General features: G+C 59.2%; 81 protein-coding genes and 1 pseudogene. 48 read left to right on the forward strand and 34 right to left on the reverse strand.

The features are described from left to right. Positions 1-599: 599 nt before the first annotated feature. Entirely contained in the window at positions 600-1,487 is an 888-nt protein-coding gene (gene rhtA / locus ACIQVE_RS12830; protein ID WP_402808605.1) for a threonine/homoserine exporter RhtA, read from the forward strand. Positions 1,488-1,655: 168 nt separating this feature from the next. Continuing rightward, complete coding sequence (locus ACIQVE_RS12835) at positions 1,656-1,937, forward strand: hypothetical protein (protein ID WP_042560187.1); 282 nt, start codon at positions 1,656-1,658, stop codon at positions 1,935-1,937. A gap of 1 nt (position 1,938) precedes the next feature. Here the strand turns inward: ACIQVE_RS12835 and ACIQVE_RS12840 are convergent, their stop codons facing one another. Further along, the gene (locus ACIQVE_RS12840) at positions 1,939-2,502 is read right to left on the reverse strand and encodes a TetR/AcrR family transcriptional regulator (protein ID WP_402808609.1); all 564 of its coding nucleotides are present in this window, start codon (positions 2,500-2,502) and stop codon (positions 1,939-1,941) included. Positions 2,503-2,593: 91 nt separating this feature from the next. Between ACIQVE_RS12840 and ACIQVE_RS12845 the strand changes: the two genes are divergently transcribed. Then, on the forward strand, positions 2,594-3,322 hold the full coding sequence (locus tag ACIQVE_RS12845; RefSeq protein ID WP_402808611.1) for an SDR family oxidoreductase: 729 nt from the start codon (positions 2,594-2,596) through the stop codon (positions 3,320-3,322). Positions 3,323-3,359: 37 nt separating this feature from the next. Then, positions 3,360-3,956, forward strand: coding sequence for a 2-hydroxychromene-2-carboxylate isomerase (locus tag ACIQVE_RS12850; protein WP_402808613.1), 597 nt, complete (start codon positions 3,360-3,362; stop codon positions 3,954-3,956). 48 nt (positions 3,957-4,004) lie between these two features. Here ACIQVE_RS12850 and ACIQVE_RS12855 read toward each other — a convergent pair whose 3' ends face one another. The 5 genes from ACIQVE_RS12855 to ACIQVE_RS12875 all read right to left on the reverse strand — a co-directional run bounded on the left by ACIQVE_RS12855 (position 4,005) and on the right by ACIQVE_RS12875 (position 8,741). Next, a complete protein-coding gene (locus ACIQVE_RS12855) occupies positions 4,005-5,813 on the reverse strand; it encodes an aminopeptidase P family protein (RefSeq protein WP_402808616.1) in 1,809 nt (602 codons plus the stop codon). A 55-nt stretch (positions 5,814-5,868) separates the two neighbouring features. Then, the gene (locus tag ACIQVE_RS12860; RefSeq protein ID WP_402808619.1) at positions 5,869-7,035 is read right to left on the reverse strand and encodes an aminotransferase class V-fold PLP-dependent enzyme; all 1,167 of its coding nucleotides are present in this window, start codon (positions 7,033-7,035) and stop codon (positions 5,869-5,871) included. A 205-nt stretch (positions 7,036-7,240) separates the two neighbouring features. Continuing rightward, positions 7,241-7,855 (reverse strand): LysE family translocator, encoded by a 615-nt coding sequence (locus ACIQVE_RS12865; protein WP_402808622.1) that lies wholly within the window; start codon positions 7,853-7,855, stop codon positions 7,241-7,243. 99 nt (positions 7,856-7,954) lie between these two features. Next, positions 7,955-8,224: a hypothetical protein gene (locus tag ACIQVE_RS12870; protein WP_402808625.1), complete on the reverse strand. Its 270-nt coding sequence runs from the start codon at positions 8,222-8,224 to the stop codon at positions 7,955-7,957. A 151-nt stretch (positions 8,225-8,375) separates the two neighbouring features. Then, on the reverse strand, positions 8,376-8,741 hold the full coding sequence (locus tag ACIQVE_RS12875; protein ID WP_402808627.1) for an antibiotic biosynthesis monooxygenase: 366 nt from the start codon (positions 8,739-8,741) through the stop codon (positions 8,376-8,378). Positions 8,742-8,834: 93 nt separating this feature from the next. Here ACIQVE_RS12875 and soxR point away from each other — a divergent pair, with 93 nt between their 5' ends. From soxR to ACIQVE_RS12925, 10 genes are all read left to right on the forward strand, one after another. Further along, positions 8,835-9,284 carry a redox-sensitive transcriptional activator SoxR gene (soxR, locus tag ACIQVE_RS12880; protein ID WP_402808630.1) on the forward strand — a complete coding sequence of 150 codons (450 nt, stop codon included), beginning with the start codon at positions 8,835-8,837 and terminating at the stop codon, positions 9,282-9,284. Positions 9,285-9,581: 297 nt separating this feature from the next. Beyond that, complete coding sequence (locus ACIQVE_RS12885; RefSeq protein ID WP_402808633.1) at positions 9,582-10,040, forward strand: VOC family protein; 459 nt, start codon at positions 9,582-9,584, stop codon at positions 10,038-10,040. Positions 10,041-10,323: 283 nt separating this feature from the next. Further along, the gene (locus ACIQVE_RS12890; protein ID WP_402808636.1) at positions 10,324-11,523 is read left to right on the forward strand and encodes a PepSY-associated TM helix domain-containing protein; all 1,200 of its coding nucleotides are present in this window, start codon (positions 10,324-10,326) and stop codon (positions 11,521-11,523) included. Next, entirely contained in the window at positions 11,520-12,062 is a 543-nt protein-coding gene (locus ACIQVE_RS12895; RefSeq protein ID WP_402808639.1) for a thiamine pyrophosphate-binding protein, read from the forward strand. Before ACIQVE_RS12890 ends, ACIQVE_RS12895 begins: the two co-directional genes overlap by 4 nt. Further along, entirely contained in the window at positions 12,059-12,400 is a 342-nt protein-coding gene (locus ACIQVE_RS12900) for a hypothetical protein (RefSeq protein WP_402808642.1), read from the forward strand. The genes ACIQVE_RS12895 and ACIQVE_RS12900 overlap by 4 nt, the downstream gene beginning before the upstream one ends. Further along, the gene (locus ACIQVE_RS12905) at positions 12,397-12,972 is read left to right on the forward strand and encodes a DUF6162 family protein (RefSeq protein ID WP_402808644.1); all 576 of its coding nucleotides are present in this window, start codon (positions 12,397-12,399) and stop codon (positions 12,970-12,972) included. The genes ACIQVE_RS12900 and ACIQVE_RS12905 overlap by 4 nt, the downstream gene beginning before the upstream one ends. Positions 12,973-13,007: 35 nt before the next feature. Beyond that, a complete protein-coding gene (locus tag ACIQVE_RS12910) occupies positions 13,008-13,937 on the forward strand; it encodes a metal ABC transporter substrate-binding protein (protein WP_402808646.1) in 930 nt (309 codons plus the stop codon). Continuing rightward, entirely contained in the window at positions 13,934-14,794 is an 861-nt protein-coding gene (locus ACIQVE_RS12915; protein WP_402808647.1) for a metal ABC transporter ATP-binding protein, read from the forward strand. The genes ACIQVE_RS12910 and ACIQVE_RS12915 overlap by 4 nt, the downstream gene beginning before the upstream one ends. Beyond that, positions 14,794-15,693 carry a metal ABC transporter permease gene (locus ACIQVE_RS12920; protein WP_007917717.1) on the forward strand — a complete coding sequence of 300 codons (900 nt, stop codon included), beginning with the start codon at positions 14,794-14,796 and terminating at the stop codon, positions 15,691-15,693. Before ACIQVE_RS12915 ends, ACIQVE_RS12920 begins: the two co-directional genes overlap by 1 nt. After that, complete coding sequence (locus ACIQVE_RS12925; protein WP_402808651.1) at positions 15,694-16,599, forward strand: metal ABC transporter substrate-binding protein; 906 nt, start codon at positions 15,694-15,696, stop codon at positions 16,597-16,599. 186 nt (positions 16,600-16,785) lie between these two features. Here the strand turns inward: ACIQVE_RS12925 and ACIQVE_RS12930 are convergent, their stop codons facing one another. From ACIQVE_RS12930 to ACIQVE_RS12950, 5 genes are all read right to left on the reverse strand, one after another. Continuing rightward, a complete protein-coding gene (locus tag ACIQVE_RS12930) occupies positions 16,786-17,010 on the reverse strand; it encodes an MbtH family protein (protein ID WP_187679525.1) in 225 nt (74 codons plus the stop codon). Positions 17,011-17,093: 83 nt separating this feature from the next. Continuing rightward, entirely contained in the window at positions 17,094-18,506 is a 1,413-nt protein-coding gene (locus ACIQVE_RS12935; protein ID WP_402808653.1) for an aspartate aminotransferase family protein, read from the reverse strand. Between the two features lie 143 nt (positions 18,507-18,649). Continuing rightward, positions 18,650-19,135 (reverse strand): GNAT family N-acetyltransferase, encoded by a 486-nt coding sequence (locus ACIQVE_RS12940; protein ID WP_402808656.1) that lies wholly within the window; start codon positions 19,133-19,135, stop codon positions 18,650-18,652. Positions 19,136-19,350: 215 nt separating this feature from the next. Further along, entirely contained in the window at positions 19,351-20,673 is a 1,323-nt protein-coding gene (locus ACIQVE_RS12945) for an ATP-binding protein (protein ID WP_402808659.1), read from the reverse strand. Continuing rightward, entirely contained in the window at positions 20,673-21,353 is a 681-nt protein-coding gene (locus tag ACIQVE_RS12950) for a response regulator (RefSeq protein ID WP_402808662.1), read from the reverse strand. Before ACIQVE_RS12950 ends, ACIQVE_RS12945 begins: the two co-directional genes overlap by 1 nt. 274 nt (positions 21,354-21,627) lie before the next feature. Here ACIQVE_RS12950 and ACIQVE_RS12955 point away from each other — a divergent pair, with 274 nt between their 5' ends. The 4 genes from ACIQVE_RS12955 (at position 21,628) to dsbG (ending at position 25,773) form a co-directional block, all read left to right on the forward strand. Continuing rightward, positions 21,628-22,317 carry a hypothetical protein gene (locus ACIQVE_RS12955; RefSeq protein ID WP_402808665.1) on the forward strand — a complete coding sequence of 230 codons (690 nt, stop codon included), beginning with the start codon at positions 21,628-21,630 and terminating at the stop codon, positions 22,315-22,317. A 95-nt stretch (positions 22,318-22,412) separates the two neighbouring features. Then, positions 22,413-24,146 carry a protein-disulfide reductase DsbD gene (gene dsbD / locus ACIQVE_RS12960; RefSeq protein ID WP_402808667.1) on the forward strand — a complete coding sequence of 578 codons (1,734 nt, stop codon included), beginning with the start codon at positions 22,413-22,415 and terminating at the stop codon, positions 24,144-24,146. Continuing rightward, entirely contained in the window at positions 24,146-25,027 is an 882-nt protein-coding gene (locus ACIQVE_RS12965; RefSeq protein ID WP_402808671.1) for a prolipoprotein diacylglyceryl transferase family protein, read from the forward strand. Before dsbD ends, ACIQVE_RS12965 begins: the two co-directional genes overlap by 1 nt. Next, the gene (gene dsbG / locus ACIQVE_RS12970) at positions 25,003-25,773 is read left to right on the forward strand and encodes a thiol:disulfide interchange protein DsbG (protein WP_402808673.1); all 771 of its coding nucleotides are present in this window, start codon (positions 25,003-25,005) and stop codon (positions 25,771-25,773) included. Before ACIQVE_RS12965 ends, dsbG begins: the two co-directional genes overlap by 25 nt. Positions 25,774-25,876: 103 nt before the next feature. On the opposite strand, the gene ACIQVE_RS12975 is transcribed toward dsbG, so the two are convergent. Beyond that, on the reverse strand, positions 25,877-26,692 hold the full coding sequence (locus ACIQVE_RS12975; RefSeq protein ID WP_402808676.1) for an alpha/beta fold hydrolase: 816 nt from the start codon (positions 26,690-26,692) through the stop codon (positions 25,877-25,879). 232 nt (positions 26,693-26,924) lie between these two features. After that, entirely contained in the window at positions 26,925-39,923 is a 12,999-nt protein-coding gene (locus ACIQVE_RS12980; protein WP_402808678.1) for a non-ribosomal peptide synthetase, read from the reverse strand. A gap of 366 nt (positions 39,924-40,289) precedes the next feature. Here ACIQVE_RS12980 and ACIQVE_RS12985 point away from each other — a divergent pair, with 366 nt between their 5' ends. After that, positions 40,290-40,844 (forward strand): RNA polymerase factor sigma-70, encoded by a 555-nt coding sequence (locus tag ACIQVE_RS12985; protein ID WP_402808681.1) that lies wholly within the window; start codon positions 40,290-40,292, stop codon positions 40,842-40,844. 138 nt (positions 40,845-40,982) lie between these two features. Here the strand turns inward: ACIQVE_RS12985 and ACIQVE_RS12990 are convergent, their stop codons facing one another. The 4 genes from ACIQVE_RS12990 to ACIQVE_RS13005 all read right to left on the reverse strand — a co-directional run bounded on the left by ACIQVE_RS12990 (position 40,983) and on the right by ACIQVE_RS13005 (position 44,938). Continuing rightward, positions 40,983-41,996 (reverse strand): GNAT family N-acetyltransferase, encoded by a 1,014-nt coding sequence (locus ACIQVE_RS12990; RefSeq protein WP_402808684.1) that lies wholly within the window; start codon positions 41,994-41,996, stop codon positions 40,983-40,985. An 83-nt stretch (positions 41,997-42,079) separates the two neighbouring features. After that, positions 42,080-43,267, reverse strand: coding sequence for a hypothetical protein (locus ACIQVE_RS12995; RefSeq protein ID WP_402808686.1), 1,188 nt, complete (start codon positions 43,265-43,267; stop codon positions 42,080-42,082). Positions 43,268-43,424: 157 nt separating this feature from the next. Further along, positions 43,425-44,222 (reverse strand): substrate-binding periplasmic protein, encoded by a 798-nt coding sequence (locus ACIQVE_RS13000; protein WP_402808688.1) that lies wholly within the window; start codon positions 44,220-44,222, stop codon positions 43,425-43,427. 92 nt (positions 44,223-44,314) lie between these two features. Beyond that, complete coding sequence (locus ACIQVE_RS13005; RefSeq protein ID WP_402808691.1) at positions 44,315-44,938, reverse strand: TetR/AcrR family transcriptional regulator; 624 nt, start codon at positions 44,936-44,938, stop codon at positions 44,315-44,317. A gap of 183 nt (positions 44,939-45,121) precedes the next feature. On the opposite strand from ACIQVE_RS13005, the gene ACIQVE_RS13010 reads away from it, so the two are divergent. The 8 genes from ACIQVE_RS13010 (at position 45,122) to ACIQVE_RS13045 (ending at position 54,439) form a co-directional block, all read left to right on the forward strand. After that, positions 45,122-46,912 (forward strand): acyclic terpene utilization AtuA family protein, encoded by a 1,791-nt coding sequence (locus ACIQVE_RS13010; RefSeq protein WP_402808694.1) that lies wholly within the window; start codon positions 45,122-45,124, stop codon positions 46,910-46,912. Positions 46,913-46,924: 12 nt separating this feature from the next. Continuing rightward, positions 46,925-47,809, forward strand: coding sequence for an SDR family oxidoreductase (locus tag ACIQVE_RS13015; RefSeq protein WP_402808697.1), 885 nt, complete (start codon positions 46,925-46,927; stop codon positions 47,807-47,809). Between the two features lie 3 nt (positions 47,810-47,812). Next, positions 47,813-49,429: a geranyl-CoA carboxylase subunit beta gene (gene atuC / locus ACIQVE_RS13020; RefSeq protein ID WP_402808699.1), complete on the forward strand. Its 1,617-nt coding sequence runs from the start codon at positions 47,813-47,815 to the stop codon at positions 49,427-49,429. A gap of 29 nt (positions 49,430-49,458) precedes the next feature. Further along, positions 49,459-50,616, forward strand: coding sequence for a citronellyl-CoA dehydrogenase (gene atuD, locus ACIQVE_RS13025; protein ID WP_402808702.1), 1,158 nt, complete (start codon positions 49,459-49,461; stop codon positions 50,614-50,616). Next, positions 50,613-51,410: an enoyl-CoA hydratase/isomerase family protein gene (locus tag ACIQVE_RS13030; RefSeq protein WP_402808705.1), complete on the forward strand. Its 798-nt coding sequence runs from the start codon at positions 50,613-50,615 to the stop codon at positions 51,408-51,410. The genes atuD and ACIQVE_RS13030 overlap by 4 nt, the downstream gene beginning before the upstream one ends. Positions 51,411-51,477: 67 nt before the next feature. Continuing rightward, positions 51,478-53,439: an acetyl/propionyl/methylcrotonyl-CoA carboxylase subunit alpha gene (locus ACIQVE_RS13035; RefSeq protein WP_402808708.1), complete on the forward strand. Its 1,962-nt coding sequence runs from the start codon at positions 51,478-51,480 to the stop codon at positions 53,437-53,439. 70 nt (positions 53,440-53,509) lie between these two features. Then, entirely contained in the window at positions 53,510-54,052 is a 543-nt protein-coding gene (locus ACIQVE_RS13040) for an exonuclease domain-containing protein (protein WP_402808711.1), read from the forward strand. A gap of 102 nt (positions 54,053-54,154) precedes the next feature. Further along, positions 54,155-54,439 (forward strand): pyrimidine/purine nucleoside phosphorylase, encoded by a 285-nt coding sequence (locus ACIQVE_RS13045; protein ID WP_003183665.1) that lies wholly within the window; start codon positions 54,155-54,157, stop codon positions 54,437-54,439. Positions 54,440-54,511: 72 nt separating this feature from the next. Here the strand turns inward: ACIQVE_RS13045 and ACIQVE_RS13050 are convergent, their stop codons facing one another. After that, positions 54,512-55,318, reverse strand: coding sequence for an MOSC domain-containing protein (locus tag ACIQVE_RS13050; RefSeq protein ID WP_402808715.1), 807 nt, complete (start codon positions 55,316-55,318; stop codon positions 54,512-54,514). A gap of 111 nt (positions 55,319-55,429) precedes the next feature. Continuing rightward, on the reverse strand, positions 55,430-56,365 hold the full coding sequence (locus ACIQVE_RS13055) for a chemotaxis protein CheV (protein WP_402808718.1): 936 nt from the start codon (positions 56,363-56,365) through the stop codon (positions 55,430-55,432). A 453-nt stretch (positions 56,366-56,818) separates the two neighbouring features. Between ACIQVE_RS13055 and ACIQVE_RS13060 the strand changes: the two genes are divergently transcribed. The 3 genes from ACIQVE_RS13060 (at position 56,819) to ACIQVE_RS13070 (ending at position 59,325) form a co-directional block, all read left to right on the forward strand. Then, the gene (locus ACIQVE_RS13060; RefSeq protein ID WP_402808721.1) at positions 56,819-57,289 is read left to right on the forward strand and encodes a hypothetical protein; all 471 of its coding nucleotides are present in this window, start codon (positions 56,819-56,821) and stop codon (positions 57,287-57,289) included. A 486-nt stretch (positions 57,290-57,775) separates the two neighbouring features. After that, on the forward strand, positions 57,776-58,669 hold the full coding sequence (locus ACIQVE_RS13065; RefSeq protein ID WP_402808834.1) for a sensor histidine kinase: 894 nt from the start codon (positions 57,776-57,778) through the stop codon (positions 58,667-58,669). Then, a complete protein-coding gene (locus ACIQVE_RS13070; RefSeq protein WP_402808724.1) occupies positions 58,666-59,325 on the forward strand; it encodes a response regulator in 660 nt (219 codons plus the stop codon). Before ACIQVE_RS13065 ends, ACIQVE_RS13070 begins: the two co-directional genes overlap by 4 nt. Here the strand turns inward: ACIQVE_RS13070 and yegS are convergent. After that, entirely contained in the window at positions 59,309-60,226 is a 918-nt protein-coding gene (yegS, locus tag ACIQVE_RS13075) for a lipid kinase YegS (protein ID WP_402808727.1), read from the reverse strand. The two genes, ACIQVE_RS13070 and yegS, sit on opposite strands and share 17 nt — an antisense overlap. Positions 60,227-60,534: 308 nt before the next feature. On the opposite strand from yegS, the gene ACIQVE_RS13080 reads away from it, so the two are divergent. After that, positions 60,535-60,834, forward strand: coding sequence for a hypothetical protein (locus tag ACIQVE_RS13080; RefSeq protein WP_402808837.1), 300 nt, complete (start codon positions 60,535-60,537; stop codon positions 60,832-60,834). A gap of 61 nt (positions 60,835-60,895) precedes the next feature. Here ACIQVE_RS13080 and glp read toward each other — a convergent pair whose 3' ends face one another. Together glp and moaB are read right to left on the reverse strand one after the other, a co-directional pair. Next, complete coding sequence (glp, locus tag ACIQVE_RS13085) at positions 60,896-62,122, reverse strand: gephyrin-like molybdotransferase Glp (protein WP_402808730.1); 1,227 nt, start codon at positions 62,120-62,122, stop codon at positions 60,896-60,898. Next, positions 62,106-62,645, reverse strand: a complete 540-nt coding sequence (gene moaB / locus ACIQVE_RS13090; protein WP_402808733.1) for a molybdenum cofactor biosynthesis protein B — start codon at positions 62,643-62,645, stop codon at positions 62,106-62,108. Before moaB ends, glp begins: the two co-directional genes overlap by 17 nt. A gap of 81 nt (positions 62,646-62,726) precedes the next feature. Here moaB and mobA point away from each other — a divergent pair, with 81 nt between their 5' ends. Continuing rightward, positions 62,727-63,329 carry a molybdenum cofactor guanylyltransferase MobA gene (gene mobA / locus ACIQVE_RS13095; protein ID WP_402808736.1) on the forward strand — a complete coding sequence of 201 codons (603 nt, stop codon included), beginning with the start codon at positions 62,727-62,729 and terminating at the stop codon, positions 63,327-63,329. Positions 63,330-63,407: 78 nt separating this feature from the next. Then, on the forward strand, positions 63,408-63,629 hold the full coding sequence (locus ACIQVE_RS13100) for a YgdI/YgdR family lipoprotein (RefSeq protein WP_016770600.1): 222 nt from the start codon (positions 63,408-63,410) through the stop codon (positions 63,627-63,629). A gap of 81 nt (positions 63,630-63,710) precedes the next feature. Here ACIQVE_RS13100 and ACIQVE_RS13105 read toward each other — a convergent pair whose 3' ends face one another. The 3 genes from ACIQVE_RS13105 to ACIQVE_RS13115 all read right to left on the reverse strand — a co-directional run bounded on the left by ACIQVE_RS13105 (position 63,711) and on the right by ACIQVE_RS13115 (position 65,339). Beyond that, on the reverse strand, positions 63,711-64,601 hold the full coding sequence (locus ACIQVE_RS13105; RefSeq protein ID WP_402808739.1) for a pseudouridine synthase: 891 nt from the start codon (positions 64,599-64,601) through the stop codon (positions 63,711-63,713). A gap of 71 nt (positions 64,602-64,672) precedes the next feature. Continuing rightward, positions 64,673-64,990 (reverse strand): transcriptional regulator, encoded by a 318-nt coding sequence (locus ACIQVE_RS13110; protein ID WP_402808742.1) that lies wholly within the window; start codon positions 64,988-64,990, stop codon positions 64,673-64,675. Positions 64,991-65,102: 112 nt separating this feature from the next. Beyond that, entirely contained in the window at positions 65,103-65,339 is a 237-nt protein-coding gene (locus ACIQVE_RS13115; RefSeq protein ID WP_402808745.1) for a glutaredoxin family protein, read from the reverse strand. A 207-nt stretch (positions 65,340-65,546) separates the two neighbouring features. Between ACIQVE_RS13115 and ACIQVE_RS13120 the strand changes: the two genes are divergently transcribed. Next, positions 65,547-67,259 carry a cation:proton antiporter gene (locus ACIQVE_RS13120; RefSeq protein ID WP_402808748.1) on the forward strand — a complete coding sequence of 571 codons (1,713 nt, stop codon included), beginning with the start codon at positions 65,547-65,549 and terminating at the stop codon, positions 67,257-67,259. Here the strand turns inward: ACIQVE_RS13120 and ACIQVE_RS13125 are convergent. Continuing rightward, positions 67,256-68,464: an ammonium transporter gene (locus ACIQVE_RS13125; RefSeq protein ID WP_402808749.1), complete on the reverse strand. Its 1,209-nt coding sequence runs from the start codon at positions 68,462-68,464 to the stop codon at positions 67,256-67,258. The genes ACIQVE_RS13120 and ACIQVE_RS13125 overlap by 4 nt on opposite strands. A 305-nt stretch (positions 68,465-68,769) precedes the next feature. Between ACIQVE_RS13125 and ACIQVE_RS13130 the strand changes: the two genes are divergently transcribed. The 8 genes from ACIQVE_RS13130 to ACIQVE_RS13165 all read left to right on the forward strand — a co-directional run bounded on the left by ACIQVE_RS13130 (position 68,770) and on the right by ACIQVE_RS13165 (position 80,154). Next, positions 68,770-69,084, forward strand: a complete 315-nt coding sequence (locus ACIQVE_RS13130; protein ID WP_402808752.1) for a YqjD family protein — start codon at positions 68,770-68,772, stop codon at positions 69,082-69,084. A 2-nt stretch (positions 69,085-69,086) separates the two neighbouring features. Continuing rightward, complete coding sequence (locus ACIQVE_RS13135) at positions 69,087-69,473, forward strand: phage holin family protein (RefSeq protein ID WP_402808755.1); 387 nt, start codon at positions 69,087-69,089, stop codon at positions 69,471-69,473. Continuing rightward, complete coding sequence (locus tag ACIQVE_RS13140; RefSeq protein WP_198758840.1) at positions 69,470-69,808, forward strand: hypothetical protein; 339 nt, start codon at positions 69,470-69,472, stop codon at positions 69,806-69,808. Before ACIQVE_RS13135 ends, ACIQVE_RS13140 begins: the two co-directional genes overlap by 4 nt. 124 nt (positions 69,809-69,932) lie before the next feature. Continuing rightward, positions 69,933-71,096: an EAL domain-containing protein gene (locus ACIQVE_RS13145; RefSeq protein ID WP_402808759.1), complete on the forward strand. Its 1,164-nt coding sequence runs from the start codon at positions 69,933-69,935 to the stop codon at positions 71,094-71,096. A gap of 69 nt (positions 71,097-71,165) precedes the next feature. Beyond that, complete coding sequence (locus ACIQVE_RS13150) at positions 71,166-72,494, forward strand: deoxyguanosinetriphosphate triphosphohydrolase (RefSeq protein ID WP_402808762.1); 1,329 nt, start codon at positions 71,166-71,168, stop codon at positions 72,492-72,494. 386 nt (positions 72,495-72,880) lie between these two features. Further along, complete coding sequence (locus ACIQVE_RS13155; protein WP_402808765.1) at positions 72,881-73,507, forward strand: response regulator; 627 nt, start codon at positions 72,881-72,883, stop codon at positions 73,505-73,507. Positions 73,508-73,515: 8 nt separating this feature from the next. After that, a complete protein-coding gene (locus ACIQVE_RS13160; RefSeq protein WP_402808767.1) occupies positions 73,516-77,160 on the forward strand; it encodes a transporter substrate-binding domain-containing protein in 3,645 nt (1,214 codons plus the stop codon). A 48-nt stretch (positions 77,161-77,208) separates the two neighbouring features. After that, positions 77,209-80,154, forward strand: a complete 2,946-nt coding sequence (locus tag ACIQVE_RS13165; protein ID WP_402808769.1) for an HD domain-containing phosphohydrolase — start codon at positions 77,209-77,211, stop codon at positions 80,152-80,154. Here the strand turns inward: ACIQVE_RS13165 and ACIQVE_RS13170 are convergent, their stop codons facing one another. Continuing rightward, positions 80,155-80,637: a GAF domain-containing protein gene (locus ACIQVE_RS13170; protein WP_402808771.1), complete on the reverse strand. Its 483-nt coding sequence runs from the start codon at positions 80,635-80,637 to the stop codon at positions 80,155-80,157. Continuing rightward, positions 80,634-81,524 carry an ATP-binding protein gene (locus ACIQVE_RS13175; protein ID WP_402808773.1) on the reverse strand — a complete coding sequence of 297 codons (891 nt, stop codon included), beginning with the start codon at positions 81,522-81,524 and terminating at the stop codon, positions 80,634-80,636. The genes ACIQVE_RS13170 and ACIQVE_RS13175 overlap by 4 nt, the downstream gene beginning before the upstream one ends. 166 nt (positions 81,525-81,690) lie before the next feature. Here ACIQVE_RS13175 and ACIQVE_RS13180 point away from each other — a divergent pair, with 166 nt between their 5' ends. Then, positions 81,691-84,012, forward strand: a complete 2,322-nt coding sequence (locus tag ACIQVE_RS13180; RefSeq protein ID WP_402808775.1) for a response regulator — start codon at positions 81,691-81,693, stop codon at positions 84,010-84,012. Here the strand turns inward: ACIQVE_RS13180 and ACIQVE_RS13185 are convergent. The 3 genes from ACIQVE_RS13185 to msrB form a co-directional block, all read right to left on the reverse strand. Beyond that, the gene (locus ACIQVE_RS13185; RefSeq protein WP_402808778.1) at positions 83,996-84,457 is read right to left on the reverse strand and encodes a MarR family winged helix-turn-helix transcriptional regulator; all 462 of its coding nucleotides are present in this window, start codon (positions 84,455-84,457) and stop codon (positions 83,996-83,998) included. The genes ACIQVE_RS13180 and ACIQVE_RS13185 overlap by 17 nt on opposite strands. Continuing rightward, entirely contained in the window at positions 84,454-84,939 is a 486-nt protein-coding gene (locus ACIQVE_RS13190; RefSeq protein ID WP_075948171.1) for a glutathione peroxidase, read from the reverse strand. The genes ACIQVE_RS13185 and ACIQVE_RS13190 overlap by 4 nt, the downstream gene beginning before the upstream one ends. A gap of 160 nt (positions 84,940-85,099) precedes the next feature. After that, positions 85,100-85,495: a peptide-methionine (R)-S-oxide reductase MsrB gene (msrB, locus tag ACIQVE_RS13195; RefSeq protein WP_402808782.1), complete on the reverse strand. Its 396-nt coding sequence runs from the start codon at positions 85,493-85,495 to the stop codon at positions 85,100-85,102. Between the two features lie 222 nt (positions 85,496-85,717). Here msrB and ACIQVE_RS13200 point away from each other — a divergent pair, with 222 nt between their 5' ends. Together ACIQVE_RS13200 and htpX are read left to right on the forward strand one after the other, a co-directional pair. After that, complete coding sequence (locus ACIQVE_RS13200) at positions 85,718-86,929, forward strand: pyridoxal phosphate-dependent aminotransferase (protein ID WP_042560257.1); 1,212 nt, start codon at positions 85,718-85,720, stop codon at positions 86,927-86,929. 305 nt (positions 86,930-87,234) lie between these two features. Further along, positions 87,235-88,122, forward strand: a complete 888-nt coding sequence (gene htpX, locus ACIQVE_RS13205; RefSeq protein ID WP_042560258.1) for a protease HtpX — start codon at positions 87,235-87,237, stop codon at positions 88,120-88,122. A 197-nt stretch (positions 88,123-88,319) separates the two neighbouring features. Here the strand turns inward: htpX and ACIQVE_RS13210 are convergent, their stop codons facing one another. Further along, positions 88,320-88,976: a thiopurine S-methyltransferase gene (locus tag ACIQVE_RS13210; protein ID WP_402808787.1), complete on the reverse strand. Its 657-nt coding sequence runs from the start codon at positions 88,974-88,976 to the stop codon at positions 88,320-88,322. A 102-nt stretch (positions 88,977-89,078) separates the two neighbouring features. Here ACIQVE_RS13210 and ACIQVE_RS13215 point away from each other — a divergent pair, with 102 nt between their 5' ends. Further along, positions 89,079-89,846: a DODA-type extradiol aromatic ring-opening family dioxygenase gene (locus ACIQVE_RS13215; RefSeq protein ID WP_402808790.1), complete on the forward strand. Its 768-nt coding sequence runs from the start codon at positions 89,079-89,081 to the stop codon at positions 89,844-89,846. A 133-nt stretch (positions 89,847-89,979) separates the two neighbouring features. On the opposite strand, the gene ACIQVE_RS13220 is transcribed toward ACIQVE_RS13215, so the two are convergent. Further along, positions 89,980-91,653: a DEAD/DEAH box helicase gene (locus ACIQVE_RS13220; protein ID WP_402808793.1), complete on the reverse strand. Its 1,674-nt coding sequence runs from the start codon at positions 91,651-91,653 to the stop codon at positions 89,980-89,982. A 421-nt stretch (positions 91,654-92,074) separates the two neighbouring features. Between ACIQVE_RS13220 and ACIQVE_RS13225 the strand changes: the two genes are divergently transcribed. After that, a complete protein-coding gene (locus ACIQVE_RS13225; protein ID WP_402808795.1) occupies positions 92,075-92,866 on the forward strand; it encodes a crotonase/enoyl-CoA hydratase family protein in 792 nt (263 codons plus the stop codon). 132 nt (positions 92,867-92,998) lie between these two features. On the opposite strand, the gene ACIQVE_RS13230 is transcribed toward ACIQVE_RS13225, so the two are convergent. Then, on the reverse strand, positions 92,999-93,754 hold the full coding sequence (locus ACIQVE_RS13230; protein ID WP_402808796.1) for a spermidine synthase: 756 nt from the start codon (positions 93,752-93,754) through the stop codon (positions 92,999-93,001). A 191-nt stretch (positions 93,755-93,945) separates the two neighbouring features. Between ACIQVE_RS13230 and ACIQVE_RS13235 the strand changes: the two are divergent. After that, positions 93,946-94,627: pseudogene (locus tag ACIQVE_RS13235) on the forward strand (3-deoxy-7-phosphoheptulonate synthase); the annotation flags it as partial.

Below are 94,627 nucleotides of genomic sequence, written 5' to 3' on the forward strand. Positions count from 1 at the left end.
CGCGGAGTAACTTGTGATGCTGATAATCTTGTTGACTATCAGTCTGACTCCACAAGCACCCACACGAATTGCTTGATTCAGTTGTTAAAGAGCGGTTGGTTAAGATCTTTCGTCTCAACCGAGGCGCGCATTCTACAGCAGCCTCATTTGCTGTCAAGTGATTATTTTCAGAAGCTTTCGAAGAATTCTTCAACAACTTCAACCACTTGCGCTTCCGATCTCTCGTTAGCGGGAGGCGAATTCTACAGCGTTACTCGCTGTTGTCAACACCTCTTTTTCTCCGCTTTCGACCGAGAAGATCGAACCGTTAAAAGAGCCAAACAGCACCGCTCTTTCAACTCCTTCCAGGCTTCGATGAACTGAAGCGACCCACTCTCGAAACCTACTTAACTCATTGAATCTCAAGGAGTTTTTCGTTTCGACTGCGCCGGAAGTGGGGCGAATTATAGACGTCTGGAATCTGCCGTCAACAGCTAATTTCGTTTTTATCGAAACTTTTGAAAATCCTGCTTATATATAGACGTCAGAGGCATGAATGCGCAGTATATTGCCCAACACCTACAACAATACCCCGCTCTCACCTTGGACGATGCCCCGCAATGAATGACCAACCCCGCTCTCTTGCCTCAATACTGTTCCCGGTTGGCCTGCTATTAATAGCCATGGCATCGATCCAGTCCGGTGCATCACTGGCCAAAAGCATGTTTCCAGTGGTGGGCGCTCAGGGGACGACAACCCTTCGCCTGATTTTCGCGAGTGTGATCATGCTGTTATTGCTGCGCCCCTGGCGAGCGAAGCTGACAGCAAAGTCGCTGCGTACGGTGATCGTCTACGGCATGGCGCTGGGCGGCATGAACTTCCTCTTCTATATGTCATTGCGCACAGTACCGCTGGGAATCGCCGTTGCTCTCGAATTCACGGGCCCGTTGGCGGTCGCTATATATGCATCCCGGCGCGCCATCGACTTTCTATGGATAGGTTTGGCTATAGCCGGCCTGCTGCTATTGATACCGACGGGGGCGACAACCGCCGGAATCGACCTGGTTGGGGCTGGGTACGCATTGGGTGCCGGGGTGTGCTGGGCGCTATACATTCTGTTCGGTCAGAGAGCCGGCGCTGATAACGGCGTCACGACCGCAGCGTTAGGCGTCATGATCGCGGCGCTGTTTGTGGCTCCCATCGGCATCGTGCATGCCGGCGCAGCTCTACTCACACCTTCACTGATCCCGATTGCCATCGGCGTCGCCATCCTGTCCACCGCCCTGCCCTACACCTTGGAGATGGTTGCTCTCACCCGAATGCCCGCGCGTACTTTCGGTACATTGATGAGTATCGAACCGGCATTCGGGGCGCTATCGGGTCTGCTGTTTTTGCAGGAATACCTCACGCTGTCACAATGGATGGCGATCCTGTGCATTATTCTGGCTTCGGTTGGCGCAACCATGACCATGGGCAGCGCCGCCAAGCCTGCCATCGCGGCAGATTGAAACAGGATTTGACGAAGGTCTGGCAATTGGCGTTCATTTAGGCCATGTTTAGGCTCGCAACCCAATGCCAGATATGGATTTTTTCTGACAGGGATTTCAAAACGCTTAGAGCGCAAGCGAACACAGGCAGACCGGAGCATCAGACTCGCGGCCGCTATAAGGACAGTAATGAAACGAATTTTGATATTGATCGCCGTACTCGCAGTTGCGGGCTGTGCGGCGACCTCGAAAACCCAAGTGAAGCACGGTAAGAAAGGGCTGCACATCAACTGTTCGGGACTCTCGTCCTCTTGGGACAAGTGCTATACCAGCGCAGCCAACTCCTGCGCCCCGAAAGGCTATAAGGTCATCGCCAAGTCAGGGGATTCCGTGGAGGAGCCCGGTGACTATCCATTCGGTCTCAATCCCGCTGGCTACACCAGCCGCAGCATGATCGTCATCTGTAAGTAGATCACGGCTGCCGAGAGATCTGACGCCCAATCTCGTCATGGCTGGACTTCAGCACCTTGCGCTGAACGTCCGGCGTGGCCAGCATACGCGCTACCACCAACGCGCCAACGCACTGCGACAGAACCGACCACGCCAGGCTGTCGCTCTCAAGTATCTGCGCCCAGCTTTCCTGAAGCCTGCAGATCCACAGTTCGGCCTGCTCACGCACCTGAATATCCGAACGGGCGATTTCCGCGCCTAACGCCGGCAACGCACAGCCGGATTCGGGCTGCTCAACGTGAGCCATGCTCAAATAGTGCTTTAGGCAACGCTCCAGCCGCTCACGATCCTGCGCCCCCTGCCCGCCCAGTCGCTCAAGGCTTTGCCCCAACTCCCGCTCGACAATGGCAGTGAACAACGCATCCTTCGAGGAGAAGTGACTGTAGAACGCAGCACCGCTGAGCCCGATAGCCTTCATCAAACCATCGACGCCGACCGTGGAAAACCCGGATCGCTTCGCCGACAGCGCACTGCTCTGCAATAGCTTTTCCCGGGTTTCCAGCTTGTGACTGGCGGAGTAACGCATGTGTATTCCCTCGAATTGACCGCCTTGACGTTGACCGGATCCTAGCATAACGTTCGTTCACTTAACGATCGTTTAATAAAGGGGTTCACCCATGAATAACAAGAAGGTCGTATTGGTTGTCGGTGCGGGTGATGCCACGGGCGGCGCGATTGCCAAGCGCTTTGCCAAGGAAGGGTTCGTTGCCTGCGTCACGCGGCGCAGTGCCGATAAATTGCAGCCGCTGGTGGAGGCGATTCAGGCCGAGGGTGGCGAAGCTCACGGCTTTGCTTGCGATGCACGCAAGGAAGAAGACGTCATCGCACTGATCGAAGACATTGAAACCCGCCTCGGCCCGATTGAAGCCTTTGTCTTCAACATCGGCGCGAACGTGCCGTGCAGCATCCTTGAAGAAACCGCTCGCAAATACTTCAAGATCTGGGAGATGGCTTGTTTCTCAGGTTTTCTCAATGCCCGTGAAGTGGCCAAACGCATGGTCACCCGCAATCGCGGAACCATTCTGTTTACCGGTGCGACTGCCGGACTGCGCGGCGCATCGGGTTTCGCCGCATTCGCCGGCGCCAAGCATGGTATCCGCGCACTCGCACAAAGCATGGCTCGAGAATTGGGCCCCCTGAACATTCATGTTGCCCACATCGTTGTCGATGGCGCCATTGATACGGACTTCATCCGCAACAGTTTTCCCGAGAAGTACGCCACCAAGGATCAGGACGGCATCCTCAATCCCGAGCACATCGCCGAAAATTACTGGTATCTACACAGCCAGCCCCGCGATGCATGGACGTTCGAACTGGACCTGCGCCCCTGGAACGAACGCTGGTAAGCCCACCGCCCATAACAATAAATAGAGAGCAGCGAAAATGACCAAAACCGTGGAGTTCTATTTCGACCTCGGCAGCCCTGCCACTTATCTGGCATACACCCAACTACCCAAGATCTGCGCAGAAACCAATAGTCAGCTGGTCTACATTCCGATGCTGCTGGGCGGCGTGTTCAAAGCGACCGGCAACGCCTCACCGGCAATGATTCCCGCCAAGGGCCGCTATATGTTTCAGGATCTGGACCGCTACGCCAAACGCTATGGCGTAACCCTCAAGTTCAATCCGCACTTTCCGATCAACACGCTGCTGTTGATGCGCGCCGTCACCGGCATACAACTGCACCAGCCGGAACGCTTTCAGGCGTTTATCGATTGTTTGTTCACGGCGTTGTGGGTAGAAGGCCAAAATCTGAACGACCCGGCAACTGTGGCTGCCGTGTTGAGCGAACAAGGGTTTGAGGCCGATGACGTCCTGGCGCTGGCCAATGACGAAACCGTCAAGGCCGTGTTGAAGGACAATACCGAGACTGCCGTTAAACGCGGTGTCTTCGGTGCTCCGACCCTGTTTGTCGGTAATCAGATGTTCTTCGGCCAGGATCGTCTCGACTTCGTCGAGGAAGCGTTACGTCAGGTCTAGATCGAAACGATGATGCGGGCGCTGATGTCAGCGCCCGCATCATCACGATCAGATTGCAGCAGTACGCATATTCAGCCATTCCAGAGCCGCACCGTCGAGCAACGGGCTCAAGCGCTTACGCACTTCAGCGTGGTAAGCGTTGAACCATTGTTTCTCCTCGTGACTCAGCAAGTCTGCCAGCAGACAACGCGTGTCGATCGGGCACAGGGTCAAGGTTTCAAACTTGAGGAACTCGCCGAACTCGCTGCTCCCCGCCTCACGGTTCATCGCCAGGTTTTCGATACGCACGCCCCAACGGCCCGGACGATAAGTGCCCGGCTCGATCGAAGTAATCATCCCCGGTTGCATCGCAGTCTGCGGTGCCGGCGCTGCCTGATAGGCAATCACTTGCGGGCCTTCGTGCACATTGAGGAAGTAACCCACGCCGTGACCGGTGCCGTGACCGTAATCCACACTTTCAGCCCAGATCGGTGCCCGGGCGATGGCGTCGAGCAGCGGCGACAGAATGCCTTTCGGGAACTGCGCCCGCGACAGCGCAATCACGCCTTTCAACACGCGCGTGCAATCGCGCTTCTGTTCTTCAGTCGGCGTACCGACCGGCACCATGCGTGTGATATCGGTTGTGCCGCCGAGATACTGACCACCGGAGTCGATCAGCAACAAACCGTCACCTTCGATCACCGCATGCTCTTCTTCGGTGGCGTGGTAATGCGGCATCGCGCCATTGGCGTTGAACGCAGCGATGGTATTGAAACTAAGCGACACATAATCCGGACGACGTTCCCGGGCGGCGGTGAGTTTCTCGTCGATGGTCAACTCGGTAATGCGCTCACGCCCCCAGGCCGATTCCAGCCAGGCGAAGAATTCGCAAAGTGCCGCACCGTCCTGCTCCATCGCTTTACGAATGTGCGCGGCGTCAGCTTCACTTTTTTGCGACTTGGCCAACGTGGTCGGGTTCAAGCCTTCGACCAGTTTCACGCTGCTGTCGAGGTTATCCAACAGACCGCTGGTGACACGCGCCGGATCCACCAGCAGGCTCGCGCCGCTCGGCACGGCGCGCAAGGCGGCGGACACTTCACTGTAGTCGCGCAGCGTCACGCCGTCCTGTTCCAGCACCGCACGCAACGGCGCATCAACCTTGCTCAAGGCGACGAACAGCGTGGCTTGCTGCTGATTGATCAGGGCGAACGAAACGAACACCGGGTTAAACGACACATCGCCGCCGCGCAGGTTGAACAGCCATGCGATGTCGTCGAGGGTCGCGACGAAGTGCCAATCGGCACCGCGCTCTTGCAAGGTTTCGCGCAGTTTGGCGAGTTTCTCGCCACGGCTGACGGTCGCTTGCGGCGGCAGATGCTGATAGATCGGCGCGTTCGGCAGCGTCGGGCGGTCGCTCCAGACTTCCTTGAGCAGATCGATATCAGTACGCAGACGCGCGCCGCGCGCTTCGAGCTTGCTGCTCAGGGTGCGCGCCGAAGCCACGGCCATCACCGCGCCGTCGACCGCCACCACACCACCTTCCGGTGTCTGCTCAGCCAGCCAGTCCAGAGGACTCGGCTGTCCCGGTTGCAGCTTGACCAGTTCGATGCCGCTGCCGTTGAGTTCCTTGGTCGCCTGTTCCCAGTAACGACTGTCGGCCCAGACGCCGGCGAAATCGAGGGTGACAATCAGTGTCCCGACCGAACCATGAAAACCCGATAGCCACTGCCTGCCCTGCCAGTAACCCGGCAGATATTCCGATAAATGTGGGTCGGCGGAAGGCACCAACAACGCATGAATGCCTTCGCGGCGCATCAGTTCACGGGTGCGCGCCAGGCGCTGGGGCACCGATCCTTCGGTCAAGGTCTGGGTACTCATCATGTCTCCTGCTAATCACTTATTCGTTATTGTTCGTAGCCATTAGGTCGGCTGGTTAAAGCCCTGCCGCCCAGAATGCCGGAGCACTGGCGCAGGCGGTCTTGATCAGTTCGCAAGCCTTGTCGATATCTTCAGCGGTGGTGAAACGGCCGAGGCTCAGGCGAATAGTACGCCCCGCCAGACGCGCGTCATGTCCCAGCGCCAATAGTACGTGGGATGGCGCGTTGCTCGCAGAGTTGCAGGCCGAGGTCGCGGAAAACGCGATCGAATGGCTCAGCGCCGCGCTGTTGAATTCGCCTTCGCTAAACGTCAGGCTCAGGGTGTGCGGGATACGCTGACTGGCACTGCCATTGAGGCGTACGCCGGGCAGACTCAGCAATTGCTCGAGCAAGCGTTCGCGCAACGCGACGATGGATTTTTTCTCTTCATCGAAAGCGCCAGCGGCCAAAGCGAATGCGGCGCCCATTCCAGCAATCTGATGGGTCGCCAGTGTCCCGGAGCGTAAGCCACCTTCGTGACCGCCACCGTGAATCTGCGCCTGCAAACGCTGCTGCGCCCGCGGGCCGACATACAACGCGCCAATGCCTTTGGGGCCATAAAGTTTGTGCGCCGAGAACGACATCAGGTCCACCGGCCACTGCGTCAGGTCAATCGCCACTTTGCCGGCACCCTGAGCCGCATCGACATGGAACAGCACCTCGCGACCGCGGACGATTTCGCCAATGGCCGAGATGTCATTGACCGTACCGAGTTCGTTGTTGACCAGCATCAGCGAGACCAGAAAGGTGTCATCGCGCAGGGCTTCGCTAACCGCTTGCGGCGTGATCAAGCCATCGGCGTCCGGGACCAGATAGGTCACGGCAATGCCGGCGTCCTGCAACTGGCGGGCGGTATCGAGGATGGCTTTGTGTTCGATCTGGCTGGTAATGATGTGGCCGCCGCAGACACCGCGCGCCTGCGCAACGCCTTTCAACGCGAGGTTATTGGACTCGGTGGCACCGGAGGTCCAGACGATCTGTTCGGCTTGCGCCCCGACCAGTTCGGCGACTTGCCGGCGGGCTTGCTCGACCGTCTTCCGGGCCTGCTGGCCGAAGGCATGGGAGCTGGAGGCCGGGTTGCCGAAATTACCGTGAAACCCCAGACATTCGATCATCACCTGGATGACCCGCTCGTCCACCGGGGTGGTGGCGGCGTAATCGAAATACAACGGACGTGTGTTCATAAAAGACTCGCAGAGCGTGTTCCGGGATCAGGAGGCTCGTGTCTGCAAACGACACCGCGCAGCCTTGTGAGCTGCGCGTCGGTTCGAGAGCGTCATCAATACCTGATCGGATGCCGTTAAAGAAGGACAACTTCATTTAAAAGTGCGTAGGAACGCTCCTGAAGTCGAGCTTAACAGGCATCGGGCCGGCGGTTGAAGCAACGCGTCAGCTAAAGCTTTCAAGAAGTAACGGATACAACGAAATCACCAGCAACGCCGCCATGCCCCAGTTGAATACGCGCAACCAGCGTGGCTCCTTCAGCACATTGCGTAGCAGCGTGCCACACGCGGCCCAGACGCCGACGCTCGGCAGGTTGATGATGGCGAACACCGCGGCGATCACCAAGACGTTGGTGAAGTAACCCTGCATCGGCGTGTACGTGCTGATGGCACCAATGGCCATGATCCACGCCTTGGGATTGACCCACTGGAACGCCGCGGCGCCCAGATAGCTGATCGGTTTGGCCTCGCCCTGGACGTTGTCACCGACCGGCCCCGAATGGGCGATCTTCCACGCCAGATACAACAGATACGCCGCGCCGACGTAGCGCAGAACCGTATAAAGAATCGGATAGTTCTGAAACACCGCGCCCAGGCCAAACCCCACGGCGACCACAAGGACGAAAAATCCACAGGTAATCCCGAGCATATGTGGAATGGTGCGGTTAAAGCCGAAGTTGACGCCCGATGCCAGCAACATGGTGTTGTTCGGCCCCGGCGTAATCGAGGTGACGAGGGCAAACAGGGCAAAGCCCAGAAGTAAATCAAGCGAGAGGTTCATTGTGCAGTCCGTCAGGGTCATTCAGGTGTAAACCCTACCCCACGCGGCCCGGCAAACCCACGGACAGTTGGCTAAAACTTCAACCAGTACAGTTTGTTTTCAGCTAGGCCGACCGTGCAGCTGTACGGCACGCTCTGCGCTCATCTCGCCCTGCTTGTCGAAACCAAAAGCCTTCTGTGGCTGGCCAAGCAATTGGGCTTTTTTCGCATGGTATTCGTCAAACGACAAACCGCTGCGGTTCAATGCCTCCATTGCCAGTTCCCGAGATTCTTCTGCCGAGTAGGGCCGCAGTTCCGGGGAAACATGGCTGGCACATCCGGCGAGTACGGAGACGGCGAGCAACAGCGAAACAGTCAGTAAATGATTCATGGGGGCGTCCTGGCGAGCAATGTGGGGTCGATGGAGAAAGGCTACGCCCCGACACGCATGCGCAGAAATCAACGCTTTCAATAGTGGCTATCAGCAAATCGTCACTTACCCGCAAATATCTCCAAGGTGAGCGGCTGACAAAGCTGTCGATCTAACCGACCAGGTTGCAGTGCAACGCGTCGTCGTGACTGCGGGCGATGCTGCTCAGTACCTGAAACGAATTGAAGGTTACGGTTTTCGCCTGATGGGTGCGAATCAACTGCCAGAAATCCTGTTCGCCGCTTTCGAAACTGCGAAACGCCGCCTCCCCCGCCTCGCGGGTTTGCCATTGCAGCAAGCTCAGTACGCGCCGGCCATCGTCGCTGGCCTGCACGCTCGCGCTGACAAAACCTTGGTAGCGCTGGGCCAGGCGTTCAGTCTGCATCGACAGCGCCGAGACCAGCCCAGATTGCTGCCGAGGCTCGATCTCGAATTCGATCAATTGGGTGAAGCTGCGGTTTTTCGCTGATGCTTGCATGAAATTCCCCACGTGGCTGTAAGGCGAATCTTGCGACTCGAAGAAGCGCAGGGTAAAACCTCTAGTTAAGTCAAGGTCAAGAGCGATTTCATCATGGTCACCAAGGAAAATCTGCACAACCCACTTACCGTCGGCGAAGTCGCGGCGCGCAGCGGTGTTGCGGTCACTGCCCTGCATTTTTACGAGTCCAAGGGGCTGATCAAAAGCCAGCGCAATGCCGGCAATCAGCGACGTTATGCGCGGGCCGTGCTGCGCCGAGTGGCATTGATCAAAGTCGCGCAGCGCTTGGGGATTCCGCTGGCGGAAATTGGCAAGGCACTGAAAATCCTTCCGGACGATCGCGCACCGACGGCGGCGGACTGGAAGGTTCTGTCGGAGCAATGGCGACGGGAATTGGATGAGCGGATCAATCAACTGACGCTGCTGCGCGACCGGCTCAATGGCTGCATTGGTTGTGGCTGCCTGTCGATGGAGGCGTGTCCGTTACGCAATCAGGGGGACGTGTTGGGCGAACAGGGGCCGGGGGCGCATTTTCCAACCTGAACCGAGTCGACCCTGTGGCGAGGGAGCTTGCTCCCGCTGAGTTGCGAAGCAGCCCCAGAGCAATGCTGGTGTTGCATCAGGCAAGTCATACATAACCGATTTACGACTGCTGCGCAGCCGAGCGGGAGCAAGCTCCCTCGCCACAAGATTGATATTTGCCCTGCTATTGCAGTGACTGCTCGTCGGGCGAAGTTCCTGGCTGCGAAGACAGTTCTATAGTGATTCTTCCGGAAATCCGGAGAAGCCACATCTCGAAGTACAGCCACATTTCGCAAAAACAAAAACAGGGAGAACGTCATGAGCGTCAAACCTATCCCGGAGGGGTATCACAGCATTACCCCGTATCTCGGCATTCAAAAGGCCGCCGAGGCCATCGACTTCTATAAGAAAGCCTTCGGCGCCACCGAAGTCATGCGCCTGGCCATGCCCGACGGCAGCATCGGCCACGCGGAACTGCGTATTGGTGACAGTGCAATCATGCTGGGCTCGCCGTGCGATCAGGGTCCATTGAGCAGTCCCGACAAAGCCGTCTCCGTCGGTTTGCATTTTTATGTGACTGATGTCGACAAGTCATTCCAAAGGGCACTGGATGCCGGGGCAACCGTGGTGTCCGAGGTCAAGGATCAGTTTTACGGCGATCGCAGTGGGACGTTGAAGGACCCGTATGGAAATCTGTGGTTTCTCGCGACCCACAAGGAGGATCTGACTGAAGAGCAGATCAAGCAGCGGGCTATGGAGATGTTTAGTCAGGGCTGAGTGCTTAAGTGTCTGGACCGACTCTTTCGCGAGCAAGCTCGCTCCCACATTGGTATGCATTTCGAATGTGGGAAAGAGCATCCTCACTCGCACGGGGCATAGCGGTGCTGATCGGATTGCGAAACATTTACTTTCATATCCCTTATCGGGATTTACTTCGCTCATCCGTCCTATAGAGATGCAGGCCGTTCGCGTAGGCAAAAGCCACGAGCGCCTTTCGGGGATACCCGTGCTGTGAAGCCCGCAGCCACGCGCCCTTTCACCGCTCTCTAGACGCACAATCATGTCGAAAAAATCCCGCTCCAAACTGTGGTTCCTGGTACATAGCTGGCTCGCTTTACCCATCTGGTTTTTCGTTCTGATCGTTTGCGTGACCGGAACGCTGGCGGTGGTCAGCCAGGAAATCGTCTGGCTGGCCAATCCGCAGATGCACGCCAATCAGCCGTCTGACGACGCACCGCTGCTGGGTTATGACGAGATCATGGCCGCCATGAAGAAGGCCGAACCACATTTGCTGGTTAAACGCATCAATCGTCCGGACGAATCGCATTTCGCCCTGGATGTGAGCGTCAGCAAACCGGATGGTCATTCGCAAATATTGTATGTAAACCCGTACACCGGGGTGATCCAGGGCAAGGCACCTGATTTCAACTTCCGCGGCTTCACCCGCGCTTTGCATGGCTGGTGGCTGGTGCCATTCACCAATGGCTACAGTTGGGGCTGGTATCTGGTGTCGTTCCTCGCCTTGCCAATGCTGGCTTCACTGGTTACGGGGCTGGTGGTCTACAAACGCTTCTGGAAAGGCTTTTTCAGTCCGACCTTGCGCTTTCGCCACGGGGCACGGATCTTCTGGGGCGACTTTCATCGTCTGAGCGGCATCTGGTCGATCTGGTTCATCGCGGTCATTTCCATCACGGCCGTCTGGTTCCTGATCGAGGCATTCCTGTCCGATTACCAGATTTCGATCTCCAGCGAGCCGGTCATCGCGTCCATGTCCCGTGAGGCCGTGCCGTTGTCGGCCAACGGTTCGCCACCACCACAAGTGAGCCTGGATCAGGCCGTCGAAATCGCCCGACAAAAGATTCCCGGGCTGGAAGCCAGCAGTATTTTTCTCCCGGGCAACGCCTACAGCCACCTCGATATCCAGGGGCGCGGCTGGTATCCACTGATGTTCCAGAGCGCCACCCTCAATCCCTACAGCGGTGAGGTCGCGGCCTCGCGCTTGCTGTCCGATCGAACGGCCCTGGAGTTTGTAACCGAGTCAATGCGACCGCTGCACACCGGCGATTTCGGCGGGCTGTGGATCAAGCTCATCTGGTTCTTCTTCGGCCTGGTGTTGAGCATGATGGTCCTGAGTGGCTTGTTGATCTGGACCAAACGCACGGCGCTGGCGACCGTCAATGCGCTCAAGCGCGAAGACAAGAAAAATCGCGTGAAGGCGCAAGCCGTCGTCAGCCGTGAACCGTCGGAGGTCAACCCGTGAGCAAGATCACCACTGCCCCGCAACCGTCGCGACTGAGTCTGTTCTGGCGTAAATGGCGCTTTCACATAAACATCCTGTTGCTGCTGATCCCGTTGGGTTTCATGCCCAACTACTTCGCCGAACAAGCGCTTTTCCGTGGTGACGCAGGCCTCGGCGAGCGCGAGATAGGTGAAATCCCGGTTGGGCCGTGGAGTCTGCGACTGGCCGAATTTCGCAATGAGGCGCCACGTTCCGACGGTACGGCCGGTTACCTCAAAGGCTTCAGCGCTGCTCTGTGCAATACCTGTGTCGAAGGGGTCAAGGCCACCTACCTGCGCATCGGCAAACCACGCAGCCTGCGTGCCGCCGGTTCAATCTTCTTCGGAACGCCCTACAACATGGGCACACAAGTGCCGATTTCGGACAAGACCAAAGCCGACGCCGAACTGTGGATCACCATGGAAGGCTGGGACGGCAGCATGCATCAGGCCTCGATTCCCCTGAGCCAGGCCTCCCCCGCCACCATCGCCTGGTTGAACAAACAAGGAGCCAAACCATGACCTGCTCGCAACGCTATTCCCGCCTCGGGCTCAGCGCCGCATTGTTGGTGCTGTGCGCAGGCTTCAGTGCAAGCGCCCTGGCGCACAACCCGATGTGCGAATGCAAAGCCGTCGATGACGAACAGATCAAATGCACCGGTGGCTTCTCCGACGGCAGCGGCGCACCCGGAGTGACCCTGGATGTGATCGGTTACGACGAGACGATTCTGGTGCCGGGAAAGCTCGGCGCCGACTCGACCCTGACCTTCAAGAAACCCGGTGCCGAGTTCTACGTGCTGTTTGACGCGGGTCCTGGCCATGTGGTGGAAATCGACCAAGCGGATATCGAAGCGCCATGAGTACGCCCACCACACAAATCGTGCGCCCGGCCGGTGCTGGCCATGAAACGCTCAACGTGTTGCTGCTGTGCTTGCTGATCCTGGCACTGGCAAGTTCCGTGGTGGCATGGCGTGGGGTGTCCCACGAGCCGGAACCGGTCGCCAGCAATCAACTGGACGCGCGCCGCGACCTCAGCGCCGCCGAGCAAGGCATCTATGCCGACCTGCGAGTGACGCTGGACGAAATTCGCTTGCTGCGCGAAGAGCAGCAAACCCTGCCGACGCCACAAAATCTGGCGGACGAAGGTTTTGCTCCGTTCGCCCAGGATGCGAGCTCTGTTGCCCGAGGCGGTCACGCATGGCAAATGCCGACCGACGCTGCCTACTTCGGTCACAGCCAGACACCCTCCATCGCGGGTTCGTTTCTGATGCGCGTCAGCGCCGATGACCAGACTGCGCCGGATATCTGGCTCAACCGTGACGCCGCACTCGCGGCGCCTCGCGAGTTGACTGACGACGCCCTGGCCGCTGCCGGCTGGAAACAGATCGTCGCGCAATACGATGCCGGGGTTACCCGCGAACATCGCCATTGATTCCTCGCCCTCACCCGAGAGAAGACCGTTTGCCCATGTCTATTTCATCTCCACGCCGTCCGTTGTTGCGTCTGTTTCTGTTGGGCCTTTGTGCCTGCCTGCTGAGCCCCCTGGCCAGCGCCGATCCGGCGAAACGCCTGCGCATCGGCATCACCCTGCACCCTTATTACAGCTATGTGGCGAACATCGTCGGCGACATGGCCGAGGTGGTCCCGTTGATTCCGGCCGGCTTCAATCCGCACGCCTATGAACCACGGGCCGAGGACATCAAGCGCATCAGCGGCCTGGACGTGATCGTGCTCAACGGCGTCGGCCATGACGACTTCGCCGACCGCATGATCGCCGCCAGCGAAACACCGAACATCAAGACCATCGAGGCCAACGAGAACGTGCCGCTGCTGGCCGCGACCGGGGTCGCTGCGCGCGGTGCCGGCAAAGTGGTGAACCCGCATACCTTCCTGTCGATCAGCGCCTCCATCGCGCAGGTCAACAATATCGCCCGGGAGTTGGGCAAACTCGACCCGGACAATGCCAAGACCTATACCCAGAACGCCCGCGCCTACGGCAAACGCCTGCGGCAGATGCGCGCCGACGCGTTGGCCAAGCTGACCCAGGCGCCGAACGCCGAGTTGCGCGTGGCCACCGTTCACGCGGCTTACGACTATCTGCTGCGAGAGTTCGGCCTGGAAGTGACCGCGGTGGTCGAGCCGGCCCACGGTATCGAACCGAGCCCGAGCCAGTTGAAGAAGACCATCGACCAACTGCGCGAACTGGATGTGAAGGTGATCTTCTCGGAGATGGACTTTCCATCTACTTACGTCGAAACCATTCAGCGTGAATCGGGCGTGAAGCTGTACCCGCTGTCGCACATTTCCTACGGCGAATACACCGCCGACAAGTACGAAAAGGAAATGACCGGCAACCTCAACACCGTGGTTCGGGCGATTCAGGAGTCCGGCGCATGACTGTAAAAGAAACCCTTTGCGACGAATCCCAATCCCCTGTGGAAGCGAGCTTGCTCGCGAAGGCGCCAAGTCAGTCACCATCATCCTTAAATGACACAGCGCAATCGCGAGCAGATCGAATCGTCGCACCGTCCCCTCTACAGGTTTGCGGGCCGACTCTGGATTTTGCAGAGGTCTGCCTGACGCTGGGCCGCACGACAATTCTCGACAAGGTCACCTTCCAGGTGCAGCCCGGCACCGTGCATGCACTGGTCGGCCCTAACGGCGGCGGCAAGAGTTCGCTGATCAAGACGTTGTTGGGGCAGATGCCGCATCAGGGGCAGTTGAGTCTGCAATGGCCCGGCGATCCCGGCACCATCGGTTATGTGCCGCAGGCGTTGGAGTTTGATCGCGGCTTGCCGATGACGGTCGATGATTTCATGGCTGCCATGTGCCAGCGCCGCCCGGCGTTTCTTGGCTTGAGCAAGCACTACGCCGGCGCCATCGGCGAAGCGCTGGAACGGGTCGGCATGCAGGATAAACGCAAACGCCGTATGGGCGCGCTGTCCGGCGGGGAACGTCAGCGGGTGTTGCTCGCTCAAGGTTTGATCCCGGCGCCGCAACTGCTGGTACTGGATGAGCCAATGTCTGCTCTCGATGAGGCCGGGATTCAGGTCTTCGAACGCCTGCTCGGCGACTGGCGCGCGGCGGGCATCACCGTGCTGTGGATCGAACACGACCTGGAAGCGGTCGGTCGTCTGGCTGATCGAGTCACCGGCCTCAACCGTCGCGTGTTGTTCGACGCCACGCCACAACAAGCGCTGACTCCAGAACGTCTGCTGACCCTGTTCTCGACCCATCCACGGAGCGCTGCCTGATGAGTTACGAAGCCTTTCGTTTGATGGTCCAGGGCTGGGCGTCTTCCGGTTATCTGCCGGAGGCGCTGGCTTACGGTTTTGTGGTCAATGCGCTGCTCGCCGGCCTGTTGATCGGCCCGGTGCTGGGTGGGCTCGGCACGCTGGTGGTGGTCAAGCGCTTTGCGTTTTTCTCCGAAGCGGTCGGCCACGCCGCGCTGACCGGTGTGGCCATCGGCATCCTGCTGGGCGAACCCTACACCGGGCCTTATGGCAGCCTCTTCGGTTACTGCCTGCTATTCGGTATTTTGCTCAACTACCTGCGCAACCGCACCGGCCTGGCACCGGACACCTTGATTGGCGTGTTCCTGTCGGTGTCCCTGGCCTTGGGCGCGAGTCTGCTGCTGATACTCGCGGGTAAAATCAACGTGCACATTCTGGAAAACGTACTGTTCGGCTCGGTGCTGACGGTCAACGGCAATGATCTGGCGGTATTGGCCATCGTCGGTTCGCTGGTCATGGCCCTGGCGCTGCCGCTGTACAACCGCATCATGCTGGCCAGTTTCAATCCGCAACTGGCAGCAGTTCGCGGCGTGGCGGTGAAGACCCTGGATTACCTGTTCGTGATTCTGGTGACGCTGATCACCGTGGCCGCCGTGAAAGTCATCGGTGCGATTCTGGTCGGTGCCCTGCTGGTCATTCCAGCGGCGGCAGCGCGCTTGCTCAGCCAGTCGCTCAAAGGCTTTTTCTGGTGTTCGGTGCTGATTGCCACGGTCAGCACGTTGTGCGGGATTCTCGCGCCGATTGTTTTCGACCTGCCGATTCCGTCCGGCGCCGCGATCATTCTGGTCGCCGGTATTGCCTTCGCCCTCGCCGCCATCGCGCGCGGGGTTGTCCCGAGTCTGAAAGGGAATCTTGGATAAATGCTTTTTACATTGCGCAATCTGACGTTGGCCATGACCCTGTGCGGCGTGGTCTCCACCCCTTTGATGGCCGCCGAAAGCGCCAAGCCCTTGCGGGTGCTGGCCTCTCTTCCGATCACCTACGGGCTGGGCGAGGTGCTGCTCAAAGGCACCGACGTCAGCCTCGAACGCGCGGCCCCGGCGAACTTGCCGGGCAGCCGCCAGACCGCCTATTTCACCGGTCGCGGCGCTCCAGCGCTGAGTAAATTGGCCACTGACGCCGATGCGGTGATCGGCGTGCGCTCGTTGTGGGCCGATGACCCGCTGTACCCCATCGCCCGTCGCAGTAACATTCGCATCGTTGAAGTCGATGCCGCACGCCCGGTCGACGGCGCCTTGCCCGGCATTGCCGTGCAACCGGATTTGAAGGTCGACGGCTTGAACAGCCAACCGTGGCTGGCGAGCAACAACATGGGGCGCATGGCAGACGTGATGGCGGCCGATCTTGTGCGTTTAGCACCCAGCGCCAAACCGAAGATCGAAGCGAACCTGGCGCTGTTGAAACAGCGTCTGCTCAAACTCAGCGCCACCAGTGAGGCGCGTCTGGCCAGTGCCGATAATCTGAGTGTGATGAGCTTGAGCGATCACTTCGGCTATTTGATCGGCAGCCTGAACCTTGAACTGATCGGGCAGGATCCACGTCCTGATGCAGACTGGACGCCCGAGGATCTGAAAAAACTCACGGCGACACTCAAGGAGAATGATGTGGCGGTGGTGTTGCATCACCGTCAGCCATCGGAAGCGGTGAAAGCGGCGATTGCCGAGTCGGGTAGCCGCTTGCTGGTGCTGAGTATTGATGCAGAAGATCCGGTGGCGGAGCTTGAGGGCAATGTGGATTTGCTGCTCAAGGGGCTGAGCGGGGCGTAACTTCAGTTGTACCGAGTTATCGTTCATCGCGAGCAAGCTCGCTCCCACAGGGGATTTGGGAACTATGCAGATCCAATGTGGGAGCGAGCTTGCTCGCGAAGAGGCCAGCACAGACAACTCAAATTCCGGACATGAAAAAACCCGCTGACTGTCTCCAGTCCAGCGGGTTTCTTTTTGCCTGTCAGCTTATTGAACAGCTGCCTGCCCTTCCATCTTCTGGCGCAGGCTGAGTGGGCGCATGTCGGTCCAGACTTCTTCGATGTAGGCCAGGCATTCCTTTTTCAGGCCGCTCTTGCCCACGGTGCGCCAGCCTTCTGGCACGGCTTTGTAATCTGGCCAGATCGAATACTGCTCTTCGTGGTTGACCACGACCTGAAAAAGGATGTCCTCACGGTCGAATACTGACGTCATGCTGGTTCTCCATCGTTGTAAGGGTGGGCTGCACATCGGGTGCAGCCGGGTATGTAGAAAGAACGTTCGGCGCGCTGCAAAATTTACACAGCGGCAGTAGCGGCGGCCAACGCACGACCAAAGATCTCGGCAACGCGATCAATTTCGGCGGCAGTGATTACCAGTGGTGGCAGGAAACGCACCACGGCACCATGACGACCGCCCAGCTCCAGAATCAAGCCGCGCTTGAGGCATTCGCGCTGTACCAGCGGCGCCAGACGCGCAAACGCCGGCGGGTGGCCGAGCGCATCCGGGGTGCCAGTCGGGTCCACCAGCTCAACGCCCAACATCAGGCCAAGACCCCGAATATCGCCCAGTTGCGGGAAATCACGCTGCAGAATGCGCAGGTGCTCGCTCAGGCGTTCACCCATGGCGGCGGCGTGTTCGCACACCTTGTGTTCAAGCAGATAACGCATCACCGCGGAACCGGCAGCCATCGCCATCTGGTTGCCACGGAACGTGCCGGCGTGGGCGCCCGGTTGCCAGGTGTCGAGCCACTCGCGATAGACCACCACCGCCAGCGGCAGGCTGCCGCCGATGGCTTTGGACAGCACCACCACGTCCGGGGTGATACCGGCGTGCTCGAAGGCGAACATCTTGCCAGTGCGGGCAAATCCGCTCTGGATCTCGTCGACAATCAGCGCCACACCGGCCTTCTCGGTGATCCGACGCAAGCCGCGCAGCCATTCGATGTCGGCCGGAATCACCCCGCCCTCACCCTGCACCGCTTCGACGATCACGGCCGCAGGCAATTGCACGCCGGCCTCGGGATCGTTGAGCAGATTTTCCAGGTAGCTCAGATTGGCCTTCACCCCGGCCGCGCCGCCGATGCCGAACGGACAGCGGTAGTCATATGGAAACGGCATGAATTGAACGCCGTTGCTGAGTAACGCACCCAGCGGTTTTTTCGGCCCCAGGCTACCCATCAGGCTCAAGGCGCCTTGGCTCATGCCGTGATAACCACCGGAGAACGACAACACCGTGCTGCGACCGGTGGCCGTGCGCACCAGTTTCAATGCCGCTTCCACTGCGTCAGTACCGGTCGGGCCGCAGAACTGGATCTTCGCTTGCGACGCCAGTTCTGCCGGCAGCAAACCGAACAGATCCTGCACGAACTGATCCTTGACCGGGGTGGTCAGGTCCAGCGTGTGCAGCGGCAGTTCATCGGCCAGCACCTGCCGGATCGCTTCGATCACCACCGGATGGTTATGCCCCAGTGCCAGCGTGCCAGCCCCGGCCAGACAGTCGATGAACGTGCGTCCTTCGACATCTTCGACATACAGACCCTTGGCGCGTTTGAGTGCCAAGGGAATGCGTCGCGGATAGCTGCGGGCATTGGACTCCTGCTGTGCCTGACGAGCCAGCAATGGCGATTCATTGAACTCATACAACGTTTCCGCTGGCGCCGAGGTGACCCGGGGCGACGACTCTCTGATAAGGCTGGTGGCGACTGACATCTCTCGACCCCTCGATTCGCTATGGATAGTGACCAAAACAACACACCGGACAGGTGCGCATTCCGGTCGCGGGGCGCACTTGCAGGTTTTCCTGTTCTGGAAACGCATAAGCGAGGCAAGGATTTAGCCCCTTGATCGACTGTTCATCCGGACATGGCCAGCGGCTTGGACATGGGCAGGATCTGCAAGCCAATATGCGGGAGGGAGGGTGCAGAATCGCGGTAACCCAGATGGCGGTAGAACGCTTCGCCGGTGCGAGTGCTGTTGAGGTGGGCGGTGCGCACACCGCGAACCCGCAACCAGCCTTCCAGATCGTTCATCAGCGCCCTCCCGGCGCCACGGCGAAATGATTCCGGTTGTACGTGGCAGAGCACGACGTCGCCATTTAAACGGGCCATGCCGATACCGACCGGTTTGTCCGCCAGCATGGCAATACTCAGATAGAAGTGTGGATCGGCGAGCCAGGCACTGATGACATCGGCAGACTGCTGCCGGGTCCAATCACTGACGATCAACGGGTCGTTGCGGTGATCGAGCGCACAACCAAAACGGATCGAGCGTTCGATAATACGGCTGATGATTCCGACGTCGGCCAGAATGGCCGGACGAATGCAGACAGGTGCTTGCATGGCGCTGTTCCCTCAATCCATTGAGTCAAGGCTGGCGCTGACCTTAACGTCAGCGCCGCCGATTAACCAATGCAGAGAAGTTACATTTGATGTGCAGACACAAATCCTTGTGGGAGCGAGCTTGCTCGCGAAGGCGGTGGGTCAGTCCGTATTGATGTTGCCTGACACAGCGCTTTCGCGAGCAAGCTCGCTCCCACAGGTTTTTTGCGCAAAATTCAAACTGCTTGCAACGGCATCGTCAGCTCGACGCGCAGACCATCCGGGCGGCTATCGAAATGCAGAGCACAATCGCAACGCTGGACGATCGCCTGGACAATCGCCAGGCCGAGGCCACAACCGGTGCTCTGGCCGTTGCGCCAGAAGCGCTGGGTCAGATGTTGCAAATCGTCCGGCGCAATGCCCGGACCATGGTCGCGCACGACAAAACGTACGCGGTTGCCGATGGTTTCCAGACTCAGCTCGACCGCACAATCCTCAGCCGTATGGCGCAGGGCGTTGTCGAGCAGATTGCGCAAGGCGGCAATCGACAGCACCGCAGGCATTTGCAACGGTGCGGACGAAAGCTCGGTCGGCAGGTGCAATTTGATCCGCAAACGCTCACCACCGGTAGCGTCGGCAATCGCCAGCCTGGCCACTTGCTCGGCGCTGTATTGCGAGCCGTCGTCGAAGGACAGACTGCCCTCGACCCGCGCCAGCAACAGCAATTGCTCAAGGGTTCGATGCAAACGGTCAGCGCCCTCCTCGGCCCGCGCCAGCGACTGATCGCGGGCGCTGCCTTCGGTCATGCGTGCCACTTGCAGGTGAGTCTTGATCGCCGTCAGTGGGCTGCGCAGTTCATGCGCGGCGTCACCGGTCAACCGACGCTCGCGCTCGATGGTCTTGCCGATGCGCTGGAACAGTTGATTTTGGGTATCGAGCAACGGCTTCAACTCGCTGGGAAACGATTGCAATTGCAGCGGCTCGAGCGAGTCGGCATTACGCCGCATCAAGGCTTCGCGCAGACGATTGAGCGGTGCCAGGCCTTGCCCGATTCCCAGCCACAACAGGCACAGACAGCCAAGCAACGCCACGCCCACCGGCACCGAAGCCGCCAGCAGGATCGACATGTTCAGGGCTTCGCGTTCGATCTGCCGGTCCGCCGTGGTAATCCGTACATCGCCCCGTGCGAGGGTGAAGCTGCGCCACGGCGCGCCGTCGATCATCTGATCGTGGAAGCCCATTTTCTCGGCTTCCAGCGCTTGCTCGGGGTTGTTATGACTGCGCGCGAGAATTTCCCCGCGCAGCGAGCTGACCTGACAGGCCATGCCGCCGGGAATGTTCAGTTGCTCGGCACTGAAATGAGTGCCTTCGCCCTTGCTCGGCAGTGTCGGCAGTTGCTCCAGCAACCCGGCGACCATGCGCGCCGAAGCCACCAGACGCTGGTCGAGGGAAAACATCATCTGGTTGCGCAGGTCGCTGAGCATCCAGGCCGCTGCCAGCGCCCAGATCAACGCAAACGCGGCGCCGAGGGTCAGGCTCAGGCGCAGGCGCAGGCTCATCACTTGCCTTGATCTCCACCATCGGCCGGCCCCAGGCGATAGCCCAGACCGCGCACGGTTTCGACGATGCCTTTACCGAGTTTGCTGCGCAGGTGATGGATGTGCACGTTCAGCGCGTTGCTTTCCAGCTCATCGTTGAAGCCATAGACGCTGTCCTTCAACTGCTCGGTGGACAGGACCCGACCGCGATTGTGCAGCAGTGCCTGCAACAGGGCCTGTTCGCGCCGCGACAGGTCCACGGATTGCCCGGCCAGCATGGTTTCGCGACTGCTCGGGTCGTAGGTCAGCGCTCCGTGCTCGATCAGGTTGACGCTGCGCCCGGCTACCCGCCGCAACAAGGTTTGCAGACGGGCGAACAACTCACGCAGATCGAACGGTTTGAGCAAATAGTCATCGGCACCGGCCTGCAAACCGTCAACGCGATCAGTGACCGAGTCGCGCGCGGTAAGGATCAGCACCGGAATCTCCAGGCCGTGCTGGCGCAACTGCTGCAACAGTTTCAAGCCATCTTCGTCGGGCAAACCGAGATCAAGCACCATCACGTCAAACTCGGCAACCTTGAGCATCGCCCGGGCCTTGGACGCCGTATTGACATGCTCGACGGTCAAGCCTTGAGCCGTGAGGCCGGCAACGATGCCACTGGCGATCAGCTCATCGTCTTCGCAAACCAGTACGTGCATGGGAGCTCCCTGAGCAAAAACGCGAGTGAAGCAGGTGAGGATTAAGCGGCAATTATGGCCGGCCCCGGGGGTAACGGGAAGCCGAGCGAAAAATCGTCCGTGCCTGCACGGCTACATCGACTGTTTGAAATAGGCAAACAGCACGCAACTCACGCCCCAACAAAAAGCTCATGAAATAAATCCCGACATATAGCCGCTACATTTAAATAACTTCCCGGGATAGCCTGAGCAGGCACTAACAAAACTACATTTCCATTAAAAGGACTTAATAAACATGCCTGCATTGAACAACTTTGTTGCGGTCGACTGGCGCTCTGGCCCGGATCGCATTTACTTTTTCTTCAAGGATACCGACACCTATTCTCGGTTCAACATCGGCGGCGATGTTCCGAACGGCTATCCCGCCTCTACCCACGGTAGATGGGATACTTTCACGCCTTATATCCAAGACCTGCGCTTCGGATTCACCACGACCTCGTTGGGTTTTAACACCGGCAGCGACGAAGATATCGCCTGGCTGTTCTTTTACTACGGCGACACCCCGGCGGTCTGCAAATACAATCAGGATGAAGACAAGGTCTCAGGCATCTACACGGTTGCAGACTCGCTCTGGAAGCCGATACTCCCTTACTTTGACAAAATCATTGCCGGCACCTGGACAGAGGTTTCCGGCCACCCTTTCCTATTCAAATTCATTCTCGATGACGGTCATTACCTGAGCTTCAACTACAAGGCAAAAACACTCACCCGCAATGCCTTTGGGCAAAACCGCCTGGGTGCCTTGACCCCCTACAAAGACCGGATCATCACGGCAGCCCAAAACGATCGAACTTTCGCCGACAGCTATTGGTATATTTTCCTCACCCATAACCAGTATCTTGTTTACAACATACAGGCCGACAAGCTCGTATCCGGCCCGCACACCATCAACGAAAGCAACTGGCCAGGGTTGTTACGCAACTGATCTGGTCGGCAGCGGCATCACAGGGCGCGGTTAATCATCGGTTAATCGCTACCGCCCATTGTGCCCTCACTTGCACAGGGACAAGGCTCCTCTCCATGCGTCATATTTTTTTACTGTTTGCGCTGCTGATCTCGGGCCTGGCCCAGGCGGGAAATAATCCTTTCGAGACAAAACCGGAATTTCTGCCGGTCGATAAAGCGTTCGTTCTGACCTCCGAGCGTCTGGAATCAGGTGAAACTCAGCTGTTCTGGCAGATCACCGACGGCTACTACCTGTATCAGAAACGCCTCAAATTCGACGGTTTGAGCGCTGCACAACAGCCGACGCTCCCCGAGGGCGAATCCCACAGCGACGAGTTTTTCGGGGAGCAACCGGTTTACCGCCAAGGGCTGGAGCTAAAGATCCCGGCGACGGCGACCGGTCAAATCAAGGTCAGCTATCAGGGCTGCGCCGATGCAGGTCTGTGTTACCCACCGCAAACCCGGGTGATTGATCTGGGTGGCAAGGCGACCACAGCGGCAAGCGCAGAGGCACCGGATCAAGCCTTGGCCAGCAGCCTGCAACAACGGGCGCTGGGCTGGAGTCTGTTGGTGTTTTTCGGCCTCGGCCTGCTGCTCGCCTTCACCCCTTGCACGTTGCCGATGTTGCCGATTCTGGCGGGGATGATTGTCGGCAGCGGCGCGACGCCGCGCCGGGGTTTCGCACTGGCCGGCAGTTATGTGATCTGCATGGCGCTGGTGTATGCGGCGATGGGCGTGATTGCCGCGCTGCTCGGCGCGAACCTGCAGGCCTGGCTGCAAAATCCGTGGCTGCTGGGGACTTTCGCCACAGTCTTCGTGGTGCTGGCGTTGCCGATGTTCGGCTTCTTTGAACTGCAATTGCCGGTGGCCCTGCGTGACCGACTGGAACACGCCTCGCGCAGTCGCAGCGGCGGCAGCCTGATTGGCACCGGCGTCCTTGGCGCATTGTCTGGCCTGCTGGTCGGCCCATGCATGACCGCGCCACTGGCCGGTGCGTTGCTGTATATCGCGCAAAGCGGCAATGCCCTGCACGGTGGTTTGATTCTGTTCTCGCTGGGGATCGGCATCGGTGTGCCGCTGTTGCTGCTGGTGACCGTGGGTAATCGCTTCCTGCCAAAACCCGGCGATTGGATGAACCTGCTCAAGGGCGTGTTCGGTTTCCTGTTCCTCGCCACGGCTTTGCTGATGTTGCGCCCGGTGCTGGACCCGTCATTGTGGCTCGGTCTGTGCGGTGCCTTGCTGTTGATCGCCGCTTACTGTTCCTGGAAGCAGTCTGAAGGCTTCGGCCGTGTTGCCCAGTTGTTCGGCGCCACTGCGTTGCTGCTTGGGTTATGGGGCAGTTTGCTGGTGATCGGTGCAGCCGGCGGCAGTGACGATCCGTACCAGCCGTTGAAGGTTTACAGTGGCGACCGTGTCGCAAGCGCTGCGCCAAGTGGGCATGACGCGTTCATCACGATCAAGGAGCCAGCGGCACTGCAACGCGAACTGGATGCCGCCAAGTCCCAGGGCCAGTGGGTGCTACTCGATTATTACGCCGACTGGTGCGTGTCCTGCAAAGTCATGGAAAAACAGGTGTTCGGCAAAGACAAGGTGATGCAGGCGTTGAGTGACGTACGCCTGCTGCGACTGGATGTGACCGCCGACAATGCCGCCAGCCGCGAATTGCTCGGCCGCTATAAAGTGCCGGGGCCGCCGACTTTTGTCTGGATCGGCGCCGACGGCGAAGAGCGCCGCAGCCAGCGCATCACCGGTGAAGTCAATGCCGATACGTTCCTGCAACGCTGGACCACCACCCGAGACGCCGACTAATGCTGACTTTCACCCTCGGCACCTTTGCCATCGCGCTTAACCATTTGCTGCTGATCAGTGCACTGGCACTGGCGACCTTCGTCGGTTGGCGGGTGGCCAAGCGCGGTGGCGATAATCCCGAATCGGTGCTGTTCAGTCTGTTCTTGATTGGCATGCTCGCGGCCCGCGTCGCGTTTGTCGCACTGTACTGGAGCCACTACCGCAACGATCCATGGCAAATCGTCGACCTGCGCGATGGCGGTTTTCTCGCTTGGCCGGGGGTGATCGTGCTGCTGCTCGCCGCGCTGTATCGCGGCTGGCGTCGGCCGGGGCTGCGTCGGCCGCTGGGTTTTGGCGTGGCCAGCGGTGTGCTGTTCTGGGTGATGGCGACACTTTCGTTGAATATCTACGAACAAGGCACACGGCTGCCGGACATCTCCTTGCGTAACGCGGCCGGGGAAACCATCCAGCTCAGCGACTATAAAGGTGGGCCACTGGTGATCAACCTGTGGGCCACCTGGTGTCCGCCGTGCCGGCGCGAGATGCCGGTATTGGAAAATGCCCAGCAGCAACGCCCGGACCTGACGTTCCTGTTCGTCAACCAGGCCGAAAGCATGCAAAGCGTAGCGACCTTTCTCGAAACCCAGGGCCTGAGCCTGACCAACGTATTGTTCGACCGCAGTGGCCGTTTGGGTCAGGCGGTGGGTTCCATGGCATTGCCGACTACCCTGTTCTATAGCCCTGATGGTCGCCTGTTGGCCAGCCACCTGGGCGAGTTGTCGAACGCCAGTCTGGCGCGCGCACTGGAAAACTTCGACACCCCGAATTCAAATCCGAACCCGGCCACCGTACCGGCCACCTCGTCAAGGAAACTGCCATGCCCCGCCTCCGCCACCTGCTGACGCTGACTCTGGGCACTGCCCTGTTGCAACTGCCGTCGGTGCAGGCTGCTGAAGAATTGCCCGCCGCGATCAAACAGATCGAAGCCAAGGGCGCGAAAATCGTCGGCCAGTTCGACGCTCCCGACGGTTTGCGCGGTTACGCGGCGCAATACCAGAACCGCGGCATGGCGATGTACCTGACCCCGGACGGCAAGCACGTGCTGCTGGGCAACCTGTACGACGCCGACGGCAAAGACCTGAGCAGCGAGCCGTTGCAAAAACTGGTCTACGCGCCGATGGCCAAGGAAGTCTGGGCCAAGTTCGAGGCGAGCAACTGGATTCAGGACGGCAACAAGGACGCACCGCGCACGGTGTACCTGTTCAGCGACCCGAACTGCCCATACTGCAACGTGTTCTGGGAACAGGCGCGACCATGGGTCAAGTCCGGCAAAGTGCAGTTGCGCCACATCATGGTCGGGATCATCCGCGAAGACAGCCCGGGCAAATCCGCCGCGTTGCTGGCAGCCAAGGACCCGGCTAAAGCGCTGGAAGAACACGAAAAGGCCGGTAAGGGCAGTTCGCTCAAGGCCTTGAAAGACATTCCAGTAGCGGTGCAGACCAAACTGGCGGCGAACATGCAGTTGATGGATGACCTGGAGTTGCAGGCCACTCCGGCGATTTTCTACATGGACGGCAAGGGTGAACTGCAACAGCAACAAGGCGCGCCGACGCCGGACAAGTTGGCGAAAATTCTCGGGCCTAAATAAAAATTCGGCACCAGGACTGGCCCCTTCGCGAGCAAGCTCGCTCCCACAGGTTGTATGCAGTACTTGTGGGAGCGAGCTTGCTCGCGAAGAACGATGACGCAATCTAACGGTTGCGCTCAGCCAAAAACTTCAGCAACGCGTCATTCACAAACTGCGGATTCTCCAGATTGGAGATATGCCCTGCCTCCGGCACCAGCCCCCACGGGCAACCGATCAGCTCGGCCATTTCCTGTGCTTCCGTCGGTGGCCGTGGTTTGTCCTGATCGCCGCACAGCACCAGAGTGTTCGCAGCACTCAGCTCGCCCAGACGTGGCAACAGGTCATCGCGGCCGAAGGTGATGCGGCCCATCGGCACGATGCTTTCGCGTAGGCGCTCGGATGAATACCCCGCCAGTTTCGCGCGAAAGTCCTGATACAGCGCCGATTGTGGATCGATGCCAGGGAGAAAGAAAATCGGTACGACGATGTCGAGCAACGCGTCCGAGATTTCGCCGCTTTCCTCAATCTGCTTGAACAGCGAGAAGTAGTATTGACGGGTGGGCTCGGGTTCGACGCCGACGTAGGTGTCCATCAGCACCAGACCGTTAAGCCGATGCGGTGCCGACAGCGCCAGGCGCACACCCCACATGCCGCCGACCGACAGGCCGACCAAGGTGATCTGGTCGATATCCAAATGGTCGAGCAAGGCTTGCGCCTGACGCGCGATGTCATCCAGCGATGTGGTGTTTTCCGGCAATCGCCCGGACTCACCGTGCCCCCAAAGATCCAGCGCAATCACCCGATAGTGCGGCGCCAGCCCGGCGATCTGCGGCGCCCACATGGCTTGATCCGACAGGTAACTGCCCGCCAGCAACACGGCCGGGCCGGTGCCTTGATCAATGTAGTGAAGTGCTTGTCCGTCAACCGTGAAAAAAGGCATCGACTAACCCCTCAATAGCAAAAAGAGAACCGGCAGACTGAGCTGGTGGCTATGGATCGTCAACCTTGGAGATGTACATGGATGTGCCGGTCGACTTGTGCTGGATTCACTGACGCCTTCGCGAGCAAGCTCGCTCCCACAGGGATCGGAGGTGATCACAGATTTTGTGTACACCTCCGATCCATGTGGGAGCGAGCTTGCTCGCGAATAGGCCTTAACAGACGCTAAGGAATCAAAGACCCTCCAGCTCCGCCATAAGATCATTCAACCGATCCACTTTCTCCTCAGTGATTTCACTGGCCGCCAGCCCATCGATATAGTCGGCCAGTTCCGCAACCGTGCTGCACTCAAACATCGCCCGCAGCGGCACGTCGCGTTGCAAAATTTTCTGCACCCGCGAGGCGATTTGCGTGGCCAGCAACGAGTGCCCGCCGAGTTCGAAGAAGTTGTCGCGCACGCCAACCTGCTCGACCTTCAGCACCTCGGCCCAGATATCTGCCAGGGTTTGCTCCAGCTCGTTGCGCGGCGCCAGGTAATCCAGGCTCTGCAACTGCCCGATCTCCAGTGCCGGCAGGGCTTTGCGATCGAGTTTACCGTTGGCGTTGAGCGGCAGTTGTGCAAGCCACAGCCAGTGCAGCGGCACCATGTATTCCGGCAGTTCGCTGCGCAGGCGTTGCTTGATGCGCTCCAGGCGTTCGCTCGGGTTCAACACAGAATCCGCCGCCACTAAATAGCCGACCAAATGCTTGCCGTTGACGCCTTCCTGCACACCGACCGCCGCATCGCGGACTTCCGGTTGTTCGTGCAGACGCGCTTCGATTTCACCCAGTTCGATCCGGTAACCGCGAATCTTCACCTGATGGTCGACGCGACCAACGTACTCCAGCACGCCATCGCTGCGACGTCGCGCCAAGTCACCAGTGCGATACAAGCGTTCGCCTGGTGCGCCGAACGGGTTCGGCACAAACACCGGCGCGGTGCGCAGCGGATCGCTGACATACCCGCGTCCAACACCGGTGCCGGCCACACACAACTCACCCACGGCGCCCAATGGCACCAATTCCAGCGCGCCATCAAGCAAGTACAACAAGTTGTTGTCGGTGGGCGTGCCGATCGGCAAATAACTGCCGCGAGTCGAGGCCATATCGACGCGGTAGAACGCCACGTCATCCGAGCACTCCGCCGGGCCGTAAGCGTTGACCAGACCAATGTCCGGGTAACGCAGCAGCCATTGGTGCGCCAGTTCCGGCGGCATCGCTTCACCAGTCGGCAGCATCCAGCGCAGGCCGTCGAGGCTCAGGCGATCCGAAGCCAACATGCCCTGAATCAGCGACGGCACACTCTCCAGCACGGTAATACCCTGGGCCTGCAAATGCACCAGCAAACCTTGCGGATCGTGGGCGATAGTGTTCGGTACAATGTCCACCCGCGCCCCGAACAGCGGCGCGGCGAGGAACTGCCAAACCGAAATATCGAAGCTTTGCGAAGCGGTTTGCGCGATCACATCGGCGGCCGTCAGATTCAGGTACGGCAGCTTGCTCAACTGGTTGTTGAGCATGCCGCGCTGCTCGACCATCACGCCTTTCGGCAGACCGGTGGAGCCCGAGGTGTAGATCACATAGGCGAGGTTGTCCGGGCCACTGTGAATGCCCGGGTTTTGCGCCGATGTCGCCAGCGTTTGCACCTCCTCCCATACCAGCAGGCGTGGACGATTGGCGCAGCTGAATTCATCCAGCAAAGTCTGCGCCTGCTCGCGGCACGCTTCGCTGCACACCAGAACCGGGGTGCGGCTCAGCTCAATGATCCGTTGCAGGCGCTGACTCGGCAGACCCGGATCCAGCGGCAGGTAACCCGCGCCAGCCTTGAAGCTGCCGATGATCATGCCCAGCAGATCGAGATTACGCTCGGCCAGCAACGCTACCGGTTGATCCATCTGCACTCCCGCCGCAACCAGTGCATGGCCGAGACGGTTGGCATTGCGGTTCAGCTCGGCATAGCTCAATTGCTGATCGAGGCAACTGGCAGCGATGCGCTGTGGATGCGCCGCAACCTGCGCTTCGAACAGCGAAACGTAGCTCTGCTCCAGCGGATAATCGTGGGCGCTCTGGTTGCAACCGTGGAGCAGGAAGTCCTGCTCCTCACTGCCCAACAACGGCAGATCGGCCATGTCGCCATGGAAACCATCGACCAGCGCCAGCAGCAGACGCTTGAACTCGCCGAGCATGCGCGCGACCGTCGACTCGTCGAAGTAACGCTGGTCATACGACAGGTGCAGCCCAAGGTCATCGCCCGGATAGCACACCGCCGTCAGCGGGAAGTTGGTGTGGGTTCGGCCCGAATCCGAGGTCGCGTTGAGGCTCTGCGCACGGTCCAGTACCGAGACTTCTACCGGTGCGTTCTCGAACACAAAAAGGCTGTCGAACAGTGGCTGGCCTTTCGGCAATTCGCTCTGTTCCTGAATGCTCACCAGCGGCAGGTATTCGTATTCGCGCAGTTGCATGTTGCTGTCGAGCAGACCGCTCAGCCACTGACGCACGCTGGTGCGCTGATCGTCCGCCGGCATCTGCACCCGCAGCGCAATACTGTTGATGAACAGACCGACGGTGCGTTGCATTTCCGGCATTTCCACCGGACGCCCGGCCACGGTCACACCGAACAACACGTCGCGATCACCACTCATGCGCCGCAGCACCAGCGCCCACGCCGCTTGGGCGAAGGTGTTGATGGTCAGTTGATGGGCCTGAGCCAGCTCACGCAAACGGGCGCCGTCTGCAACATCAAGACGGGTGTAGCGGTCACCGACGACCATGCCGCCGCTTTCGCCGGCATGTTCACGCAGGAATGGCCGGTCGCTCGGGATCGGCGTGGTGCGCTCGAACCCTTGCAGGTTCTGCTGCCACCACTGACGCGCCTCGGCCAGGCTCTGGCGTTGCAGCCAGCCGATGTAATCGCGATAACGCGGCGGCACGCTCAGCTGAGCTTCGCGACCTTCGCCAAGCGCAGTGTAGATCTCGAAAAAATCGTTCATCAGCAGCGAACGGCACCAGGCATCGATGAGGATGTGGTGATTGCTCATCATGAACCAGTAGCGCGCCGCGCCGACCTTGATCAGACGCAAGTGGAACGGTGCCTGATTGAGCAGATCGAACCCGGCCTCGCGCTCGCTTTTCAGCAGCGCTTGCAGCTTCGGTTCTTGCTCGGCGTCGCTGATGGCGCTCCAGTCCAGATACTCGATTGGCGTGCGACCCGGCGTGTGAATCACTTGCAGCATGTCCTCGCCAACGTTCCAGCAGAACGACGCCCGCAACGCTTCGTGACGACCGACCACGGCTTGCCACGCCTGAGCGAAACGCTCGGGGTCGAGTTCGCTGTTGATGCGGTAACGATCCTGCATGTAATACAGACCGGTGCCCGGCTCGAGCAAGGTGTGCAGCAACATGCCCTCCTGCATCGGCGTCAGCGGATAGACGTCTTCGATGTGCGCGGCCGGCACCGGCAACGCATCGAGTTGCGCCTGGGTCAGTTTGGCCAGCGGGAAGTCCGACGGCGTCAGACCACCAGCCTCATCTTGCAGGCAATGCTCGATCAGACTTTGCAGTTCGCCCACGTAGGCGTCCGCCAGGTCATTAATGGTCTGCGCCTCGTAACGCTCGGCGCTGAAGGTCCAGCGCAGCAGCAGTTCACCGCCATAGACTTGACTGTCGATGCTCAGTTCGTTCGGCAACGGCGCCTGCGGATCGTGGGCCGCGCCGACCGGTTCATCCAGCGGACGGAACAGCGCATCGCTGCCGAAACTCTGGTCGAACTGGCCGAGGTAGTTGAAGGTGATCGGCGCAGTCGGCAGCGCGGCCATGCTGCGTCGGCTGAGGTCGTCAGCCAGATAACGCAGCACGCCGTAACCGAGGCCTTTGTGCGGCACGGCGCGCAGTTGCTCCTTGATCGCCCTGATCGAAGCGCCCTGCCCGGCGGCCTCTTCGATGTTGTGCGGCATCAGGCGTAATGGATAGGCGCTGGTGAACCAGCCAACAGTGCGAGTCAGGTCGATCTCGTCGAACAGGGTTTCGCGACCGTGGCCTTCCAGTTGAATCAGCGCCGAAGGCTGACCGCTCCAGCGGCACAGCACACGGGCCAACGCGGTCAGCAACAGGTCGTTGACCTGCGTGCGATAAGCACTCGGCGCCTGTTGCAGCAATTGTCTGGTGCGCTCGGCATCGAGACGCACGCTGACGGTTTGTGCGTGCCGATTCTGCTGGCCGCTCTGTGGGTTTTCACAAGGCAGATCAGCGCTCGGGCCGGCCAGTTGGGTCTGCCACCAGTTGAGTTCTTCACGCAGCGATTCGCTGCCGGCGTAGGCCTGCAAACGTGCCGTCCAGTCCTTGAAGGCACTGGTTTTCGCCGGCAGTTTCACCGACTGCCCGGCGTCTAGCTGGCGATACACGGTTTGCAGATCGTCGAGCAAAACGCGCCAAGACACCCCGTCGACCACCAAGTGATGGATGGCGACGAACAGACGTTGCTGACCCTGCGGGCCATCGACCAGCAAGGCACGTAGCAGCGGACCGTTTTCCAGATCAAGACTGCGCTGGGCATCGGCGAACAGCGCCTCGCACTGGTCCATCGATGCGACGCGTAATTGCGACAAAACAACGGCATCCGAGACCGGTTGATGTGCCGCTTGCCACTGGTCACCCACCTCGCTAAAGCGCAAACGCAAGGCGTCATGTTGCTCAATCACTGCCAGCAACGCCTGCTCCAGACACTGCGGTTCCAGCGCCACAGTCGGCTCCAGCAATAACGCCTGATTCCAGTGCTGACGCTCAGGAATATCGGTGTCGAAGAACCAGTGCTGAATCGGCGTCAGACGCGATTCGCCACTCACCAGACCTTGCTCTGCTGTCACCAACTCGGTACGGCTGGCCACAGCGGCGAGGGTTTGCACGGTCTGATGCTGGAACAGATCACGCGGACTGAAATGAACGCCCTGCTGGCGCGCGCGGCTGACCACTTGAATCGACAGAATCGAATCGCCACCCAGCTCGAAGAAGTTGTCGTTGAGGCCAACCTGTTTGACGTTGAGCACTTCGCACCAGATCTGCGCCAGCGTCTGCTCCAGCTCATTGCTCGGAGCGACGTAGTCCTGACGGTTCTGTTCGGGGTCCGGCGCCGGCAGCGCGCGGCGATCCAGTTTGCCGTTGGCGGTGAGCGGCATGCTCGCCAGCAGAATCAGGTGCGTTGGCACCATGTAATCCGGCAGTTGCGCCTTGAGGTGCGACTTCAGTGCATCGCGCAGTTCAGCGTGTTGAGCTTCAGCTTGCTCCGCAATCTCGGTGACAAGATAGCCAACCAGTTGTTTGCCACTTGGCGTTTCCAGCGCCAGCACCACGGCTTCGCGGATCGAGGGGTGATCGAGCAGGCGGGTTTCGATTTCGCCGAGTTCGATACGGAAACCACGGATTTTCACCTGATGGTCGATCCGACCCAAGTATTCGACCAGACCGTCGGCGCGCTGGCGCACCAAGTCGCCAGTGCGATACATGCGTCGGCCATCAGCGGCAAACGGGTCAGCGACAAAACGTTCGGCCGTGATACCCGGACGGTCGTGATAAGCCTGCGCCAGACCCGCGCCACCAACAAACAATTCACCGGTCGCGCCTTGCGGCACCAGCGCCAGATCGGCGTCAAGAATGTACGCCACGCGAGCACCAATCACGCTGCCGATCGGCACACTGCCGGCGCCCTCTTCGAGCACGTCCGGGGCCAGACTGGCCAGTGGCATGACCACGGTTTCAGTCGGGCCATAGGCGTTGAAGAACAGGCTCGGTTTGAACGCCGCACGAATGCGTTGCAGGTGTTCGCCGGTCAACGCTTCGCCGCCGGTGATGATCATCCGCACTGGCAGGATTTCGTTTTGCGTGGCCAGGAACTGCGCCAACTGGCTGCCGTAGCTCGGGGTGAAACCCAGGACGTTGATCCGATGAGTGCGAATCAGCCCGCAGATTTCCTCGGCATCCCACTGACCTTGTGCCCGCAACACGACCTGCGCGCCGCTGAGCAACGGCACCAGCAAACGCTCGGTGGCAGCGTCGAAGTTGATCGAATAGAAGTGCAATTCGCAGTCGTCAGGACGCATGCCAAAACGCTCGATGACGGCTTGGCAATGCATGGCGATTTCGCCGTGAGAAACCACCACGCCTTTCGGTTTACCGGTCGAACCCGAGGTGTAAATCAGGTAGGCCTGATGCTGTGGCAGGCTGATAAATGGCAGCTCGGTGGCCGGGAAATCGGCCAGTGCGGCGCTGTCCTCTTCCAGGCACCAACTCGCCACGCTCGACGGCAAATCGCCGAGGGCGTTGAACATCGCACGATCACTGAGCAGCAGACCGATGCGGCTGTCTTCGATCATGTAATGCAGGCGGTCAAGCGGGTATTCCGGGTCGAGCGGCACATAAGCGCCGCCCGCCTTGAGGATCGCCAGCAGGCCAATGACCATCTCCAGCGAACGCTCGAGCGCCAGACCAACGCGCACTTGCGGGCCAACGCCGCGCTCACGCAGGGCCCAGGCCAGACGATTGGCGCGGGCGTCGAGTTCGGCATAGCTCAACGTCTGCCCGGCGAAGGTCAGCGCTGGCGCATTTTTGCGCAGCAGCGCTTGCTCGGCAAACAGGTGATGTATGCACTGATCGAGACGATGCTCGCCCGGCTCGACGCCGAGGCTGTCGAGCAGATGCTGTTGCTCAGGTTTGTCGAGCAGCGGCAGTTCGCTGAGGCGTTGTTGCGGATCCGCGATCAGCGCCTCCAGCAGATTGCGCCAATGTCTGGCCATGCGCGCGATGGTCGGCTCGTCGAACAGATCGGTGCTATACGTCAGGCAGCAGCCGAGGCGATGGTCGAGGTCAGTGACTTCCAGGTTGAGATCGAACTTGGTCGCCCGCGCGTCGTTGGCCAGGTACTCGACGGTCATGCCGGCGAGCATGCGGCTCTGCTGGAATTCCCAGCGCTGCACGTTGCACATTACCTGGAACAGCGGGTTGTAGGCAGCGCTGCGCGGAGGCTGCAAGGCTTCAACCAAATGATCGAACGGCAGATCCTGATGGGACTGGCCTTCGATCACGGTGTGGCGCACCTGTTCGAACAACGCGCCGACCGACATTTGCCCGTCGAGCTGGCAACGCAGCACCTGAGTGTTGAGGAACGCGCCGATCAGCCCTTCGCTTTCCGGGCGGATACGGTTGGCCACCGGCGCACCGATGCGCAAATCGGTCTGGCCGCTGTAGCGGTAAAGCAGCGTGGCGAGTGCGGCGGTCATGGTCATGAACAGGGTCAGACCGTTTTGCGCATTAAACGCCCGGACTCGCGCAGCAAGGTCATCACTGAGGTCAAAACGGAACAGTTCACCCTGATGGCTCTGCACCGGCGGACGCAGACGGTCACCGGGCAACTCAAGCAGCGGATGTTCGCGGCCCAGTTGCGCCGTCCAGTAATCGAGCTGACGCTGACGCTCGCCGGACTCCAGCCAGTTGCGCTGCCAGACGCTGTAGTCGAGGTACTGCACCGGCAACGGCTCCAGCGGCGAATCGCGATCGTCGACGAAGGCTTCGTACAGCGCGCTGAGTTCGCGGGCGAAAATGTCCATCGCCCAACCTTCGGTGACGATGTGATGCAGGGTCAGGACGAAGTAATGCTCATGCTCGGCGGTCTTGACCAGACAAGCGCGCAGCAGCGGACCGGTTTCCAGATCAAACGGCAGATGCGCTTCTTCGTCGGCCAGTTGCTGGACTTCTTGCTCACGAACCTCAGCCGCGAGTTTGGAGAAATCCTTCCAGCCCATGCGCATGCCAGACTCGGCATGCACCTGCTGACGGGCCACGCCATCGACACTCGGGAACGTCGTGCGCAGGGTTTCGTGACGCAGGATCAGCGCCTGCAATGCCGCCTCGAAATGCTCGACGTGCAACACGCCACGCAGGCGCGCCATGCCGCCGACGTTGTACGCCGGGCTGTCCGGTTCCATCTGCCAGAGGAACCACATGCGTTGTTGCGAATAGGACAACGGCACTGGTTGGCTGCGGTCGACATTTTCAATCGGCGGCTGTTTGTTGGTGCGACCGCTGACCTGGATCAGACGGATCTGTTCGGCGAAATCACCGAGCTCGCTGTGCTCGAACAAGGCGCGCAACGGCAATTCGACGTCGCAGGTCTGACGGGTGCGCGAGATGATTTGCGTGGCCAGCAGCGAGTGGCCGCCGAGGGCGAAGAAATCGTCACGCAGGCCGACTTGCGCCAGGCCCAGCACTTCGCGCCAGATCGCGGCAATCTGTTGCTCCAGTTCGGTGACTGGCACGACATGCTCACGTGCTTGCCATTGCGGTTCGGGCAACGCGCGGCGGTCGAGTTTGCCGCTTGGGCTCAGGGGCATTGCGTCGAGGCGCATCAGTTGCGCCGGGACCATGTATTCCGGCAACTCGGCGGCCAGTGCGGTTTTCAGGCGAGCGATTTGCGCGTCTTGATCTTCGCTGGCGTCGGTCGCAGTGAAGTAGCCAACCAGTTGTGCGCCAGCAGCGGTTTCACGCACCAGCACCACGGCTTGAGCAACACCGATCTGCGCGAGCAGACGTGCTTCGATTTCTTCCGGTTCGACACGAAAGCCACGCAGTTTGACCTGCTGATCGAGACGGCCGAGGTATTCGATCACGCCATCGACAGCCCAGCGTGCGCGGTCGCCGGTTCGGTACAAGCGAGCGCCCTGCTCACCTAATGGGTCGACGATAAAACGTTCGGCGGTCAGTGACGGGCGACCGAGATAACCACGCGCCAGACCGATACCGCTGATGCACAGCTCACCCGGCACGCCCACAGGCACAGGATTGAGATCGGCGTCGAGCACGCGGCAGACCACGTTACCCAGCGGCCGGCCAATGGGCGAGCGCTCGCCATCAGCGCTGGTGCAATGCCAGTGGGTGACGTTGATCGCGGTTTCAGTCGGGCCATAACGGTTGTGCAGTAGCACCGCTGGCAGTTGCGCCAGGGCACGATTGCGCAGCTCCGCCGGCAAGGCTTCGCCACCGGAGAAAACCCGGCGCAGGCTGGTGCATTCAGCGCTTAGCGGCTCGTCGATGAACAGCGAGAGCAGCGGCGGCACGAAGTGCAGCGTGGTCACGCCATATTGCTGCACAAGCTGCGCAATGCGATGCGGGTCACGGTGCTCACCCGGTGCAGCAATCAGCAGGCGCGCCCCCGTGATCAGCGGCCAGAAGCATTCCCACACCGACACGTCGAAACTGATCGGTGCTTTTTGCATCAGCACGTCGCTGTCGTTCAGGCGATAAGTGCTCTGCATCCATTGCAACCGTTCAGCCAATGCCGCGTGGGTGTTGCCGACGCCTTTCGGTTGACCGGTGGAGCCGGATGTGTAAATCACGTAGGCAAGGTTGTCGCCGTGCAGATGCAGACCCGGTGCCTGGCTTGGCCAGTTCTCCAGATGCAGGGCATCCATGGCGATGACGCTGACGCCTTCGCTGGCCGGCAAGCGATCGAGCAATTCAGTCTGCGTCAGCAGCAATTCGACGCCGCTGTCGCTGAGCATGTAGGCCAGACGCTCAGCCGGGTAATCCGGATCGAGCGGGACATAAGCGCCGCCCGCCTTGATGATCGCCAACAGGCCGATCAGCAGTTGCGGCGAGCGCTCGGCCGCGATGGCCACGCAGACATCCGGGCCGACACCTTTGTCGCGCAGGTAATGCGCGAGGCGGTTGGCTTGCGTGTGCAACTCGGCAAAGTCGAGACTGCCGCCCTTCCACACCAGCGCGGTGCGTTGCGGGGTCAGGCGCAGTTGTTCGTTGAGCAATTCAGGCAGCCATTGTTGCGCCGGAGTACACGGGGCGCTGCTCCAATCTGTTTGCTGATCGCGTTCGCTGGCGGTCAACAGTTGCAGATCACCGATGGCGTTGTGCGGACGCTCGCAGACGTTGCGCAAAAGATTACTGAAATGCTCCGCCAGACGCCCGATGGTCGCGGTGTCGAACAGCTCATCGGCATAGTCGAAGGACAAGGTCAGGCGACCGTTGCGGTCTTCTTCACTGTGCAATTGCAGGTCGAACTTGGCCTCGCGGCTGTGCCACGACAACTCTTCGGCAAGCAGACCGGGCAGGCGTTTGAGTGCGCTGAGGTCACGTTGCTGATGGTTGAACATGACCTGGAACAAACCTTGTTCGCGGGCCTGCGGGAAGGCTTCGAGCAGTTGTTCGAACGGCAAGTCCTGATGGGCTTGTGCGCCGAGTGCCGCCTCGCGGGTTTGCGCCAGCAACTCGATAAACGACAGACGCGAATCAACGTCGGCGCGCAGCACCTGAGTGTTGATGAAAAAGCCGATCAGGCCTTGGGTTTCCAGGCGCGGACGGTTGGCATTGGGCACGCCCACGCGGATATCGCGCTGACCGCTGTAACGGTGCAATAGGCTCTGGAACGCCGCGAGCAACAACATGAACGGTGTTGCATCGTGCGCCTGGGCCGTCTGTCGGATGGCATCGCTGAGGCTGATGCTCAGACGTACGCTGTGGCGCGCGGCACTGCGAATGCGCTGCGCCGAACGCGGGTGATCGGTGGCCAGTTCCAGCGTCGGATGTTCATCGCCCAACTGTGCTTTCCAGTAGGCAAGCTGCCGCTCAGCCTCGCCTTGCGCCAGCCATTGGCGCTGCCAACTGCCGTAATCGGCGTACTGGGTTGGCAATGGCGCGAGCTCGGCGCGCTGGCCTTGGGATGCGGCGGCGTACAGGCGCGAGAATTCATCGATCAACACGTTCAGCGACCAGCCGTCGGCGATGATGTGGTGCATCGTCACCAGCAGTTGGTGATCTTCGTCATCAAGACGAATCAGCGTCACCCACAGCAGCGGGCCTGTTTCCAGATCGAACCGGGTACGTGCTTCGTCCTCGCGGATTTGCTCAGCGCGCGCTTCCCGCTCATGGGTTGGCAGGTCGCTGATGTCGATCCGTTGCAGGTTGAATTCAGCCGCAGCATCAATTTGCTGCAGCGCCACGCCGTCGCGCTCGAAGAAGCGCGTGCGCAGGGATTCGTGGCGTTCGATCAGTTGCTGGAAGCTTGCGCGCAAGGCGTCTTCATCGAGCCCGCCGCGCAGACGCAGCGCACCCGGAATGTTGTAGGCGCTGCTTCGCGGGTCGAGTTGCCAAGTGATCCACAAGCGGTTTTGCGCCAGCGATTGCGGCATCGGCTCAGTGCGCGACAGGGCGTTGATTTCGCCTTGAGCACTGCCGCCATCCTGTTGTTGCTGGGCCACGGCGGCGGCGAACGCGGACAGCGTCGGCGCTTCGAAAAGTACACGCAGGCTCAGCTCCAGACCGAGCGCTTCGCGCACTCGGGCGATCACTTGCGTGGCGGCAATCGAGTTGCCGCCGAGCAGGAAGAAGTGATCGTCGGTATTGACCTGTTTGACGTTCAGTTGCTCGGCCCAGATGTTGCCGATCAGGGCTTCGAGTTCGGAAGCTTGCAGGGACGATTGGGCACTTGCCGCTTCAGCCGACGGGAACACCGCGTAGCTGTCGAGGCTGCCATCGGCAAGACGATTTCGACAGGCCGAACGCTGCAATTTGCCGCTGGAGGTTTTTGGTAATGCGCCGGGATTGAGCAGGACCACCACGCTCGGCGCTTGCTGGTAAGCCTCCGCCACAGCTTGGCGGATGGCTTTGATCAGCGCTTCTGGCGGGAGGATTTTCTGCACGCTGCGGCTGATTTCCGCCGCGATGCCGATGCCTTCTTCGCCATCCTGCGTCACCGCAAATGCGGCGACCCGGCCCTTGCGCACCACTTCTACTTCGCTTTCGACCGTCTTCTCGATGTCCTGCGGATAGAGGTTATGGCCGCGCACGATCAACATGTCTTTAAGGCGACCGGTGATGAACAGTTCACCGTTACGCATGAACCCCAGGTCACCGGTGCGTAGCCAGGTGCGGCCGGCGTGCTGGACGAAAGTCTTGGCGCTGGCCTCGGGGTTGCGCCAGTAACCGTGAGCGATGCTCGGGCCAGCCGCCCAGACTTCGCCGACGGCATTGTCGGCGAGTTCTTCAAGACGTGTTGGCTCGACGATCAACACCGCGTGCTCTGGCTGGCTGATGCCGCAACTCATGATCGCGCTGCCGTCACCCGGCTCGGCACGGTTTTGCGCCAAGGCCTGATCATCCACGCGTAGCACAGGGATGCCCCTGCCGCGCGGCGTGCCGGCGACGAACAGCGTGGACTCGGCCAGACCGTAGGACGCCATGAAGCTGTCGGCACTGAAACCACACGCCGCGAATTTTTCGGCGAAACGTTCGTTGGTGTCGAGACGGATCGGCTCGGAACCGGAATAGGCCACGCGCCAGCGGCTCAGGTCGAGACGTTCCAGCGCCGATTCGCTGACCCGTTCGCTGCACAAACGGTAGGCAAAATCCGGCCCGCCGCTGATGGTGCCGCCGTATTGGCTGATCGCTTCAAGCCAGCGCAATGGCCGGCCAAGGAAGTACGCCGGCGACATCAGGATGCATGGCACGCCGCTGAAAATCGGCTGCAACAAACCGCCGATCAAACCCATGTCGTGGTACAGCGGCAGCCAGCTGACGATGACGTCGTCCGGGTTCACGTCGATGCCGAAACCGTGGCGAATCAGCAACTCGTTGGCGACCAGATTGCCGTGGCTGACCTGCACGCCTTTGGGCAGCGCGGTCGAGCCGGAGGTGTATTGCAGGAAGGCGATGTGATCGGCCGGCAGACTCGGTTCAACCCAGCGCTCAGCCAAAGCGCTGTCGAGCGTATCGACGCACAACAGCGGCGGCGCGCCTTCGATCTGTTGCAAGGCGTCGCGCAGGTCGGCGCTGGTCAGCAACAGCCGCGGTTCGGCGTCGGCAATGATCGACAGCAGGCGCTCTTGATGATGACGACGGGTCGATTCCGGCGGGTAGGCCGGCACCGCGATCACACCGGCGTACAGGCATCCGAAGAACGCAGCGACGTAATCCGCCCCACTGGGAAACAACAACACCGCGCGATCGCCGAATTCGGCTTCGCCCTGCAACGCAGCGGCAATGGTGCGCGCACGCAGGTCCAGTTCGCGATAGCTGAGTACCACAGCCTGCTCTTCGTTTTCGGCCAGAAAACGCAAGGCCAGCCGATCCGGCGTCAGGGCCGCGCGGCGCTGGAGGGCTTGGACCAGGGTGCTGGGGAGTTCGAACGCGTCGGTCATGAGGTTTCCTGCCTGAATTCGGCTTGCTAGTGGAATCGGGTTGCTGTGACACGCCCTTCCAGGGCATGCAGGACACGGTCTACGCCGACCGCGCAAGGCATGGGAATGCTGTCTGGCCGGGACTCGTTATCCGGAACCATTCACCAATGAGAACGGATGACGTCTTGAAATAATTAGTCGGCAGGCTGGATCGCCAATGGGGTCGGGGTGCGGCGGCGTGTCGCAGTTCTCAGATCGCACTATTTCAATGGATTGTTTCTCTTTCTCATTTGACAATCATTATCATTCAACATAATTTGTCGCTCGATGTGTAGGGCAGCCCGCCCCCAGGCGCCCCACTAACCTATTGGCAGTAAGGTGATTTCCATGACGGAACAAGTATCCACAAGCAGGTGCGATTCACCGCTACTTCAGGCATTCGTCGACAATCGACTGATTCTGGTCAAGATTGCAGCACGCATTACCGGCTGCCGTTCACGCGCCGAAGACGTGGTGCAAGATGCGTTTTTCCGACTGCAATCGGCACCGCCGATCACTTCGTCGATCAAGGCTCAATTGAGTTATCTGTTCCAGATCGTGCGCAACCTTGCAATCGATCACTACCGCAAACAGGCGCTGGAACAGAAGTACTCCGGCCCTGAGGAGGAAGGGTTGAACGTGGTCATTCAAGGTGCTTCGCCGGAAATCTCGCACATCAACTTCTCGACCCTGGAAAACATCGCCGATGCGCTGACCGAGCTGCCGAGTCGCACGCGCTATGCGTTCGAGATGTATCGACTGCACGGTGTGCCGCAGAAAGACATCGCCAAGGAGCTCGGCGTATCGCCGACCTTGGTCAACTTCATGATCCGTGATGCGCTGGTGCACTGCCGCAAGGTGTCGGGCAATCGTCGGGATCCGGTGGCTGTGGGGCGGCGATAAGAACCCGATTCGGCGTCAAGCCATTCGCGAGCAAGCTCGCTCCCACAGTGGATTTGTGAACGCCACAGATCCCATGTGGGAGCGAGCTTGCTCGCGAAAGCAGCCTCAAGATCACCCATAATCTTGAGACTGATCACCTCACGCCAAACTGCACCGATCAAAAAACCGCTCACGCCCCAGCATCATCAGCGCCGCACGTTTGTGCGGGAAGTCGAACTCTTTTTCGCAGTGAAAGCACTGGTTTTGCATGTAGCCGATCATCTTCGCGTTGTCGGCACGCGGTTCGGCGACCACGCGCTGAGTACGCGGATCATCCAGAAACAAGTAATGCACCAGCGCCGATAACCAGCTCGCCACTTTGTGCGGGCCACGGTGCGCCTCCTCCCCCACCAGCATGTGAATGCCACGGTCGTAATTATCGGCGTCGTAGAACGGCGCGATGCGATCTTCCTTGGCCCAATACGCTTCGAAATAGGCAAACGGCTGATCGTCGAAACAGCCGATCAACGTCAGCGTGTGCGGATCGGCGTCGAGTTTGCTCAGGTATTCGCGATGCTTTTCAAGACTGCCCTGTTCTTCCCAGAAACTGGCCACGCGCGGGTTGTTCTGCCAGCGATTGAAGCGCGGCAGGTCTTCTTCGATCTCGACCGTGCGCAGGGAAATCCATGCGCCAAGGCGCGCATCAAAACGCCGATAGACTTCACCGCGCGGCTTCACCGGTCGTAGCGGATGGCGCTTGCCAGCGCTGATGAGCATTTGTTGCGGATAGCTGCCTGGCAGCGAGGTGCCGAGCCACGGTTGCGGCAGTTGCCAGAACAGCGTGCGCTCACTGCGGTATTCGCCGGCCACTTCGGTGTTCACCAACAAACCACTGAGCAAGGCTTCGGTTGGCGGCCTGTCGAGTTGCCAAGTCAATTGCTGGCACGCCGGATCCCGAGCGAACAACCAATAACAGGCTGCCCACATGGCTTGCCCCGGCGGCAAAGCGAAGCGCTCATCGATCTGGATCGACCCTATGCCCTTGCGATCAAGGCGCAGACGAATCAGCGGTTTCCCGTCCAGGCTCAGGCTCAAACAGTTTTCGGTTGCATCGGCTACCAACTGGCTGCCCGAAGGCAGGGCCAGGGCAGTCAGGTCATTCAGATTGGACATGGGTCGGGCTCACGATAATCGTCGACAGTTCAACGATGGGACGTGAGCCGAGGGCAAAAAATTAAGCTCATTTGCAAAAAAACTTAATCTTCGTCCCCTGAGTAAACTTCCTTCAATCGAATACGTGTCACATCGTAATCATTCCCAATTTGTGAATCGACATGACTTACCAGACGGAGTTGGATGGTATTTGAGTTGGCAATGAAGGTATTACCTACTGTGATCCATGTCCGCGATGTAAGGGGCGCCGGTTCTACAATGATCGACTCATCGCTTTCCAACGAAAGTATCGGCACCGGATTAGTATAATGATTTCGCCGAAGTTCCAGAGTAAACTCATAACAACGACCCGGCTCCAGATACCCATAATCCTTGAATAGATGAGTGCCGTTGTTGGGTCTTGTAGATCCCCAATTAAATAGATAATGCCCAGTGGCATCACTCTTCACAACGAGATCTCTCGGATTCGCCGCGGCAGGTCCTTTCTTCCAACTGTTCCACCCCGTCTGGCCGAAATCTGTGTAGTCATTGAGTAACTGATACGGCCCCTGACGAATATTATGAGTCGTACGCGGAAGTTCCTGAGCAGTCTCAGTATCTGACTGACCGCCATATGTGAGAAAGCACTCAACAGTCAATGCTGAATAATCATCCAGGAAGAACAGCCATCCTCGAGGAATACTCAGCTGAATACCCTCGACGAGGTGACGTTCCTCAATCTCTGCCGCCTCCAAAAGTGAAAGCACTGTCTCGGAGGGGTGGTTACGTTGGCCCACAACACGAACCCACATCTTCTGACCCACTGCAAAAAAAGGTGGTGGGGCTAATGTGACTACCGCATCATGCGAAAAACTGCGCAGATCCAGCCATTCAGTTCCATCGATAAAAGTCACATCTGGAAGAACCGGGGCAGGGAGATCAGACGTATCCAGATATTGCACCTGAAGTTCAAGTTTCTGTGATTCCCATGAGGTATTGCCTCGCAAAACCATATACCAGACAAATATGGTTTCACCGATGCAGGCACCAATCGTGCGGGCAAGAATATCAAAATCAACGGTTCCACTTTCACTACCTTGTTTTTCCTCGAAAGTGGGAATCCCTATACCTGCCGGTCCTTCGCAATGAAGAACTATGGTATCAGTCGTCTCCATTTTATATTTAACGGTCGCTGTTGCTCCATCAAGAGCGTCCATTGGATAGAGCGTATTGTTAGTAAGCGCTTCTTTTACTTCGGGGACTGGTAAATCCATTTCCATGAAAGGTGTCATTACTCAAACTCCTGCAAGATAAGTGCGTACACCGAGTGTCAGGTACGATCACGATTCAAACAGGAATACTCCGACTCCACTACTGTCAGATCTGACAGGTTAAAAGCTGTTCGTTGGGTGGTAGACTGGCGTGTTCAGGATACCAACAGCATCTCAGTCAGTGATCATGCACCGGCACCACGGCAATCCGGTATGGATCGAAAATCTTCAGCATCTCGCCGTTGTCGCGCAGGCCTTGCAGCAGTTTGCTGAACGCTTCGCTGGTAATCGGCGCGGTCGGGCGCAGGATGGCGTAGTGGTGGTAGACCTGATCGATGCGTTGCGACACCAGCAATTCATCGCGCACTTGTTCGTTACGCAGCAGGTAATCACTCAAATACGAGCGTGTCACCAAGGCAACATCCGCGCGCCCGCGTAGCACCATCAACAGGTTGCTGTCGTGGGAATAGGTCAGCGTGGCCTTGAAGTTTTGCGCAAGAAATTTCGGGTCGGCATTGAAGTTGGCGAACTCGTAGTGATAGCCACTGAACAGCGCCAGACGCTTGCCGCCGAGATCGGCAAAATAGTTCTGCTGCCGGCCTTCTTCGCGTTGCGCGACAAAAATCTCGGCGTCCTCAAGCCCCATATCGACGTCGTTATGCGGAATTTCCTTCCAGCCCCAGTCGGGGTTCTCGAAGATCGCCATGTCGATCCGGCCCTGCTTGAAATCACCGAAACGACGCGGAATGGAAGTCGGCACAAGGACGAACTGATAGTCGCTTTGCAGCCGGTTCAAGGCCTCGACCAACTGCGGCAACAGACCGGTGTCGGCACCGTTTTCGGGGCGAATTGTATAAGGCGGAAAGTGCGCTGCACCGACCCGAACCAATTGCGCTGCCTGAGCGGGTAATACCCATAATGCAGCCAGCGCTGCGAGCAACAACCCCGCGGCCGTCCGACTTGGCAAAGACTTCAAAACACCCCACTCCCCGAAAAAATACCGATCAATGCATTCAAGCTAGGCGGTTTCGCCCAGTTAGCCAGTTTCCCGGCCGGATAGAAAGCGCTTCAACGCTCTTCAAGAACCAGAATCAACGCCTCATCAGCCAACTGATCAAGGCTCAGACTGCCGCCAGCACGGAACCAGGTGGTGGTCCAGGACAGCGCGCCGGTGAGGAAACGCCGCGTGACAAATACGTCCCCGCGAATAAACCCGGCAACCTTGGCTTCACCGAGCACCTGTAACCAGATGTCCTCATAAACATCGCGCAAGGCGAGGACTTTCGCCTGGCCATCCTCAGACAACGAGCGCCACTCGTAGACCAACACCGCCATGGCTTCACCGCTGCCGCCCATGATCGACTGCAACTCACAGCGAATCAGCGCCAACACGCGCTCGCGCACACTGACCGCATCGGCAAGCGCAGCGCGCATCAATGCAGTGTTATAGCGGATGGTTTCCTCCATCACTGCACGCAGGATTTCGTCCTTGCTTTTGAAGTGATGAAAAATGCTTCCCGACTGAATGCCCACCGCGCCGGCCAGATCGCGCACCGTGGTGCGCTCATAACCTTTGTTGCGGAACAGGTGAGCCGCCACTTGCAGCAGTTTGCCGCGGGCGCTGTCCGGGTCGGTCAATTGGCCTTCGTCGACCAATTCGCGCATAACCCTCAGGGCTTTTTGCTCGTCCACCCGTTCTCTCCTACAGTCGATCAGTCTGTTGCCCCCTGAAACCGCAGGGTTGCGCGCAATTTAAGCCGCCGAAGGCAACCAAGCAAGCGCTCGGGCAGAAGATATTTCAGCTGTTTACAAACCAAGCGCTTGCTTGGTAGCCTCCAGACACTTCTGTCGCAGGTCCCTGAGTCGGAGATAAAAATGCCAACCACCGTCCGCATCGGATGCGCCAGTGCTTTCTGGGGTGACACCTCCACCGCCGCCGCGCAGCTTGTGGACGGTGGAAACCTGGATTATCTGGTGTTCGATTACCTGGCCGAGATCACCCTTTCGATCATGGCCGGCGCGCGCATGAAGGATCCGCAGGGCGGGTTTGCCAGCGACTTCATCGACGTCCTCTCCCCGCTGCTGCCGCAACTGGCCGAGCAGAATATCCGCGTCATCAGCAACGCCGGCGGGGTCAATCCACAGGCCTGCGCGGCCGCACTGCAAGCTGTTTGCGACAACGCCGGCATCAAGCTGAAAATCGCCGTGCTGCTGGGCGACGACCTGCAACCACAATTCAAGCAACTCGCCTCTCAGGGCATCAGTGAAATGTTCACCGGCGCGCCATTGCCACCGATGTGCGTCTCAACCAACGCCTACCTCGGCGCACCGGGCATCGTCGAAGCGCTGCGCCTGGGTGCGGACATCGTCATCACCGGGCGCGTGGTCGACAGCGCCGTAGTCAGTGCCGCGCTGGTGCATGAATTCGGCTGGTCGTGGCACGAATACGACAAACTCGCCCAAGCCGCATTGGCCGGACACATCATCGAATGTGGCGCGCAGTGTACCGGCGGCAACTTCACCGACTGGCGCGACGTGCCGGATTACGAGCACATCGGTTTTCCAATCGTTGAAGTCAGCGCCGACAGCCAGTTCATCGTCAGCAAGCCCGAGGGTTCCGGTGGCCTGATCACGCCGCTGACCGTCGGCGAACAGATGCTCTACGAAATCGGCGACCCGCAGGCCTATTTGCTGCCCGACGTGATCTGCGATTTCACTCAGGTCAAACTTCAGCAACAAGGCAAGAACGCGGTACATGTGCATGGCGCCAAAGGCCTGCCACCCAGCGACAAATACAAGGTCAGCGCGACGCATCCTGAGGGCTTTCGCTGCACCGCCAGTTGCCTGATCGCCGGCATCGATGCGGTGGAAAAGGCGCGGCGCGTCAGTCAGGCGATCATCGACAAAACGTCGGAAATGTTCAGCCTGCGCGGCTGGGCGCCCTACAGCGAAACCAACATCGAACTGCTCGGCGGCGAAGCAACCTATGGCCCTCACGGGCAGCGCCACGACACCCGCGAAGTGGTGATCAAACTTGCCGTGCGCCATCCGAGCAAACAGGCACTGGTCCTGTTCTCCCGGGAAATCGCCCAAGCCGCGACTGGCATGGCGCCAGGACTGACCGGTATCGTCGGCGGACGACCGACGGTGTATCCGGTGATTCGTCTGTTCTCGTTCCTGATCGACAAAAGCGTCTGCACCCTGCACATCGACTTGGCGGGTGAAAAACACCTGTGTGCCCTGCCCTCCGTGACCGCATTCGACAGCCAGGACTTGCCAATCGCTGATCAACCACCCAAACCCCAAGGGCGCGCCGATGCCAGCGTGCCGTTGGTGAAACTGGCCGTGGCGCGCTCCGGTGACAAGGGCAACCACAGCAACATCGGCGTCATGCCGCGCAAGCCCGAGTACCTGCCGTGGATCGCCGAAGCATTGACGCCAGCGGTGATCGTCGACTGGATGAGCCACGTTCTCGACCCGATTCACGGCCGGGTCGAGCGCTGGTATCTGCCCGGCACCCACAGCCTGAACTTTCTATTGGAAAACGCCCTCGGCGGTGGTGGCGTGGCCAGTCTGCGCATCGATCCGCAAGGCAAAGCCTTCGCCCAGCAACTCTTGGAAATCCAGATCCCGGTGCCACAGAGCATCGCCGAACAGCTCGACTAGAGGATGGTTTGCATGGCTTACGCGTCGATTTTCAATGCCGATCTGTTCAGCGGCCAGACCCTCATCGTCACTGGCGGCGGCAGCGGTATCGGCCGCTGCACCGCCCACGAACTGGCAGCGCTCGGCGCCCATGTGCTGCTGGTCGGGCGCAAACCTGAAAAGCTGCAAAAAGTCGCCGCCGAAATCACCGAGGACGGTGGTCGCGCGCACTGGCAGGCTTGCGATATCCGCGATGAGGAAGCGGTCAAGCAACTGGTCCGCGAATTGATCGCTGAACACGGACCGATCCACGGACTAGTCAACAATGCCGGCGGCCAATACCCCGCGCCGTTGGCCTCGATCAATCAGAAAGGTTTCGAAACCGTGCTGCGCACCAATCTGGTCGGCGGTTTTCTGATGGCGCGGGAAGTGTTCAACCAGTCGATGAGCAAACACGGCGGCAACATCGTCAACATGCTCGCCGACATGTGGGGCGGCATGCCCGGCATGGGCCACTCCGGCGCGGCGCGTGCGGGCATGGATAACTTCACCAAAACCGCCGCGTTCGAGTGGGGTTACGCCGGGGTGCGGGTCAACGCGGTGGCGCCGGGCTGGATTGCTTCCAGCGGCATGGACACCTACGAAGGCGCGTTCAAAGCGGTGATCCCGACCCTGCGTGAACATGTGCCACTCAAGCGCATCGGCACCGAGTCTGAAGTCAGCGCTGCGATCGTTTTTCTGCTCAGCCCGGCGGCGGCGTTCATCAGTGGCAGCACGCTGCGCATCGACGGCGCGGCCAGCCTCGGCAGTCGTGCGTGGCCGCTGCACAAGGCGACTCACAGTGAGTCGTTCAATGGTTTTCACCGCGCCTATTTACCCGAAGTGCTACGTCCCGATGTACCCAAGGACAAGGAGTAAGCCATGGCGCAGATCCAGTCCCGACTCGACCCGCACAGCGAGGCGTTCGCCCGCAACCGTGCCGCGATGCTTACCGCCATCGAGCAAGTGCAACAACTCGAACAGAACCTGTTGAACAAGGCTGCCGAGGCCAAGGCGAAATTCGACAAACGCGGGCAATTGCTGCCCCGCGAACGTCTCAATCTGCTGCTCGACCCCGGCGCACCTTTCCTCGAACTGGCCAGCCTCGCCGGTTACAAACTGCATGACGACAAGGACGGCAGCGCTGCCGGCGGCGGCTTGATCGCTGGCATCGGTTACGTGTCAGGCATACGCGCAATGGTCGTTGCCAATAACAGCGCAATCAAGGGCGGCACGATCTCGCCCAGTGGCCTGAAAAAATCCCTGCGCCTGCAACAGATCGCCCAAGAGAACAAACTGCCGGTGATCACCCTCGCCGAAAGCGGCGGTGCCAACCTCAACTACGCCGCGGAGATTTTCGTCGAAGGTGCGCGCAGCTTTGCCAATCAGGCACGGATGTCGGCGATGGGGTTGCCGCAGATCACTGTTGTGCATGGCTCGGCCACGGCGGGCGGCGCCTATCAACCGGGCTTGTCTGATTACGTGGTGGTGGTGCGCGGCAAGGCCAAACTGTTTCTCGCCGGCCCGCCATTGCTCAAAGCCGCGACCGGCGAAGTGGCGACCGATGAAGAACTGGGCGGCGCCGAGATGCACGCGCAGGTCGCCGGCACGGCCGAGTATCTGGCCGAGAACGATGCCGATGGCGTGCGTCAGGTGCGCGAGATCCTGCGGATGCTGCCATGGAACGAGCAACTGCCGTGGCTACCGGAGCCGCAATACAAAGAGCCGCTCTACCCTGTCGAGGAACTGCTCGGGTTGATCCCGGACGATCCAAAAAAGCCCTACGACGTGCGCGAAATCATTGCGCGAATCGCCGACGAATCGAACTTCCTCGAGTTCAAAGGCGAGTTCGATCAGCAAACCATTTGCGGCCAGTTGAAAATCCAGGGCCGCGCCTGTGGCTTCATCGGCAACAACGGCCCGATCACGCCAAAGGGTGCGAGCAAAGCTGCACAGTTCATTCAACTGTGCGATCAGAGCCAGACGCCACTGCTGTTTTTCCACAACACCACGGGGTTCATGGTCGGCACCGAGTCCGAGCAGCAAGGGGTGATAAAACACGGTTCGAAACTGATTCAAGCGGTGGCCAACGCCCGGGTGCCTAAACTGACAATGGTCGTCGGTGGCTCCTACGGTGCCGGCAACTATGCGATGTGCGGGCGCGGTCTCGATCCACGGTTCATTTTCGCCTGGCCCAACAGCCGCACGGCGGTGATGGGCGGCGCGCAGGCTGGCAAAGTGCTGCGCATCGTCACGGAAGCCAAACAGCTCAAGGACGGCCTGGTGCCGGACCCGAAAGTGCTCGACATGCTGGAACAGGTCACCGCGCAGAAACTCGACAGCCAGTCCACCGCGCTGTATGGCAGTGCCAACCTGTGGGACGACGGGCTGATCGATCCGCGTGACACCCGCACCCTGCTCGGCTATCTGCTGGATATTTGCCACGAAGCCGACATTCGCGCGCTGCAACCCAACAGCTTCGGCGTCAGCCGGTTCTGACCGCAACGGACTCACGGAGAACAATAAAAATGATCTTCACCCCGGAACACGAAGCACTGCGCCGCACCGTCCGCCAGTTTGTCGAACACGAGATCAACCCGCACGTCGAAGAATGGGAAAAGGCCGGACGCTTTCCGATCCACGAGATCTTCCGCAAGGCCGGCGACCTCGGCCTGCTGGGCATTTCCAAGCCGGAAAAATTCGGCGGCATGGGCCTCGACTACAGCTATTCGATTGTCGCGGCCGAAGAGTTCGGCACCATTCATTGCGGCGGCATTCCGATGTCGATCGGCGTGCAGACCGACATGTGCACGCCGGCGCTGGCGCGGTTCGGCTCAGATGAACTGCGTGAAGAATTCCTCCGCCCGGCGATCACCGGCGAGCAGGTTGGCTGCATCGGCGTGTCGGAAGTCGGCGCCGGTTCGGACGTTGCCGGGTTGAAAACCACGGCGCGCAAGGACGGTGACGACTACGTGATCAACGGCAGCAAGATGTGGATCACCAACTCGCCGAGTGCCGATTTCATCTGCCTGCTGGCCAACACGTCGGATGACAAACCGCACATCAACAAGTCGCTGATCATGGTGCCGATGAACACGCCCGGGATCAGCCTCAGCTCGCATCTGGACAAGCTCGGCATGCGCAGCTCGGAAACCGCGCAGGTGTTTTTCGACGATGTCCGTGTGCCGCAACGCAACCGCATCGGCCATGAAGGCGCAGGCTTCATGATGCAGATGTTGCAGTTTCAGGAAGAACGCCTGTTCGGCGCGGCGAACATGATCAAAGGCCTGGAATATTGCGTCGACAGCACCATCGAGTATTGCAAGGAACGCAAGACCTTCGGCAATGCACTGATCGACAATCAGGTCATTCATTTCCGCCTCGCCGAATTACAGACTGAAATCGAATGCCTGCGCGCGCTGGTTTATCAGGCCACCGAGCAATACATCAGAGGCCAGGACGTTACCCGACTGGCGTCGATGGCCAAGCTCAAGGCCGGCCGGCTCGGCCGCGAAGTCAGCGACAGTTGCCTGCAATATTGGGGCGGCATGGGCTTCATGTGGGACAACCCGGTGGCCCGTGCCTATCGCGATGTGCGGCTGGTATCGATTGGCGGCGGCGCGGACGAAATCATGCTGGGGATCATCTGCAAACTGATGGGCACCCTGCCGGGGAAAAAGAAATGAGCAGCCTGCCCGAGTGCCAGACGTTGCTTCTGGAATTGCATGGCGGTGTGCTGCACATCACCCTCAATCGCCCGGACAGCCGCAATGCGATGAGCCTGAAAATGGTCAGCGAACTGCGCGCGGTGTTGGCAGCCGTTCGCGACGACCGTGCTGTTCGGGCCTTGGTGCTCAGCGGTAGCGGCGGACATTTCTGTGCTGGCGGCGACATCAAGGACATGGCCACTGCCCGCGCCGAGGGAGCCGAGGCTTACCGTGATTTGAACCGGGCGTTCGGCGCGCTGCTGGAGGAAGCCCAGCACGCGCCACAAGTGCTGATCTGCGTGTTGCAAGGCGCAGTGATGGGCGGCGGGTTTGGCCTGGCCTGTGTCAGCGACGTTGCGATGGCCGACCACAAGGCGCAATTCGGTCTGCCAGAAACCAGCCTCGGCTTGCTGCCGGCGCAGATCGCACCGTTTGTGGTGCAACGCATTGGGTTGACCGAGACACGCAGGCTGGCACTGACCGCCGCGCGTTTCGACGGTCATCAGGCGCGGCGTTTGGGGCTGGTACATTTTGTCGAGCAGGATGCGCAAGCACTGGCCGAGCGGCTGGATGAGGTGTTGCAACATGTCTTGTGCTGCGCACCACAAGCGAATGCCACGACGAAAAAACTACTGCTGGCCAGCGCCGGGCAACCGTCGAGTGAATTGCTCGATGAAGCGGCGCAGTGGTTCAGCGAAGCGGTGACTGGCGCTGAAGGCATCGAGGGCACCATGGCTTTTGTGCAAAAGCGCAAACCCGGGTGGGCCACCTGACCCTGTGGGAGCGGGCTTGCCCGCGAAGAGGCCAGCACATTCACCGCAAAATCCAAGGGAACCCAACATGCCCGCCATCCACAAAATCCTGATCGCCAATCGCGGTGAAATCGCCTGCCGCATCCAGCGCACCGCTCAAGCCCTGGGTTATCGCACCGTCGCCATCTTCAGCGACGCCGACGCCGATGCGCTGCACGTAAAAATCGCCGACCAAGCCGTGCACATAGGCCCGGCGCCGGTGCAGCAGTCGTACCTGAACATTCCGGCGATCCTCGACGCCGCTCGCCGCAGCGGCGCCGATGCGATCCACCCCGGCTACGGTTTCCTCTCGGAAAACGCCGAGTTTGCCCGCGCCTGCGAACAGGCCGGCCTGACCTTCATCGGCCCGAGTGCCGACGCCATCGAATTGATGGGCAGCAAACGCTTGTCGAAAATCGCCATGCTCGATGCCGGCGTTCCCTGCATTGCCGGCTATCAAGGCGCAGCGCAGGACGACGCCACCTTGCTGAGCGAAGCCGAGCGCATCGGCTACCCGCTGATGATCAAGGCCAGTGCCGGAGGTGGCGGTCGCGGTATGCGGCTGGTGCATAACGCAGCGCAATTGCCATCGCAACTGCGCACGGCACGCTCTGAAGCCCTGAATGGATTTGGCAGCGACGAATTGATTCTCGAACAAGCGCTGATCGAACCGCGTCATGTCGAAGTGCAGCTGTTTGGCGATCACCACGGCAACCTGATTTACCTCGGTGAACGCGACTGTTCGATCCAGCGTCGTCATCAGAAAGTCATCGAAGAAGCGCCCTGCCCGGTGATGACCGCCGAGTTGCGCCAAGCCATGGGCGAAGCCGCGCTCAAGGCCGGGCGTGCGGTGAATTATGTTGGCGCCGGCACCGTGGAGTTTTTGCTCGACGCGCGCGGCCAGTTCTACTTTCTTGAGATGAACACCCGTCTGCAAGTCGAGCACCCGGTGACCGAGTTGATCACCGGGCTCGATCTGGTCGCCTGGCAATTGTCGGTAGCCGAGGGCCAGCCGCTACCGCTGTCTCAGGCGCAAGTCGAGCTCACAGGCCATGCGATGGAAGTGCGGCTTTACGCTGAAGATCCCGCACAGGATTTTTTGCCGCAAACCGGGCGTATTCAAGGGTGGGAACCCGCGTTGCAGGACGGCGCGCGAATCGACCATGGCTTGTATGAAGGGCAAACGGTCAGCCCATTCTATGATCCGATGCTCGGCAAGCTGATCGCTCACGGCGCCACCCGTGAAGAGGCCCGGCGCAAACTGCTGCGCGCGGTGCAGGACACGGTGTTGCTGGGCGTGCAAAGCAATCAGCGCTTGCTCGAAAGCCTGCTGCAACATCCGCAATTCATCGGCGCTGAATTCAGCACCGGATTCATCCCCCAACACTTCAGCGATCACCCAAGCCTGCATACCTACACGCCAAGTGCCGAAGAACTGGCCATCGCCGCCGTGCTGTTTTATCTGGCATCCGCGCAACAACACCGCGCACCATTGAACCATTGGCGCAACAACGCCAGCGTGCCGCTGCATTATCGGTTGGGTCTGGATGAGCAAAACTGGACAGTGACACTGCTCAGGTGCGCGGGCGATGTGATTCAGGTGCAAATCGCGGAACGCACCCTCGAACTGAAACTCATCGATCACAGCGCAAGCTCGGTGACACTGGAAATCGATGGCCTGCGCCAACGCCACGCCTATCGCCTCGATGCCGGACAACTCTGGCTGTTCACCCATCCCGGCAGTCTGCACCTGGAGGATCGAACTCATGCCGTGATCGGCAGTCAGACCAGCGTCAGCTCCGGCACCTTGAAAGCGCCGATGGACGGCGCCATTGTCGACGTACTCGTCAGCGAGGGTAGTCCGGTCAGCAAGGGTCAATTGCTGGTGGTGCTGGAGGCAATGAAAATGGAGCACCCGCTTACGGCCGGCATCGACGGCGTGCTCAAGCGGGTGCAGGTCAAGGTCGGCGATCAGGTAAAAAATCGTCAGGTTCTGTTGCAGGTCGAGTAGTCGCCCGAGCGCATCCGCGGGGTTTGACTACGCTCTGAATTATCAGAACGCGGAAATCAGGAACCCTGCGATGCCACACTGGCTGGTCATTGATTTGGAAGCTACCACCGACGAAGGTGGCTGGCCGGTCACGGAAATGGAAATCATCGAGATCGGCGCCACGCTGGTCGACCGTGCCGGGCGCGAGCAGGATCACTTTCAGCGCTTCGTCAAACCGACGCGGCGGCCCTTGCTGACGCCATTCTGTCGCGAGCTCACACACATCACCCAGGCCAATATTGACGCGGCGCAGCCCTTGACCGACGTGTGGCCGGCGTTCGAACGCTGGCTGGCCCAGCATCAGCCACGCCTCGAGGGCTGGGCCAGTTGGGGCGATTACGACCGCAAGCAGTTGCTGCAGGAATGGCAGCGCCTGCAAATCGACAGCGGCTTGAGCAAGGTGTCGCATATGAACCTCAAACAACGCTTCGCCAAGGCTCGGCGGCTGGAGCGGCCGCTGGGGCTCAATGGTGCGCTTGCACTCGCCGGCATGCAGTTCAGCGGCCAGCAACATCGGGCGCTGGAGGACGCGCGCAATACAGCCCGGTTGCTGCCGTTGGTATTGCCACTGTAGGGTCAATTCCCGACTTGCCGGACAGGCGCCGGGCAGGTGACGGCGCTAAAAGCCTTGTGCATACTGGCCGACCCCTTTTCAGCCCTTTTCAAGGAATCGCCCATGTTTAAAGTCAACGAGTACTTCGACGGCACCGTCAAGTCGATCGCCTTTGGCACCGCTGAAGGTCCGGCGACCATCGGCGTCATGGCCCCGGGCGAATACGAATTCGGCACTGCCCAGCGTGAAATCATGCACGTGGTTTCGGGTGCACTGACGGTCAAACTGCCGGACAGCACCGATTGGGAAACCTTCGCCGCCGGCAGCCAGTTCAACGTACCGGCCAACAGCAAGTTCCAGCTGAAAGTCGCCGTCGACACCGCTTACCTGTGCGAATACCGCGGCTAAACCGCTGGTTTCGAAGCGCCAATAAAAATGCCCGTGTCCAAGGACACGGGCATTTTTTGATTCAGTGACGGGTTACTCGAGAATCTCCACCGGCATGCCGACCTCAAGTCGACCGTTGCTGTCATTCACCAGGTTCTGCCCGAACATCGCCCCGTCGGCATGCGCGCGGGTCTTTTGCAACGTCGCCAGCGGTTCGCGATCAGCACTGCGCTCGCCGGTTTGCGGGTCGATGGTGGTGAGGATGCAGCGCGAGCACGATTTGACCACCCGGAACTCGACGTCGCCAATGCGGATCCGTTTCCACTCATCCTCGGCATACGCCGCACTGCCTTCGATCACCAGGTTCGGCCGGAACCGCAGCATCTCCAGCGGCCGCCCGACCTCCTGCGACAAATGCTGCAGCGATGCCTCACCGATCAGTAACAACGGAAAACCATCGGCGAACGCGACTTTATCGTCATCCTTGCCAAAACCTGCCTGAGTCATACGCGCGCGATCCAGCGGCACTTGCACCAGACGGGTCGGTTTACCGATGAACTCACTGACCCATTTCGCTGCTTCGTCACCCGCATCCGGGACCCGCAAGGTGTCGCGCCAAATGGTCACGCCGCGCAGTTCGGCGTCGTTCCCGGGCAAATCAATTTCAATCGAGGCAAGCTCAGGCGCACTCAGGGTCAAGCCGCCCAGGGCGTTCCACAGCGCCGATAGCTGGCTCATTCTCGCTTCCGCGCGCTGGGTCAGGAACCGGCCGCTGGCTTCGTCCACCAGCATCCAGCGTCGATCGCCATCAAGCCCCAGCTTGTCCAGGTCGGTCCCTTGCAGAACCTCGCCCTTGCCGGATTTCAACGGATAACGATAAAGCGCGCTCAGACGCAGCATGGCCAGCTCCCTGGTAGGCAAAAAACGCCACCCTATACGAGCTTGCGTATGGAATCAAAGAGCAAACTGAGGGAGCGAGCCTGCTCGCTCCCTCAGGTGAATCGATTTGAATCAGGCCGGTACTTCGTCGAGCATCAGACGCTGGCGCACGACGTCGACCAGTTTGTCCGGCTGGAATTTGGAGAGGAAGTTGTCGCAGCCGACTTTCTTCACCATCGAGTCGTTGAAACTGCCAGACAGCGAGGTGTGCAACACCACGTATAAACCGCGCAAGCGTGGGTCATTGCGTATTTCGGTGGTCAGGCGATAGCCGTCCATTTCCGGCATTTCTGCGTCGGTGAACACCATCAGCAGTTTGTCGGTCATGTTCACGCCGGTGTCGGCCCAGGCTTTGAGCATGTTCAGCGCTTTCAAGCCGTCGCTGGCAATGTGCATTTTCACGCCGAGCTGGCCAAGGGTGTCACGCAACTGCGAGAGCGCCACGTTGGAGTCGTCCACCAACAAAACTTCGCGGCCACGGGCGCGCTCCAGCACCGGATCTTCGAGCTTTTCGCGCGAGACCTTGGCGTTGTACGGAACGATCTCGGCGAGCACTTTCTCGACGTCGATGATTTCCACCAGTTGATCGTCGACCTTGCTGATCGCCGTCAGGTAGTGCTGACGGCCGGCGCTGGCCGGTGGCGGCAGAATCGCTTCCCAGTTCATGTTGACGATGCGGTCTACACCACCGACGAGGAAGGCCTGCACCGAGCGGTTGTATTCGGTAACGATGATGGTGCTCGTAGGGCTCGGCACCAATGGCCGCATGCCGATCGCTTGCGAAAGATCGATCACTGGCAACGTCTGTCCGCGCAGGTTGACTACACCGCAGACAAACGGGTGACGCTGAGGCATCAGGGTCAGCTTCGGCAGTTGCAGCACTTCCTGCACCTTGAACACGTTGATCGCGAACAGCTGACGCCCGGCCAGTCGAAACATGAGAATTTCCAGGCGATTCTCACCCACCAGTTGCGTGCGTTGGTCTACCGTGTCGAGAATGCCGGCCATCAATGACTCCTGGGCTTGTTCTGATGAATTCACTAAGAGGGTTTATCGGCTGCAAATGCCGAATCTTGATCCCCGTAGAAATCGAATTCAAAATGCCATAACCGGGCATTGATGTCACATTAACATCATGCTTTACTGGCGCCGTGTTCTTCATCAGCTAAAGTCTTTGCGGCGCGACCTCGGTTTGCACGTTAGGTTCCCGCGCCTAAGGGATTCCCCTAGTATCAATCAGGCCCAACCTGATATTCGCAGTATCCAATAGCCATTAATGTGACGCCATTCTCATTGCATGAACGGAGTCAGGCTATTGTGTGCGATCGCAGTTCAGCGGAAACAAACCCTCTGGAACCTCTCAGTCTGTGCTCCTGCACGTCTGGGCGCGATCTCCCGACGATTCACGATCGTCGTCACACACGGCATCCCCTCAGTAGACATGACGTTGTGGAGATAAGCATGCCGATCGACCGTAAAGAGTGGGCGCAACGCTTCCCCGAATTTCTTGTCGAGGCTGAAACGCTCCTGGCCAAGTCCGAAGAATGCCTCAGCCATCTGCAGATAATCAGCAACGATAAAGACGCTATCGATTGCATGCTCAGCACCCTCCTCAAACTCGCAAGCAGGGCTGAAGCCCTGGCGCTTGAGGCGATTTCCGAGTTCTCCCTGCACATCTACGGCCTTCTCAACCTGGCGCAAGATCACGTGGATCTGCACGAACAGGCCCTTGATGCGCTGAAGGAGTGCTTCACACTGATGGCCTGGCAACTTGAACTGGTCGACCATAAAACCGGGCTACTGAGCCTCGATGAAACCGAACAGACCTCGCTGCTCGAGGCGCTTGCCTCTCAGGTCGGACAAACCCAGTTTCAACCAGCGCTGAAAACCAGACGCTTGCCATTGCTGAGTTTCTCGGAACGACAGGCCTGATTCGGCGTGGCGGCCGACAGGTGAGGTCGCCGGACTTCACCGTCAATGTCGCAATTGAATAGTTCGTACCTGCCAGCGACAAATCGAAATAAATAATTACACCTGACAACAGCGGACATCTTCATCCGAGCTAAGGGTTTGCCTGTGCCTGAAGACTTCAACTTCTGGCAATGCAGATATCAATCGAACACAATAAATCGATATTTCCGTTAAGGAACTCGCGTCCAATATGACGCATTTCCTGACCCATTGGGCATATATAGCAAACGCGACCAACGGTATCTTAAGTGGTATTATGCCGCCCACTAATTGCTTTGAAGTTAATGGCACAGTGATTCCAGCGACAGGCATCCACCGAAGTTGGCTGACATATACATTCACTGAACCGCGTTGAAATCCATAACATTATTGACACCCTTTACAGACAGAGACCCGCCAGCCACCGGCCGGTCTACCCGCAGCGAACATCCATTGGCTCCATCCGTTATGTACGCCAGTCTCAAGTCAATCACTACATGGCCACCCTCCCGAGAAAACGCGCGCCGGTTCACACTCATACTGTGCGTCGCTGCCGCACTTGGCAGCCTGCTGACCTATGGATTTTCCGCGCAACTTGGCTTGGGACTGCTGCTGCTGAACATTGCCGCCACCGCCTGTGTCTGGGTGCAATATCGGCTGTCACGCAAATCGATCAAATTCCAGCCACAGGAACTTGCTGACCGTCTGCTGGAAGTCCAGGAAAACGAGCGTCACCGCCTCAGCCGCGAACTGCACGACGATATCGGCCAATTGCTGACCGCCGCCAAGCTGCAAAGCGACTGGCTCAAACGACGAATGCCAGAAGATCTGCAGGAACACTGCACCACACTTTGCGAAACCCTTGAAGAAACGCTCAACAAAGTGCGCGACGTTTCGGCCATTCTCAATCCCCGCCAGTTGACCAGCCTCGGTCTTGAGGCCAGCCTGCGAGCGCATCTGCTCAAGACATTGACCAACACCAACGTGAACTGGAGTCTCGATTGCCAGCAGCGCCTGAATGGCATCCCGGAAGAAATGGCGGTCGCCGCTTTTCGCATCACCCAGGAAGCCGTAACCAATATTTTGCGTCATGCACAGGCGAAAAACCTGCTGATACGCGTGCAGCGCCTGCCCAAAGGTCTGACATTGCTGATCAGCGATGACGGTCTGGGATTTGCCCCGGCCGCCAATCCGGGTCGTGAAGGACAGCGGGGCATGGCCGGTATGGCCGAACGGATCGAGCAATTGGGTGGCACCCTGAGCGTTATCAGTGAGCCGGGCAAAGGCACTCAAATCGAAGCACTTTTCCCCTGGGCGCCGCGCGCACTCGAGCGGGCCAGTTCGAATAAGGTTATGCGTTGACTTGTAACTTACTTCTGGTGGATGACCACTCGCTGATCAGGGCCGGCGTGCGCGCTCTGGTGCTGGATATTCCCGGTTACGCGGTTATTGGCGAAGCCAATGATGGCTCGCAGCTGCTCGAAATGGTCGAGCAGCTCAGCCCCGATATCGTGCTGCTGGATATTTCCATGAAGCAAACAGGCGGCCTGGAAGCCCTGCAACGACTCAAGCGGGTGCGGCCACAGAGCAAGGTGCTGATTCTATCGATGCACACCGATCCCGCATTGATCATGCAGGCGCTGGAGTCCGGCGCCCACGGCTATCTGCTCAAAGACACCACGGCCACCGAACTCGAACACGCGCTGGAAGCCTTGCGCAACAACGAGCGTTACTTGAGCCCGGCCATCGCCCACACCGTGATCAACCAGGCGCTGACCCGTAATCAGAAGCAGCAGCCGGAAATTGCCGACTCACACAACCTGACTGCTCGCCAACTGGAAATCCTGCGCTTGATCGTCCGTGGAAAATCCACGCGGGAAATTGCCAATGGCCTGGGCTTGAGCATCAAGACTGTCGAAACCCACCGCTCGCAGATCATGAAGCGTCTGCAAATCTACGATGTGGCGGGCCTGGTGCTGTTCGCCGTGCGCGAACAGATCATCAGTCTGGACGATTGACTGCCAGATTGACGGTCAATAGCGGCGAGTCCTTCGGCAGGTGTATCTGCAACGCCGCTGGCCGCGCCTCGAACCGCATACTGTCGCCCTCCAGCGGCTCGCCATCAAGGTTGATGTAAAGCCCCTCAGCCACTTTGATCTCGACCCAAGGCAATCGGGTTCGGACAAACATGCTATCGATGCCGAATCCATCGCTGAGCAGGCTCTTCAATGTGCCCACCAGCTCCTGTGGCGCGGGCAAGATGCTGATATCCAGCAATCCGTCATCCGCCAGCGCCTGCGGGCACAACACATGCCCGCCGCCAGCCTGGCGACCATTGCCGATGCCCAATGCCAGCAGCTCACCACTCCAATGGAAATCCGGCCCCTGCAGCTCGCCATAAGCGGCGTGCAGCTCGCTGAACCGAGACAACCCGGTGAACAGATAGGCCGCCCCGCCCAGTACCTTTTTCAGATCCTCTGAAGTATTGGCCGTGACCTGACTGCCGAAACCGCCGGTGGCCATGTTGAGGAAAATCTGCCCACCCACTTCACCCAGATCAATGTCACACGGCGGTACATCAAGGAGATCGAGCGCCTCGGCAGGCTCCAGCGGGACACCCGCCGCGCGGGAAAAATCGTTAGCGGTACCCAAAGGCAAAAGGACAAGACTGGCTTTCCCTGGCTGGGCCGCAAGGGCTTCAGCGATGTCACGCAATGTACCGTCGCCGCCGCCGGCGATAATTTTCGTGTACCCGTCCGCCAACGCTTGCTCTACCCAGCGCTGGGCATCCCCCGCTTCCCAGGTCAGGCGCACCGCCAGCTCCCAGCCTTGCTCGCGCTTGTCCTCAACCGCGGTGCGCACCGCCTCGTTGAGTGCCTGCTTGCCATGCAGAATCAAAAGTGCCCGGCGTTCACTCATAGCGTCACTCCCTGAATTGAATCGGTTGAAACATCTTGACCACCGTGGCGCGCAAAAAAGCCCAAAGAATCACAAATAATTCCATCGCCTGGCTGAGGAGTCCTACACAGCGGTATTTTTTCTTACAAAACATGAGGAATCGGCTTAATTGACCCGGTATGACAGTTGGTTCACCGTGTGCTCGCGGTATCAATCATCAATCTGACAACACAAGGATGTGCATGTAATGAGAGGTTACTCACCAAAGGGTTTCAAGTGTTCGAAACAGGGCAAAGGTTGCATGTTTGAAACAGCAGATGGATATTTCCATGCCAAGCCATGAAGCCAGAATGCCAGTAAATCCGATCGCTCCCCTCACCAAATGTCGCGCGAATCACAAGTCCGAATTCAAGAAGACCACAGGAGAAGTTGATATGGAACCTCGTGTGACCGAACTGGAAACCCACCTCAAATATATTCGACGGGACATGGACGAAGTCCGCAGTGACGTCAGAACCATCAAACACCGCGTGGCCTACGCGGCGGGTGCAACAACCGTGGTGCTGGGTCTGCTGGGTTGGGTGGCCAATAGCCGATTCGACCAGTTGGTAACACTGATAAGCCATTGACCGACTGAAACTTTGCAGGCACCGGCTGGATCAGCCCATGCCTGCATTTGCGAGACAGGATTCAGCCCAGGAGATCACTTAGCGGAATGAAGCCGACCTCGTCTCCTTCGAGCAGAGTACGACCCTCCAGCACTTCCACTAATCCGTCTGCCCACGCGGCGCTACGCAGCACACCGGAGCTCTGATTGCGATAGATGGTCGCCCGCCCTTGCTCAAGACGGCCCCGCAGGTATTCACGCCGGTTGCCGGCGACAGGCCAGACAAACCCAGCAGGCACCGCAAACTTCAGCGGCTCGACGTCCTGCACACCCTGACGGCGCAACAGGTAAGGCCGAGTCAGCAACGCAAACGTCACCAAAGTCGAAGCGGGATTGCCGGGTAAGCCAATCACCGGCACGTTGCGGAAGTGGCCGAATGTCAGTGGCTTTCCAGGCTTGATCGCCAGTTTCCAAAGGGCCAGCTCCCCCTCTTCTCGCAAGGCAATACCGAGGAAATCAGCTTCACCCACCGAAACGCCACCGGTGGAAAGAATCAGATCAACATCCTGCAACTCGCCCAAGCGGGTACGGGTGGTGTCAAGATCATCCGGAAGAATACCGGCGTCGATCACTTTGCAGCCCAAACGCTGCAACCAGCTGCACAGCACCATGCGATTGCTGTTGTATATCTGCCCCGGCCCCAGTGTCTGCCCAGGCTCGATCAATTCGTCACCGGTGGAAATCACCGCCACGCGAACCTTGCGCACAACCTTGACGCTGGCACAGCCCAGCGACGCAATCAAACCCTGCTCTATCGGGCCAAGCCGGGTACCGGCCGGTAAAACCAACTCGCCGACCGTGGTTTCCTGGCCTTGCGGGCGAATGTTCTGCCCGATCTTCATCGATTCGAGGAAGCGCACGCTGCCATCGTCCTGAACCTCGGCGTTTTCCTGCATTTCTACGCAATCGGCGCCCGGAGGTACTGGTGCTCCAGTGAAAATCCGCGCACACGTACCGGGTTTCAGGACTTGCGGGGATTGCCCGGCGAACACCTTTTGACTGACCGGCATGGCTTCGCCCGTCCAGTCGGCCAGGTTCAGGGCATAACCATCCATGGCGCTATTAGGCCAGGGTGGTAAATCCAGGGTCGAGATGAGGTCTTCGGCCAGCACTCGACCCTCGACCTGCGCCAGCGGCAAATATTCTTGCTCGGCAATCGGCGACGCCTCGGCCATTTCCAGCAGACGCGCCAGCGCCACCTCGACGGGCATCAACGCGCCCGTCTTGCCCGGCTTACCCACGGGATTCACAAGACGCGGCCTGCTTAAGATGAGGGACGAAATTGCACGGGCGGTGACGAGCGTCCAGCTGCTCAGCGAGAATGCCATCCCAACCCGTACGCACGGCGTTGGTCGAGCCCGGCAGACAGCAAACCAGCGTGCCGTTGGCCAGACCGGCCAGCGCACGGGACTGCACGGTCGAGGTACCAATATCGGCCACCGATATTTGCCGGAACAACTCGCCAAACCCATCCACTTGCTTGTCGAGCAGGCACGCCACGGCTTCCGGTGTACTGTCGCGGCCGGTGAAACCGGTGCCACCGGTAATCAGCACAACCTGCACAACATCGTCGGCGATCCAGTTAGCGACTTGCGCGCGAATTTTGTAGAGGTCATCTTTAAGCAGGACTCGCGCCGCCAGATTGTGTCCGGCCGCTGCCAGGCGGTCGACAAAGACCTGGCCTGAGGTGTCGGTTTCCAGGGTACGGGTATCACTGACAGTCAGCACCGCAATATTAAGCGGCACGAAAGGTACATCAGCCTTGGCTTTCATAGGCTCGTCCAGTTGTAGGAGAAACGGCCCGGTGTTATATCACAGCGCCCTGTTTTTTCGCCGCCCCTGTGGAGAGCTGTCATGACCTTTGATACGCAACTGCCGCCCTGCTCCATTCTGCTCCTGGCGGGCGGGCGCGGCCAACGCATGGGCGGTCAGGACAAAGGATTGGTGGAGTGGCAGGGCGAACCGCTGATCGCGCATCTGCAGCGCAAGACGCGTCCGCTGACCGATAACCTGATCATCTCCTGCAACCGCAATCGCGAGCGTTACGCGCCGCTTGCCGATCAATTGGTGGAGGATGACGAAGGCGCCTTTCCGGGGCCGTTGGCTGGTATTCGAGCAGGCCTGAAAGCCGCACGACATTCGCACTTGCTGGTACTGCCTTGCGATGTCCCGCGGATCGACGATGCGTTACTCCAAAGCATGCGTGAATCCGCCAATCAGAATCCTGAAAAACCTTTAATGTTGTGGCATGACGAGCATTGGGAACCCCTGTTGTGTGTGATTCCGGTAGCCCTTTTACCGGCATTCGAAAACGCCTGGAACGCCGGAGAACGTAGCCCCGGCCGGGTCATGCGCAGCCTCGGCGCCATTGCGCTGGAATGTCCCGACAACGACCCGCGACTGGCCAACCTCAACACCCCCGAACTGTTAAGTTCTCACAACACTGTGTCAGACTGACACTATTCAAGGAACTCTCACGCCTTGTATACGTCTCAAGCTCAGTAACCAAAAGTATTCCCATTCGGAGACACACTCATGACTCAACGGACCCTCGCCACTTTCATGCTCGCACTGGGCCTTGCTACCCTCGCCGGTTGCTCGTCGCCTACAGTGATCACCTTGAATGACGGTCGCGAAATCCAGGCCGTCGACACCCCGAAATACGATGACGATTCGGGCTTCTACGAGTTCCAGCAACTGGACGGCAAAGAAACACGCATCAACAAGGATCAGGTTCGTACCGTTAAAGAGCTGTAAGCTCAACGTCGACACCGGATACAGAAAAGCCCGCATTGATATGCGGGCTTTTTCATGGGCGCTCGAAAAGTTGCAACGACGTCACCACTGCAAAGTGATGCGACTTTCGAACTCGCGGGCCTCACCGGTTACCGGATCGATAAAACGCAACCCTTGCGCCAGAAGCTTCAACGGATGGGCGTAGTCATCCTCAACGTCCTTAAGTGCATCAGGGTAGAACGGGTCATTGCAGATACTCGCTCCCAGCGCGGTCATGTGTACCCGAAGCTGATGTTTCTTGCCGGTCACCGGATACAGGCCATAGCGCCAGAGATCACCGTTCTTTTCCCGCACCTCTACAGCCGTCTCGGTGTTGCTGACACCGGGCCCTTCCTGCATACGGAAAAACGGCTCTCCATCGACCAGACGACTTTTGTGCACCAAGGGAAAATCGAGTCCAGGCAATGCCGGCGCAATGGCTTCGTAGCGCTTGTCGATCTGTCGCGTTGGAAACAGCGCCTGATAGGCGGAACGGGTTTGCGGGTTGGCAGAGAAAATCACCAGCCCCGCCGTATGCCGGTCGATCCGGTGCAGGGGCACCAGATGAGGATTATCCAGACGCCGGATCAGCCTGCGCAACAAGGTCTGCTCGACGTACTCGCCGGCCGGCGTCACTGGCAGAAAATGCGGTTTGTCAGCAACCACCAGATGCTCATCGGCATAGAGAATCGACTCGAGCACCGGGATCGGTTTTTCGTCCGGCACTTCGCGAAAGTAGTGAATCCGCAGCCCTTCCTTGTAGGGCAAATCCAATGCAATCGGCTGACCGTGACCGTCCAGCACCCGTCCCCGAGCGATCCGGTCAAGCCACTGCTCGCGTCCAATGGCGCTGAAATGCTCGCACAAGCAATCGAGTACGGTCAGCCAAGCGCCGGGCGGCAAATAAAGCGTGCTGGCCTGATTCTGTGCAGCGGAAAATGTTGATGTGGACATACGAAAATTCGAACCCTCAAGGCAGGCCGGCATTATCCAACACTGAAGGAAACGAACCTAGCGCAGAATCCTCAGGCCGTAATCGATTTGAGCGCCGCCGCGTCGGTAAACTCCTTGAGCCAGCGCAACACGTCGACAGCTTCCCAACGACCCGGGTCATACAAGGCGTACATCAGCCCCTGATACCCGACCACGTCCAGTTGCTTGTGGTAACCGGCGCGCTGAAACAAAGCTTCGATCTCGGCGAAGCACGTATTGAAATGCAGCTTGTTGAATGGCGTCTTGCCTTCCGTGACCAGTCCGTCCAGGCGCAATTCGAGAACGGCCTCACGCATCACGTCAACCGACATCCGGTTCACGCTGTTCTTCAACTGTTCGACATTGACCACGGTTCGTCCCTCTGACTCAATTACTGTATGAACATACAGTAACCGAATAAGCCGGGAAGTGCCAAGGGCTGGATTTGCGCTGGCGACCAGCGGGGTGGCGCACGGAAACAGGCTAACTCAGGAAATTCACAACCTCATCGGCACTGAATGGCCAGCCCAGTTCCGCCCCTGTGTCGACTCGCCGCAGCACAGGAATTCGCAGGCTATAAGCCTCAAACCAGGATTCGTCTTCAGCGATGTCTACCAACTCTACCAGCAGGCCGCGCTCGACAAACTCCATCAGCATGGCTTCAGCGACTTCGCACAGATGACACCCCAGGGTGCCGAACAGCTGACATTCAGGAGGCATGATTGCTCAACCACAAATTAATCCACCTATTCTAGGCCGCTCCTGAAAACCCGTCGAGCCACCGCCGCTCAAAGGCTAGAGCTCATGTGCAACGGCTCGCACGCAAAACCCTGATGCAAATCAGCCCGCCCAAAAGCCAATTGCGCGATGCTCACGGTCTTTTTGCTTCTACGCTTGAGAAGCCAGAGCCTGACCTCGGAGTGTCTAGTGTTTGCCAACCTGTTGATCATCCTCGCCTCGTCCCTCGTGGTGATTGCCCTATTCCGTCGCCTGCGGCTGCCACCGGTTTTGGGCTACCTGTGCGTGGGATTGCTGGTCGGGCCGAGTGCATTCGATTGGGTCAATGAAAGTGAACATCTGCCCGACGTGGCGGAACTGGGTGTGGTGTTTCTGTTGTTTTCACTGGGCCTGGAGTTTTCCCTGTCGAAGATGATCGCCCTGCGCCAGGTGGTGTTCCGACTTGGCAGCCAGCAAGTGTTGATCAGCACGGCGCTGTTGGGGGCGTTATTGATGCTGTTGGGCATGCCGATAACGCCTGCGTTGCTGCTCGGTGCCGGCCTTGCGTTGTCCTCCACGGCGATCGTGACGAAGGAATTGGGCAGCCTCGGCGAGGTGTTCAGCAGTCACGGGCAAAATGCGGTCGGCGTCTTGCTGTTTCAGGATGTGGTTGCAGTATTGCTGCTGACCTTGGTGCCAGTGTTCGCCGGCAGCAGTGACCAGGCCTGGTACTGGGCATTGCCGCTGACCTTGGCGAAAACCGTGGTGCTGTTTGTCGGTCTGCTGCTAGCCAGTCGTTGGTTGCTGCCTCAGCTGTTCCATGAAGTCGCTGCTTCACGATCGGCAGAATTGTTTGTGCTGTTGGCGCTAGTGATTGTGCTGCTGACTGCATGGCTGACTCACTTGCTCGGTCTATCCCCCGCACTCGGTGCTTTTCTGGCCGGCATGCTGCTCGGTGAAAGCCATTACCGGCATCAGATCGAAGCCGATATCCGGCCCTTCCGCGACATTCTGCTCGGGGTGTTTTTTGTCAGCATCGGCATGCTGATCGACCTGCAATTGTTCGTCAGCGACGGCCTGCTGATCCTCGGCCTGACCCTCGGTTTGATGATCATAAAAGGCATCGTTGTGGCGTTGCTGGTGAAGTGGCGCGGCAATGACAGTGAAACCGCCTGGCGCAGTGGCCTGACCTTAGCGCAGGGCGGCGAATTCTGCTTCGCGCTGATGGCACAGATGCAACAGAACAGCATGCTGCCCGAACGGCTTGGCGCCTTGCTGCTTGCAACGACGTTCTGCTCGATGCTGCTGACCCCCATCCTGTTACGCGCAGCCCCCCGCATCGCCACGACCCTGCACCGTAAACCCAACGAGGAGGCGCAGATCGAGCAAATCAGCGCGCTCAACGCCGACCTCGACCAGCATGTGGTGATTTGCGGATACGGACGTGTAGGCCAATCCATTGGCCGCTTCATGCGTAACGCAAATCAGCGTTACATCGCTTTGGACAATGACCCGGTGCGGGTACAGGAAGCCGCCACCGAAGAAAGTGACGTGCATTACGGCGACTCATCACGCGGTGATTTGCTTACCGCCGTCGGCCTGCTACGCGCAAGACTGCTGGTGATTGCTGTGGATCAAACCGACGTTGCCCTGCGCATTCTCAAGGAGGCACGACGCCTCAATGATCAAATACCGATCCTGGTACGCACCCGCGACGACAGCCAATTGGCCGAACTCAAAGCCGCCGGCGCTACTGAAGTGGTGCCGGAGCTGTTGGAATCCAGCCTGATGCTCGGCTCTCACGCCTTGATCATGCTCGGCTTGTCGGCGCGACAAGTACAAGAGAAAGCCGATCAAGTGCGAAGAGACCGTTATCGTCTACTGCACGGCTTTTATTCCGGAGCCAATGATGAAGAGACCTAATCCTGGCTCACCGCGCCGATCTTGTGCACTGACAGGTCGGCGCCGTAATACTCTTGTTCCTGACTCAGGCGCAGCCCATGCAGCGCCTTGATCACGCCGTAAACGACAAAGCCACCGATCAACGCCACCGCCACGCCGAGCGCGGTGCCGATCAACTGGCTGATCAGGCTGACGCCGCCGAGACCACCGAGCGCGATCTGGCCGAAAATCCCGCAGGCAATCCCGCCCCACACGCCGCACAGACCGTGCAACGGCCACACGCCCAGTACATCGTCGATGCGCCATTTGACCTGCGCCGCCGTGAAGCACCAGACAAAAAGAGTGCCGGCGATGGCCCCGGTCACCAGCGCGCCGACCGGATGCATCAGATCGGAACCCGCACAGATTGCCACCAATCCGGCCAACGGGCCGTTATGCAGAAAGCCCGGGTCGTTGCGTCCGACGATCAATGCCGCCATGGTCCCGCCGACCATCGCCATCAACGAGTTGACCGCCACCAGGCCGCTGACGCCTTGCAAGGTCTGTGCGCTCATCACGTTGAAGCCGAACCAGCCGACAATCAGAATCCACGAGCCCAATGCCAGAAACGGAATGCTCGATGGCGCGAAGGCCACCAGTCGCCCGTCACGATAACGGCCGTTGCGCGGGCCCAGCAACAGCACCGCCGCCAGCGCCAGCCAACCGCCCATGGCGTGCACCACCACGGAACCGGCAAAATCATGAAACGCCGCACCGAACTGCGCCGTCAGCCAGGCTTGCAGGCCATAGTTACCGTTCCAGATCATCCCTTCGAAAAACGGATAGATGAACGCGACGATCAGCGCCGTGGCGCACAACTGCGGAACGAAGCGCGCCCGTTCGGCAATGCCGCCGGAGATAATCGCCGGAATCGCCGCAGCAAAGGTCAGCAGGAAGAAAAACTTCACCAGCCCATAACCATGATCGGCAGTCAGCACAGCCGCCGGCTGCATGAATGTCACGCCGTAAGAGATCCAGTAACCTATAAAGAAATAGGCCAGTGTGGAGACAGCGAAATCGCTGAGGATTTTCGACAGCGCGTTGACCTGGTTTTTCTGGCGCACCGTACCGACTTCCAGAAAGGCGAAGCCGGCATGCATTGCCAGCACCATCACCGCACCGATCAAAATGAACAACGTATTGGAGCTGTGAACCAACGTCTCCACAGCGCTTTGCAGATTTTCCATAAAGAGGCAGACCTGAAAGAGAAAAAGGCACCAAAGCAGTTCACGCGTACATTTCACGCACCAAATTGCAACCGTGCAGTCATGGGCGAGGAGGCCCGATGAACCGCTTTGGCGCACAAGATCGATGTGCTGGCACGAACCGCTATTATTTGCGTCAGGTTTTTTTGGCTTGCACGCCCGGCAACAGCGCACGACTAACGAACGACGCACCACGACACAGCAAAAGTTGTACCAGTCATTTGTACTGAACCTTCACGCAAGGCTCATACTCGAACGCTTCAGACGCCACTTACGGAGATCCACCCATGGCCAGCATCAAGGCAAAGACTGCTCAAGACATCCTGATGAACGACTTCCAGACATTGGTCGCCGACACCGAACGGTTGCTCGAGCACACCGCCACTCTGGCGGGTGACCAGGCGGATGAGCTGCGTCAGCAGATCCACGACAGCCTGCTGCGTGCACGCGAAACCCTGAAACTGACCGAAGACACCCTGCGCGAACGCGGTCAGGCAGCGGTCACCGCCACCGAAGACTACGTGTCGGCCAATCCTTGGCAATCCGTGGGCATCGCTGCCGGTGTAGGCTTTTTGATCGGCCTGCTGGCCACTCGGCGCTGATTATGTCGATCGGTGAATCCGGCCCGGCTGCGGGCACCTCATCTTCCACGCGGCGCCTGGGCGCCGCTGTCCTTGGCCTGCTGCACAGTCATGTCGAGTTGTTCGGCATCGAATTGCAGGAGCAGAAAGCACGCACCGTCAGCCTGTTGCTGTTCGCAGGTCTTGCGTTGGTGTTTGCTTTGCTGTTGCTGGTCGGCTTGTCGACGTTGGTGTTGGTCGTGTTCTGGGACACCTATCGCTTGCCAGCGATCATCGGCCTGTGCGTGTTCTATACGCTGGCGGCGGCCTTCTGCGGCTTGCGCCTCAAGGCTGCGGTGTTCGATGAATCCTCACCCTTCCACGGCACGCTCGAAGAGCTGGCCAACGACCGGGAGCGCCTGCTGCCATGAGCCTGCCTGAACTTCCACATAACAGCTCACGTCGAGAAATGCGCAAGGCACTGATTCGCCTGCGCATGGAAATGCATCGCCAGGAAATCCGTCATGAAGCCGGGCAAGTGCTGCAACCATTGCAGCGCATGCGCGGCATGACGCAAAACCTGCAAGGCGGATTCGGGATCAAGCATGCGCCGTTGTGGGGTGTTGCTGCGGTCACGCTCCTGGGTTTCATCACCGGCAAAGGCGCGAAAAGTGGCGGTGTCGGTGGCCTGACTCGACTGATCCGCCTCGGTACCAGCCTTGGGCCACTGATCAGACTGGTCATGCAGAGTTCAGGCAAACGCTGAACTGACGTATCTGGCTACATTCTTGCAATGTCGGCGGGATGAACCTCTTTACCCGGAGGTTCAACCCCCGCGTGCCTACCCGGTCGGCGGGTTCATACAGAACAACAACGACTAAGGAGGCCTTGTGATCGACGGGCAACCGCTCGCCTGCTTTCAACCCTTCATCGATACCGCCACCGGACGCATTGCTGGCGTCGAAGCGCTTGGCCGCCTGCGCCAGGCGGATGGTCAACTGACATCGGTCGGGCCGCTCTTCGCCGACCCGCGTACGCCGGCCATTGCTCTGCGTCGCCTCGACCGACAGATCCGCGACAACGCCTTGAGCCGTCTGCACGAAGCCCCGGCAGACTGGTTTCTCAGCCTGAACATGTCGCCGCGCTGGATCAGCCGTCTGCGCCCCGACCAAGCCCTGCCCAGCCTCAAACAAATGGTGCGGCACAATGTCGATCCGCAACGCATCGTGTTTGAGATCACCGAACTTGGCGGCAACAGCCAACGTCTGGCCGAAGTGGTTGGGCGTTATCGCGAGGCGAAGGCGCGAATAGCCATCGACGATTTTGGCGCCGGCTACTCGCAGCTTGATCGGGTGCTGGCCCTGCAACCGGACATTCTCAAACTCGACATGCGCCTGTTTCAGGCTGCCGCTCTAGGCGGGCCAAGCAGTGACGTGGTCAAGGCCCTCGCGCAGATGGCCGAGAAGACGGGGTGCTGGATCATCGCAGAGGGCGTGGAGACCGAGGCACAGCTCAATTTCGCCCTGGAATGTGGATCGCGTTACGTGCAGGGTTTTCTGTTCGCCCGGGCGCAAGAGGCGTTCTTTGCCACCGATGCGTTTGTGCAACGCTTTGCCGAACTGCGCCAGCGTTACGTTCAGCAGAAGCTCGACGAGCGCGGACGATTGATGCAGATGCGCCACCAACTCAGTGAATTGATGGCGATCCTGCAGAACTGGGCACAGGCCCGTGCGCCACTCAGTGCATTGCCGCAACTGGACGCTTTCCCATGGCTGCTGCGGTTTTACCAATGCGATCGTCATGGCACGCAACTGACGCCTAATCTGGAATGGCGCCATAACGGCTGGGTCTCCGACAGTCGCTATCTGGGGCACAACTGGTCGTGGCGTCCGTACTTCTACCATTTGCTCGCCGAAGGCTGGGAAGAGCGGCGCCTGACCCTGTCCAACACCTACCGCGATGCCACCAGCAACCAGTATTGCCTGACGGCCGGGCAATTCTTCGATAACGGTGAGCGGTTGCTGTTGATCGATATTGATGCGGCGGGACTGTAGTTCCGCTTGCAGGCACGCAGCTGAACCCGGAAGCTAGGGCAACAGTCATTTTGTCGGAGAGAAACAGCCTTGGATTGGCAAACCCTGCTCAACCGCGAACGTCTCGGAAAGCCGCTGCACAGCCCGCAAGAACTTGGCCGCAGCCCTTTTCACAAAGATCATGACCGCATCATTTTCTCTGGCGCCTTCCGCCGCCTGGGCCGTAAAACCCAAGTGCACCCGGTCACCAGTAACGATCACATTCACACGCGCCTGACCCACTCGCTGGAAGTCAGTTGCGTGGGCCGCTCACTGGGTATGCGCGTCGGCGAAACGCTGCGCAGTGCCCTGCCAGATTGGTGCGATCCCAGTGATCTGGGCATGGTCGTGCAATCGGCCTGTCTGGCTCATGACATCGGCAACCCGCCGTTCGGCCATTCCGGTGAAGACGCGATTCGCCATTGGTTTCAACAGGCGGCCGGGCGTGGCTGGCTGGATGGCATGAGCGAGGCCGAGCGCGGTGACTTCCTCAACTTCGAAGGCAATGCCCAGGGTTTTCGCGTCCTCACTCAGCTTGAGTACCATCAGTTCGATGGCGGTACTCGCCTGACCTACGCGACCCTCGGTACCTATCTGAAATACCCGTGGACGGCCCGTCACGCCGACTCCCTCGGCTACAAGAAACACAAGTTCGGTTGCTATCAGAGCGAACTGCCGCTGCTTGAGCAGATTGCTCACAAACTTGGTCTGCCACAGCTGGAAGATCAGCGCTGGGCGCGCCATCCGTTGGTGTACCTGATGGAGGCCGCCGATGACATCTGCTATGCGCTGATCGATCTCGAAGACGGCCTTGAGATGGAGTTGCTGGAGTACGCCGAAGTCGAATCGCTGCTGCTCGGGCTGGTGGGCGATGATCTGCCGGAAACCTATCGTCAACTTGGGCCGCAGGATTCGCGGCGGCGCAAACTGGCAATCCTGCGCGGCAAGGCCATTGAACACCTGACCAATGCAGCGGCGCGGGCCTTTGTCGAGCAGCAGGACGCGTTGCTGGCCGGCACGCTGCACGGCGATCTGGTCGAGCACATGCATGGCCCGGCCAAACGCTGCGTGTTGAATGCCAAGGACATTGCCCGCAAGAAGATCTTTCAGGACAAACGCAAAACCCTGCACGAAATCGGCGCCTACACGACGCTGGAGATCCTGCTCAACTCGTTCTGCGGTGCCGCGCTGGAACAACACAACGGACGCACCCCGTCGTTCAAAAGCAGGCGCATCCTCGATTTGCTGGGCAACAACGCGCCTGACCCGCAAGGTTCGCTGCACTCGTCATTTTTGCGCATGATCGATTTCATCGCTGGCATGACTGACGGCTACGCAAGCGACATGGCCCTGGAAATGACCGGACGCTCCAGTCACTGACCTCGCCCCGTTCAGCCGGCCGGCAACGTAGGCCGGCTGAATGCGTGCGTTGACTTGCCTACCCGATGCCTTTTCGACAGCAAATCCTTATAGATTCATGACGCAATGTAACCAGTAAGACAAACAGCCAATTTGCGAAACATCACTACACTTAAACACTAGAAAAAAACCCATCACCAGCCAGCACTTGCTAAACAAACAAGACAAACTACAAGCCGATACGATTCTTGCACTTCCTTACGCTTAACCCAGTTCGAATGTAGTCCCTTTCCTTATTAATTGTAGGAATCATCCGATAGCACGACTGGAGTCATGCCAGCTCATGCGAGCGCTCATTCATCTGAGCTAAGGTGCGCGCTTTATTCGTGCTTGTATGGGATTTGATTATGAACTCCGTTTTTATTGTCGACGATCACCCGGTCATTCGTCTCGCCGTACGCATGCTGCTGGAACATGAAGGTTATAAGGTCGTCGGTGAGACCGATAACGGGGTTGATGCCATGCAGATGGTGCGCGAGTGCATGCCTGACCTGATCATTCTCGACATCAGCATTCCCAAGCTCGACGGACTGGAGGTGCTGGCCCGGTTCAACGCCATGAGTTCACCTTTGAAAACCCTGGTGCTGACCGCCCAGTGTCCGTCCTTGTTCGGCATTCGCTGCATGCAATCCGGCGCCTCCGGTTATGTATGCAAACAGGAGGACTTGAGCGAACTGGTCAGCGCGATAAAAGCCGTACTTTCCGGCTACAACTATTTCCCCAGCCAGGCGTTGAATCCGGTTCGCAGTGACGATATTCGATATACGGAACTGGAACTCTTCAAGTCCGTCAATGATCGCGAATTGATGGTCTTGCAATTGTTTGCCCAAGGTCGCACCAACAAGGAAATTGCCAAGGGAATGTTTCTCAGCAATAAAACCGTCAGCACTTACAAAAAACGTCTGATGCAAAAACTCAAAGCCAAATCCCTTGTAGAACTTATCGAGATGGCCAAACGCAACGCACTCGTGTGAGACCCCGCATGCCCAGCCGTTTAAAGGACTATCTAATTGCGTTGAGTGCAGGGCTTTTCCTGAGCGCCAACGTGTTCGCCATGCAGGGCGGCTCACCGGACTACACTTTGCTCAGCCGGTCGGCAAACGAGTCGGTGCCGGTCGCGTTTGAACAGTCTCAACGACAGTGGCTGCAAACCCGCAGCGAGCTGCTATTGGGCACTTCCGCGCCGGACTATCCGCCTTTCGACATGACCGTCAGTGGCCAGGACTACGAAGGCCTGACCGCCGACTATGCCGGCATTCTCGGCGAGGCCACCGGGATGCCGATCCGGATCAAACGCTTTCCCTCCAGGGAGGCCGCGATTCGCGCGCTGGTCGATGGTCAAATCGACCTGCTCGGTACGGCCAACGGCTATGAAGCTGGCAACGCCAATCTTGCGCTGTCCCAACCGTATGCCAATGATCAGCCGGTGCTCGTCACCCGCGAGGACGAAACCCGCACATTGACCGAAGGCCTGGCAGGATTGCGCCTGAGCATGGTGTATCACTATCTGCCACTGCATGAGGTCAAGGCGCTGTACCCCAAAGCCCTTATTACCTGCTACCCCTCCTACCAGAATGCAATCAACGCCGTCGCGTTCGATCAGGCCGATGTGTTTCTCGGCGACACCATTTCCACGCACTACATGATCAACAAGGGCTACCTCAACAATGTGCGTATGGCCAATTTCGGCAAACAGGAAGCCCACGGTTTCAGTTTCGCCGTACGCCGCGACAATCCGCAGTTGTTGGGCATTATCGACACCGTGCTCAAAGCGGTGCCGCGCAGTGAGCGTGAAAATATCGCCAAACGCTGGAGCGCCGGCAGCGATCTGCTGCTCACCGACAAGAAGCTGCAACTGACCCAACGCGAAGAAGCATGGCGCAACCGGCATCCTGTCGTCAGCGTGGTCGTGAATGAGGCATACGCGCCGCTGACTTTCTTCGACGGCGACGGCAATTTTCGCGGGATCAGCGCCGACCTTCTCGAACTGATCCGCCTGCGCACCGGCCTGCGCTTCGAGATCCGTCGCAGTCGCAGTGATGCGCAAATGATCGAGCAAATTGACAGTCATCAGGCCGACCTTATCGCCGCCCTTCTACCGACTGCCGAACGGGAAAAAACCCTGAACTTCAGTCGACCCTATCTGGAAAACTCCTATGTCCTGCTGACGCGCAAGAGCGCCGACAGTCCGACCAATCTGGGCCAGCTCAAAGGCAAGCAACTGGCGATCGCCAAAGGCAATCCGATGGTCGAGTACTTGCGAAGCGAGTATCCGCGCATTCAACTGGTCGAGACGGCGGATACCTTCAGCGCTGTCTCCCTGCTGGCCGAAGGTCATGTCGACGGCGCGGTCAATTCACTGGTGATCGCCAACTACTTCATCTCCTCGCAAATCTTCGAACGAGCGTTGCAAATCACCACCACCATCGGCACCGGGCAGGCTGCGTTTTCTCTGGTCACCGCGCGTGACAACCCGGAACTGAACTCGATCATCAACAAAGCATTACTGAGCATTTCCCCCGAAGAGCTGGGCGTGATCAATGGCCGCTGGCGGGGTTACTCCACGGCTTCGCAAACTATCTGGCGCAACTACCAGCGCCTGTTCTATCAAGTCATCATCGGCGCCTGCCTGCTCCTGCTGCTGTTGCTGGCGTGGAACGCCTACATGCGCCACCAGATCAAACAACGCCAGGCGGCGGAGCGAGCCCTGAGCGACCAGTTCGAATTCATGCGCTCGCTGGTCAACGGCACACCGCATCCCATCTACGTTCGCGACCGCCAGGGGTTGCTGCAAAGCTGCAATGACAGTTACCTCGAAACGTTCAATGCCAAGCGCGAGGACGTCATTGGCAAAAGCGTCATGCAGGGTACCGTGAGCAACGCTTTTGAGGCTCAAGCCTTCCACGCCGATTACCAGCGAGTCGTCGCTGAAGGCATTGCGCTGCTGCTCGACCGGCCGCTGCACATCGGCAACCGACGCCTGACGATCTATCACTGGATAATTCCCTATCGCGATTCCAGTGGTGACGTGAAAGGCATCATTGGCGGCTGGATCGACATCAGCGAACGCCGTCAGCTGTTCGAAGACCTGCGGGCAGCCAAAGAGCAGGCGGATGACGCCAACCGCGCCAAGAGCACGTTCCTCGCCACCATGAGCCATGAGATCCGTACGCCAATGAATGCCGTGATTGGCATGCTTGAACTGACCCTCAGACGCATGGACCAACAGCATCCGGATCGCCCCTCGATCGACACCGCCTACCATTCGGCCAAGGATCTGCTGGGCCTGATCGGCGACATTCTCGACATCGCCCGGATTGAGTCCGGACGCCTGAGCCTGTGCCCGGAACGAGTCAATCTGGTCGAGACAGTGGCATCTGTCGCCAGAATCTTCGACGGCCTCGCCCGGCAAAAGAACCTCGCCCTGCAAGTCATCTTCAACCCGCCCGATCTGGCAGTCGATGTGCATCTGGACCCGCTGCGTTTCAAACAGGTGCTGTCGAATCTGGTCAGCAATGCCATCAAGTTCACTGAGCTGGGGCACATCAGGATTACTCTGGACCTCATGACCTCGGACGTGCCTGCGCCCGCGCTGATGCAACTGACGGTACAGGACAGCGGCGTCGGTATCAGTGCGGAGGATCAGCAGCGATTGTTCGAACCCTTTGCCCAGGCTGAGAACAGCCACCAACAAGCCCGCAGCGGCGCAGGCCTGGGGTTGGTCATCAGCCGCAACCTGTGCGAAATGATGGGCGGCCAACTGCAACTGAGCAGCCAGCCCGGCATTGGTACCCAGGTTTGCATTTCCCTGCCGCTGGAAACTTTGCCGGCAGAGGTGAGCACCGCCAGGACCGAACCCGCGATCAAGACCTCGCTAACACCCCTGCGCGTGTTGGTGGTGGACGACCACCCGGCGAATCGCTTGTTGATGTGTCAGCAGCTGGAATTTCTCGGTCATCACTTCAGCATCGCCGAGAACGGCCGCATCGGGTTTGAGCGGTGGAAGGAAGGCGACTTCGACCTGGTGATCGTCGACTGCAACATGCCCTTGATGAACGGCTATGACATGACCCGCGCCATTCGCCAGCAAGAACTGCAGAACCGCTGCCCACCCTGCACCGTATTGGGCTTCACGGCCAACGCACAACCCGAGGAAGTACAACGCTGCAAGCAGGCCGGCATGGACGACTGCCTGTTCAAGCCCTTGAGCCTGAGCCAGCTCGGCCAGTGGGTCGACGGCATCACCCCGTTATCACCAACACCGGTATTCAATTTGCAAAGTCTGAACATGTTGACTGGCGGCAGCCCCGTCCAGGCTCGGCGCTTGCTGGTAGAACTGCTCAAAAGCAGCCGTCTCGATCGCCAGGAGTTGCTCACGCTGGCGCCGGAACATGATCGCGATGCGCTGGCGGTGGTCGCCCACAAAATCAAAGGCGCGGCGCGCATCGCCCAGGCATCGCGCGTGATCGAATGCTGTGATGCCCTCGAACAAGCCTGCGCGCAGGCATTGGCAAAAGAGGAGATCGGCCGTCGTTGCGAGGCGAGCAACCAGGCAATGCTGGAACTGGAGCAAGCCCTGCAACAACAATTGGTTTTGTCCGATCAAGGCACAATGAGCTTGCCTTAACTATGCTTGGGCGCTGAGCAGTGAGTTAAACATCATGGAGAACCGGAAATGCCCAGCCCACTGCGCCCGGAACAACGCCGTTTCCCGCTGCACGTGCACATCAGCGTCATGTTCACGTTTCTCCTGCTGCTCACCGGCGTGGTGCTGGGGTTGTTCAATTACCGCCAGACCACGCAGATCATTCTGTCGAGCAGCGAGAAGCTGTTCAACCGGATCGAGCAGGACGTGCGCCTGGACATATCCGCCACCTATCAGCCGATCCGGCACCTGCTGAGCCTGCTGGCGGACTACCCTGGCACTCAGGCTTTAGGCCTTGAACAACGCTTGCCGCTGCTCAAACCGTTCAGTCAGTCGCTCACGGACAACCCGAGTCTGGCTTCGCTCTATCTGGGTTATACCAATGGCGATTTTTTCATGGTGCGTCCGCTACGCACCGCAGCCCTGAAAACGCTGTTCAACGCCCCCCACGCCGCGGCGTATCAGGTCTGGAGCATTGAACATGATTTGCAGGGTGCGACGCGCTCGCAATCGCTGTTCTTCGATCAGGCACTGAGGCCGCTCAGCCGCCACGACAACCCCGAAGACACCTACGACCCGCGCAGCCGGGCGTGGTTCATCAACGCCCGCCAACAAACCGAACAGATCACCACCGAACCTTACGTGTTTTTCTCCACCCACAATGTCGGTACCACGCTGGCCCTGCACAGCGGTGAAACCGCAGTGATCGGCGCCGACCTGACGCTGGCCGCGCTGTCTGCCACGCTGAAAAAACACGTGGTGACGCCGTCCACCGAAATTGCCTTGTTCGATGCGCAAGGCAACGCCGTGGCCTACCCCGACAGTGACCGTCTGATCGTCGATGACAGCAGCGCACACTTGGTAAAAGCGGCCGACTTGAGCCCGAGCCTGCAAGCCCTGTTGTCCGATGCCCCCACCGGCAATCGTCTTGAAGCCGGTGGCCGGCAATGGATTGTCGCCCGCAGCAGCATTCAGGAAGGCGGGCCGAAAGGCTTGCAACTGGCGCTGCTGGTGCCGGAAGACGAATTGCTGGTCGATGCCTACCGCATGCGCTGGCAAGGCGCGCTGATCACTCTGGCCACGTTGCTGTTGTGCCTGCCACTGGGTTGGCTAATCTCGCGGGTTCTGGTCAAACCGCTGCATGCGCTGGTCAAGGAAGCCGACGCGATCCGCAGTTTCGATTTCAATTTCCCTCTGACCCGACGCTCGCCGGTGCTGGAAGTCGACCAACTGAGCGTGTCGATGGCACGAATGAAAGACACCTTGGCGAGCTTCTTCCGCATCACCGATACCCTGGGCGCCGAAACGCGCTTTGCCCCGCTGCTGCAACGGGTACTGTTTGAAACGGTGGAGATCGCCCAAGCTCAGGCCGGGCTGATTTATCTGCGTGAAAACGACAGCAGTCGCATGGAGCCATACGGGCTGGTCATCAATGGCGCACCGCAGTTGTTGGAGACGTTCGACATTCAGGGTCACGACCTGCAAAAAAACAGCGGCCCGGCGTGGTTCGAACAATTGGTCGGCGCCAACAATGTGGTGAGCAATCTCGGCGTCGATCAGGCCGGTGACTTGCAACAAATCCTGCTGGCAATGGCCTCGCCCCGCGTCCACCTGATCGGCATCCGCCTGCACAACCGTCACGACGAAACCATCGGCTTGCTGATCCTGCTGGTAAACGACAGTGGCACGTCGGCCGATCTGGAAAAACTTCGTCCCGACCGCATCGCTTTCCTGCAGGCGGTGTCTGGCGCCGCCGCGGTGAGTATCGAGAGCCAGCGTCTGCAAGACAGACAGAAGCAATTGCTCGATGCGTTCATTCAGTTGCTCGCCGGCGCCATCGACGCCAAGAGCCCGTATACCGGCGGGCATTGTCAGCGGGTGCCAGAGCTGACCCTGATGCTCGCCCAGGCGGCGGCGGCGAGTCAGGCACCCGCCTTCCGCGCCTATCAGCCCACCGAGGATGAATGGGAAGCACTGCACATCGCTGCGTGGCTGCACGATTGCGGCAAGGTCACGACGCCGGAATACGTGGTCGACAAGGCGACCAAACTGGAAACCATTAACGACCGCATACACGAGATCCGCACCCGTTTCGAAGTACTCAAGCGTGATGCCTGGGTCAGCTACTGGCAGGCGCTGGCGCTGGGTGGCGAAGAAACATCGCTGGCTAAACTGCGCGATGCAAACCTGTTGGCACTGGACGGAGACTTCGCCTTTGTCGCTCGCTGCAATCTGGGCAGTGAGGCGATGGCCGAGGCCGATCTGCAACGCCTCGACAAGCTTTCCCGACTCACCTGGATGCGCACACTCGATGACCGTCTGGGCGTGTCATGGGAAGAAAACAAGCGTCAGGCACGCACGCCTGCGCCGACGTTGCCGGTCAGCGAAAAACTGCTGGCGGACAAATCCGAGCATTTGCTTGAGCGCGACGAAAACGAGCTGATTCCGGAAGACAATCCGTGGGGCTTCAAGCTCGATGTACCGCGCTACAAATACAATCGCGGCGAGCTGTACAACCTGAGCATTGCCCGGGGCACGCTGACCCGCGAAGAGCGCTACATCATCAATCACCACATGGTGCAGACGATCATGATGCTCAGCCACCTGCCCTTCCCCGGCCACCTCGACAGCATTGCCGAAATCGCCGGCGGCCATCATGAAAAAATGGACGGCACAGGCTATCCGAAACGTCTGAGGCGCGAGGAAATGAGCCTGCCGGCGCGGATGATGGCGATTGCCGATATTTTCGAGGCACTGACCGCAGCCGATCGCCCGTACAAGAAAGCCAAGTCTTTGAGCGAGGCACTGGGAATCATGGCGACCATGAGCCGCGAGGCACACATCGATCCGCAGCTGTTTGGATTGTTCATCAACGAAGGCGTTTACATGCAGTACGCCGAGCGTTTTCTCGACCCACAACAGATTGATGCCGTGGACCCGGCAAGCCTGTTGCACAAGGCCGGCCTTGACGCATGATCAGCAGTCGGTCAAACGCAGGAAAATCGCCGCCAGTTGCTCGACGCCAGCTTGATCTTCCAGGCCAAACCGGGCGAGCCTGGGACTGTCGAGATCAAGCACACCGATCAGGCGGCCGTCCTTGACCAACGGCACCACCAGTTCACTTTCCGAGGCACTGTCGCAGGCGATATGGCCGGGAAATGCATGAACGTCTTCAACCCGCTGTGTCTGCCGAGTGGCCGCCGCCGCGCCACACACACCGCGACCAAACGGAATGCGCACGCAAGCGATTTGGCCCTGGAACGGCCCAAGCACCAACTCTTCGTTGCGATTAAGGTAGAAACCGGCCCAGTTCAAATCATCGAGCTGGTTGAACAGGAACGCCGAAAACTGCGCGGCGTTGGCGATGAAGTCGCGCTCGTCCGCCAGCAGCGATTCCAATTGTGCGGCCAACATGCCGTAGCCTTCGAGGCCTTGGCCGCTCTGTTGCAAATCAATCATGCCTTGTGCTCCAACAATTTGAGTCCCACCCAGTATCGGGCGAATTGGTACGCGCAACGTCCGTTGCGATTGCCGCGGCCGGTGGCCCAACGCACGGCGAGGATGTCCAGTGCTTCGTCGCGCTGCCAGCTCAGGCCGGCCTTTGTGGCCAACTGACCGATCCAGTGCTCGACGACGTTCAGGAAGTGTTCTTGAGTAAACGGATAAAACGACAGCCACAGACCAAACCGGTCCGACAGCGCGATCTTGTCTTCCACGGCTTCGCTGGGGTGCAGTTCGCCGTCGACGCGCTTCCAGTTCTCGTTGTCGCTTTCCTTCTCCGGCACCAGGTGGCGACGGTTGGACGTGGCGTAAAGCAAGACGTTGTCAGGCGCCTGCTCCAGCGAACCGTCGAGCACGCTTTTGAGGACGCGGTAATCGCCTTCACCGGATTCGAACGACAAGTCATCGCAGAACAGCACAAAACGTTGCGGCAGTTTGCCGATCTGCTCGACCACCCGCGGCAAGTCGGCCAGATGGTCGCGCTCGATCTCGATCAGGCGCAGCCCCGCCTCGGCGTGTTCGGCGAGCAATGCGCGCACCAGCGAGGATTTACCGGTGCCACGCGAGCCCCAGAGCAGGGCATGGTTGGCCGGCATGCCATCGATGAATTGTTGGGTGTTACGCCCCAGCTGTTCCAGTTGACGGTCGACGCCGATCAGGTCGGACAAGCGCATGTCGAGGCTGACTTCCAGCGGCAGCAGATACCCGCTGCGTCCGTCACGCAACCAGCGCGCGGCCAGGCAAGTGCCCCAGTCGATCACCGGGCGAGTTGCCGGCAACAAGGGTTCGATCCGCGCCAGAACCGACTCGGCGCGCTCAAGAAAAGCATTCAATCGGGAATCCACGTCTTTTCCTCAGGCTCGTTCACAGTGATGATGTCGATCCAGCGACGACACGCAGGTGAAAACTCCCGCTCCGCGCCTTGTTACAAGGCGATTCGGGAACCTCGGTATCGATGCATGATCGACTATGCTTGAGCAGCGAAGGGAAACGGAAGTGGTTCAACACCCCATGGATATCAAATTCACCCACCGGCTGTCATACAAGCAAGCCAGGCTTACCGTGCTCGTCGGGTTCATTCTGGGCACGCTGCTCAGCCTGCTGCAAATCGGCATCGATTATGCCAGTGAAGACGCCTCCATCAACCGTGAAATCCTGTCTTTGCTGGAAATCAGCCACAACCCGGCATCTCGCATCGCCTACAACATTGATGCCGAGCTGGCCCAGGAGCTCACGCTGGGCCTGTTGCGCTCACCGGCAATCATCTCCGCACAACTCACCGACAACAACAATACGGTGCTGGCCAGCGTCAAACGACCGGAGCTGCAAAGCGGCTATCGGGTGATCAGCGATTACCTGTTCGGCGCCAAACGCCAGTTCGAAGATCGTCTGTATCTGGACCATCTGCCCAACGAATCGCTGGGCACCCTGAATCTTGAAGTGGACACCTATGCGTTCGGCAGCCGCTTTCTGCGCCGGGCCGAAGTCACTCTGCTCAACGGCTTCGCCCGCAGCCTGCTCCTGACCGGCATCCTGCTGGCGCTGTTCTATGTGATGCTGACCAAACCCCTGGTGCGGGTGATCCGTGAACTCAGCGGACGTGATCCGCGCAGTGCCGAGCCCACCACCCTGGAATGCCCGACCGGGCACGCCAACGATGAAATCGGCGTGCTGGTCAAAGTCGCCAATCAGCAATTCGAGAACATCGCCACCGAAATTCAGCAGCGACGCAATGCCGAAAACCGTCTGACCGACTACCTCGGCCAACTGGAAAACATCGTCTCGGCGCGTACCGTCGAGCTCAAGGCGATCAATGCCCGGCTCAGCCAGTCCAACGAAGAACTCGAAGTCGCCCGCAGCACCGCACTGGAAATGGCCGAAGCACGCTCGGCGTTCCTCGCCAACATGAGCCATGAGATCCGCACGCCGCTTAATGGTCTGCTGGGGATGATTGCGCTGTCGCTCGACGGACCGCTGAATGCCGAACAGCAGCAACAGCTGTCAATTGCCCACGACTCCGGCAAGGTGCTGGTGGAATTGCTCAACGATATTCTCGATTTGTCGAAGTTCGATGCCGGGCAACTCGAACTTGAACATATTCCGTTCGATCTCGGCTCACTGATCGAGGACACCGCCAACCTGCTGTCGCAAAACGCGGCGCCGAGCGTCGAGCTGACGTGCCTGATCGATCCGCATTTTCCGGCGCTGGTGCTGGGCGATCCGACCCGGGTTCGGCAAATCGTCAGCAACCTGCTGTCCAACGCGCTGAAATTCACCCGCTTCGGTCGGGTGGATGTGCGTTTGTCGGCTTACAAGGATGGCGTGCGCATAGAGGTCTGCGACACCGGCATCGGCATCGCGCAAGAAGCCCAGATGCGAATTTTCCAGCCGTTCACCCAGGCGGGCGCCGGTATCACCCGCCAATACGGCGGCACGGGGCTAGGACTGGCGCTGACTTACAACCTCTGCGAAGCGATGCAGGGACGCTTGACCATCAGTTCAGAGATCGGCTTCGGCAGCCAGTTTTGCGCCGAGCTGCCCCTGCCCTGCCATACCCGCGCGCTGCCCCCGCCGCCCCTGCACGGCAAAATTCTCGCCATCACCGCTGCCAGCAGTGGTCTGGCGGAGTTGTTGAAAAGTCTGTTGCCGGTGTGGGGTTTGACGTACGAACAGCGCACCATCGATGACACGCTGCTGGGACTGACGCCCGACGTGGTGATCACCGATTGCCCGGAGTGCCTGTTCGGGCTGCGTCCGACGCTTGTCGCGCCTATTCTGCTGGTGACCGCCTACGGCAGTTTCCTGCCCAGTGAAGAGGCGGCAGCGCTAGCCCCGTTGCAACAACAAGCGCGGCCTCTGGCGCGCAATGCGCTCTACCAGAACCTGCGGCGCACCCTGCAACCTGAAGTCGCCACCGTCAACGATGCACAGCTCGATACGTCGACATTGGTAAAACGCGGAAAGGTATTGCTGGTCGAAGACAACCCGGTCAATCAATTGGTGGCCAAAGGCATGCTCGGCAAACTCGGCTGCGAGGTCATCGTCGCCGCACATGGCGCCGAAGCACTGGATCAACTGGAGTACCACGAATTCGACCTGGTGCTGATGGACTGCAACATGCCGGTGATGGACGGCTACGAAGCCAGTCGACAGATTCGCCAGAGCGGACGCTGGCCTAACCTGCCGATCGTAGCGCTGACCGCCAACGCCATGTCCGAGGAACGCGAGCGCTGCCGGGCTGCCGGCATGAGCGACTATCTGGCCAAGCCGTTTCGCCGTGAAGAACTGGCGGCGCTGCTGGATCAGTGGGTCCCGACTACGACAGCGCCTTGATCTGCCCGAGCAGTTGATCAAGACCGTTACGCAGTTCGTTGAGCCGGTCCAGATCCACCCCGCTGTCGCAGAGTAATCGGGCCTTGAGCGGCCCGACCTGTTCACGCAGCGCTTGCCCTTGCGGCGTAAGGCTCAGATGCACTTCTCGCTCATCGCGTGCCGAGCGCTGACGCTGTATCAGTTTTAACTGCTCCAGACGCTTGAGCAACGGCGTCAGCGTGCCGGAATCCAGCGCCAGACGCTCGCCCAAGGCCTTGACCGTCGGTTGCTCAGGCGCGGCTTCCTGCCATTCCCACAACACCAGCATCGCCAGGTATTGCGGATACGTCAGGCCGAGCTGGTCGAGCATCGGCTTATAGCCACGAATCACCGCCCGAGACGCGGCGTACAACTTGAAGCACAACTGACTGTCGAGCTTCAGCGAATCAACGGACAGGCTGTTCATTTGAGCAGGGCTTCAATCTCGCGGCTCAGATCCTGCGGCTTGGTCGCCGGGGCGAAGCGCTTGACCAACTGGCCATCCTTGCCAATCAGAAACTTGGTGAAGTTCCACTTGATGCCCTGAGAGCCAAGTACGCCCGGAGCGCGTTTCTTCAGTTGCACAAACAGCGGATGGGCGCCGGCACCGTTGACTTCGATCTTCTTGAACAGGGGAAAACTGACACCGAAATTCAGTTCGCAGAACTCGCTGATCGCGCCCTCATTGCCCGGCTCTTGTTTGCCGAACTGATTGCAAGGAAAGCCCAACACCACCAGACCTTGATCCTTGTAGGTCTGCCACAGCTCCTCGAGGCCTTTGTATTGCGGGGTGAAGCCGCACTTGCTGGCCGTGTTGACCACCAGCACAGCTTTGCCGGCGTAATCGGCCAGGGTTTTCTGCTCACCTTTGATGGTGGTGCACGGGATATTCAGCAGGTTGTCGCTCATGGTCGGCACTCTGAAATCAGGAAGAAGAGGTAAAAATAGCGAGCAATTTAATTGTGTGCAATTTAATTAATGGGATTGCCCCACGCAGAAGTTACCGAATGCACTTCGAGCCTTCGGCAGCTTCTAAACGGGGTTCAATCGAACCGTTCGATTGTGCAACTTATTCGCGGGGTGTCAGATCCAGGCACACCGAGTTGATGCAATAGCGCAAACCGGTCGGTGGCGGGCCATCAGGGAACACGTGCCCCAGATGCGCATCGCAGCGAGCGCATTTCACTTCGGTGCGGATCATGCCGTGGCTGACGTCACGAATTTCGGTCATGGCGCTTTCGCCGATCGGCGCATAGAAACTCGGCCAGCCGCAGCCTGAATCGAATTTGGTCTTGGAATCGAACAGCGCTTCGTTGCAGCAGACACAGTGATAAACACCGTCGGTTTTGGTGGCGTTGTATTTGCCGGAGAACGGTCGCTCAGTCGCACTTAGGCGGCACACGTTGTATTGCTCGGGGTCGAGCATGGCTTGCCATTCTTCCAGGGTTTTTTGCAACTTTTCCATCATCACACCTCAGCGGCTGAAAAAGCCCGATCTGTACCTTTTCCACGGATCGGGCGGCACGTATGATTGCGCCTCGTCACGCGCCAGTCTGGCAGCCAGACCGGACGCATTCAAACGGATTCTGGGAGCCATGGCTCAAGACGTCCGCCTGTGTAAACGCAGGAATCCCAGTACGGTTGTCCATCCGCCGCCTGGATCGTTCATTTTCGGGATCACATCGCCATGCAGTTCAGCAAATCGAACAAGCTCGCCAACGTCTGCTACGACATTCGCGGTCCGGTGCTCAAGCACGCCAAACGTCTGGAAGAGGAAGGCCAGCGCATCCTCAAGCTGAACATCGGCAACCCGGCGCCGTTTGGTTTCGAAGCGCCGGACGAAATCCTTCAGGATGTGATCCGCAACCTGCCGACCGCGCAAGGCTACAGCGACTCCAAAGGCCTGTTCAGCGCGCGCAAGGCCGTGATGCAGTACTACCAGCAGAAGCAGGTCGAAGGTGTCGGTATCGAAGACATCTATCTGGGTAACGGCGTCTCCGAGCTGATCGTGATGTCGTTGCAGGCGCTGCTCAACAACGGTGACGAAGTGCTGGTGCCAGCGCCGGACTATCCGCTGTGGACTGCGGCCGTTAGCCTGGCCGGCGGTAACGCCGTGCATTACCTGTGCGACGAAGGCGCCGACTGGTTCCCTGACCTGGCCGATATCAAGGCCAAGATCACGCCGAATACCAAGGCGATGGTTATCATCAACCCGAACAACCCGACCGGCGCGGTGTATTCGAAAGAAGTGTTGCTGGGTATGCTGGAGCTGGCCCGCCAGCACAATCTGGTGGTGTTCTCCGACGAGATCTACGACAAGATTCTGTACGACGACGCTGTGCACATCTGCACCGCCTCGCTGGCCCCGGACCTGCTGTGCCTGACGTTCAACGGCCTGTCGAAGTCTTATCGCGTGGCCGGTTTCCGCTCCGGCTGGATCGCGATTTCCGGGCCGAAACACAATGCCCAGAGCTACATCGAAGGCATCGACATGCTGGCCAACATGCGTCTGTGCGCGAACGTGCCGAGCCAGCATGCGATCCAGACGGCGTTGGGTGGCTATCAGAGCATCAACGATCTGGTGCTGCCGCAGGGTCGCCTGCTGGAACAGCGCAACCGCACCTGGGAGTTGCTCAACGACATTCCGGGTGTGAGCTGCGTCAAGCCGATGGGTGCGCTGTATGCGTTCCCGCGGATCGACCCGAAAGTCTGCCCGATCCACAACGACGAAAAATTCGTCCTCGATCTGCTGCTCTCCGAAAAGCTGCTGGTGGTGCAAGGCACAGCCTTCAACTGGCCATGGCCGGATCACTTCCGCGTCGTCACCCTGCCCCGTGTCGATGAACTGGAAATGGCCATCGGCCGCATCGGCAACTTCCTCAAGTCCTACCGCCAGTAACTGGCCAGCAGTGCGCAACGGCCCGAACGTTGCGCACTGTCTGATTCAGCAACACTTCTGCATTCCCCGCTTCCGCTCGCCTTCTACACTTGCGATTCATACCGGTCACGTGCGTCTGGCGCAATGGCGACGGGTCGCGAATGTCCGTCATCCGTGTCGGTGTCTGCTGTGGGAAATGGGGTTGTGTGACGAAGAATCGGCTGTAGGACACAGTTTGAAATAGTCACCCGGTTGAATAGCCCGGTGCAGCACCTTATATACCCCGCAGTACGCTACATCTTTAGCTTGAGGAGATTTCTACAACCATGATGCGCATCCTGCTGTTTTTGGCCACTAACCTGGCGGTCGTGCTGATAGCCAGCATCACCCTGAGCCTTTTCGGCTTCAACGGGTTCATGGCGGCCAACGGGGTTGATCTCGACCTCAGTCAGCTGCTGGTTTTCTGTGCGGTCTTTGGTTTCGCCGGCTCGCTGTTCTCGCTGTTCATCTCCAAGTGGATGGCGAAAATGAGCACCGGCACCCAGATCATCAGCCAGCCACGTACCCGGCATGAGCAATGGCTGCTGCAAACGGTCGAGCAACTGTCCCGTGAAGCCGGGATCAAGATGCCCGAAGTCGGTATTTTCCCGGCCTACGAAGCGAACGCGTTCGCCACTGGCTGGAACAAGAACGACGCACTGGTCGCTGTCAGCCAGGGCCTGCTCGAGCGGTTCTCGCCCGATGAAGTGAAAGCCGTGCTGGCCCACGAAATCGGCCACGTCGCCAACGGTGACATGGTGACCCTCGCGCTGATCCAGGGCGTGGTGAACACCTTCGTGATGTTCTTCGCGCGAATCATCGGCAACTTCGTCGACAAGGTGATCTTCAAGAACGAAGAAGGTCAGGGCATTGCTTACTACGTGGCGACCATCTTCGCCGAACTGGTGCTGGGCATTCTCGCCAGCTCGATCGTCATGTGGTTCTCGCGCAAACGCGAATTCCGTGCCGACGAAGCCGGTGCACGTCTGGCCGGTACCAGCGCAATGATCGGCGCCCTGCAACGTCTGCGCGCCGAACAGGGCCTGCCGGTGCACATGCCCGACACTCTGAATGCCTTTGGCATCAACGGTGGCATCAAACAAGGGTTCGCCCGCATGTTCATGAGCCACCCGCCGCTGGAAGATCGTATTGACGCATTGCGTCGTCTCGGTTGATCAGATCGGCGTGAAACAAGAAGGCCCGCAGAAATGCGGGCCTTTTTTGTTCTCCGGATTATGTAATGCCTGTTCCAGCCCCTTCGCGAGCAAGCTCGCTCCCACAGGGTTCTGTGGTGTTTATCGATCTATGAAATTACACAAATTACTGTGGGAGCGAGCTTGCTCGCGAAGAGGCCAGCACTGCTGGCACATAACTACCGACCAGAAACTCGATAAACCCGCTCCTCCAGCCGCGTCACCCCCGCCTGCAAGAACTTCCCACTTTCCTGCAACACATCCTGCACTTCCAGCGCCTGCACCTGCCAGGCATTGCCCAGCAACCGCTGCACTTCATCATCCCCCACCGCAAACGGTGGCCCGGGAATCTGCGCCTGTTCGTAATCCAGGGTGATCAGCAGGCCTTTCAAGCCCTGCGGCAGAATCTTCTGGAGCAGTGCCGCATAGCGCTCGCGCATCGGCGGTGGCAAGGCAATCAACGCTGCCCGGTCGTACAGTGCCGTGCAATCCGCGACATCGACTGCTGTCAGGGCAAAGAAATCGCCGCACCACAGCTCAATGGCGTCAGCGCGATAGACCTTGAACGCACCTTTCTCGCTAATCTGTGGCTGTAGCTGATGCTCACTGAAAAAGTCTTCGACAGCCGTCGAAGACAGCTCAATTCCGAGCACCTGATGACCACGCCCGGCCAGCCACAGCAAATCCAGACTTTTCCCACACAGTGGAACCAACACCCGCGCCGATGCAGGAACATTCAGATCCGGCCAGTGCCGCTGCAAATACGGGTTCACCTGCGGCAAATGAAAGCCGATCTGCTGCGACGCCCACTTCTTGTGCCAAAACTCAGGCTGCATGAATCACTCCCAATAATTCGATCAAAAAGCGTTAAAACTTATATTAGATTTAGATCAATGATCTGCCTGAAGATGGGCCATCTTAACGCTCAGGAACCCATCATGTTTCCCAGCCTGTTTATTTCTCATGGTTCTCCCATGCTTGCCCTGGAGCCTGGTGCCAGCGGCCCGGCGCTGACCCGACTGGCCGCCGAACTGCCCCGGCCAAAAGCCATCGTGATTGTCTCCGCACACTGGGAGAGCGACGAGCTACTGGTCAGCAGCCATCCACAGCCACAAACCTGGCACGACTTCGGCGGCTTCCCTCGCGCGCTGTTTGAAGTGCAATACCCGGCGCCGGGCGATCCGCAACTGGCTGGCGTAGTAGCCGATCTGCTGACCGCCAGAGATTTACCTGCGCGCATCGATCCGCAACGACCGTTCGATCATGGCGTGTGGGTGCCGCTATCACTGATGTACCCGCAGGCGGACATTCCGGTGGTGCAGGTTTCGCTACCGAGTCGCGGCGGTCCGGCACTGCAAACCCGCGTCGGTCGAGCGCTGGCAGGTTTACGTGAACAAGGGATTCTGCTGATCGGCTCCGGCAGCATCACCCACAACTTGCGCGAACTGGATTGGCACGCAGGCCCGGAAAGCGTCGAGAAATGGGCCCAGGACTTCCGTGACTGGGTGATCGACAAACTCGCAGCCGATGATGAGGCAGCGTTGCATGACTACCGCCAGCAGGCTCCGAACGCGGTGCGCAGCCATCCGAGTGATGAGCATTTGTTGCCGCTGTATTTTGCGCGGGGTGCCGGAGGCGCGTTCAGCGTGGCGCACAAGGGGTTCACCATGGGTGCGCTGGGCATGGATATTTATCGTTTCGGTTAACAGGTAAACCGAGTCGCGCCCATCGCTAGCAGGTTAGCTCCCACAGGTTTTGTGTGAACTCAAATAACAGGCATAAAAAATCCCCGAACCAGTCGGGGATTTTTTATGTTCGATCAATCAGCCCAAGGGCGGATCAATCTTCGCGATAGCGACGCAGTTTCAGCTGCTTACCAGCGACGCGAGTGTCCTTCAGCTTGGTCAGGAGTTTGTCCAGACCATCTTCCGGCAGCTCAACGAGGCTGAAGCTGTCACGCACCTGGATGCGACCGATCGCTTCACGGGCCAGACCACCTTCATTGAGGATGGCGCCCAGCAGGTTTTTAGCGGCGATACCGTCACGCGCACCCAGCGCGGTACGGCAACGAGCACGGCCTTCGCCCAAAGGCATTGGCGCGCGACGCTCGCGATCACCACGGTCCGGACGATCACCGGTACGCTCAGGACGGTCGCCACGCGGTGCGTTGTTCGGCACCAGTGGACGATCCTTCTCGATCGCAGCCAGAGTCAACGCCTGACCATTGGTGGCCTTGCGCAACAGAGCAGCGGCCAGAGCACGCGGCGTGCAGCCGATGTCTGCAGTCAGACGATCGAGCAGTTCACCGTGAGTCGATTCAGCATCGGCAACCAGCGGCGCCAGGCTGTTGGTCAGTTTCTTGATGCGCGCATCGAGAACTGCCTGAGCGTCCGGCAGGCGAACTTCGGCAACCTTCTGACCGGTTACACGCTCGATCACTTGCAGCATGCGGCGCTCACGTGGAGTCACCAGCAGCAGTGCGCGACCTTCGCGACCGGCACGGCCAGTACGGCCGATACGGTGTACGTAGGACTCTGGGTCGTACGGCATGTCAACGTTGAACACGTGAGTGATACGCGGAACGTCGAGACCACGAGCAGCAACGTCGGTCGCCACAACGATGTCCAGACGGCCATCTTTGAGCGAGTCGATAACGCGCTCACGCTGGTTCTGGGCGATGTCACCGTTCAACGCAGCGGCTTTGTAGCCTTTTGCGTCGAGGGCGCTTGCCAGATCCAGGGTCGCTTGCTTGGTGCGTACGAACATGATCAGAGCGTCGAAATCTTCCACTTCCAGCAAGCTGAGAACGGCCGAAGTCTTCTGGTCAGCGTGAACCAACAGGTGAGCCTGTTCGATCGCGGTAACGGTCTGGGTCTTGGTCTGGATCTTTACGTGTTGCGGATCGCGCAGGTGGCGTTCGGCAATGGCGCGGATCGACTGCGGCAGGGTCGCCGAGAACAAAACGGTCTGACGGGTGGCTGGCAGAGACTTGAAGATAACTTCGAGGTCGTCCATGAAACCCAGTTTGAGCATTTCGTCTGCTTCGTCGAGAACCAGGTGGTTCACAGTCGACAGCACTTTTTCGTCACGACGCAGGTGGTCGCACAGACGGCCCGGAGTGGCGACAACGATCTGTGCGCCATTACGGATTGCTTTCAGTTGTGGGCCCATAGGCGCGCCGCCGTAAACGGCCACAACGGTAACGCCCGGCATTTGCTTGGCGTAGGTTTCGAAAGCGGTTGCTACTTGCAGCGCCAACTCACGGGTTGGCGCCAGGATCAGGGCTTGCGGTTCGCGCTTGGCAGGATCGATGCAATGGAGAATTGGCAGAGCGAACGCGGCGGTTTTACCCGTACCGGTTTGCGCCTGACCGATCATGTCCTGGCCGGCCATGATGATCGGGATCGATTGCTGCTGGATAGCCGAAGGCTCTTCGTAGCCAGTCGCGATGACGGCTGCAAGAATGTTCGGATTAAGATTAAAAGCGGCGAATCCGCCGGTTTCCTGGGTCATGGGTCTGCCTCTAAGTGCATCCGCAAAGACCCATGCTCCAAAGCTGCGCATGCCGTGTAAGACTCAAGAGTCGCCCTGGCAGCTTTGTCGGCGGGGATTTGCGAAAACGAATGAAAGAAAAAAGAAACGTCCTGGAAGAGCCCGCAGTGCGGACATGCAGCCGAAGCTGACTTCGGGGAATTGCGCTACCTTGACGCGGCCTGGCTAAAGGCCGGCGCGCACTATACCGGAAATTACCGAAAAAGGGAGCTTTTTTTATCGCCTGAATCCGTCCGTCACCGTTGTGTAACGGGGTTTTGCGGATAATCGTGCAAAGGTCTATTTTTCAAAGGCCCGGCCCTGCTGAAGATACTGCTTAAACGCTTCACCGATGTGCGGCATGTGGTCGCGGCCCCCTCCCTCCCCGCTCGAGGAAATCCCCATGAATCAGCCCTGTCCTGGCCGCGTCACCCGGGAGCGCCGTGGTCACGTCCATATGATCGGCCTGGATCGAGCCGCCAAGCGCAATGCTTTCGACCTCGAGCTGCTCAATGAGCTGAGTCTGGCCTACGGCGAGTTCGAAGCTGACAGCGAGGCGCGGGTGGCAGTGGTGTTCGGCCATGGCGAGCATTTTACCGCAGGTCTGGATCTGGTGAATGCCAGCTACGCCGTCGCCCAAGGCTGGCAGGTGCCGACCGGTGGTTGCGATCCGTGGGGGGTTTTCGTCGGGCCCAGGGTGAGCAAACCAGTGATTGTCGCGGCACAGGGTTACTGCCTGACCATTGGCATCGAATTGATGCTGGCCGCTGACATCAACCTGTGCGCGAGCAATACCCGCTTCGCACAAATGGAAGTCCAGCGTGGGATTTTTCCTTTTGGTGGCGCGACTTTACGTTTTCATCAGGTGGCCGGTTGGGGCAACGCGATGCGTTGGCTGCTGACCGGGGATGAGTTCGATGCGCACGATGCGTTGCGTTTGGGACTGGTGCAGGAAGTGATGGCCAGCGAGGATCTGCTGCCGAGGGCGATTGAACTGGCTGAGCGGATTGCGCGACAGGCACCGCTGGGGGTGCAGGCGACGTTGATGTCGGCGCGACAGGCGCGGTATGAAGGTGAGACGGCGGCGGCACAGGGCTTGCCATCACTGGTGAAAAAGTTGCTGGCCAGTGAAGATGCCAAGGAGGGTATTCGGTCGCTGGTGGAGCGACGTCCCGGCACTTTCAAAGGGCTCTGAAAGATGTACCGGCCGTTATGGCCTCTTCGCGGGCAAGCCCGCTCCCACAGGGTTCGCGTCGGACACAAAATCTTTTAGCCACGCAATCACTGTGGGAGCGGGCTTGCCCGCGAAGGGGCCATCATCAGCGACTCAAGTGGCCGGGCGAATCGCCTTGATCAGCGACTGCAACGAATAACCCAACCTCGGCGCCAATGCCTCAGCCCGGGCGGTAAGCGCCTCTGAATCCAATTCCTGATCGAAATCCGCCGGCACCAGCAGAATCACATTGCCCTCCTTCACCGGCAGTTCCCAGTAGTGCCGGTGATAAAGCCCGCGCAATAACGCTGCGCCCAACGGCTTGCCGTCATCGGTGGCCCACTGGTTGATCACCAGCCAACCGCCCGGATTCAAGCGTTTCTGACAGTCACCGAGAAAACTCCAGGCCAGATGCCCGACACCGGGGCCGACGTCGGTATAGAGGTCGACGAAGATCAGATCCGCAGGTTCAGCAGTCGGCAGCAAATCAAGGGCATCGCCGACGCGGATGTATAAGCGCGGATCGTCATCCAGGCCAAGGTATTCAATGGCCAGACGCGGGACATCCGGGCGCAGTTCGATGGCCTCGACATCTTCCAGCGGCAGAAACTTGAGACACGCCTGCGTCAACGTGCCCGCGCCGAGCCCGAGAAACAGCGCACTCTCCGGGTGCTCGTGGCACAACGCGCCAATCAGCATTGCCCGGGTGTAGTCATATTCCAGCCAGCTCGGATCGGCAGTGAACACACAGCTTTGCTCGATGGCATCGCCAAATTCGAGAAAGCGGTAATCGGCCACTTCCAGCACGCGAATCACGCCGAACTCATCCTGTACTTCGGCGAGCAAATGCTCGACGCGCTCCTCAGTCATCTTGTCTCCTGGTGGTCACCGGGCGCGGTGACGCGATGGCACCGCAGTGGCGCCGTGGCAAAGCGGCGATTGTCGACGAAGGGGTGGGAACAGGTCACGCACTAATTGCTGCTAACATGGCCTTCCGTGCGTAGAACCTAGAGACCGTGATGAGCCAACCGTGGAGCCCTGATAGCTGGCGCGCCCTGCCGATCCAGCAACAACCCCATTACCCAGACGCCGCGCACCTGCGCCAGGTTGAACAAACCCTGGCCAGTTATCCGCCACTGGTGTTTGCCGGTGAGGCGCGGGAACTGCGTCGTCAATTTGCCGAAGTGACTCAGGGCCGGGCGTTCCTTTTGCAGGGCGGCGATTGCGCCGAAAGCTTTGCCGAATTCTCTGCGGCGAAGATTCGCGACACCTTTAAAGTGTTGCTGCAAATGGCGATCGTCATGACCTTCGCGGCCGGCTGCCCGGTGGTCAAGGTCGGACGCATGGCCGGCCAGTTCGCCAAGCCGCGTTCGGCCAACGACGAAACCATCGATGGCATCACCCTGCCCGCCTACCGTGGCGACATCGTCAACGGCATCGGCTTCGACGAAAAGAGCCGCGTGCCTGACCCGGAACGTCTGCTGCAGTCGTATCACCAGTCCACCGCGACGTTGAACCTGCTGCGCGCGTTCGCCCAAGGCGGTTTTGCCGACCTGCATCAGGTGCACAAGTGGAACCTCGATTTCATCGCCAACTCCGCGCTGGCCGAGAAGTACAGCCACCTCGCCGACCGCATCGATGAAACCCTGGCCTTCATGCGCGCCTGCGGCATGGACAGTTCGCCGCAACTGCGCGAAACAAGTTTCTTCACCGCCCACGAAGCGCTGCTGCTGAACTACGAAG

Source organism: Pseudomonas sp. NPDC098747 (genome assembly GCF_044760045.1).
Lineage (GTDB): Bacteria > Pseudomonadota > Gammaproteobacteria > Pseudomonadales > Pseudomonadaceae > Aquipseudomonas.

What these genes read in the sequence shown, in the direction of transcription:
- ACIQVE_RS12915 (WP_402808647.1), top strand. Translation starts at nt 13,934, where the DNA reads ATGACTGTAAAAGAAACCCTTTGCGACGAATCCCAATCCCCTGTGGAA.
- rhtA (WP_402808605.1), top strand. Translation starts at nt 600, where the DNA reads ATGAATGACCAACCCCGCTCTCTTGCCTCAATACTGTTCCCGGTTGGC.
- ACIQVE_RS12885 (WP_402808633.1), top strand. Translation starts at nt 9,582, where the DNA reads ATGAGCGTCAAACCTATCCCGGAGGGGTATCACAGCATTACCCCGTAT.
- ACIQVE_RS13130 (WP_402808752.1), top strand. Translation starts at nt 68,770, where the DNA reads ATGGCCAGCATCAAGGCAAAGACTGCTCAAGACATCCTGATGAACGAC.
- yegS (WP_402808727.1), bottom strand. Translation starts at nt 60,226, where the DNA reads ATGAGTGAACGCCGGGCACTTTTGATTCTGCATGGCAAGCAGGCACTC.
- moaB (WP_402808733.1), bottom strand. Translation starts at nt 62,645, where the DNA reads ATGAAAGCCAAGGCTGATGTACCTTTCGTGCCGCTTAATATTGCGGTG.
- ACIQVE_RS13045 (WP_003183665.1), top strand. Translation starts at nt 54,155, where the DNA reads ATGTTTAAAGTCAACGAGTACTTCGACGGCACCGTCAAGTCGATCGCC.
- ACIQVE_RS13165 (WP_402808769.1), top strand. Translation starts at nt 77,209, where the DNA reads ATGCCCAGCCCACTGCGCCCGGAACAACGCCGTTTCCCGCTGCACGTG.
- ACIQVE_RS12840 (WP_402808609.1), bottom strand. Translation starts at nt 2,502, where the DNA reads ATGCGTTACTCCGCCAGTCACAAGCTGGAAACCCGGGAAAAGCTATTG.
- ACIQVE_RS12855 (WP_402808616.1), bottom strand. Translation starts at nt 5,813, where the DNA reads ATGAGTACCCAGACCTTGACCGAAGGATCGGTGCCCCAGCGCCTGGCG.
- ACIQVE_RS12985 (WP_402808681.1), top strand. Translation starts at nt 40,290, where the DNA reads ATGACGGAACAAGTATCCACAAGCAGGTGCGATTCACCGCTACTTCAG.
- ACIQVE_RS13100 (WP_016770600.1), top strand. Translation starts at nt 63,408, where the DNA reads ATGACTCAACGGACCCTCGCCACTTTCATGCTCGCACTGGGCCTTGCT.
- dsbG (WP_402808673.1), top strand. Translation starts at nt 25,003, where the DNA reads ATGCCCCGCCTCCGCCACCTGCTGACGCTGACTCTGGGCACTGCCCTG.
- ACIQVE_RS13125 (WP_402808749.1), bottom strand. Translation starts at nt 68,464, where the DNA reads ATGGAAAATCTGCAAAGCGCTGTGGAGACGTTGGTTCACAGCTCCAAT.
- ACIQVE_RS12955 (WP_402808665.1), top strand. Translation starts at nt 21,628, where the DNA reads ATGCCTGCATTGAACAACTTTGTTGCGGTCGACTGGCGCTCTGGCCCG.
- ACIQVE_RS12865 (WP_402808622.1), bottom strand. Translation starts at nt 7,855, where the DNA reads ATGAACCTCTCGCTTGATTTACTTCTGGGCTTTGCCCTGTTTGCCCTC.
- ACIQVE_RS12975 (WP_402808676.1), bottom strand. Translation starts at nt 26,692, where the DNA reads ATGCCTTTTTTCACGGTTGACGGACAAGCACTTCACTACATTGATCAA.
- ACIQVE_RS13230 (WP_402808796.1), bottom strand. Translation starts at nt 93,754, where the DNA reads ATGACTGAGGAGCGCGTCGAGCATTTGCTCGCCGAAGTACAGGATGAG.
- ACIQVE_RS12875 (WP_402808627.1), bottom strand. Translation starts at nt 8,741, where the DNA reads ATGCAAGCATCAGCGAAAAACCGCAGCTTCACCCAATTGATCGAATTC.
- msrB (WP_402808782.1), bottom strand. Translation starts at nt 85,495, where the DNA reads ATGGAAAAGTTGCAAAAAACCCTGGAAGAATGGCAAGCCATGCTCGAC.
- dsbD (WP_402808667.1), top strand. Translation starts at nt 22,413, where the DNA reads ATGCGTCATATTTTTTTACTGTTTGCGCTGCTGATCTCGGGCCTGGCC.
- ACIQVE_RS12905 (WP_402808644.1), top strand. Translation starts at nt 12,397, where the DNA reads ATGAGTACGCCCACCACACAAATCGTGCGCCCGGCCGGTGCTGGCCAT.
- ACIQVE_RS13105 (WP_402808739.1), bottom strand. Translation starts at nt 64,601, where the DNA reads ATGTCCACATCAACATTTTCCGCTGCACAGAATCAGGCCAGCACGCTT.
- ACIQVE_RS13140 (WP_198758840.1), top strand. Translation starts at nt 69,470, where the DNA reads ATGAGCCTGCCTGAACTTCCACATAACAGCTCACGTCGAGAAATGCGC.
- ACIQVE_RS13055 (WP_402808718.1), bottom strand. Translation starts at nt 56,365, where the DNA reads ATGGCCGGCATTCTCGACACGGTAGACCAACGCACGCAACTGGTGGGT.
- ACIQVE_RS12990 (WP_402808684.1), bottom strand. Translation starts at nt 41,996, where the DNA reads ATGTCCAATCTGAATGACCTGACTGCCCTGGCCCTGCCTTCGGGCAGC.
- ACIQVE_RS12910 (WP_402808646.1), top strand. Translation starts at nt 13,008, where the DNA reads ATGTCTATTTCATCTCCACGCCGTCCGTTGTTGCGTCTGTTTCTGTTG.
- ACIQVE_RS13030 (WP_402808705.1), top strand. Translation starts at nt 50,613, where the DNA reads ATGAGCAGCCTGCCCGAGTGCCAGACGTTGCTTCTGGAATTGCATGGC.
- htpX (WP_042560258.1), top strand. Translation starts at nt 87,235, where the DNA reads ATGATGCGCATCCTGCTGTTTTTGGCCACTAACCTGGCGGTCGTGCTG.
- ACIQVE_RS12900 (WP_402808642.1), top strand. Translation starts at nt 12,059, where the DNA reads ATGACCTGCTCGCAACGCTATTCCCGCCTCGGGCTCAGCGCCGCATTG.
- ACIQVE_RS13225 (WP_402808795.1), top strand. Translation starts at nt 92,075, where the DNA reads ATGAATCAGCCCTGTCCTGGCCGCGTCACCCGGGAGCGCCGTGGTCAC.
- ACIQVE_RS12945 (WP_402808659.1), bottom strand. Translation starts at nt 20,673, where the DNA reads ATGAGCCTGCGCCTGCGCCTGAGCCTGACCCTCGGCGCCGCGTTTGCG.
- ACIQVE_RS12920 (WP_007917717.1), top strand. Translation starts at nt 14,794, where the DNA reads ATGAGTTACGAAGCCTTTCGTTTGATGGTCCAGGGCTGGGCGTCTTCC.
- ACIQVE_RS13185 (WP_402808778.1), bottom strand. Translation starts at nt 84,457, where the DNA reads ATGAACAGCCTGTCCGTTGATTCGCTGAAGCTCGACAGTCAGTTGTGC.
- ACIQVE_RS12950 (WP_402808662.1), bottom strand. Translation starts at nt 21,353, where the DNA reads ATGCACGTACTGGTTTGCGAAGACGATGAGCTGATCGCCAGTGGCATC.
- ACIQVE_RS12965 (WP_402808671.1), top strand. Translation starts at nt 24,146, where the DNA reads ATGCTGACTTTCACCCTCGGCACCTTTGCCATCGCGCTTAACCATTTG.
- ACIQVE_RS13160 (WP_402808767.1), top strand. Translation starts at nt 73,516, where the DNA reads ATGCCCAGCCGTTTAAAGGACTATCTAATTGCGTTGAGTGCAGGGCTT.
- ACIQVE_RS13210 (WP_402808787.1), bottom strand. Translation starts at nt 88,976, where the DNA reads ATGCAGCCTGAGTTTTGGCACAAGAAGTGGGCGTCGCAGCAGATCGGC.
- ACIQVE_RS12995 (WP_402808686.1), bottom strand. Translation starts at nt 43,267, where the DNA reads ATGACACCTTTCATGGAAATGGATTTACCAGTCCCCGAAGTAAAAGAA.
- ACIQVE_RS13215 (WP_402808790.1), top strand. Translation starts at nt 89,079, where the DNA reads ATGTTTCCCAGCCTGTTTATTTCTCATGGTTCTCCCATGCTTGCCCTG.
- ACIQVE_RS12930 (WP_187679525.1), bottom strand. Translation starts at nt 17,010, where the DNA reads ATGACGTCAGTATTCGACCGTGAGGACATCCTTTTTCAGGTCGTGGTC.
- ACIQVE_RS13035 (WP_402808708.1), top strand. Translation starts at nt 51,478, where the DNA reads ATGCCCGCCATCCACAAAATCCTGATCGCCAATCGCGGTGAAATCGCC.
- ACIQVE_RS13170 (WP_402808771.1), bottom strand. Translation starts at nt 80,637, where the DNA reads ATGATTGATTTGCAACAGAGCGGCCAAGGCCTCGAAGGCTACGGCATG.
- ACIQVE_RS13115 (WP_402808745.1), bottom strand. Translation starts at nt 65,339, where the DNA reads ATGCCTCCTGAATGTCAGCTGTTCGGCACCCTGGGGTGTCATCTGTGC.
- ACIQVE_RS12890 (WP_402808636.1), top strand. Translation starts at nt 10,324, where the DNA reads ATGTCGAAAAAATCCCGCTCCAAACTGTGGTTCCTGGTACATAGCTGG.
- ACIQVE_RS12845 (WP_402808611.1), top strand. Translation starts at nt 2,594, where the DNA reads ATGAATAACAAGAAGGTCGTATTGGTTGTCGGTGCGGGTGATGCCACG.
- ACIQVE_RS13200 (WP_042560257.1), top strand. Translation starts at nt 85,718, where the DNA reads ATGCAGTTCAGCAAATCGAACAAGCTCGCCAACGTCTGCTACGACATT.
- ACIQVE_RS12860 (WP_402808619.1), bottom strand. Translation starts at nt 7,035, where the DNA reads ATGAACACACGTCCGTTGTATTTCGATTACGCCGCCACCACCCCGGTG.
- ACIQVE_RS13065 (WP_402808834.1), top strand. Translation starts at nt 57,776, where the DNA reads ATGTACGCCAGTCTCAAGTCAATCACTACATGGCCACCCTCCCGAGAA.
- ACIQVE_RS13080 (WP_402808837.1), top strand. Translation starts at nt 60,535, where the DNA reads ATGCCAAGCCATGAAGCCAGAATGCCAGTAAATCCGATCGCTCCCCTC.
- ACIQVE_RS12835 (WP_042560187.1), top strand. Translation starts at nt 1,656, where the DNA reads ATGAAACGAATTTTGATATTGATCGCCGTACTCGCAGTTGCGGGCTGT.
- soxR (WP_402808630.1), top strand. Translation starts at nt 8,835, where the DNA reads ATGGTCACCAAGGAAAATCTGCACAACCCACTTACCGTCGGCGAAGTC.
- ACIQVE_RS13040 (WP_402808711.1), top strand. Translation starts at nt 53,510, where the DNA reads ATGCCACACTGGCTGGTCATTGATTTGGAAGCTACCACCGACGAAGGT.
- ACIQVE_RS12870 (WP_402808625.1), bottom strand. Translation starts at nt 8,224, where the DNA reads ATGAATCATTTACTGACTGTTTCGCTGTTGCTCGCCGTCTCCGTACTC.
- ACIQVE_RS13135 (WP_402808755.1), top strand. Translation starts at nt 69,087, where the DNA reads ATGTCGATCGGTGAATCCGGCCCGGCTGCGGGCACCTCATCTTCCACG.
- ACIQVE_RS13010 (WP_402808694.1), top strand. Translation starts at nt 45,122, where the DNA reads ATGCCAACCACCGTCCGCATCGGATGCGCCAGTGCTTTCTGGGGTGAC.
- ACIQVE_RS13220 (WP_402808793.1), bottom strand. Translation starts at nt 91,653, where the DNA reads ATGACCCAGGAAACCGGCGGATTCGCCGCTTTTAATCTTAATCCGAAC.
- ACIQVE_RS12850 (WP_402808613.1), top strand. Translation starts at nt 3,360, where the DNA reads ATGACCAAAACCGTGGAGTTCTATTTCGACCTCGGCAGCCCTGCCACT.
- mobA (WP_402808736.1), top strand. Translation starts at nt 62,727, where the DNA reads ATGACCTTTGATACGCAACTGCCGCCCTGCTCCATTCTGCTCCTGGCG.
- ACIQVE_RS13050 (WP_402808715.1), bottom strand. Translation starts at nt 55,318, where the DNA reads ATGCTGCGTCTGAGCGCGCTTTATCGTTATCCGTTGAAATCCGGCAAG.
- ACIQVE_RS12940 (WP_402808656.1), bottom strand. Translation starts at nt 19,135, where the DNA reads ATGCAAGCACCTGTCTGCATTCGTCCGGCCATTCTGGCCGACGTCGGA.
- atuC (WP_402808699.1), top strand. Translation starts at nt 47,813, where the DNA reads ATGGCGCAGATCCAGTCCCGACTCGACCCGCACAGCGAGGCGTTCGCC.
- ACIQVE_RS13015 (WP_402808697.1), top strand. Translation starts at nt 46,925, where the DNA reads ATGGCTTACGCGTCGATTTTCAATGCCGATCTGTTCAGCGGCCAGACC.
- ACIQVE_RS13190 (WP_075948171.1), bottom strand. Translation starts at nt 84,939, where the DNA reads ATGAGCGACAACCTGCTGAATATCCCGTGCACCACCATCAAAGGTGAG.
- ACIQVE_RS12980 (WP_402808678.1), bottom strand. Translation starts at nt 39,923, where the DNA reads ATGACCGACGCGTTCGAACTCCCCAGCACCCTGGTCCAAGCCCTCCAG.
- ACIQVE_RS13060 (WP_402808721.1), top strand. Translation starts at nt 56,819, where the DNA reads ATGCCGATCGACCGTAAAGAGTGGGCGCAACGCTTCCCCGAATTTCTT.
- ACIQVE_RS13155 (WP_402808765.1), top strand. Translation starts at nt 72,881, where the DNA reads ATGAACTCCGTTTTTATTGTCGACGATCACCCGGTCATTCGTCTCGCC.
- ACIQVE_RS13180 (WP_402808775.1), top strand. Translation starts at nt 81,691, where the DNA reads ATGGATATCAAATTCACCCACCGGCTGTCATACAAGCAAGCCAGGCTT.
- atuD (WP_402808702.1), top strand. Translation starts at nt 49,459, where the DNA reads ATGATCTTCACCCCGGAACACGAAGCACTGCGCCGCACCGTCCGCCAG.
- ACIQVE_RS12925 (WP_402808651.1), top strand. Translation starts at nt 15,694, where the DNA reads ATGCTTTTTACATTGCGCAATCTGACGTTGGCCATGACCCTGTGCGGC.
- ACIQVE_RS12935 (WP_402808653.1), bottom strand. Translation starts at nt 18,506, where the DNA reads ATGTCAGTCGCCACCAGCCTTATCAGAGAGTCGTCGCCCCGGGTCACC.